Origin of the sequence: Paracoccus cavernae, from assembly GCF_042430175.1 — a bacterium.
GTDB lineage: Bacteria > Pseudomonadota > Alphaproteobacteria > Rhodobacterales > Rhodobacteraceae > Paracoccus > Paracoccus cavernae.
Genome location: NZ_JBHMDZ010000005.1, coordinates 57407 through 167487, shown reverse-complemented (window position 1 = coordinate 167487; position 110081 = coordinate 57407). Strand labels below are relative to the sequence as shown.

Here is a 110081-nt window from a genome sequence, read left to right as displayed (position 1 = left end):
GGTAATCGCCGGAATCGATGCCGCTATGGGCGAGAAGGATGACCGCATGAGCCCCCTCGAAGCGCAGCGCCGAGACCTCTTCGCCCACGGCCTCCGCCATATCGCGAACCGACATGAAGCTTTGAAGCGAGCGGTCCCAGCAAGGTGTTTGCGGCGGCAAAAGTCCAATAACGCCGATTCTCACCAAATGATTGCGCCCGTCGCGATCACTGAACTCGCGGTTCAAAAGAATGCTGGGGCGAATTCGCTCGGGCCGCTCCATGGACAAATTGGCGGAAGACACCGAAAAGTGAGCTTTACGGAGAACTTTACGCAAAAAGTCGCCACCGAAAGCGAAGTCGTGGTTCCCCAGAGTTATTGCATCATAACCGACGAGATTCATTGCCGCGATCGCGGGGTGGAGAAAATCGGGCTTGCGCGCGGCGCTCTCGGCAAGGAAGTCGGCGAGCGGCGTGCCCTGAAGAAAGTCGCCATTGTCGAAAAGAAGCGTGTTTTTGCAGGCTTTCCGCTGGTTTTCGATGGCGGTCGCTACGCGGGCAAGGCTGGGCAATGGTCCCTGCCGCCCGCCGTCCTCTTCCTCGTGAAAGAGGTTCATATGCAGGTCCGTCGTGGCAAGGATTTGCAAATCAATCCGCGCCGGATGGGAATTGTCTGGCATTCCGCTTTGCACCGCTCAATTACAGGTTGTAGAGTGGCGGGACTATTCCGGCTGTGCAAGTCGTGATCGCATGGGATAGTTACTCGATTTAGAATGACGAACTGGTCCAGCTGTGCCGGAATCGCGAATGCGGGATAAAACCCGATCCGTTTCGTGACCGGAATTGCGGCCAGGCTTAGCTTTTTAGGATTGCTCCGAATGAAATTTTCGACACGTCAGGATACAGAGCTGGCAGCAGAACAGCTCTTCAACGTCGTGAGCGATTTTGACAGAATCGAACGCATCATGCTTCGGCGTGGTGCCGAGGTTCGCCGTATTGATCCCGCGCGCGAGCCGGGGGCCGGAATGGCATGGCAGATCGGTTTTGACTGGCGCGGCAAAAGGCGCGAGCTGCGGCTGGATGTGACGCGGTTCGACCGGCCCGAGCTGATCCAGCTCGAGGGGCTCTCGGACATGTTCGAAGTTTCGATCGATGTCGCGATCATTGCTTTGACGCGCAACAAGTCGCGGATGACGCTGACGGTCGATCTGCGGCCGCGCTCGATGCGGGCCCGTCTGCTGTTGCAGACCGCCAAGCTGGGCAAAGGTCAGCTTGACCGCAAGTTCCAAAGCCGCGTGGCGGAGTTTCTGGGCTATATGACCCAGTATTCGGCCGCCGCCTGAGGCGCGCCGCGCTCGACCCGAAATCCATGCGAAAAAGGCTGCCGGAATGTCCTCCGGCAGCCTTTTTCTTTTGTGAGATGGTGCGGCCTTACTCGGATCGTGTGGCCTTTTGACGCACGCGCAGCGGGTCGGCGGGATAGACGCCGAGAATCGACAGGCTCGAAGTGAAATAATCCAGCTCTTCGAGCGCACGGGCGACCGAGGGATCTTCGGGATGGCCCTCGATATCGGCATAGAATTGCGTCGCGGTGAAGCTGCCGTTGACCATATAGCTTTCGAGTTTGGTCATGTTCACGCCATTGGTCGCGAAACCGCCCATCGCCTTGTAAAGCGCCGCCGGAAGGTTGCGGACGCGGAAGACGAAGCTCGTCATCATCAAGTCGCCGCCTTCGGAATTGGCGCGGCGCTTGCGGTCGGGCTCGCGCGACATCACCAGAAAGCGGGTCGTATTGTTCTTGAGATCCTCGATCTCGTCGGCGAGCGAATCCAGCCCGTAGATCTCGCCCGCGATCGGGGAGGCAAGGGCTGCAAGCGCCGGCTCCTGCCGTTTGGCGACCTCCATCGCGGATCCTGCGGTATCGGTGCCGGTTACCGGCAAGATCCCGTGTTCGCGCATGAATTTGCGGCACTGGCCCAAAAGGACCGTATGGCTCATGGCCTCGCGGATGTCGCCGAGCTTGGTGCCGGGCAGGCCGAGCAGGCTGATATGGACGCGCACGAAGGCCTCGTCGATGATATGGAGGCCGCTCGCGGGAAGCAGGTGGTGGATGTCGGCGACGCGGCCATAGGTCGAGTTCTCGATCGGCAGCATGGCGAGTTCGGCCTTGTTGTCGCGTACCGCCTCGATCACCTCTTCAAAGCTGCGGCAGGGCAGGACATCCATGCCCGGCCGCGACTGGCGGCAAGCCTCGTGGCTGTAAGCGCCCAGTTCACCTTGAAAGGCGATTACGTTCTTTGTCATAGCCTCGTCCTCCGCGGCACGTGACCGGCCTGCATCATGCCGTCCGATTTGCATTTCGGATGCGAGATCTATACCTTGAACCGGTGGAACAAAAGCGGATAGATACAGCGCAATTCCACGGACAGACCGCACAGGGGACCCGCAGACATGTTCAATACCATGACCCTCACCAAAGCGGCTGGGGCAATTATCGCTCCGCTGCTGCTCATCATGCTGGTATCATGGGGTGCCTCGAGCCTTTTCGGCGTCGGTGAGGGCGGCCACGGCGAAGAGAGCGCACAGGCCTATACGATCCCGGTCGCCGATGCCGGCGGTGATGCCGACGCGGCCGCGGATGCGGGCCCCGACTTTGCAACCGTCTATGCTTCGGCTGATGCGGCTGCCGGCGAAAAAGGCTTCAGCAAGTGCAAAGCCTGCCACAAGATCGATGGTTCGGACAGCATCGGCCCGCACCTGAACGGTGTTGTCGGCCGCGCCGTCGCAAGCGATGCCGCTTTTGCCTATTCGGACGGCATGAAAGCCCATGCAACCGAGGATCCGACCTGGACCCCCGAGGCGCTCGAGCACTTCCTTCTGAACCCGAAAGCCGCTGTCAAAGGCACCAAAATGTCCTTTGCCGGTCTGCCGAAGGTCGAAGACCGCGCCAATCTGATCGCTTACCTCGCGACGCTCCAGTAAGAAACGCATGGCCCGACAGGGCCGAGCAGACTGCCACTGTGCATGTGAAGCGGCGCCGGAGATTTCTCCGGCGCCTTTTTCATTCACGCAATTGCTTGTTGAACACCCGCCCGCGGCTGTTACCCTGTGGCCATCGATATTTTTCCGGATCGGACCCTTGATGCGCCAGTCTTTTCTGCTTGCCCCCGTTGCCTTCATCCTCGGACTGGTTCCGGCCTTCGCCCAGCAGCAAGAGACGATAAAAGCGCATGGTATCGCCACATTCGGCGAGCCCGCTTTGCCCGCCGATTTCAAACATCTGCGCTACGTCAATCCCGATGCGCCCAAGGGCGGCGAGATATCGCAATCCGCGATCGGGGGCTTCGACAGCTACAACCCCTTCACCCATCGCGGGCGCGCGAATTTCATGTCGGTGATGATGCTCGAACGCATTATGGAGGATGTCGCCGACGAGCAGGGCAGCTCTTACTGCCTGCTTTGCGAAACCATCGAATATCCCGAAAGCCGCGATTGGGTGATCTTCCACCTGCGCCCCGAGGCGAAGTTCTCGGACGGTACGCCGCTGACCGCCAATGACGTGCGTTTCTCGTTCGAGCTTTTGCGCGACAAGGGGCTGTCCTCCTACCGCACCGCGATCGCGAAAATGGTCGAGAAGGTCGAGGTGATCGACGAGCAGACCATCAAATTCAGCTTCGCCGCCGATTACCCGCGCCGCGACGTGATCCAGCAGGTCGGCTCGCAGATCGTCTTTTCCGAGGCCGATTTCGCCGCCAACAACCGCGATATCGAGCAGACCGGCACTTCGGCTTTCCTCGGCTCCGGTCCCTATGTCTTCGACCGCGCGGAAATGGGGCGCTCGATGGTGATGCGCCGCAATCCCGATTACTGGGGCAAGGATCTGCCGATCAATGTCGGGCGGCACAATTTCGACACGGTCCGGCTCGAGTATTTCGGCGATTACGACAGCGCCTTCGAGGCCTTCAAGGCGGGCGTCTATACGTTCCGCAACGAGGCCTCCTCGATCCATTGGGCGACGCGCTACGACTTTCCGGCAGTGACCAACGGCACGATCAAGCGCGATACCCCGCCCAATGGCGATATTGCTTCGGGTCAGGCTTGGGTGTTCAACCTGCGGCGCGAAAAGTTTCAAGACATCCGCGTGCGTCAGGCCGTGGGCATGATGTTCAACTTCGAATGGTCGAACGAGACGTTGTTCTACAACCTCAACAAGCGCGTGAACTCCTTCTGGGACAACAGCGATCTTGCCGCCAGCGGAACCCCTTCGGGCGCTGAGCTCGCGCTGCTCGAACCTTTGGCCGCCGATCTGCCCGAAGGCATCCTGACCGAGGAGGCCGTCGTTCAGCCGGTCTCCGGCAAGACCCAGCTTGACCGCAAGAACCTGCGCGCGGCCTCGAAACTGCTGGATGATGCGGGCTGGATCACCGGCAGCGACGGGATGCGGCGCAACGACAAGGGCGAGACGCTGAAGATCGAGATCCTCAACGACAACCAGAGCTTCGACCGTGTGATCAACCCCTTCGTGCAGAACCTCCGCGCTTTGGGCGTCGATGCGGTCAATGCGCGGATCGACGACGCGGAAATGACGACGCGGACGCGCTCTTTCGATTTCGACATGGTGACCGACCAGCTTGGGCAAGGTTACTACATCGGCGGCGGCACGGGGCAGTACTTCGGCTCGGAAGGGGTGGGCGATGTCTTCAACGTGGCGGGGGTCGCCAATCCGGCGATCGATGCGCTGATCGAAAAGGGCATTGCGACCGAAGACGGCGAAGAGATGACCACCATCATCCACGCTCTCGACCGCAGCCTGCGCGCCCTGCGTTTCTGGGTGCCGCAATGGTACAAGGCCGACTACACCCTGGCCTATTACGACGTCTTCAGCCGCCCCGAAACTCTGCCGCCCTATGCCCTCGGAGAGCTTGATTTCTGGTGGTATGACGCGGATAAAGCGGAAAACCTCAAGAAATCGGGCGCGTTGCGCTAAGCGCGACGGGCGAAAAGAACAAGACGGGGATACAGGCGGACATGCTGGCCTATCTGTCGCGGCGTCTGCTGCTGGTCATACCAACGTTGATCGGCATCATGCTGGTCAACTTCACGCTGACGCAATTCGTGCCGGGCGGGCCGATCGAGCAGGTCATCGCCCGCGTTCAGGGCGAGGGCGACGCCTTCCGCAATATCTCGGGCGGGGGCGATACCAGCGGGCAATCCGCACAATCCGAGCAATATGCGGGTGCGCGCGGCCTGCCGCCGGAGATGCTCGACCAGCTCGAGATCCAGATGGGCTTTGCCAAGATCACCTGCACGGCGGGTTTTCAGGGTACGCCCGATCTGAAAGCACCCGAATGCAGCAAGGAAAAGATCGGCGCGACCGAGCGTTTCCTGATCATGATGGGCAATTACCTGCGCCTCGATTTCGGGACGAGCTTCTTCCGCTCGATCTCGGTGGTCGATCTCGTTCTCGAAAAAATGCCGGTCTCGATCACGCTCGGCCTGTGGTCGACGCTGCTGGCCTATCTCATCTCGATCCCACTGGGGATCCGCAAGGCGGTGCACGCAGGGACCCCCTTCGATACCTGGACCTCGGGGTTGATCATCATCGGCTATGCCATTCCGGCCTTCCTGTTCGGCGTGCTTCTGATGGTGCTTTTCGCGGGTGGATCCTACTGGAAAATCTTTCCTTTGCGTGGACTTACCAGCGACAACTTCAGTGATCTCTCGCTTGTGGGCAAGATCGGCGATTACCTGTGGCACATTACCTTGCCGGTGGTCGCCACCACGATTTCCAGCTTCGCCACGCTGACGCTTCTGACCAAGAACAGCTTCCTCGACGAAATCAACAAGCAATATGTCATGACCGCCCGCGCCAAGGGCCTGCCCGAGCGGCGCGTGCTTTACGGCCATGTCTTCCGCAATGCGATGCTGATCGTGATCGCGGGCTTTCCGGCCTTGTTCCTGAGCGTCTTCTTCGGCTCTTCGATCCTGATCGAGACGATCTTCTCGCTCGACGGGCTCGGGCGTCTGGGCTTCGAGGCCGCCGTCCAGCGCGACTATCCGGTGATCTTCGGCACGCTTTTCGTCTTTGGCCTGATGGGGCTTTTGATCGGGATCCTGTCCGATCTGATGTATGTGCTGGTCGATCCGCGCATCGATTTCGACAAGAGGGCCGGCTGATGGCGATTTCCGAACTCAATCGCCGCAGGCTGCGCAGCTTCCGGCGCAATTCCCGCGCTTTCTGGTCGCTGGTGATCTTCACCGTGCTTTTCGTGCTGTCGCTCTTTGCCGAGCTGATCGCGAACGACAAGCCGATCCTGATGCGCTATCGCGGCGAATTCTATATGCCGGTCTACCAGTTCTACTCCGAGAAGACCTTTGGCGGCGATTTCGGCACCGAGGCGATCTATACCGATCCGGGCGTGCAATGCCTGATCAAGACCGGCGGGCGCGAGGAATGCTGGGATGATCCCGAGGCCGTCATGATCGAGGCCGAAAGCGGCATGGTCGGAGGCGAGCCCGTCGAGGCGGGCTGGATGATCTGGCCGATCATTCCCTATAACTACCAGACCATCAGCAGCGTGGGCACCGCGCCGAGCGCGCCCGATGCCGCGCATTGGCTGGGCACCGACGATACCGCCCGCGACGTGCTGGCACGGATCATCTACGGCTTTCGGCTCTCGATCATCTTCACTCTGGTGGTGACGATTGTCTCTTCGGTGATCGGGATCGCGGCGGGGGCCGTGCAGGGATATTTCGGCGGCCGTGTCGATCTCGTTCTTCAGAGATTGCTTGAGATATGGTCGTCAACCCCTTCTCTTTATGTGATTATCATCATGTTCGCGATCCTTGGCCGCAGCTTCTGGCTGTTGGTCGCGCTCTCGATCCTTTTCGGCTGGCCCGCGCTTGTGGGCGTTGTGCGCGCCGAATTCCTGCGGGCGCGTAACTTCGAATATGTCCGTGCCGCCCGCGCTTTGGGCGTCAGTGACCGCGTCATCATGTTCCGCCACATTCTGCCCAATGCGATGGTCGCGACCCTGACCATGCTGCCCTTCGTCGTGACCGGCGCGATTTCCAGCCTCGCCGCGCTCGACTATCTCGGCTACGGCCTGCCCGCCTCGGCACCCTCGCTCGGCGAGCTGGCGCTTCAGGCCAAGCAGAATCTTCAGGCACCCTGGCTCGCGTTTACCGCATTTTTTACTTTCGCGATCATGCTCTCGTTGTTGATCTTCATCTTCGAGGGTGTGCGTGACGCGTTTGATCCGAGAAAGACATTCAAATGAGCGCCGTTCTTCAGGTCTCGGACCTGCGCATCAGCTTTCGTCAGGACGGCAAGGTCGTGCCTGCGGTCAAAGGCGTCAGCTTCGCGGTCGGGGCGGGTGAAACCGTGGCGCTGGTCGGTGAATCGGGGTCGGGCAAATCGGTAACCGCGCTGAGTACCGTGCGGCTTCTGGGCGATGCCGCACAGGTCGAGGGCAGCGTGACCTACAAGGGGCGCGAGCTAGTCGGCGCCCCCGAGGCGGAGCTGCGTCAGGTCCGCGGCAACGACATCAGTTTCATCTTTCAGGAGCCGATGACCTCGCTCAACCCGTTGCAAACCTTGGAAAAGCAGCTTGGCGAAAGCCTCGCGCTACATCAGGGGCTCAGCGGTGCGGCAGCGCGCGCGCGCATTGTCGAATTGCTCGACAAGGTGGGGATCCGCGATTCCGAGAGCCGCCTTTCGGATTATCCGCACCAGTTTTCTGGCGGCCAGCGCCAGCGCATCATGATCGCGATGGCGCTTGCCAACGGGCCGGAGCTGCTGATCGCCGACGAGCCGACAACCGCGCTCGACGTGACCATTCAGGCCCAGATCATGGACCTTCTGGCCGAACTCAAGCGCAGCGAGGGGCTGTCGATGCTGTTCATCAGCCATGACCTCGGTCTCGTTCGCCGCATTGCGGATCGGGTCTGCGTGATGAAGGATGGCGAAATCGTCGAACAGGGGCCTGCCGAACAGGTCTTTGCCAATCCGCAGCACGACTATACCCGCAAACTTCTGGCCGCCGAGCCGGTCGGACGGGCGGAGCCGATCGCCGCCGATGCGCCCGAATATCTCGCGCTGCGCGATCTCAAAGTCTGGTTTCCGGTCAAACGCGGGCTTTTGCGCCGGACCGTCGGCCATATCAAGGCGGTCAACGGCGCAAGCCTGACCGTCCATGCGGGCGAGACATTGGGGATCGTCGGCGAATCCGGCTCGGGCAAGACCACTTTGGCGCTGGCTCTGATGCGGCTGATCGAAAGCGACGGGCCGATCATCTATATGGGCCGCGACATAAGCACTTTGCCCGCGCGCCAGATGCGCCAGCTTCGCCGCGACATGCAGATCGTCTTTCAGGACCCCTTCGGCAGCCTCTCGCCGCGAATGACGGTCGAGCAGATCATCGCCGAGGGGCTGGGCGTCCACGGCGTCGATCCGGGCCGCAACCGTCGCGATATGGTCGCCGAAATCATGGGCGAGGTCGGCCTTAATCCCGAGGCGATGCACCGCTACCCCCATGAATTCTCGGGCGGGCAACGCCAGCGGATCGCGATCGCGCGGGCGATGATCCTGCGGCCCAAGCTGGTGGTTCTGGACGAGCCGACCTCGGCACTGGATATGACGGTTCAGGTCCAGATTGTCGAACTGCTGCGCAATCTGCAGAAGAAACACGGGCTGGCCTTTGTTTTCATCAGCCACGACCTGCGCGTCGTGCGCGCCATGGCCCATAAGATCATGGTCATGCGCGCGGGCGAGGTGGTCGAGCAGGGGCCGACGGCAGCCATATTCGACGCGCCGCGCGCCGAATATACCCGCAACCTCATGGACGCCGCTTTCCGGGACCACCGCGCATGAAAATCCTCTTTGTCCACCAGAACTTTCCCGGCCAGTTCCTGCAGCTCGCTCCGGCAATGGCGGCGCGCGGCCATCAGGTGCTGGCTCTGACCGACGAAAAGAACAACCGCCCCTCGAAGGTCGAGGTCATGCGCTACAAAACCCCGGTCGAGATGGACCGCAAACCGGCCGGTCTTGCGCGGGCCTATGCCGAATATACCGAACGGGGCTGGATGGCGGCTCGCGGCTGCCGCGCCCTGCGCGACCAGCACAGTTACACGCCGGATGTGATTTTCGGTCATTCCGGCTGGGGCGAGACCCTGTTTCTCAAGGAGGTTTGGCCCGAGGCCAAGCTGCTCGTCTATGCCGAGTTGCTGTACCAGACCAGCGGGCATGATGTCGGCTTCGATCCTGAAATCAGCACCGGCACGCTGGAATCGCGGGTGACGACCGTCGCGCGCTCGGCCCATCTCATTCAGGGGCTGGTGCAGGCCGATGCGGGGCTGGCCCCGACCGAATATCAGGCGGGCACCTTCCCGCCGGAACTGCGCAACAAGCTGACCGTGATCCATGACGGGATCGACACCGACAAGGTCAAGCCGGCGAAGGATGCATGGCTGCGGCTGCCCGACGGGCGCGAACTGCGCGAGGGTGACGAGGTGATCAGCTTCGTTTCGCGCTCGCTCGAACCCTACCGCGGCTTCATGCATTTCATGCGGGCATTGCCCGAGGTCATGCGCGCGCGGCCGAATGCCCAGGTGGTGATCGTCGGGGCCGAGGGCGTGAGCTACGGTGCGCCGCCCCCGGATGGCGGGAGCTGGAAGGCCAAGATCCTGACGGAGCTCGAGGGACAGCTCGATCTTTCGCGGATCCATTTCCTCGGCCGTGTGCCCTATGACGCCTATCTCGCGCTGCTGCAATTGACGCGGGTCCATTGCTATCTGACGGTCCCCTTCGTTCTCAGCTGGTCCCTGACCGAGGCGATGGCGGCTGGCTGTCTGATTGTGGGCTCGGATACCGAACCGGTGCGCGAGCTGATCAAGGACGGCGAGAATGGCCGTCTGGTACCCTACTTCGACCGCGAGGCACTGGAGAAGGCGTTGATCCGCGCCCTCGAAGGTGATCCCGATGCGGCGCGCCTCAAGGCTGCTGCGCGAGCGACCATCGTTCGGGACTACGACTTCCAAAGCAAGACCTTGCCGCGGATGGTCGAATGGGTCGAAAGCTTCGGGCCGCAAACAGGCGGGGACGCAGGCTGATATCGGGCGCAAGCCGCGCGACATGAAAAAGGGGGCCGGATGATCCGGCCCCCTTTCGTCAAGGTGCTAAAGCGATCAGATGACGCCGAAAGCGCGCATCGGTTCGGCGACGCGGATGAAGCCCGCGATATTGGCGCCGATGACATAGTCGCCCGGTGCGCCGAACTCGTCGGCGGTCGAGTAGCAGCTGTCGTGGATGTCGCGCATGATCGTGGCCAGACGGGCCTCGGTCTTCTCGAAGGTCCATTTGTCGCGCGAGGCGTTTTGCTGCATTTCCAGCGCCGAAGTCGCAACACCGCCTGCGTTCGCGGCTTTGCCGGGACCGAATTTGACGTTGTTTTGCTGGAAGATGCGGATCGCCTCGGGGGTGCAGGGCATGTTCGCGCCTTCACCGACCGCCTGAACGCCGTTCTTCACCAGCTTCTTCGCGTCTTTGCCGGTCAGCTCGTTTTGCGTCGCCGAAGGCATCGCAACCTCGCAGGGAACATCCCAGATCGAGCCGTCGCTGGCTTTGACAAAGTACACGCCTTTGCCTTCGCCTTTGATGCGCGCATATTCGGAAATCCGGCCGCGACGGACCTCTTTGATTTCCTTGACCAGGGCGAGATCGATGCCGTTTTCGTCGACGATATAGCCCGAGCTATCCGAGCAGGCGATGACCTTTCCGCCGAATTCCTGCACTTTTTCAATCGTGTAGACAGCGACATTGCCCGAGCCCGAAACCACGACGGTCTTGCCGTCGAAGTCGCTGCCGTCGGTCTGCAACATGGCGCGGGTAAAATAGGTATTGCCGTAGCCGGTGGCTTCCTTGCGTGCGAGCGAGCCGCCGTAGAAGAGGCCCTTGCCGGTCAGAACACCCGCCTCGTAGCGGTTGGTCAGGCGCTTGTACTGGCCGAACATATAGCCGATCTCGCGTGCGCCGACACCGATGTCGCCGGCCGGAACGTCGGTATACTCGCCCAGATGGCGGTACAGCTCGGTCATGAAGCTCTGGCAGAAGCGCATGATTTCGCCGTCCGAACGACCTTTGGGATCGAAGTCCGAGCCGCCCTTGCCGCCGCCGATCGGCAGGCCGGTCAGCGCGTTCTTGAAGATCTGCTCGAAGCCGAGGAATTTGATGATGCCCACGTTGACCGAAGGGTGGAACCGCAGGCCGCCCTTGTAGGGGCCCATCGCCGAGGAGAACTGGACGCGGAAGCCACGGTTGATGTGGACTTTGCCTTTGTCGTCGGTCCACGGCACGCGGAAGATGATCTGACGCTCGGGTTCGCAGATCCGCTCGATCAGTGCATCTTCAAGATAGTCGGGTCGCTTCGCGACGACTCGGCCGAGGCTTTCGAGGACTTCACGCACCGCTTGGTGGAACTCGGGCTCGCCGGCGTTGCGCCGTACGACCTCGTCGAAAATTGGTTCGAGCTTGTCGTCGAGAATGGTCAATATGTTCTCCTTTAGCGCCCTGGTGTTTAAGAAAGTTGCGTCAGCGCTAGCGCTGATAGACCAATCGCAAAGCAACATAAAGGTGCAAAGAACGAGAAATTGCCCTGCGATTTGCATAAAAATGATGATGCATTATGCAGCGCCGCGCAAAAATCGGACAGTGGTATGATGGTCGAGCCGTGCGTGGACGCGAGCAAAGGCCGCGCGCATGGAATAAACGGCGTGGTGCCGGAGGCACCGGACGACTTCGGGCGCAGGTCTCTCGGGTGACCAAACGGGGCGCATGTCGCTTCTTGGCGTGTATGCGGGCCGCCCCGCTGATCGCGGGACGGTCCGGTTCATGGCTGGGCCTTATTCCGCCGGATGCCAGGCGCAGATCCCGAGCTTTTCGCTTGGCGTCACATCGGCGGCGGGGACCAGCGCGCTCTCACCTTCGCGGCAGACGACGGTATGATCGCCGTATCCGGCCATATCGGCGAGGATCTGGTCCCAATGGCGGTATTGGACCGTGTGGCCCTCGTCTGGGTAAAGCGTTGCGCGGGCGATGTTGGGCAGGGCCTCCTGCCATTGACGCATCTCTTCGGGCGTCACGGCTTTGTCCGCGTCGCCGTAATAGAGATAGGTGGGGGCAGTGATTTTTGCCGCATCGACCACGGCATTCCCGCCGCAGATCAGGAGCCGCTCGTGCGCAAGCGCGGCCGCGCCCTCGTTCGCGCCGTCGATGTAGAACGAGCGCGTCGCATCGGCATAGGCCCGCGTCTGCCAGCCCGGCACCACAAGGACAGGCGAGCCCGGCACCGCCCACCATTCCTTGGGGCTGAGCACGGCTTTCTCGCTCGAGGCTTTGACTTCCGCGGGATCGCTCGCACAGGCTTTGGGATCGCTGCGCGTCGGCAGCGTGCGCGCCACAGCCGCGCCGAGATGGAGCGAGATCACCCGATCGGGGACCGCCGCCGCAAGATGGGCGGCATAGGCTCCGCCGCCCGAAATTGCCATGACCGCGAAACGCTCGACGCCGAGATGGGCCAGAACCGCGAGGATTTCCGCGTTGTAGTCGCCATAGCCGAGCGCCGGGTCAAAGGCGGATTCGCCAAAGCCGTTGCGTTCGACCGAGATCACACGCAAGCCCAGAGCCTCGCGGCTGCTGCGGGCGAATTCCGTGAGCTGGAAGGCCTCGAGGCTGGTTCCGGCCCCGCCGATGAAGACAACGACGCGGCCGTCGCGCGGGCCCTCGTCGATATAGAAGATCGCGCGACCGTTCTGGTCGAGCTGATGGACCTCGGCTCCGATCGGATCGAAGTTGTTTTGCAAGGTGATTTCACCTGCCGGTTTGGGCGGCTCTTGCGCGAAAAGCGGTTGGACCGCGAGCAGGGGGGCGAGGGTGCTGGCGGCAATGAGGAGGGGGCGAACGAATGTCTGCATCTGCACTTCCGGATCAAAGGGTTGCGTGAAAACGGCTGGCGGATCGGCGCGGGCAAAGGGTCTCGGGCGGCCTGTCGGAACCGGCAGGCGGGCTTTGGGTCAAAGCTTTGATGTCATGGGATCTTTGTGACGCGTCTGGTTTGATTATTCGGGATGCGGTCTGCGCGGGATATGCGGTTTCCGCCGAATTTTTTGCCGATCCGGACAATCTGGAACGTAAAAACAAAAAGGCCGCCCGATCGGGGCGGCCTGCTTTGCTCTTGGTCCGCGCTCCGACGCGAATGGCGCGAGACGCTTGCGCGCGGCTGTCCTCAGAGCCGGTAGCCGTCCCGTGCGAGTCCACCCGCAAGAAGGCGCGCGAGCGTATGGGCTTCGTCCTCGTCGAGGCGGTGGGTGACGACGAGCTCGGCCAGAAAGGCGGAATCCGCCCTGCGGCTGACGTCGTGGCGTGCTGGGATCGAGCACAATGCGCGGGTATCGTCGTTGAAACCCACGGTATTGTAGAAGCCCGCCGTCTCGGTCGCCATTTCGCGGAACCGCTTGATCCCCTCGAAACTGTCGTGAAACCACCAGGGCGGCCCCAACCGCAACGAGGGATAGGCGCCCGCCAGCGGGGCGAGCTCGCGCGCATAGGTCGTCTCGTCGAGGGTAAAGAGGATCAGTCGCAGGTCCTGTTCCATGCCCACGGCGTCGAGCAGCGGCTTGAGCGCCGCGGTAAAGCTGACCGGCTGCGGGATGTCGAAGCCGCGGTCGCGACCGTAGCGGGCGAAAACCGCCGCGCTATGGTTGCGCAAGGAGCCGGCGTGAAGCTGCATGACCAGACCGTCCTCGACCGACATCCGCGCCATTTCGGTAAGCATCTGAGCACGAAACAGCTCGGCCTCGGCGGGGGTGGCGCGGCCTGCGCGGATGCGCGCAAAGAGCTGCGCGGCCTCGGCTGCGGGCAGGTCGGCTGTTTGGGGGGTCGGGTGCCCGTGATCGGTCGCCGTGGCCCCCATCGCGCGGAAGAACGCGCGGCGGGCGCGATGGGCGTCGAGATAGCCCTGCCAGCTGCCGGTATCGCAGCCGGTGAGTTCGCCCAGGCGGTCGAGATTGGCGGCAAAGCCTTGCGTCTCGGGGTCGATCACCGCATCGGGGCGATAGGTCGGGACCACACGGCCCGACCAGCCGCTGTCTTTGGCCATCTGGTGCCAGCCGAGATCGTCGAGCGCGGAATCCGTGGTCGCGATCACATCGATGCCGAAACGCTCGTAAAGCGCGCGCGGACGGTAGTCGGGCAGGGCGAGCCGCTCGTTGACCGCGTCGTAGATCTCGTCGGCATTGTGGTGGGAGAGCCGCTCCTCGATGCCGAAGACCTGCGAAAGGGAATGGTCGAACCAGAGCCGCGAGGGCGTGCCCTGAAACAGGTGGTACTGGCTCGCGAAACGCCGCCAGATCGCGCGCGGATCGCTGTCGGCATCCGGCCCGATGCCGAGATCCTCATAGGCCATGCCCTGACTGATGAGCATACGCACGACATAATGGTCGGGGATGACGAGAAGCTCGGCGGGATTGGCGAAAGCGCCGTTCTCGCCCCACCAACGCGGATCGGTATGGCCGTGGGGCGAGACGATCGGGGCCTTTTCCACCGCGTGGTAGAGGGCGCGCGCGATGTCGCGTGTTGCCGGATCTGCAGGGAAAAGGCGGTCGGGATGAAGCAACATGTCAGTGACCCATCATCATGTCGGGCAGGAACATCACGATGCCGGGGAAGCAGATCATGATCGCGACCACGGCAAAAACCGCGAGGGCAAGCGGGATCAGCTCGGCGGTATATTCCTTGTAGGAGACGTTGAGGATGCCGCAAACCGTGAACATCGAGACGCCGACCGGGGGCGTCATCCCGCCGAAGGTCACCAAGGTCATCATGATCAGGCCGAAATGGACCGGATCAATCCCTGCCGCCGTGATCACCGGCACGAGAATCGGGGTGAGCAGCATCACGATCACTGTCGCCTCGACCAGCATGCCGAAGACCAGCAGGAAGGCCGAGATGGTAAAGAGCAGCGCGATCTTGGAGCTGAAGAGGCCCATGGTCAGCTCGGCGAGGGTCTGGGGCACGCGCTCGAAGGTGATGACATAGCCGAAAGCGCCCGAAAGCAGGATGATGAACATGATCATGCCGATATCGCGCACCGACAGGAGCAGCGCATCGACAATCGCGGCAAAGCTCAGTTCGCGGTAGATCACGACGCCCACCACCAGCGCATAGGCCACGGCGAAAGCGCCGGCCTCCGAGGGGGTGAAGATGCCGAAGCGGATCCCGACGATCAGCCAGACCGGAAACAGGATCGCCCAGAAGCTGGCTTTGACGGCGGCTACGACCTCGGCAAAGGTCGGCAGGCGGTCGCTTTGGGGTTTATAGCCGCGTTTGCGCGAAACCCAGGCGGTGGTGATCATCAGCGCGATGGTCAAAAGCACGCCGGGCACGATCCCCGCGATAAAGAGCCGCCCGATCGAGACTTCGCCCAGAAATCCGTAAAGGATCAGCCCGAGGCTCGGCGGGATCGTTGCGGTGATCAGCCCGCCGACGGACAGAAGGGCGGCGGTAAAGCCTTTGGAATAGCCCTCCTTGATCATCGGCCCGCCGAGGATGCGCGACTGCATCGCGGCATCGGCGACCGCAGAGCCGGAGATCCCGCCCATCAGCGCCGAAAGCAGAAGGCTGACCTGCGCCAGACCGCCCCGCATCCAGCCCGCCAGCGTCGAGGCGAGCAGCATCATGCGCGGCGTGATGCCCGATCCGTTCATCAGATGGCCGACAAGGATGAAAAGCGGCACGGCCAGAAGCGGAAAGGACTGGCTGGCGGCAACGATCCGCTGCACCGCCGTCGCATCGGGCATGAAGGTCGTGGGCAGCAGGAAGTAGACGAGGCTCGCCACGCCGATCGAGAAGGCGACCGGCATGCCGATGACCATGAGCAAAAGCGCAAGGCAAAGCAGGATGAAGGAAATCATAGCAGTTGCTCCTGATCACGGGTCTCCGGCTCGATCGAATGGAGCAGGCCGAGACCGGCGATGCGGCGGATGAGCGAGATGATCATCAGTGCGCAGCCGACCGGAAAGGCCAGCGTGACCCAGCCGTAGGACAGACCCGATGCGCCCATTTCGCGCGCCCAGTTCGACATGGCGAGCTTCCAGCCGAGCCAGCCGCAATATCCGAGAAAGCCGAGGATCAGCACGATGCAGACCAGATGGAGGATCCGGCGCAGATTGGGCGAGACCGCATCGGGCAGTGCCGAGATGCGGATATGCTCGCCACGCTTCATCACGAGATCGGCCCCAAGCATGCAGGTCCAGATCAGCAGCAGTTGTGCGATCTCGGGACCCGACGGCACCGGATGGCCCATCGAGCGGCCGACCGCCCCCACCAGAACGGCAGTGACCGTCCCCGCGAGAAAGACGACGGCGGTGATTTCCTCGACCTTGTCGAATAGTTTCAGCATGGTTCCTCCCTGCTCGTTCTTGCGCCTTTGGCGGCGGGCGCGGCAGGTCGGCCGCGCCCGCCCATGCGCTTATTTTGCCGCGTCGATGAAGGGTTGCAGTGCGGCGCGGGCCTCTTCGAGGCCGAGGTCGGCATAGACGCTTGCGGTCAGTGCCTTGAACTCCTCGGGGTTGACCTCGTTGACGACCATGCCGCCGGCCTTCATCTCGGCCAGAACCTCTTCGCCTTTGGCGACGGTTGCGGCCGAAGCCTCGTCACCGGCGCGGGCCAGTTCCTCGACCAGAATGGTCTGGTGCTCGGGCGAGAGGTTCTTGAACCATGCTTCCGAGGTGGTCAGGCCGGTCACGAGCTGGACGTGGTTGGTGAAGGCGAGGTTGCCCGTCACCTCGTGCAGCTTGATCCCGTAGGCGCCGGTCAATTGCGCCTCGGCCCCGTCGATCGCCGCAAGCTGGAGGCCGGAATAGACCTCGGACCAGGGCATCGGCACGGCGGTCGCGCCCATCGCATTCACGGTTGCAAGCCAGCCGGGCGCGTCGATGGTACGCACGCGCACGCCCGCGAGATCGGCGGGTTTGGTGACCGGCGCTTTGGTGAACATCTGGCGCGTGCCCTGGAACCAGTTGTAGTTCAAAAGCCGCAGTTGCGCCGACGAGGCCAGTTCTTCGACCCATGCCTTGTAGGGCTCGGAATCGGTGATGGCCGCATATTGCGTCCATTCGTCGACGAGATAGGGCGCCGAAAGGATGCCGAGCTCTTTCTGGAAGGGGGCCAGTCGGCCCGCATCGACCAGAACCGCGACCGCCGCGCCGTTACGGATCTGTTCGAGCACGTCATTGTCCGAGCCGAGCTGCGAGGAAGGATAGACGGTGACGTCGATCTCGCCCTTGCTGCGCTCCTCGATACGGGTCGCGGCGGCCTCCATGGCGATTGCCAGCGGATCGGTCGCGTTTTGCGACGTCGAAAGCGCGAATTTGATCTCCGCCATCGCGCCCAATGCACTGCCGCACAAAAGCAGTGCCGAAAGTCCCAAAGTCCTGATCGTCAACATCTCTCTCCCTTTTGTTGATAGTCAGCCGTGTTTTTCCCCCGGCCATAACCCCGCACGGACGCCCTCCGTCAGCGCCAGTACAAGATGATAGACCAGCCGCGTCAGCGTCTCGGGCCAAAGAACCGAGGCGTCCGGCGCAAGCTGGTTGCGCCAAAGCCCGCCCTCGAACCAGCGTTCGCACATGAGGATGAAAAGCGCCTGCGCGCGCGCGCCCATTGCCGCTTCTCCGGCGCTATGGCGAATGGCGAAAGCCTTGATCGCCTCGGTCTGGGGCCAGAGCAGCAGATTGTTTTCAAGCACCGCGCCTGCAGGGGTGATCGCATCAAGCGCCGCACCGGCCAGAGGGCCGTCGGTCGCGATCCCGTGGCGGTCCGCAAAGGCGCACAGCTTTGCGGCGATGCCGCGCAGCCTCCCGTCCCCCGAGAAATCTGCCTCGCGGTTCAAAAGCCACGCCCATTCATATTGATGCCCCGGCTCGCGGCGCAGGCCCGCATCGCCCGGGGCCTGCGACAGATCGGGAGCGACCCATTCGCGGATGCTGCCGCTTTGGGCATCGAAAAAGTGGCGCAAAGCCAAAGCGCGCAGATCTGCGGCGCGGGCCAGCCAATCGATGCCGGTTTCCCCGCATGCCATCTCGTGAGCCTGAAGATAGGCCTCGTAAAGATGCATATGAGGGTTTTGCGAGCGCAGCGGGGCATCGGGCGCTGCCGGATCGCTTACGCCGTCATCCTCGATCAGGAGGCCGGTTGCGGGATCGGTCAGGTGCCGGTCGATCGCCGCGAGGCAATCCGCGATTTCACGGTCCAATACGGCCGAGGGCGACAGCCGCGCCCATGTCGCCAGGGCCAGAAGCACGAAGCTTTGGTCATAGCTGCGCGCCAGCCCATCCGCGACGCGCCCCGTCGGCTGCCCCGCGTGGGTCAAGGCGCGGCAATAGAGCCCGTTGCCCTTGCGGTAGCGCGCGAGCACGCCATATTGGCGCGCTGCGGCCTGCACAAGCGTGGCATTGTCCTCGGTGAGCATGGCCAAATGGGCGAGCGTAAAGAGCATGCGTGCCTGTGTCAGTACCGTCTTGTCGGCCAACGGATCGGGCCGGCCCTGCGCGTCCAAAGCATCGAAGACGCCGCCGCCGACAGGATCGCCGACCCGTGCAAGCCATTGGGGCAGCCAGTCATGGCGGAACCGCAAGGCGAGTGTCGCGGCTTTTGCGGCGGTACCGGTCTTGGGGGCTGGGGCGCGCTGTGCGTCAAATTGCATCTGCGTCAGACCATTTTGTCCAAAGCGTCCAGACCCGAAAAGAGCCCCGCCTGCGTCGCGACAATTCCCGGCAGATCGACCACGATCTCGTGCAGATGCAGGCGCATCGCGTGATCGGCCCGCGCGGCGTCCCTGGCACGGATCGCTTCGACGATCTCGCCATGCTGGCTGACCAGACGCTCGCGCGAAAACTGGCGCGCGCTGATATGGCGGACACGGTTCATCTGGGTCTTGAGCGTCTCGAGGTGGTCGGCGACGGCGGCCTGATCCAGCAGCTCGGCCAGCGCGCGGTGGAACTCCTCGTCGAGGCGCATGAATGCCTCGCCCGGCGCATCGGGGCCGAGCGCGCGTTGTTCGTCCATGGCCGCATCCAGCCGCGTGATCATGGCGTCATCGGCGGTCTCCGCCAGACGGCGGGCAATATCGGCTTCGACCGCCTCGCGGATGAAGCGCGCGGTCATCACTGCGGGTAGCGAGATCAGGCTGACGAAGGTGCCGCGCTGGGGGCGGACCTCGACCAGCCCCTCTTCGGCCAGTTTGATGAAGGCCTCACGCACCGGCTGGCGCGATACGGCATAGGCGCTGGCGATTTCGGTTTCGGAAACGCGCATCCCGGGCGCAAGCTCGCCGCGAATGAGGCGCTCGCGCAGGATGCGGTAGAGCTGCGGTCCGACCGCCGCGCCTTGTTCGAGATTGGTGGCGAGATTCGTCTTCATCTTCGGTCTCCCTGCGTTTTGGATAGCCGTGTTCTTCCATACTAGTCAACAAATTTTGCGCGAGATCTGTGTGACTTACCCGCCTTCACCTACAGGGCCGAATGCGGAAAGCCAGAGGAAGACGGGGGATAGGGATCTTGCCCGGGCGAGGGGCAGGCTTTGGGAGATTTGGTCCTGCGGATTTTGGCGGGGAAACGATGCGCGCGTGCTGCGGTTGGCCTTCACAAGGGGGCTGCGGGCTTGCAGGGCTACCGGCGCGAGGGGTTCAAGCGTATTAATGCACGGAACATGTCTATTTATACCCAAAGATAACAGCAACTTGCCGAGATTTTCTAAGGCGGAGGCAAAGAAAATACGATTGTTTTCGATTTCAGGTGAAATCTTGTCTTTTGCGGGGTTGCAGCCACCCGAGAGGTTGGCTAGATAGTCCGCAGTTGGGGCGTGGCCAAGTGGTAAGGCGTCGGTTTTTGGTACCGTGTACCGTAGGTTCGAATCCTACCGCCCCAGCCAAATTTTCCAAAAAACATGAACGCGGATAATGCTGCCGGCTGGCAATGCCCGCTGGTTTTGCCGTTAGCGATGCTCGTGATCGCCGAGTGATCAGCGAGACTGGTGCATCGGTAAAATCCCAAGATACCGAATGAAGCTCCGTCCGATCATGCCCCGAATTGTTCCGGCGCTTTCCCGATACCCGTCGAAACGGCCCGCCTAAGTCCGGCGGGATTGCGTGCGGTTGGGAGGTCGCGATCGCCTGGCCCGACACCGAAGAATTGCGGCGGGGGATAGGGGAAAATTTAGACGGTAACCCAAGCGCAGGTGCTCATGGGGTTGCACCAAAAAATTCCCGACATGCCTTGGACGGCTCGGTCTGCGCCGAAGCGCTTAGTCACTGCAATTCAAGAAAGATCTGGCTGGGGCGGTAGGATTCGAACCTACGGTACACGGTACCAAAAACCGACGCCTTACCACTTGGCCACGCCCCAACTGTGAGGCTGTATCTAGCCAAGCTGTTCGGCGGCTGCAAGCCCATTCGGGAAAAAATCTTGTCGAAACTGTGACACCCCGATATGCGGCGCATATGAATAGTGTGAACATTGCAATTCTTGGTGCCGGCGCTGCCGGTTTATTCTGTGCAGGCTCTCTGGCGGGCTCGGGCAAGCGGGTTATGGTGCTCGATCATGCCGCGAAACCCGGAGAGAAGATCCGGATTTCGGGGGGCGGGCGGTGCAACTTTACCAATCTCGCGACCAGCTATGAGCGGTTCCTCTCGGCCAATCCGCGTTTTTCGGCTTCGGCTCTGGCGGGCTATAGTCCGCGCGATTTCGTTGCGCTGATCGACCGCGCGGGGATTGCCTGGCATGAAAAGACCCTCGGGCAGCTTTTTTGCGACGGAAGTGCGCGCCAGATCGTCGATCTTTTGCTCGAGCGCATGCGCGGGGCCGAGCTGCGGCTTGAATGCGGGGTTCGCGGGCTTCATCACGACGGCAGCGCCTTTGTCATCCACAGTACCGACGGCCCGATCCGCGCCGATCAGGTTGTGGTCGCGACCGGCGGCCGCTCGATCCCCAAGATGGGGGCGACCGGCGTAGGCTACGAGATCGCGCAGAGCTTTGGTCACGCGCTGATCAAGACGCGGCCCGGTCTGGTGCCTTTGACCTTTGCCGAACAGGATCTGAACCTGTGCAAGCCCTTGGCAGGCGTCGCTCTGCCGGCACAGACCAGCCACGGAAAGGGCAAAGCGCAGACGCGTTTTTCGGATGCGTTGCTTTTTACCCATCGCGGGCTGTCCGGCCCGTCGATCCTCCAGATTTCGAGCTTCTGGCGACCCGGTGAGGAAGTGAGCGTCGATCTTGCGCCCGAGGCGGATATGGCGGCGCTGTTGCGCGGCGCGCGCGGGCAGCTGGGACGGGTGCAGGTTGCGACGGCGCTCGGCAATTGGCTGCCCACGCGTTTGGCCGATTCGGTTGCGGCGGAACTGGGATTCGCGACCAAGCGATTCGCGGATCTCTCGAATCGCGACTTCGATCAGATCGCGGCGCGAATCAATGCCTGGCGCCTGCGTCCGGTCGGCTCGGAAGGGTGGCGGACCGCGGAAGTGACGGTCGGCGGCGTCGACACCAAGGGGATTGATGCGCGGAGTATGGAAAGCCGCCTCCAGCCCGGTCTGTTTTTCATCGGTGAGGTCGTCGATGTGACGGGCTGGCTTGGCGGCTATAACTTCCAATGGGCCTGGGCCTCCGCCGAAGCGGCAGCCAAGGCCATCTTGCGGGGCTGATACCCGATCCCGCGCCGCGAAGCGCCGGATCAGTTCCGCTTCAGCGCATGACCGGATCGGATTTCGCGAGCCGGTCGAAACGGGTCAGCGATTCGATCAATTCGGGCATCTGCTCGAGCCGGATCATGTTCGGACCGTCGGAGGGCGCGTTGTCGGGATCCTCGTGGGTCTCGATAAAGACGCCGGCAACGCCGAGCGCGACGGCGGCGCGCGCCATGACGGGCGCGAACTCGCGCTGGCCGCCCGTCGATCCGCCCTGACCGCCCGGCTGCTGCACCGAATGGGTTGCATCCATAATCACAGGATAGCCGGTGCGGGCCATGATCGGCAGGCTGCGCATATCGGTCACAAGCGTGTTGTAGCCAAAGCTCGCGCCGCGTTCGGTCAGAAGGATTTTATCATTGCCGGTCGAGGCAACCTTGTCGGCGACATTGGGCATGTCCCAAGGCGCGAGGAACTGGCCTTTTTTGACGTTGACCACGGCACCGGTTTCGCCTGCCGCCAGTAGGAGATCGGTCTGGCGGCTCAGGAAGGCGGGGATCTGCAAAACGTCGACGACTTCGCCTGCGGCACGGGCCTGAGGGATGTCGTGAACATCGGTCAGGACCGGGCAGCCGAACTCGTTGCGCACCGCTTCGAGAATGGCGAGCCCTTCGTCGATGCCGACGCCGCGGCGGCCCGAAAGCGATGTGCGGTTGGCCTTGTCGTAGCTGGCCTTGAAGATGAAGCCGGTCCCCGATTTTTCGCAGGCCTTTGCCAGCACATCGGCGATCATGAACGCATGATCGCGGGTTTCGAGCTGGCAGGGGCCTGCGATCAGGCAGAGCGGCAGGTCGTTGCCGAAGGTAACATTGCGGGCGGTGACATGTTTCATGAGGATACCTGTTCGCGAAGGATCGAGGCGGTCAGCGAGAGCATGAGATAAATGCCCGAGAAGATCAGAAAAGCCACGATCGTGTTTTGGAAAGCTTTGGGATAGGTCGCCTGATCGGGAGCGATCGGCGAGATCGAGAGCGAGAGGTAGCGCACCTGTTTGTTCGCCTCGATCCGGGCGGTTTCCATCTGGGCGGCGGCCGCAGCCAGCAGCTCCTGACGGGTCAGAAGGTCGGATTCGGCGATGCGGATCTCGCCGGAAATCGCGGCGAGAGAGCCGCGGGCGGCATTGCCTTCGGTCAGTCGGGCGCGGGTGTCGACCATAAGGCCTTCGAGGCGCTCGATATCGCCGCGCACACCGGCTACGCGGCTGCGGTTGGGGGTGGCGTTGGCCTGAAGCTGGCCGAGTTCCAGCCGCTTGGCGTTGAGCTGGCGCTCGAGCTCGGCGATTTGGGTCATTACCACCGTTCCCTCGGCGGCGGGGTCGAGAACGCCCAGCTTTTGCTGGAGATCGAGTACGCGGCGCTGCGCGACCCGCACTTGTTCCTCGGCATCGCCATAGCTTTCGGCCGAGCCTTTCATCTGGTCCGAGCGCAGGCGCGTCGTCATCTGGTCGACCTGTCCCTCGGCATATTTGATCAGCGCGACCGAAAACTCCTGACTGAGCTTCGGATCGGGGGCGATCACCTCCATATTGATGACGCCCTCGGTCGGATCATAACCGATTTTGACCGATTTTTTATAAACTTTATAAGCTTCTTCGTTGGTGGCATCCGGGTTCAGGCGCTGGATCGGATCGACCGACGGGTCCTGAAACGCTTTTTTGAAGCCAAGCTCCTGATCGAGGCGCAGCATGGCGTCGCGCGAGGTCAGATAGCTTTGCACCGCAACGGAATCGGTATTGGTAGCGAGTTGGGTTCCGCCGAACAGGCCGCCCAAACCGCCCGAGCTCGACTGGTCGGCCTGCTGGATGAGGAATTGGGATTCGGTCGCGTAAAGCGGTGTCGCGACCCAGAAGTAGTAATAGGCCGCCAGAACGGTCGGCAGTGCCACAAAAGCCGACAGCCGCGCGACCAGCATCGCGATCTTGCGGCGGCGGCGACGTGCGATATCGCGCTGGATGCGGTAGATCTCGGCGGCGCGGCGATCTTCGGTCAGTTGCTCGCGCGAGGGCAGGGCCGGACTATCGGTCGGAAGCGCCGGCATGCGGCTTTTGGGAGTGATCTTCGACAAGGCCACCGATGAGCCCGAAGGCGCGGTTTTCTGGGATTTCGTCCCTTCGGTCGACAGCAGCTTGCCGACTTCGGTGCGGTGGAAAGGGTCGATGCCGCGGTCGCGCAGAAGCACGATTGCTTCGTAATCCGATTCGACGGTGATGTCGTTCATCGCCGCAATCCGGCGCGCCATACGCAGTTGCCGGTCGGTCAGGTTTTCGGCGCGAACGGCCGCGATGCGGGCCTCGAGACTGCGCGGCTCGCCCCTGGCCTGCGGGGCGGCGGCTGCAGGCGTGGGTTGGCCCGCCGGTTGTGCGGCATTTTGGGTCGTCCCGAGCGCATCGCCGAATTTCATGTCGCCAAAGCCGTCGTCTTGCGCGCCGGTCGCAAAGAGATCCTCGAGCGGATGCTCGGGCGTTTGGCCGGATGCGGAGGGACGGGTGCCCTGATCGGGTCGCGCATTCTGCGCGGACGCCGCGGCACCGTTTTCGCCCGCGGACTTTTGAACCTCGATGCGGATCTTGCGCTCTCCGGCCGCACCCGCCTCGTCGCGGGCGGCAGCGACAACCGATTCCGAACGGCTGAGGCGGAAAACGCGGGCCTTAGGCGGTGTAGTCATAATATTGTTTCGCCTCGTCGAGGGTTTCAAACATATAGAGCCGTCCGTCACGCAACACTGCGGCAGAGCGGCAGAATTTCTCGATGGTCGAGGCCTGATGCGACACGATTACCACCGTCGAGGTCTTGAGACGATCAAAAAGAACCGCACCGGCTTTGCGGTTGAATTCGACATCGGTGGTCTGGGGCATGGCCTCGTCGATCAGGTAGATATCGAATTCCAGCGCCAACAGCAGCGAGAAGGTAAAGCGAGAGCGCATACCCGAGCTGTAGGTGCCGACCGGCATGTCGAAATACTCGCCGATATCGGTCAACCAGCGGCAAAAGGCTTCGACGTAATCGGGATCGAGGCCGTAAATCCTTGCGATGAAACGCGCATTCTCGTTGGCGCTGTGTTTCGAGACGATGCCGCCCATGAAGCCGAGCGGAAAGGAGATGCGGCATTCGCGCCTGATCGTGCCTTCGTCGGGCTGCTCGAGCCCGCACATCATATTGATCAGCGTCGTCTTGCCGGTACCGTTCGGAGCCAAAATGCCCAAAGAGCGGCCGGGTTCGATGCGGAATGACGCTTGGTCGAGGATGACCTTGCGTTGGGTTCCGGTCCAGAACGACTTGGAAACATTATCGAATTCTAACATCAAACGGCCTCGCATCCGCAGGGCGACCCGAAGCGGGTGAAGCGGCATGAACGTCAAATTAAGTATCCTCCGCCGCGAAGGGAAGGATGAATACCCGTGGGAATTTAGGCGTCGGGGCGGCTGCTGTCCACTCTGGCACCAAAGAGTGAAGGCGTCCTTAACACCGCCCGCTTCAGGCATTGGGTAAAAAGGCCCTGTTTCGGGACTTTTTGGCGCTCCTGCAAGGTCTTATCTATAGGTCATGGAGCTCGAGAACGAAATAAGGGCCTGCCGGCTTTGCGCCGCCCGTTTCGCGGCCAGTGCGACGCATCATGCGCCACGTCCTGTGGTGTGGTTTTCGCCCGCGGCGCGGATCCTGATCGTCGGGCAGGCGCCCGGCATGCAGGTCCAGCAGATCGGGCGCCCCTTTGCCGACCGCTCCGGCGACCGGCTGCGCGACTGGATGGGGATCACGCCCGAGGTTTTCTACGATCAGGCAAAAATCGCGATCGTGCCGATGGCTTTCTGCTTTCCGGGCTATGATGCGAAGGGCAGCGACCTGCCGCCGCCGCGCCTATGCGCCGAGACCTGGCGCGCGCGGGTTTTGGCAAAGATGTCACCGCGCGTGACGCTTCTGGTCGGAGCCTATGCGCAGCGCTGGCATCTCGGGACGGATAATGTCACGCGGACGGTGGCCGATTGGCGCAGCCATGCGCCGCGTTGCTGGCCCTTGCCACATCCGTCGTGGCGCAATACCGGCTGGTTGCGGCGCAACCCGTGGTTTGAAAACGAACTGCTCCCCGCCATGCGCGCCGAGCTGGCCCAAAGATTGAGAGACGAGAGATGACAGCGCTGGATGATCTGAGCCCGATCCCTTTTCACGAAGCCTCCGAGATCGCCCGTGCGCGCATCCTGTCGCGCCTTGCCGATACCGAGCTTTACGTCGCCCTGACCGCCGAGCCGAGCCATGATCGCGCCGAAATGGAGATTTTCGATCTTTCCGGCACGACCTCGGCTTTGGCCTGCGATACCGAGGACAGGCTTGCCGGTTTCTTCGGGCGCGCGGTGGCCTATGCGGCCATGCCGGGGCGCGTCCTCGCCGCGATGCTGGCGCAGGAGGGGCACGCCTTGTTGGTCAATCCGGGTCAGCCCTCCGAGATGTTTCTCGATGGGGGCGCGCTGGACTGGTTGGGGCAGGCGCTTGCCAATACCCCCGACGAGGGCGGCACTTTGCGGCCCTCGTGGATGACCGCTCCCACGCCCGAGGCGGTTTCGCTGTTCATCGAGCCGCTGTCGCAGCGCCTGTCGGATATGGCGGGACTTGCGAGCCGCGCGGCGCTGGTTGCCGCGGTTTGGCCGGACGGGCGGCGCGGGCATCTGCTGCTGATCCACGGCTGCACCGAGGACCGCCGTCCGGCCTTGGCCAAGGCTTTCGCCGAGCTTTTCGCCTTTCTGCCGCCGATCGAGGGCGGGGTCGATGTCGGCTTCTCCGAGGTCGAACTGCCGCAGGGTGCGCTTTTGCTCGAAGTTCCCGAACCGCCTGCGCCAGAGCCCGCGCCCAAACGCGACCCCTCTCTGCCGCCACGTCTGCGCTAAGGACAGGCGGGCCGCATGCTTTCCGGAACATCGGTAGGCGTGAAAAGCAAAACCCGCCTCTAAGGGCGGGTTTAAGCAAGGGGGCTTGGGTTAGTCCGCCGGAACGCTGCTGAAGGGAGGCGAGGGCCCGAGGCCCTTATGCGCCCCAGTGGCGGACAGGGCCGCAATCCATGTGCACGAAGTTCGAGCGCGAGTAGCGGCCGACGCCACCGGCATTGCACGATTGTGCGGCGCGGGTCATTTGCGCAACCGAGCGCGACTTGAGGCGCAGGTCGGCAGCTTTGCCCGACATATGGAGCGAGTTGCGCGCCACACCCGACGATTGCGAGCGGAGCATCGCATTGGTCTTGGGCGAGCGGTAGCCCGACAGCATCATATAGGGTTCGTTGGTTTGCAGCAGGCGGTGCGAGGCCGCAGCCACATCGATCATGCGCGGGTCGATCCCGATCGCCTGACCTGTCCGCCAGTCGCGCATGAAAATGTTGATCTCGTTCAGCGAGTCGCGGATGTATTTTCCTTCGACCCAATAAACCGTGTCGATGCTTTCGCCCGTACGGCCCGAATACATCTTGATACGGCGGATATCACCGGCACCGCGCAAAATACCGAATGCATTGGCCATCACCGGCGCTGCAACAACGGTCGTAGCCGCGAATACACCCAGAACTCCGCGGCGGGAAAGTGTCTCAAACGTCATGTCAGATCGCCTGTCCTGCTTCGTTTGCATTTGCCACTCATTCTGGGTGGCAGCCCGGCTGTATCCGGAACTTGCTAAGAATATGTCACCAACTTCGCGATTACGAAACCGGGATAGTTTCCTCGGAAAGGATTTGGCAAGAATTTCGGCAAAATATTGCCGATATGCCCCCTTCGGCATAGGGTAAGTTATTGATTGATTAAAGCTGTTGCGACTTTGCAACGCGGGGGTGACCAAAATGCCCGTTTTGCCTTTCCCGCCGCAGGGTGCGGATGGATGCGGACAACCGAAACAGGTTAATGTGCCGGAAAACGCGAAGATGAGGAATTGGGCGCAATGATGGGCAGCACAAAGAGACGGGTGATTCTCGCCTCCCTTGCCATGGCGGCTTTCACTTTGCCGGGGCTTGCGCCCGCGCAGGGGATCGAAACGGTGCCTGTTGCTGCGGCCCCCGCACCGCGTCTGGTTTTCTCGGAAAGCGAGATGGCTTTGGCACGCGCAGTCGCGCGCCAGCCGGGGCTTGCGGAGTTCTACGGCACGAACAGCCTCCGGCCGGTTTTCACCGGACCCGAGGGGCAATCGCGCCGCGCCGCCTTGATCAAGGCTGTCGCCCGCGCGCCCGAACACGGGTTGCCGCCCGCGCGTTACGAACCGCTTCGCCTGCACGAACTGGACGGGCAGGGCGGGACCTCGGCCGAGACCGAACTGGCCTTTGCCCGCGTCTTCGCCCGCTGGAGCCATGATGTCGGCGGCGGCATCCTCGATCCCAAACGCGTTGATCCCACCATCAAACGCGAGGTTCTGCGTCCCGAGACGGCCGATCTGCTCAAGGATTTCGCGCAAAGCCCGGATCCGGAGGCGATGCTCGTCGCGCTCGAACCGCAGGATGCCCGCTATAAAGCCCTGCAAAAGGCTCTGGGGGCCAAGGCCGAATTGATCGCGCCGCCCGGCACGCCCGAAGTGGCCGAGGGTGTCTGGAAACTCGGCACGACCGGCGAAGCGGTTGCGGCTCTGCGCGTCCGGCTTGCCTCGATCGGCTTCGATGCGGGTGCGCCCGAAACTGCGGCGACCGTCTTTGACGCGCCGCTTGCGGCTCAGGTCGCGCTTTATCAGGAACGCGCAGGGCTTCCGGCCGATGGCGTTGCGGGTCCGCGCACGGTCGCGCGCCTCAACAAAGGGGCTTCGGCTGGTGATCACGGAGTTCTGATCGCGCTAGAGCGGATGCGCTGGATGGTCGGTCACGATCTTCAGGCACGCAACGTCTGGGTCAATCTGCCCGAATATAATGCGCGGATCATGGAAGGCGGGGTCGAGGTCTTCCAGACCCGCACGGTGATCGGCAAATCGAACGAGGATTTCCGCACACCGGAATTTTCGGACGAGATGGAGTATCTCGTGGTCAATCCGCGCTGGAACGTGCCGCGCTCGATCACGGTCAAGGAATATCTGCCGCGCCTGCAAAGCAACCGCAACGCGGTCTCCCATATCGATGTCGTCGACGGCAACGGCAACGTGATCGCGCGCGACCGCATCGATTTCAGCAAGTACAATGCGAGCAACTTCCCCTATCGCATGCGGCAAAAACCCAGTGACGACAATGCCTTGGGTCTGGTGAAATTCATCTTCCCCAACCCTTGGAACATCTATCTTCACGACACGCCAACGAAGCATCTCTTCAACAATGCCTCGCGCGCCTATTCGCATGGCTGCATCCGGATCGGCAAACCGTTCGATCTCGCCTACGAGCTTTTGCGTCCCCAGACCGAGACGCCCGAGGCGATGTTCCAGCGCGCGCTCGACAGCAAAAAGGAAAGCTGGCTGGCGCTGAAACCCAATGTTCCGGTGCATCTCGTCTATTTCACGACCTTCCCCGACGAGAGCGGCAAGATCCGTCGCTACCCCGATGTTTATGACCGCGACGAGCCGGTCTACGCGGCTTTGATGCGCGCCGGACTGGAAAGTTTCGCCTCGGGCGAGTAAATCCCTCTGGAACACAGGGGGATGCCGATATGACATTGACCATTGCCGATCTTGCGCGGGCTCTGGATGCCCGCTTCTGGGGGGATGGCTCCATTGCCGTGACGGGGGCGTCGGAACCTGCGGATGCAGGACCGAACCAGATCGCTCTGGCGACGGGGCCGGATTACCTGCCCAAGCTCAAACCGGGCGGGATCGCGCTTCTGGCTGAGGGGACCGATCCGGAAGCCTACGGCCAGATTGCCGCCGTTCTGGTCAGCCGTCCGCGTCTGGCGATGGCGGGGCTGACGCGCAGCTTCGATCCGGCCAAAGGTCCAGCGGCCGGCATCCATCCCGCCGCGATCATCGACCCTTCGGCCGAGATCGGCGAAGGCGCGGCGATCGGGCCTTTTGTCGTCATCGGCGAGGGCGTGCGCATCGGCAGGAATGCCCGCATCCATTCGCATGTCTCGATCGGGGATTTCGCGCGGATCGGCGATGATGCCCTGATCCATGCCGGCGCGCGCATCCATCACCGCGTGACGATCGGCGCGCGCTTCATCCTCCATTCCAATGCGGTGATCGGCGGCGACGGCTTTTCCTTCGTCACCCCCGAGAAATCGGGTGTCGAGGAAATCCGCGACAATCTGGGCGAGCGCGCCGAGATCCGCGAGCAGCGCTGGGTCCGCATCCATTCGCTCGGCGGCGTGGAGATCGGCGATGATGTCGAGATCGGCACCAATGCCTGCATCGACCGCGGCACGATCCGCGCGACCCGCATCGGTCGCGGCACCAAGCTCGATAACCTGGTTCAGGTCGGCCATAACTGCGAGATCGGCGAGGATTGTCTTCTGGCCGGTCAGGCCGGCGTCGCGGGATCGACCCGTGTCGGCAACCGCGTGGTTTTGGGCGGCAAAGTCGGCGTTTCCGACAATATCTTCATCGGCGACGATGTGATTGCCGGAGGCGGCACGGACATTTATACGAATGTTCCAGCGGGGCGCGTCATTCTCGGCAGCCCTGCCGTGAAAATGCAAACCCATATCGAGGCGCAGAAAAACATCCGCCGGCTGCCGAGGCTTTACACCCAGGTCGCGCAGCTTCAGGAAACTGTCAAGAACTTGCTCGATAAGGGCTGAATGGAGGCCGATATGACCGCAGACATCCGCGACCGCATCCTTGCGATCATTGCAGAGCAGGCGATGCTCGAACCCGACCAGATCGATTTCTCGGCCTCGCCGCAGGATCAGGGCATCGACAGCCTCGGTCTGGTCGAGGCGATCTTCGCGCTGGAAGAGACGTTCGACATCACCATTCCCTTCAATGCCAACGAGCCCGAGAAGTCGGAATTCGACATTTCGACCATGGGCACGATCCTTGCCGCCGTCGAAAAGCTCGTGGCCGAAAAGGGATGAGCCCGAAGAAATCCAAATTCGACAAGGGCCGCAAAGCCGGTAAGGTGAAGAAGGCCACCAAATTCGCCCGCGTCATGATCGGCCGCGCGATCATGGGCAAGGTCGCGACCGGCGAGCGCCGCGTCGCGATCACCGGGGCAGGGACGGTCAATGCGCTCGGCTTTGACGTCGCCTCGACCTTCGAGGCGATGCGCGAGGGGCGCAGCGGTATCGGTCCGCTCGAATTCCGCGATGTCGAACGTCTGACCATCCGCATCGGCGGTCAGGTGCGCGACTGGAAGGCCGAGGATCACTTCAACCGCCAGCAGATCGTCCTGTACGACAAGTTTACCCAATTCACGATGCTGGCCGCACGTCAGGCGGTCGAGCAGTCGGGACTGGTTTTCGACGGCGATCTCGGGCTGACCTCGGGCGTGGTTCTGGGGACCGCCGCCGGCGGCGTGAACACCTGGGACGAGAATTACCGGACCGTCTATGAAGAGGGAAAGAACCGCGTTCATCCCTTCGTTGTGCCCAAGCTGATGAACAATGCGGCCGCCTCGCATGTCAGTATGGAATACGGGCTTTTGGGACCGAGCTTCACCGTTGCGACCGCCTGCGCCAGCTCGAACCATGCGATGGGTCTGGCCTTCAACATGATCCGCTCGGGAGCGGCGACCGTCATGCTGACGGGCGGGTCGGAATCCATGCTCTGCTTTGGCGGCGTGAAGGCATGGGAAGGTCTGCGCGTCATGTCGAAAGACGCCTGCCGTCCGTTTTCGGCGACACGCAACGGCATGGTTCAGGGCGAGGGCGCGGGCGTCTTCGTCTTCGAGGATTTCGATCACGCGGTGGCGCGGGGTGCCGATATCATCGCCGAGGTGATCGGTTTCTCGATGACCTCGGACGCGCAGGATATCGTCATGCCTTCGGCCATCGGGGCGCAAAGGGCGATTTCGGGCGCGATGCTCGATGCGGGGATCAATCCCGAAGAGGTCGGCTACATCAATGCCCACGGCACCGGTACGGCGGCCAACGACAAGACCGAATGCGCGGCCGTGGCCAAGGCTTTCGGGCCCCATGCCGACCGGCTGATGATTTCCTCGACGAAATCGATGCATGGCCATCTGATCGGCGGCACCGGCGCGGTCGAGCTTCTAGCCTGCCTCATGGCGCTGAAGGATGGCGTGATCGCGCCGACCATCGGCTATGAGGAGCCAGATCCGGAATGCGCGTTGGATGTCGTGCCCAATATCGCGCGCGACGCCAAAGTCGACGTGGTTCTGAGCAATGCTTTCGCCTTTGGCGGGCTGAATGCGGTGCTGGCGCTGCGCCGCGTTTAAGGGCGGTTTGCCCCCTGCAACGCCTGATTGCAGCCCTGGGCTGCAATCGGCCCACGCGACTGCGTGATGGGGCTTTCCATTCGCGATGTGATCCCCTATTTCCGACAGGTCTTTGAAGGAAATGACCATGGCGAAGATTACTTACATCGAGCACAACGGTACGACCCACGAAGTCGACGTCAAACCCGGCATGACCGTTATGGAAGGTGCGCGCGATAACGGGATCCCCGGCATCGACGCGGATTGCGGCGGGGCTTGCGCCTGCTCGACCTGCCATGTCTATGTCGATGCCGCTTGGGTCGACCGTCTTCCGGCCAAAGAGCCGATGGAAGAGGATATGCTGGATTTCGCGTTCGAACCGGATGCCGCGCGTTCGCGTTTGACCTGCCAGATCAAAGTGACGCCCGAGATGGACGGCCTTGTGGTCCAGCTGCCCGAGCGCCAGATCTGACCGCCAGATCTGTGGGTTTGTGCACCCAACAGAAAAAGCCCGTCTCGCAAGAGACGGGCTTTTTTCATGACGCGGTTGATAGTCCGCGCACCATGACGGGATCACCGCATCAGAGCATGGACTGATGCGCGTCCTGCCTTATTCCGGCTGGTTGCGGATGGCGGCTTCATACGGGATGGTTTGTTCGAGGAAAGCTTCGATCATCATCAACGCCAGTTCTTCGGTATCGGTAACCGGACCTTTGTACCACGGGTCGAGACGGCCCTGCGTCAGCATGGAGCTGATGCCCAGAACCACGGCATGAAGATTGGCCATGACGACACCGAGATCGCGGTCGGCCGGAATCTGTCCGAGGGACTGGCTCTCGTGGAGCTTCTTTTCCATGAGATTGCGGATCGAATTGCGGTGCAGGTCGAAATCCGAGCTTGCGGCAATTTCGGGATCGAAAAGGGCCGAGGCCATGACGCGAAACAGCGCGCGATGCATCGAACCCCAAGTGAAATAGGCCCGCGCCAAGGCTTTGATCTGGGCGCAGGGGTTGGCCGGATCCGCGGCGACGACACCCTGACGGATATCCTCGGCCAGCAGGGCCAGACCGTGGTTGATCAGCCCGCCGCGCAAAAGCAGGATCGAGGGGAAAACCTCCTCGATCTCGCTCTGCGGGACTTCGGCCAAAGCCGCCAGCTCCTGCAGGGAATGCGGGAGCTGGCCTGTGTTGTCGAGCGAGCGCAAGGCGATTGCGATCAGCTCCTGATATCTGTTGCCACTGCCATTCATTGTTCGCGTTCCTGTGGGTCAGCTATAGTCTATCAGTTTCGCCACTTGCGGGAAGCGTGAATTGCCGTTGGGTCAAGCAGGTTATCAGCTGCTGCGGGATTCCCGCTTGCGCTCGTGGGGATCAAGGTGACGCTTGCGCAAACGGATGTTCTTGGGCGTGACTTCAACCAGTTCGTCATCGTCGATATAGGCGATTGCCTCTTCGAGCGACATGCGCACGGGCGTCGTCAGGCGAACTGCTTCATCCGTGCCCGAGGCGCGGACGTTGGTCAGTTTCTTGCCCTTGAGCGGGTTCACTTCAAGGTCGTTGTCGCGCGAATGCTCGCCGATGATCATGCCCTGATAAACCTGTTCTTGCGCGCCGATGAACATCTTGCCGCGCTCTTCGAGGTTCCACAAAGCATAAGCCACCGAAACGCCGTCTTCCATCGAGATCAGGACGCCCTGACGACGACCCTGGATCGGGCCTTTATAGGGGGCCCAGCTGTGGAAGATGCGGTTCAGAACGCCGTTGCCGCGCGTATCGGTCATGAATTCGCCCTGATAGCCGATCAGGCCCCGCGAGGGGACATGGGCGACGATGCGGGTTTTGCCGTGACCGGCGGGCTTCATCTCGACGAGGTCACCTTTGCGCGCGCCGGTCAGTTTCTCGACCACCGCACCGGTGTACTCGTCATCGACATCGATGATGGCTTCTTCGATCGGCTCGAGACGCTCGCCGTTTTCCTCGCGGAAGATGACGCGCGGACGCGAGATCGACAGTTCAAACCCTTCACGGCGCATGTTCTCGATGAGAACGCCCATCTGGAGTTCGCCGCGACCCGAAACGATGAAGGCATCGCCGCCGGGCGTGTCTTCGATCTTGATCGCGATATTGGTCTCGGCTTCTTTCATCAGGCGGTCGCGGATAACGCGCGACTGGACCTTGTTGCCGTCACGACCGGCCAGCGGGCTGTCGTTGATGCCGAAGGTGACCGAGATGGTCGGCGGGTCGATCGGCTTGGCCTGGATCGCCTCGTTGACCTCGAGCGCGGCCAAAGTATCGGCCACGGTCGCTTTCGACATGCCTGCAATGGTCACGATGTCGCCGGCGACGGCTTCGTCGATCGGCTGCTGGGTCAGACCGCGGAAGGCAAGGACCTTCGAGATGCGGAACTGCTCGACCTTGTCGCCGTTGCGCGACATGGCTTTGATCGTGTCGCCGGCCTTTGCACGGCCCGCTTCGACGCGGCCCGTGAGGATGCGCCCAATGAACGGGTCGGCGCCAAGGGTGGTCGCCAGCATTTCGAAGGGCTCGTCGATGCGCTCCATTTGCTTGGGCGCGGGGACGTGTTCGATGATCAGATCGAACATCGCCGAGAGGTCGGTCCGCGGACCGTCCACTTCGCGATCCGCCCAGCCACCGATGCCCGAGGCATAGAGGTGGGGGAAGTCGAGCTGCTCGTCATTGGCGCCAAGGTTGGCGAAGAGGTCGAAGACCTCGTCCAGCGCGCGATCGGGATCGGCGGCCGGCTTGTCGACCTTGTTGAGCACGACGATCGGACGAAGCCCGAGCGCGAGCGCTTTCGAGGTGACGAATTTGGTTTGCGGCATCGGGCCTTCTGCAGCATCAACCAGCAGGCAGACACCATCCACCATCGACAGGATCCGCTCGACCTCTCCGCCGAAATCGGCGTGGCCGGGGGTGTCAACGATGTTGATACGCGTGCCTTTCCATTCGACGCTGGTCGCTTTGGCAAGAATGGTGATGCCGCGTTCGCGTTCGATGTCGTTGCTGTCCATGACCCGTTCGGCCACGGCTTGGTTCTCTCGGAAGGAACCGGATTGCTTCAGAAGCTGGTCGACCATGGTGGTTTTGCCATGGTCAACGTGAGCGATGATCGCGATGTTGCGAATGTCCATCAATTCTGGCCTTTCAGGATGTAGCGCCCCCCTAACGCAGAAGGCCCGAAAACACCAGAAGAAATGGTGGCTTTGGTTTAGCGCAGCCCCAAAAGTCCCAGAATGAACAGGACGACGACGACGAGACCGACGATGTAAATGATCGAGTTCATCCAAAATTCTCCTCTGATGCCGTGTTTTGACCGTCTCTTTTAGCCCGGTCAATGGCAAGAAAACCAAGGACTTCCCGATTTGGTTCCCAAGATTGCCGCAGGATTGGGGGGCGATGCGCGGGCTTTGGCGCGTCCTGCGGGGACGGGGCCGCGCGCAGGGACGGGCGGCAGGGCCGTGACGTTACGCCCTGCCTGCGCCTTCCAGCAGTTATCGCGTCTGCGGGTGGCCCCTTCAGCACAGCCCGCGCTCGTCGCGCGCGGATTGCGTGCGGGGACGGGCGAGGGTCTCGGCGGTCAGCTCGGGCGCGAGCGCGGCCATCGCATCGGCCTGGGTCAGAAAGACCCGCCCGCCCAGACGTTCGAGCAGATGACTGCGGCGCAGCCTGTCCATGACCGGCCCTTTGACCTCCGAGAGATGCAGCCGCACCCCCGAGGTCAAGAGTTGCAGGTTGACCGCCTCGAGCGCCTCGAGCGCGCTGGCGTCGATCGCATTTACCGCCGGACACATCAGCACGATATGGCGGATCCGGGGTCGGGCGGCGACTTCGCGGTAAAGCGTTTCTTCGAGAAAACGGGCATTTGGGAAATAGAGGCTCTCGTCGATGCGCAACGACAGGACATCGGGCGCGGTCACGACATGGTGGCGGTCGATGTTGCGGAAATGCTCGGTGCCGGGCACTTGGCCGACGATCGCCACATGCGGGCGCGATGTGCGGTAGAGGTGCAAAATCGCCGAGACGATGACTCCGGTGACGATCCCCGGCTCGACCCCGAAACCCAAAGTCGCGAGGATGGTGAGCGCCATCGTCAGCCCGTCGGCGCGCGAATAGGCCCAGATCCGCGGCAGGCCGCGCAGATCGACCAGCGACAGGACCGCGATGATGATGGTCGCGGCCAAAGTCGCCTGCGGCAGATGGTACAAAAGCCCCGTGAGCGAGAGCGTGGCCAAAGCCATGCCGATGGCGGTGAAAGCGCCTGCCGCCTGACTTTGCGCGCCGGAATCGAAATTCACGACCGAGCGCGCAAAACCGCCCGTCACCGGAAAGCCGCCCGCCACCGCCGCGCCGAGATTTGCCGTGCCGAGCGCCACAAGCTCCTGGTCATGGTCGATGCGCTCGCGTCGCCTCGCGGCGAGCGTTTGGGCGATCGAGACGGTCTCGACATAGCCGATGATCGAGATCACCAAAGCCGGAAGCGCGAGATCAAGCCAGAGGGCGGGGTCGAGGCGCGGAAAGGACAGGGCGGGCAGGCCGCGTGGAATGGTGCCCACGACCGGCAGACCTTTGGCCGCGAGATCGCCCCACCACGAGACAAACGTGGTGACGGCGATCGCCAGCACGGGCGCGGCGCGCACGAGGATCTGGGTCGGACGCGGGGGCATGCCGCGCGCGATCAAAAGCCGTGCGAGGCTGCGGCGCGACCAGAAGAGAAAGCCGAGCGAGCCCAAACCGATCAGGATGGCGGCGATCTGGCTATGGTCAAGAGCGCCCCAGAGCGCGGCGACGAGATCGGGCAGGGTTTGCCCTCCGGCTTTGATACCGAGAAGATGCTGGAGCTGCGAGCCCGCGATCAGGATGCCGCTGGCGGTGATGAAGCCCGAGATCACCGGATGGGACAGAAAGGCCGACAGAAAGCCCAGCCGCAGAAACCCCATCACCAGCAGCATCAGCCCCGACAGAAGCGCCAGCCCCGCCGCCGCCACCAGCGGATCGACCGCGCGCGTGGCGGCAATCCCGCCGACCGCCGTGGCCGTCATCAGGCTGACCACCGCCACAGGCCCCACCGCCAGCGTCTTGGAAGTGCCGAAAAGCGTGTAAAGGACCAGCGGCAGGATCGAGGCGTAAAGCCCCGTTTCGGGCGGCAGGCCCGCCAGCAGCGCATAGGCCAGAGATTGCGGGATCAGCATGATCGTGACGATCACCGCCGCCAGCACATCCGCGCCGAAGGTCTGGCGCGAATAGCGTGGTGCCCAGTCGAGGATCGGCAGGATCTGGCGCGGATTGCGCCACAGGTGATGCAGCCCGCGGCGGGCCGGAGCGCTCACGAGAAGGCCCCGCTTCCGACGGCTTCCGAACGGGTCGGAGCCGGCGGGCGGGTGCATCTCGGGGCGCGGTCAGGGCGCGGCATCGGAGCGCTCGCGGTTGCGGCTCAGGAAGCCAGCGAGTCGATCAGACGGCGCACGGGCGAGAGATCGTAACCGGCATTGGCGGCAGTCTCGATGATTTCTTCCGTCGGGCGCTTTCCGGCCTGCGACAGCCCCCAGAGCACCGAGGAACGGTTGCCCGAACGGCAATAGGCGACCTTTGGGCCGCTGGCCGCCATGGCTTCGGCAAAGCCCGTGATCATCTCGGGGGTGATCTCGCCCGGGGTGAAGGGGATGTAGAAATAGGTCAGACCGGCCGCTTCGGCCGCGCGGCCCATGGCGATGCTGTCGAGATCGGGGCCGACCTCGTGATCGGGGCGGTTGTTGATCAGTACCCGGAAACCGGCCTCGGCAAGAGCGGGCAGATCCTCGATGTCGATTTGCGGCGTGACGGCGATTTCCGGGGAGAGTTGGCGCAGATCCATCGGGGCGGCTCCGTAAGTCTGATTGGCGTTTGGCATATGGTCGCAGGCAAAGGCTGCCCGCGACGGTTCACTCCAAAGGGCGGCGCTGTCAAGCTCAGAGCTTGTTCAGCGGCACCTTGAGATAACTGTGGCCGTCCTCTTCGGGCGGCGGCATATGGCCAGCGCGCATATTGATCTGGAGCGAGGGAATGATCAGACGCGGCGCGCCGAGGGTGGCGTCGCGGGTCTCGCGCAGGGTCACGAAATCCTCGCGCGAGCGGTTGGCGCCGATATGGATATTGGCGCGGCGCTGCTCGCCCACGGTGGTTTCCCATTGGAAATCCTCGCGGCCCGCCGGCAGATAGTCATGGCCTACGAAAATCCGCGTGTCATCGGGTAGCGACAGGATTTTCTGGATCGAGCCATAGAGCATCTCCGCCGAGCCGCCCGGAAAATCGCAGCGCGCCGTGCCGTAATCGGGCATGAAGAGCGTATCGCCCACGAAAGCGCAATTGCCGATGACATAGGTCAGGCAGGCGGGCGTATGGCCCGGCGTATGAAGGACATAGCCCTCCAGCGCGCCGATCGAAAAGCGGTCGCCTTCGGCGAAAAGGCGGTCGAACTGGCTGCCGTCGCGCTGGAATTCGGTGCCTTCGTTGAAGATTTTTCCGAAAGTGTCCTGCACGACGGTGATGCGTTCGCCGATGCCGATCTTGCCGCCCAAACGCTCCTGCAGAAAGGGTGCGGCGGAAAGATGGTCGGCATGGACATGGGTTTCGAGAATCCAGTCGGTCGTCCAGCCGCGAGCGGTGATGAAATCGGTGATCGCCTGCGCGCTGCGGGTGTCGGTATGGCCCGAGGCATAGTCGAAATCGAGCACGGAATCGATGACCGCAACATGGCTGCTCGCGGGATCGCGGATGATATAGCTGACCGTATTCGTGGCCTGATCGAAAAAGGCCTGAATTTCGGGGTTCAGACCAGCACCGGAAACCGTTCCCCTGTGACCGGGGTCAATAGCGGGGGATATCTCTTGGCGTGACATTGCAGCATCCTTTCGATTGCGATTTAGGGATAGGCAGCCGCATTCTCAAGAACAAGGGAAAGCTTTGTCGCAGCATCACGGGACAAACGCCGGTGGTGGGGCGGGGCCGCTCCCGCCCTAGACGGAGCAGCCGAGTTGGCGCGCAAGATCAAGGGGAAGCGGCGCGTCGAGCCCCGCGATCATCCAGTCGACCGCGCCGAAATCATCGCCTTCCGTATAGGCCGAGGGGGTCAGGACAATGCGCAGCCCCGCAGCCCGCGCCGAAGCCGCCCCGGGACGGCTGTCCTCGAAGGCGATGCAATCGGCGGCGGCAAGCTCGAGCCGTGACAAGGCCAGCAGATAGACGTCGGGCGCGGGCTTTTTCGTGATAACCTCGTCACCCGCCGCGATCACGTCGAAGACCCGATCGGCGGGCTGGGCAAAGGCCGCCTCGACCAGCGCGTCGATATTGGGACGGCTCGTGGTGGTGGCGATCGCCTGCGCAATACCCGCGGCGCGGCCCTTTGCGATCATTTCTGTAACGCCCGGGCGCAGGGCGACGCGGCCCTCGGCAACCATGCGGGTATAGCGACGGGTTTTGTCCGCGTGGAGCGCGCGGATCTGCTCGTCCGCGAGCGCCAGACCAACCGCATTGGCATGGGCCCTGATCCGCTCTTTCCCGCCGGTGGTCAGAAGCAGGCGGCGATAGGCCGCCCGATCCCAGTCCCAGCCCAGCCCCGCGGCCGCGAAGGCCTCGTTGAAGGACAGGCGATGGGCCTCTTCGGTTTCGGCCAAAGTGCCGTCGACATCCCAGATGAAAGCGCGGATCTGCGGGCTCATGCGAATTCCAACGCCTCGACCAGCGCGGGAAGGCGGTCGAAATGGTCGAAGCTCGACGCATGCGGCAGCTCTTCGACAGGCGTCTGGCGGTAGCCCAAAGTGAAAATCAGGAAGGGCACCGGCACGCGCGAGGCGCAGATCGCATCATATTCGCTATCGCCGACATAGATCCCCTTGGGGTTCTTCGGATCCGCGCCCAGACCGGCAAAAGCCGCCCGCAGCGGGGCGGGATCTGGCTTCTTCTCGGGCAGGGAATCGCCGCCGATGACGAAGGAAAAGAGCGGCGCGATGCCCAGATGCTCGACAATCGCCATGGTCGGCCCGAGCGGCTTGTTGGTGCAGATCCCCAAGGGGTGACCGCGCTCCGCCAAGGTTTCCAGCGCCTCGCGCACGCCGGGGAAAAGGCCGGTCAGCGAGGTGGCCGTGTGATAAAGCTGCATGAAGGCCGCGACGAGCTTGCCGTGGTCGGCGGGATCCATTCCTGTGGCGGCGATGATTTTTTCCCAAAGGATATCAACGCCTCCGCCGATGAAGCTGCGAATCTGGTCGAGCGTCAACGACGCGATGTCGTGATCTGCCAGAACGAAATTCGCGGCGGATTGGATGTCGGGCGCGCTGTCGATCAGCGTTCCGTCGAGGTCGAAGACAATCGGGCAGGGGGCAAGACAGGTGTTCACGGTGTTTTCCATTTGATTGAGCAGCCCATCGAGGGGATTTGCTCGCGCGGCCCCTCTTTGGTCTTGGCGATCTGGGACATGGCTTCGAAAAGCTCGCGGCGGGCATCGGCAGGCGCGGGATTGCGGCCCGAAGCATCGAGACGGCCGCGATACTGCAGCTCCCGCGTGCCATTATAGCCGAAAAAGTCGGGGGTGCAGGATGCGCCATAAGCGCGCGCGATGCTTTGGGTCTCGTCGTAGAGATAAGGAAAAGTAAAGCCGCGCATCTCGGCCTCGATCTTCATCGCGAGGGGGCCATCTTGCGGGTGCATTTCTGCGTCGTTGCTCGAGATCGCGACAACGCCGATGCCCAACTCCTGCAGATCGCGCGCGTCGCGTATAATCCGGTCGATGACGGCCTGCACATAGGGGCAGTGGTTGCAGATGAACATGACCAGAGTGCCGTTCGGACCTGCGACATCATCGAGACCCACCATCCGCCCCGTCGTATCGGGCAACGAGAAGGGCGGTGCGGTAGCGCCGAAATCGCAGACGGGCGGGCTGACGGGCAAATGCGGTCCTTTCCTTCGGAGCTGCTGCGGGGCTGCACTGGGGCACGGCTGTCGGGTGGGCCTTGATCAAACCGGCCCTTGGCCAAACTCTAGGCGCTGATTGCAACACTGCGTCAGGCTAAGCGCATTTTACAGGCGAAAGTATGACGAATCCGAGATTGTTTCCGCTAAACGTCAGAGATCCTCAACGGCGGAGCGGACGAAGCGGGAGCATGGGGATGCGCCTGCGACCATGCCGTGGTAGTCCGTTTCGCAAGACGGGCGCTGAAATGCTGCGGATTGGAGAAAAGAATGAAACTTCTGAGCGAAAGCTGGCAGTTTTGGGCACTGCTCTCGGCGGTTGCTGCCGCCTCGACCGCGATTTTCGCAAAGGTCGGCATTGCGGGGATCGGATCTGATTTCGCGACACTGATCCGCACCTTTGTGGTCCTGATCGCGCTGGCGCTGATCGTGGTGATGACGGGGCAGTGGGAGTCGCTCGGCAGCGTCTCCGGCAAGACCTACCTGTTCCTCGTTCTCTCGGGGCTCGCGACCGGTGCGTCCTGGCTGTGCTACTTCCGCGCGTTGAAGCTGGGCGAGGCCTCGCGGGTCGCGCCGATCGACAAGCTGAGCGTGGTCTTCGTTGCCGTGCTCGCTGCGCTGTTTCTGGGCGAGCGTTTGGCCGCGATCAACTGGCTGGGCGTGGCACTGATTGCTGCCGGCGCCGTTCTCGTGAGCTTGAAAGTGTGACGGCTGAATTTCGATAAGTACTTGATATACATGATGTAAATGTCAAGCAAGCCGCTTTTTTGGACATAAGCGACATTCGGAACGCGTCTTCCTGAAAGGCCGCGGATCGAGCCTGCATGCAGGCAAAAATCCCCCGCAACTGTCGAACAAAAATCCGGCCGAACTTCTCCTTCGTGCAGGCGAAATCCTCGGCAAAACAAGGGTTTTCAGCAAATCTCGCGCTGTGCAAGTGCCGCCACGCATGGACATTCATCAGCAGGATTTCAGGCGCCAAGGCTTCGGAAAGCGAGGTTTTCCACCTCGACGGGGCGCATTTTTTACCAACAAATAAACAATTAATAATCGGTATTATGTAAGAACGCTTGATGTGCGCGCTCACCACTTCCGACATTGGAGCCATTCCTGTGGCGCGACCTTGCGGGTTGGGATGCCTTGTCCTACATCTTATTGAACAGCAAGAGGTATAGCCATGGCCATGGAAGCCCATGACATCGAAGCCCTGATCCGGGCAACATTTCCGAAAGCCGAGATCACGATCACGGACCTTGCCGGCGACGGCAACCACTATGCCGCCACCGTGGTCGACGAAAGCTTTCGCGGACTGAACCGGGTCCAGCAGCAGCGCGCGGTCTATGCGGCGCTGCAAGGCAAGATGGATGGTCCCAATGGCGAACTCCATGCGCTTGCGCTGACCACCAAAGCCCCCGAGTAAGGCGCTCCAGTAAGGAACTTCATGATGACCGATGTTAGCCAGAAAATTCAGGACATGATCGACGCCAGCGATGTCGTTCTGTTCATGAAAGGCACCAAGGAGATGCCGCAATGCGGTTTTTCGAGCCGCGTTGCCGGTGTTCTGAATTATATGGATGTCGAGTATCGCGACGTTAACGTTCTCGCCGATGGCGATGTTCGTCAGGGCATCAAGGATTTCTCGGAATGGCCGACGATCCCGCAGCTCTATGTCAAAGGCGAGTTCGTCGGCGGCTGCGACATCATCACCGAAATGACCCTGTCGGGCGAGCTCGATCAGCTTTTCGACAAGAGCGGCGTGGCCTACGACAAGGAAGCAGCCAAGAAAATCCGCGAAGCAAACGCTTGAGGTCTCTGCCTTAGTTGTTTGTCTTTAAAAGGAAACCCCGCCATTGGCGGGGTTTTTTGTTTGCGGTCAGGCCAATTCGTCTTCCAGCTCGTCTTCGGGCGGATAGTCGTCGTCCCAATCGGCATCGTCCCAGTCCTCGTCCGCCTCGCCATCACCATGACGCCAGCTTTGAAAGCGTGACGCCGCGGTAATGCCGAGCGCGACCGCACCGATCAAGGGCACCAGTGTTGCGAGGTTCGAGGATTTCACCTTGGCTGCGCCGGTCGCGATGCTCTCGCTCAGATTTTCACGACGCTCGGCCGTCAGACCGGCCTTTTCCGCCAAGGCCTCAGCGCTTTGGGCCAGCCCGTGGACCTTGCTCTCGGCGCTTTCGGCGGCACGATCGGCCTTGAACGTGACCGTATCGACGAAGGATTGCACGCGGTTTCCCGCCGCATCGGCGAATTGGCTGGCACGGCTTTGGGCTTGGTCAAAGGCGCCCGTCGCGGTTTCCTTGACCTTGTCGATCGCCCGTTCAGCGCGGCCCGAGACGCGGTCGAGCACCACATCGGTGGCAATGCTCAGCCGCTCCGAGATCTCTTCGCGTAGCTCGTCGGTGGTCGGCGGGCGGTGTCGCGCCCTGCCCGTTCCGACCAGCATCAAGAGCCCGATGATCATGAAAACCGCGCCGATCACCAGCGAGGCCACAAGCGAGCCCCAGCCGAGATGATCGGCAAGCCAGACCCAAAGCGCCGCGAGCAGAAAGCCCGCGCCGATCAGGACGATCATGCCCGCCACGACCTTCACCGCGATGCGCCGCGCCGTATCGGAAGCTGCGAGCTTCATCTTCCGGGCATAGTCGAACATGGTGTCAGCGCCGCGAAGCGAGGATCAGGCCGATCAGGAAGCCGACGCCGGCCGCAATCCCGAGCGCTTGTGCGGGTTTGCGCCGCACCAGATCCGAGACGTCGTCATAGTAGTCTTCGGCATAATGGGCCGCGTCGCCCGCACGACGGCTGCCCTCGCGGTAAAGGCGATCGACTTCGGCGCGGGCGCGATGGGCGTAATCGGAACCGCGTTCGCGGGCGGCCTCGACATATTCGGCGCCCTTCTCGCGCGCGGCTTCGGCAAGCTCCGCGCCTTTGCCTCTGGCGCTATCGAGAAGCTCCGCACCTCTGCTGCGTGCTTCGTCAAGCGCATCGGACGCCTCTTCCGCGGCCCGACGGGCCTTGTCCGAGACGTCGCGCGCGGCCTCTTTGGCCTGTGCTTTCAGGGCTTTTGCGTCTTGTTCAGCTTTGTCCATGTCGATCTTCCTTCAACAGGTTTCGAACTTACCTAGCAAAACGGGATGATCGCGGAATTTGTTCCGTCGAAACGGGGCAATTGGGACCGTCCCGCCAAGAGTTGAACAGAAAGAAGGCGTCTTTACAATGGATTGTATGCGTCAACGCGGAATGTCGCTAGGATCGGAGATCCGGCTTCCGGATACGCGGAAGGGAGGCTGGCGACTGCCCTCCTCCCCTGCAGATACCGTCCGGCATGGCGCGCAGCCTTTGCCGACGGGCAGTGATTGCGGTGGCTCGCTCAGACTGCGGTTGCGGTCTTGAGCTCGTGGGCTTCGCGAATAGCGTTCAATGCCGCTTCTTCGGTCCATGCGCGGCCTCGGGTCATGGGCACGTCATGAACGCACCAGGCCCAGGGCTCTACGCCGGGGCGCTCGGGGGCGTAGCTCACGCGTCCGATGTCCTGATCGTTGAAACGAATAATCCAACCACCGTTCTGGGGATTATCTACGGCACTCTCTTTGGTTCTTGTCCACATATGGTATCCCTTAGTGCAAATTTGCCCTCGGATCAAACGCGCGCGGATGAATTGTCGCAGGCGCTTGCCGCCGGTCGGGAGCGGCAGCGGTGAAAATACGGGCAAAACCATGTCGGTTTTGTGCAGCTGACCGCCCGCTCGCAGGTCGAAAAATATCCCCGCCCTGCCCTCAAATGGCCTCCTGAAGCGATTCGCGGAGGTGATTCGTCCGCCGCGAAAGAGACGAGGTGATTCGCGCGTGTGATTCGGGGTCCGCGCGCGGGTTTGATCGGGGGCAATCCGTTCCCCGATGAAGGGGCCGCATCTCTCCAAAGGCTTGGCGATCAGCGGGCTGGCGGAAATCGTGGTGGTGGTCCCGCACGGCAAAGGCTGTGCGCTTCGGTACGGTCAAGCCCTGCTGGCCATATGCGCCAGATGGGGGGCTTGATGCGGAAACGCAAAACGCGCGCCCGATGAGGCGCTTTAACTTTGTCGTGTAAGTGATTGTTTTGATGGTACCGCCTGCCCGTCTCGAACGGGCGACCTCTAGATCCACAATCTAGCGCTCTAACCAACTGAGCTAAGGCGGCACTGGGGGTTCTCTAAAGCGAGCTGCAGCAGGATGCAAGCCCGACTTGCTGCTTTTCTGTCATCACGTTAATCAGAATTTCAAATTTCCCGAAAGGAACGCCATGAGCATCAATAGTCCAAGCGATATTGCAGCAAACATCCAGATCGGCCCGACCGATCAGGGGATGGTGCGCATCTATATCGAGGGCGAAGGGTTCGAATTGCCGCTGGATTTCGATCCCGAGGAAGCCGAAGAAATCGCCGAAGAGCTGATGGCCGCAGCAGAAGCTGCCCGCGCCGCCGGCGACAGCGGCAAAAAACCTAAAAAGCCGCGCCGCTAAACGCATTCGGATCGGTCAGCGCCTGAAGCCTGAGCGCCGCGACCCGCGCCACGTCGCGCAGAACGCGTGCTCTGCGGGCGCTGGCCAGCTTGGTCTCGGGTGCCATCCGCACCAGCTCGGCCCCCCAGGCATCGGCGCGGATGAGGCCCTGCTCCGGCGGTAGCAAATCGGTCGCGAAATCGGCGTCTACCGCCCAGAAATAGCGGTCGCACCATTCCAGATAGCCCTGCCACTTGCGGTCGCTGGTGAAATCGGTGCGGCTGCTTTTGCATTCGACGATCCAGATCTCCCCCTGCGGCGCGATCGAGATGACATCGACACGCAATCCCCGCTGCGGCACGAATTCGGCCAAGGGCGCGTGGCCCATGCTCGCCAGCAGCCGCGAAACGCCGCGCGCCAGCTTCTGGCCCGGCTTTGCGGGCAGCTCTGGTAGGGGATCGGGGGTCGGTTCCATTACCTCAACCTGAACGAAACGCAAACATTGGGCAAGCATCCCCTGCCCCCTTGCAAGGCCCCGCCTCGGGGCCTATCTGTGGAGACGGCGGGTTTCTGCTCTTCGCGTATGTGGCCATTTTTTCCACTGGCCTATAATTTCACCGAGGGGGCTGGCTCTGGCAGGATCCTGGTTCTGTTACCTGGCGCCCACCTGGATATCCAGGCTTTCGGGGAAACCTGTGCTGCGACGGTCGCTGCGGTTCCCGCCACCTTTTCTTCATACTTGCGCGCTTCTCCGGCTTCGGCGCGCATAAAAAAGGGGCGACCCGAAGGCCGCCCAGGGAATGAGAGAGAGTCTGGCTTTGGCTCAGAAGCCGTAAACCAGCGAGACACCCAGCGTATTGTCGGTACGGATCGAACGGTCCGAGATATACTCGGTCGTGTAGGAGATCCGCGTCGCGAAAGCCTCGGTCATTTTGAAGTTCAGACCAAGCTCGTTGGTGATGACGTCGTTCGCATCCGAGGTCAGGTAGTCGGTGTCGTTGGTCAGGAAGATATTGTCGTTGAAGCGGTGGAAGAACCGCGACGAGACGATATAGCCGACTTCGGTGTTCGAGTTGTCGTCGAGGGTCGCCACTGCGCTGACCGGATCGATATTGACCTCGGTTGCTTTGGTATAGCGGATACCCACACCGGCCTGAACGCGCCAAGCGGTGGTTTCGTTGTTGATCACGCGGTAACCAGGACCAAAGCCCAGATAGGCGTCGCGCTGCAGGCGGCCGTCGAGATCGGCAATGGTTTCATCATCGGCCAAAGCGTCGATATCATCGGCCAGACCATCGGTCGACAGACGGCCGAGGGCGAAGGCGTAGAACTGGTCGTTGATGTAATATTGCGCGTCGTAGATGACGTAGGTTTTCTCGGTATCGGTATCGCCGTTGCTGTCCTCGCCATATTCGAGCAGCAGGCCGACGGTTTGTGCGAAGCGGCCCTGATTATAGCTCAGGCGGCCCGAAAGCGCGAAATCCTGGTTCTCCTGGTTGCCGGTGCTGCCCGAATAGGTCAGCGCGACCGAACCGAAGAGGCCGTCACGGTTGGTGCCGGGGCCGAAGCGGTAGGCATCTTCCGAACGGTTGAAGTCGTCACGCACAGCATCTTCGACATCGGTCATGCGCTCGTTGACGGCGGTGATGCCGGTGGCATTGGCGCCGGCCGCGATTTCGGTCTGTGCGAAGGCCGCACCAGCAAAAGAACCTGCCAAAGCGGTGACACCAGCCAGATAGGCAATTTTTTTCATCACAAAACCTCATTATCAGTTGCGTCACGGTCGGGCGGCGTGAGCCTCGGGTGACCTGACGCGGTTACAGACTGAAGTTTATGTCCGGCCGGGCCCCCGCAAAAGATCGCGGAAAAACATGGTGGAAGCCCCGCGAATTCAGCGGTTTGGCCTAGTAAAAGTTTACGGCGGAAGTTGGCGCATTCCACGATGTGATCGCGATATGGGGAACCTTTTGCGCAATTGGCTATGGCTCGCCCCAGGTTGATCTATTGGTATGCGCTATCGCGTGATTGACTGTGATTGAAGGCGAGTTTCATCGCCGCAGGTCGATCACTGTTCATAATTTACGCAGAAAAATATCGTCTTGGGCGGCGTTTGACTGTTGCGTATTCGCTACGGTTTCGCCGCCTCGCTCGAATTGTATCGGTGCGCGTATCGGCGTGATCCGTCCTGTTCGAGGGCAAAACGCGGGTCATCCGGCCCGAGCGGATGCTTGGAGATTCGCGACGGGCCACGAAAAAGCCCAGCCTCGCAAAGAAGGCTGGGCGGATTTCGGGCTTCCTGCCGCGGGCGGATGGGACGCGCGCGGACAAGGGGCCGGTCTCAGGAAAAGGCTTCGGGCCGCGCTTCGCGGGCCATGTGGTCGAGAACCGCATTGACGAATTTCGCCTCGCGGCCATCGTCGAAAAAGGCCTGCGCAACGCGGACATATTCGGTGATGACCACTTTCGGAGGCGTGACCGGCGTCACCAGCTCCGCCCCTGCGGCGCGGAAAAGGGCGCGCAAAACCGGATCGATGCGGTCGATCGGCCATTTGGCGACCAAAGCGCGGTCGGTCATCTGGTCGATTTTCGACTGCCAGGTCACCGCATCCTCGACGACGCGGGTGAACAGGGCTTCATCGGCTTCGGGCGTGACTTCGCCCTCGTATTCGGTCCCGATGCGCCAGTCCTCGAATTCGCGGCGGACGCGTTTCGCGGACATGCTGGCGGCTTCCATCTGGAACAGCGCCTGCACGGCATAAAGTCGGGCGGCCGCGCTCAGGGCGCGCCGGTCCGGGCGTTTCGGGGTCTTGTCTTCGTCGCTCATGCTTGGGTCGGTCCGTCAATTTCGCCCGCGAGGCGAATGAGGTCATGCTCTGGGGTCAGGGCGGAACCTTTGCGCGGGCTTTGAGCGCTATACCTACGCGAGAGTGCAAGAAGATGCAAAGCCGCCGCGGCGGCACCGCCACCTTTGTTTTGACCTTTGTGGTCGGCGCGAACCTCGGCCTGGGTCGGGTTCTCGACGGTCAGGATGCCGTTGCCGACCGCAAGTCCCTCGAGGCCCAAAAGCATGAGGCCGCGCGAGCTGTCGTTGCAAACGGTGTCGTAATGCGTGGTTTCGCCACGGATGATACAGCCGAGCGCGACATAGGCGTCATATTGCCCCGAGCGCGCGGCCAGCGCGATGGCCGGCGGGATCTCGAGCGCTCCGGGCACTTCGATCAGGTCGACCGATGCACCCACAGCCTCGCCGGTCGCGCGCGCGCCGGCAATCAGCTCGCCTGCGATGGCGCTGTAATAGGGCGAGACGACGATCAGCATCCGCACCGGCGCATCGAATGCGGGGAGCGGCATCTGGTAGTGTTCGACACTGGAAGCCATGATCATTCCTCCGGGATTGGTCGGGTGGAATGGATCGAAAGCCCGTAGGCGTCAAGCCCGATCACCTTCAGCGGTGCCGAATTCGTCAGAAGGACCAGATCCGACAGCCCCAGCGAGGACAGGATCTGCGCGCCCAGACCATAGACGCGCAAAGTATGCGGCGAGGCCTCGTCGGGGAAGGTCACGGATTTGGTCAGATCGCGGATCAGTACGACCACGCCCCTACCCTCCTTGGCGATCTCGTTCATGGCCGAGGACAGATCGCCCGAGTCGAGCCGCCCGATCCCAAGCACGTCATGGAGCGGATCAAGCGCATGCATGCGCACGAGAACCGGCTCGGCCGTGGTGATGTCGCCCTTGGTCAGCACGATATGCTCGGTGCCCTGTGCGGTATCGGCGAAAATGCGCAGCATCCAGTCGCCGCCATGGATCGAATGGACCGGCCGTTGCGAGCATTCGCGGATCAGGTTGTCGTGGCGGCGGCGGTAGGCGATCAGATCGCTGATCGTGCCGATCTTGAGGCTGTGCTTTTGCGCGATCGCGATCAGATCGGGCAGACGGGCCATGGTGCCGTCCTCGTTCATGATCTCGCAGATCACGCCCGAAGGATTGAGCCCCGCCAGACGCGCGACATCGACGGCCGCCTCGGTATGGCCGGCGCGCACCAGCACGCCGCCGTCGCGGGCGCGCAGCGGGAAGACATGGCCCGGCGTCGCGATATCGGCAGGGCCTTTGGTCGGGTCGATCGCGACCGAAACCGTGCGCGCGCGGTCATGCGCCGAAATCCCCGTCGTCACCCCCTCGCGCGCCTCGATCGAGACGGTAAAGGCGGTTTCGTGGCGGGTCGAGTTCTTGGGCGTCATCAGCCCCAGACCCAGAGCATCGATCCGCTCTCCGGGCATGGCAAGGCAGATCAGGCCGCGGCCGTGGGTCGCCATGAAGTTGATCGCATCGGGCGTCGCCATCTGGGCGGGAATGACGAAATCCCCTTCGTTCTCGCGATCCTCGTGGTCGACGAGGATGAACATGCGGCCGTTGCGGGCATCCTCGATGATCTCCTCGATCCCCGAGATTGCATCCGACCAGTCGCGTTCGACCGGACCCGGTTTGTCATAGTTCATCAGCTGCTCCTGCGAAGAATTGGCGGCCCGTGATAAATCCGGCGAGCCCGCCTGCGCCCATCATTTCGCGCTCGTGATCGGTTTCCCCGATCATGAGCACCGCGTCGCCGGGAAGGCCCTCGGCGCGCAACCAGTGTTTCATGTCGTCGCGCATGGCGGCCCAGCTTGTCCCGAAAACGGGCAGAGCACGGGCCGAGACTGCGCGGATGTCGCGCCCGAGCGCATCTGCCGCCACCCCGGGCGCACAGCCCAGATGCGGGACGGCGGCGCTGCGGGCGATCCGCCCGATCACCTCCGGTTCGGGCGATTGCCCGCGGCGAAAGACAGCAAGCGCGTTCGACGAATAGAGAAAGGCCACCAGATCCCTGCCCGTCGTCGCCCGGACGCCGGCATAGGTCTTGTAATCGAGCCCCAGCGCCTTGGCGCGCTGGACGCGGCTGCGCACGACCTCGACCGGAAGCCGCTCGCCCAGAAGCGCGCGGCGCGCGACGCGCCAGCAATGGGTGCGGTAGCCCGCACCCTCTGCGGCAGGTCCCCGGTTATGGCCGATCCCGCTCACGCGTTTGGCCTCACTTTCCCGCTTCGGCCAGACGCGCGACATAGCGCGCGAGCATGTCGATCTCGAGGTTGACGGTATCGCCGACCTTGGCCGCCCCCCAGGTGGTCACCTCTTGGGTATGGGGGATGACATTGACTCCGAAGAGGTCGTCGTCCACCTCGTTGACGGTCAGCGAGGTGCCGTTGAGCGTGACCGAGCCCTTGGGCGCGATGAAGCGCTTGAGGTCGGCGGGCACGCGCAAGGTGATGCGGGTGCTGTCGCCCTCGTCGGTCATGGATTCGATCACGGCCACGCCGTCGACATGGCCCGAGACGATGTGGCCGCCGAGCTCGTCGCCGACCTTCAAGGCGCGTTCGAGATTGAGCGGCTTGCCGGCTTCCCAGCCGTTCGCGCCGATCGAGGTCTTGGCGATGGTCTCGGCCGAGATATCGACATCGAACCAGCCCTCGCCCTTGCCCACGACCGTCAGGCAAACGCCGTCGCAGGCGATCGAGGCGCCCATATCGACGCCCGCCATGTCATAGGCGCTGCCGATGCGCGCGCGCATGTCGCCGCGCATCTCGACGTCCAGAACCTTGCCGACGTCGGTGATGATCCCAGTAAACATCTCGAGCCCTTCCGTTCACGTTATGAAGTGAGTAAGTCTTCGCGCGGCGATCTTCAAGCAAGAGCCGCGGTTTCGCGTCCTTCCGATGCCTGCCTCTTTGGCGTGACCGGCCTGCCCGGTCGTGATATTTGCTATAGGGAAACCATATTTAGAACGAATGCTGTCCTTTTTCCCTCAAAGAGGTCAGAAGCGGAGAAGGTTTTTCTTGACGACATTATTTTCCCGATGACCCCTCCCTCTTCTCCCCAGGCTGCTCCGGTTCCGGACGGCCCCGACAGCGCCTCCGACGAGCGCCGCGCCGCGATCCTGCGCATGCCTGCCGAAAAGCGGGTGTTTTTGCTGTTGCAAGGGCCGCACGGGCCGTTCTTCGACCGGCTCGGCAAGCAGCTGCGCGCAGCAGGTGCGACGGTCTGGCGTGTGGGCTTCAATGCGGGCGACGGCTTCTTCTGGTCCGATCGCGATCACTACATCGCCCATACCGCGAGCCCCGAGGAATGGCCGGAGCATCTGGAGCGCCTGCTGGCCGAAAAAGGGATCACCGATCTCGTGCTTTACGGTGATGTCAGGCCGGTCCATGCGGCGGCGCGGGCGGCGGCACAGGAGCGCGGACTGGTCCTGCATGTCTTCGAGGAAGGCTATTTGCGCCCCTATTGGATCACCTACGAACGCGGCGGCTCGAACGGGCATTCGCGGCTGATGGAGATCGGCCTGCGCGACATGCGGCTGTCCTTGCGCGGCCGCAAGGGCGAAACCCGCCGCCCGCCCGCACGCTGGGGCGATATGCGCCAGCACAAATTCTACGGCGCGCTTTACCATTTCCTCGTTCTCGTCGCGAATCGGCGCTACACCGGCTACCGCACCCATCGCGAGATCTCGGTGCTGCAGGAGTTCCGGCTTAACTTCCGCCGCTTTCTGCTCTCGCCCTATGACGCGCTGGCGCGGATGCGCGAGGCGCGCGCCGTAGAACGTGGCGGCTTCCCCTATGTGCTGGTGCTCATGCAGCTCGAACATGACGCAAGCTTTCGCGCCCATTCCGATTTCGCGCGGATGTCCGAATTCACCGATCAGGTGATGGAGGATTTCGCCCGCGCCGCGCCGCGCCACCACCACCTCGTTTTCAAGGCCCATCCGCTCGAGGACGGTCGCGGCGGCATCCGCCACGCAGTCGAAGCCAAGGCGGAGGCGCTCAAGATCGGCAAACGCGTCCATTATGTGCGCGGCGGCAAGCTCGCGCGGCTGCTGGCGCAGGCACGGGCGGCGGTAACGGTGAATTCGACGGCGGCGCAACAGGCCTTGTGGCGCGGTCTGCCGGTGCGCTCGATGGGGCGTGCGGTCTATGACAAACCCGACCTGATCTCCAAACAGCCGCTGGCGGATTTCTTCGACGCGCCCGACCGCCCGAGCCAGCGCGCCTACGGCATTTACCGCGACTATCTGCTTGAAACCAGTCAGGTGCCCGGCGGCTTTTACGCGGCCCATTCGCGGGCCCATGCGCTGCGGCTGGTGGTCGATCTCGTGCTCGCTGCGGATGATCCCTATGACGCGCTTGCAACCGGCCGGAGCCAGCACCGCCAGCAGCTCAGCGACGTCAAAGACTAAGCAATCTTTCATATTGTCGCAAATCGGTGGAAATGCCGGAAACTCTGCGCTAATTTGCCAAAAAACAGCGTTCCGCCCGCACGGAATCGCAGGAGTGGACAGGAGTATTACTTTGACAGACCTGAGTTTCCAGTCGCGGATGCCGGTGCAGGCCCCCTCGCGCAAGACTGCCTCGGCAAACAGCCTTGCCGGACGGATGTGCCGTGTGGCGCTGATCGGGGCGGTTCTGGCGGTGACGGCCTGCGGCCTGCCGCGATCCGGCCCGACCAAGAAAGAGATCATGTCCGGCTCGATCGAGAATGGCGGAACCAGCCAGATCGTCATGGCCAGCGACAGCGTCATCCGCGCGGCGAACTTTGCGCCCTCCTACGGCTTTTCGTCCGATTTCCGCAACGCCGGTCAGGTCGGTGCCGACACGATCCGTCCGGGCGACGTTCTGGGCCTTTCGATCTGGGAGAACGTCGATGACGGGCTTCTGGCCTCGCTCGGGCAAAGCTCGACCCAGCTGCAGGAGCTGCAGGTCGACAGCAACGGCTATATCTTCGTGCCCTATGCCGGTCGCGTGAAGGCCTCGGGCTCGACCCCCGAAGAGCTGCGCAGCCAGATCACCGAAAAGCTTTCGTCGCAGACGCCCGACCCGCAGGTCATGGTGACGCGCGTGGCCGGTGACGGCGCGACTGTCTCGGTCATGGGCAAGGTCGTCGGTCAGGGCGTCTTCCCGATCGAGCGTCCGACCCGTACCCTCTCGGCGATGCTGGCACGTGCAGGCGGTGTCTCGATCGAGCCTGAAGTTGCGGTCGTCACCGTGAAACGCGGCAATTCGAGCGGCAAAGTCTGGCTGCGCGATCTCTACTCCAGCTCGAGCAACGATATCGCGCTGCGTCCGGGCGACGTGGTTCTGGTCGAAGAAGACCAGCGCAACTTCACCGCGCTTGGCGCATTCGGCGGCCAGACCAAGGTTCCCCTCGGCAATGACGAGGTCAGCGCGATCGAGGCGATCGCCATGGTCGGCGGTCTCCAGACCCAGCTGGCCGATCCGACCGGCGTCTTCATCATGCGCAGTGAATCGCAATCGGTTGCCCGTGCGGTTACCGGCAAGCCCTCGCTCGTCGGCACCCAGCGCGTCGCCTATATTCTCGATCTGACCAAGCCTGACGGGATGTTCCTCGCCCGCGACTTCCAGATCCGCGACGGCGATACGGTCTATGTCACCGAGGCACCTTTCGTGCAGTGGCAGAAAACCCTGCGCTCGGTCACGGGTACCGCCGCCGATGTCGGCGCGTCCAGCCGGGCCTTCAACTAACGCATGAGGGAGCTTTCCTTCAGATCCGCCGGGTTTTCCCCCCGGCGGATTTTCGCATTCAACGGCGGCCTTTTGCGGCAAGGCCGCGTTCGCCGCATCATGGAACTTGCCGGATTGCGTCCGCAAATCGGCCTGCCAGGCGCCGGTGATGCGGTGGCGGTCTGGGGCAAAAGCCCGACCGCTTGGCGCGGCGAGGCGATTGCCGCCCGCAAAGGCCTGCCGGTTATGCGCGTCGAGGATGCGTTTCTGCGCTCGATCCTGCCGGGCCGCGGCAAGGGGGCTGTGGCCAAGCGCGGCCCGATCGGGCTGTTGATCGATCCGCTCGGCCTCCATTTCGACCCCGAACAGCCCTCGCTGATCGAAAGCCTGATCCCGAGCGCCGAGGCCGCAGCGCTTGTCCCCCAAGCCCGCGCGGCGATCGCGCGTCTGATTGCGGCCGATTTGTCCAAGTACAACGCCCATCTGCCGGACCAGCCCCTGCCCGAGGCGGGCTATGTGCTGGTGATCGACCAGACGCGCGGCGATGCCTCGCTGGGAGGGGCCGGTCGCGCCGAGTTCCTTGCGATGCTCGCGGCCGCGCGGGACGAAAATCCGCAGGCCCGCATCGTGATCCGCAGCCATCCCGAAACCTCGGCGGGTCTGCGTCAGGGGCATTTCACCGCAGCGGATCTGCGAGCCGGCGAGGCGTTTTGCGACGGGCCGGTTTCGCCTTGGCGCTTGGCGCAGGGTGCGGCGCAGGTCTATGCGTTTTCGTCGCAGCTCGGCTTCGAGGCGATGCTCGCAGGCCACCGCCCCCGCATTTTCGGCACGCCCTTTTACGCGGGCTGGGGCCGAAGCGCGGACGAGCAGCGTTTTGCCCGCCGCATGGATGCGCCGATCGAGGCGCTGTTTGCCGCGAGCCACCTGCTCGCGCCGGTTTGGTATGATCCCTGCCGCGACCGCCTCACCGATTTCGAGGGGGCGTTGCGCCAGATCGAGGCCGAGGCCCGTGCTTGGCGCGACGATCATGCGGGGCATTTGGCCTATGGCATGCGGCTGTGGAAACGCGGCCCGCTCACACGCTTTTTCGGCAGCGGCAAAGGATTGCGCTTCACCGACAAGCCCGGGCCTGATGTCACCATCGCCTGGGCCAATCGCGCGGCGGATGTGCCGCAGGCCGCGCGGATCGAGGACGGCTTCATCCGCTCGCGCGGTCTGGGCGCGGCGCTGGTGCCGCCGCTCTCGCTGGTGATGGACGATCTCGGAATCTACTACGACCCGACCCGACCGAGCCGTTTCGAGGCCCTGCTCGAAGAGCCCGCGCCGCCCGCGGGTGATTTGCGCTCGAAAGAGTTGATGAAGTCACTGCAAGAGCTTGGAATAACCAAGTATAATGTCGATGGAGGTGTTCCCGATCTGCCCGCCGGTTACCGCATTCTGGTACCCGGTCAGGTCGAGGATGATGCCTCGATCCGGCTTGGCGCCGGTGCCGAGCGCAGCAATCTCGCCCTTTTGCGGCGGGTGCGCGCCGAAAATCCCGATGCGGTCCTGATCTACAAGCCCCACCCCGATGTCGAAGCAGGCCTGCGCCCGGGCCTCGTCCCCGAAGCCGAGATGGCAGCGCTGGCGGATGTTGTCGCGCGCAAGGCCAGTGCCGCCGCGCTCTTCGACCAGATCGACGCGCTATGGACGATGACCTCGACCATGGGGTTCGAAGCGCTTTTGCGCGGCATTCCGGTGACAACCCTCGGCGCGCCATTCTACGCGGGTTGGGGTCTGACCCGGGACCTTGGCCCTGTCCCCGAACGCCGGCAGGCGCGGCCCGATCCGGTCTGTTTCGCCCATGCCGCGCTGATCGCCTATCCGCGTTATTTCGATCCGGTTTCCAATCTGCCCTGCCCGCCCGAAGTCGCGATCGAGCGCCTGAGCGATGCCGAGCTGCGCATGCAGGGCAGGTTTTCGCGGATTCTGGCCAAGGCCCAAGGCGCGGCCAGCAGCTATGCCTGGATGTGGCGGCGCTAGACGCGGGCTCTAGGCCTCGCGGGTCCAGCGGTGGAACAGATCCGGCCCGATGCGGCGGCTTTCCATCAAGGCAAAGCGCGGCGCATCGGCAAGCCTTGCGACATCGAGCGCACCGATGGCCGGTCTCCCGCCCGCACCGATCACCACGCCCGCGCCGTAGCCCACCAACTCGTCGACCAGACCCGCCTGCAAAAGCGAGGCGGCAAGCTGGCCGCCGCCCTCGCAGAAAACCCGCGTCAATCCGCGCCGGCCCAGCTCGGCCATCAGCGCCGGAGCATCAGTGCCCGAGATCTGCCAAAGCGGGCCGAAATCCTGCCCTTCGGGCGGCAAATCAGGCAGGTCTCCCGAGGAGGCAATCACGCGGACCGGCTGTTTCACCACACCAAAGCCGCGCACATTCAGCGAGGGGTGATCGGCCCGTGCCGTGCCGCCGCCCACCATGATCGCGTCATGGCTCAGGCGCAAGGCATGGACATGGCGGCGCGCCTCGGGGCCGGTGATCCATTGGCTCTCGCCCGAAGCCAAAGCGATGCGCCCGTCGAAACTGGTCGCAAGTTTGAGCGTCAGCATCGGACGACCAACGGTGATGCGCGACAGAAAGCCGCGCTGAAGCATGCGTGCCTCGTCCTCGCGGACGCCCACGGTTACTTCGATGCCGGCATCGCGCAAAAGCGCAATACCGCGCCCGCCAACCCGCGGATCGGGATCGACGAAAGCCGCAACGACGCGCGCGACGCCCGCGCGGATCAGCGCCTCGGCGCAGGGCGGGCTTTTGCCGTAATGTGAACAGGGTTCGAGCGTGACATAGACGGTCGCGCCGCGCGCCGCCTCGCCTGCTTGTGCCAAGGCGACCGGCTCGGCATGGGGACGCCCGCCCGGCTGGGTCCAGCCACGCCCGACGATGCGGTCCTCTTTGACGATGACGCAGCCGACCGCAGGATTGGGCCAGACATTGCCGAGACCGCGCCGCGCCATGCGCAAAGCATGGGCCATGTGGCGCAGATCATCGCTGCCTGCCTGCCGGCTCACTCTTCCAAAGCTGCCGGACGCAGCTCCGAGACGAACTTGTCGAAATCATCCGCCGCCTGGAAATTCTTGTAAACGCTGGCAAAGCGGACGTAGCCGACGGTGTCGATCCGCGAGAGGGTCTCCATCACGATCTCGCCGATGACCTTCGATGAGACATCGGATTCGCCGAGGCTTTCAAGCCGCCGCACGATGCCCGAGATCATCTGGTCGATCCGCTCGGGCTCGACAGGACGTTTCTGCATGGCGATGCGGATCGAGCGCTCGAGTTTGGAGCGGTCGAAATCCTCGCGTCTGCCGGTCGATTTGATCACCACGAGATCGCGCAGCTGCACCCGCTCATAGGTCGTGAACCGTCCGCCACAGGCAGGACAGAAGCGGCGGCGACGGATCGCCACATTATCTTCGGCCGGACGCGAGTCCTTGACCTGCGTATCGACATTTCCGCAGAACGGGCAGCGCATTGATAGTCCCCTGCAAATGACTGACCCCATCCACTATAGGGACTTCCAAAGCTGTTGGGTAGAACCCCAATGAAGCTACTAGATGCAGATCTCGCCCCTGTGGCTTGCATGCCGCTTTTCGCCTCTTTTGCCGGAGCTTTTGCGCCCCCTTTATCCGGCGGGGCGGGGAAGTCTTTGAAATCCGCCTGATCCTCGGGCAGTTCGGGCGCACCGCTTGGGCAAAGGTCTCGACACGGGGGCAGGCAGAGGGCAAAATGCCGCGTGAATTATCCCCTAAAGGGATGAGATCGGGAATTCCGGAGGATCTATGACCGAGAAGAAGAATTTTGACCGTCGCGCGTTTTTGACCCGTGCTTCGATCGGTGGTGCGGCTGCGGCGGCAGGTGCGACTTTGGCTGCGCCCGCAATCGCTCAGGAAAACCCGTCGATTTCGTGGCGGATGACCTCGTCCTTCCCGAAATCGACCGACACGCTTTACGGCACGGGCGAATATTTCGCGAAACTGGTCGAGGAAGCCACCGACGGCAAATTCAAGATCCAGTCCTTCTCGGCGGGCGAGATCGTGGGCGGCCTTCAGGCGGCCGATGCCGTGCAAGAGGGTACGGTCGAAATGGCCCATACCGTCGGCTATTACTATTGGGGCAAGGATCCCGCTTGGGCTGTCGGCTCGGCCATTCCCTTCTCGTTGAACTATCGCGGGATGAACGCATGGAACTATGCCGGCGGCGGCATTGATCTTTATAACGAATTCCTGTCCCAGCACGGGCTTTTTGCGCTTCCGGGCGGCAATACCGGCGTGCAGATGGGCGGCTGGTTCCGCAAGGAAATCAACACGGTGGACGACCTCAAAGGTCTGAAATTCCGCGTCGGCGGCTTTGCGGGCTATGTGCTCGAGCGTCTGGGCGTCGTGCCGCAGCAGCTCGCGGGCGGCGACATCTATCCGGCGCTGGAAAAAGGCACGCTGGATGCGGTCGAATTCACCGGTCCCTATGACGACGAAAAGCTCGGCTTCGTGAAGGTCGCGCCCTATTACTACGCTCCCGGTTTCTGGGAAGGCGGCCCGACCGTCCACTTCTTCTTCAGCAAGGAGAAGTTCGAGGCCCTGCCCGCCAATTATCAGGCGATCGTGCGCGCCTGTGCCCGCGCAGCCGACAACAAGATGATCGCGGATTACGATTGGAACAACCCCAAGGCGCTTTTGCGTCTGGTTCAGGAAGGCGCGCAGATCCGCAGCTTCGCGCCCGAGATCATGTCGGCCGCATTCGACGCCGCGAATACCGTTTATGACGAGATGAGCGCCAAGCACGAATGGTTCAAGAAGCTTTGGGATTCGATCAAGGCATTCCGCTCGGAGCACTACACCTACACCCAGCTCGTCGATTTCCAGTACGACTATTACATGATGCAGCTGAACGGTCAGAAGCGTCTCTGATCGCCGCAGCGGTGCAAAACGGAAAAAGGCCCCTTCGGGGGCCTTTTGCATTGGCGTGACGGGTTTTGGATCGTGCCGCACCGGATATGGCAAAAGCCCCGAGGTTTCCTCGGGGCTTTTGCTTTCGGGGTCACAGGCCGGGCGGCGTTCCCAGACCCGGCAGGCTGTTTGCCCCTGCCGGCGCGGCGGGTGCCGCCCCATCGCTCGGCGCGCTCGCGCCCTCCAGCCCTGGCGGTGTGCCGAGGCCGGGCAAGCTGTTGGGCGCAGCAGGTGCGGGGCTTGCAGGAGCGGGCGCAGCTGGTGCGACAGCCGCCGGCGCGCCCAGATCGAGCGGTGCCAATCCGGGCAGGCTGTTCGCGCCAGCAGGTGCTGCGGCGGGCGCCGGTGCCGCCGGAACCGCAACCGGAGCGCCGCCGAAATCAAGCGGTGCGAGGCCCGGCAAAGCGGGCTGGTTGCCGATGGCCGGTGCGCCGCCCGACTGGCTCGGTGCGCCGAGGCTCGGCAGCTCGAAGGCCGGAGCCGAGGTCGCCCCCGTTGCGGCCTCCTTGCTGCCTGTCACCAAGGTCGGGAACAAGACCACGGTCACCGCCATCAACAGCTGCAAGAGCATGAAGGGGATGGCGCCGAGATAGATCTGCCCCGAGGTGACCGGCTGGATCGTTCTGCCGGTGACATGGTCCTTGTAGGCCTGTCGCGGCGCGACCGAGCGCAGGAAGTGCAGCGAGAAACCGAAGGGCGGATGCATGAAGGAGGTTTGCATCACGATGCCGAGGATCACGCCGAACCACACAAGATCGATCCCGATCGCCTTCGCCGGTGCCACAAGAAGCGGCACGATGATGAAGGCCAGCTCGAAATAATCGAGGAAGAAGGCAAGGAAGAACACCAGAATCGAGACGAAGATGACAAAGCCCATCTCGCCGCCCGGCAGCGAGACCAGCAGGTGCTCGATCCACAGATGGCCGTTGACGCCGTAGAAGGTCAGCGAAAAGACCCTTGCGCCCATCATGATGAACATGACGAAGGCCGAGAGGCGGGTGGTATATTCCAGAGCCGATTTCAGGGTCTGGAAGGTCAGGCGTTTTTTGGCGACAGCCAGCAAAAGCGCACCGGCCGCACCCATCGCGCCGCCCTCGGTCGGGGCCGCGATCCCGAGGAAGATCGTGCCGAGCACGAGGAAGATCAGCGCCAGCGGCGGGATCAGCACAATCACCACCTGCTGCGCCAGATGCGACATCAGACCGAGCTTCAGATAACGGTCGGCCAGCGCGAGAGCATAGGCAAGCCCTGCCCCGACCATCACCGCGATCATGTCGGCATCGACGCCCAAGCGCGGATGGAGGTAGTGAAAGCTCGCATAGGCCGCCGCTGCCGAAACCGCGACCACGACCAGAAGCGAAGTCACGCCATGGCCGAGGGTCCGCGCCTCTTTGGGAAGGGCGGGCACGGCATTGGGGCGGAAGATCGACAGCAGGAAGATGAAGAGCACATAGCAGCCCGTCAGCATCAGCGAGGGCAGCATCGCCCCTTGATACATCGCGCCGACCGAGACGGTCAGCTGGTCGGCCAGCACGATCAGCACCAGCGAGGGCGGCACGATCTGGGCCAAAGTCCCCGATGCCGCAATCACCCCCGAGGCGACGCGCCGGTCATAGCCGTAGCGCAGCATGATCGGCAGCGAGATCAGCCCCATCGCGATGACGGATGCGGCCACGATGCCGGTCGTTGCCGCCAAAAGCGCGCCGACCAGAATGACCGCATAGGCCAGACCGCCGCGGATCGGACCGAACAGCTGGCCGATCGTGTCGAGAAGATCCTCGGCCATGCCGGATTTCTCGAGAATGATCCCCATGAAGGTGAAGAAGGGAATGGCGAGCATGGTCTCGTTGGCGAGCTGCGCCCACATCCGGTTCGGAAGCGTGCCCAGAAGCGGCCAATCGAGCGAAATCGTGCCGCCCGAGAGCGGCGCCAGCTCGACCCCGATCAGAAAGAACAACAGCCCGTTCGCCGCCAAAGCGAAGGCCACCGGATAGCCCAGAAGCAGAAAGACGACCAGAGAGAGGAACATGATCGGCGCCATGTTCTCGGCGATGAGATGCATCATTTGCGGACCTCCGCAGCGGGTTCGGCGTCACCGGCCGCGAGCCCGTCCTGCATCGTCTTGAGCATGTCGGCTGCCTCGATCTCGGCTGCCTCGTGCTGGGTCACATAGGGGTTGGGATCGGCGATCACGCCGCGCATGACGGCGATCTTCTTGATCAGCTCGGAGATCCCTTGCGCGAGCAGCATGGTAAAGCCCGCGAGCAGGATGAATTTCGCGGGCCAGATGATCAGCCCCCCGGCATTGGGCGACATTTCACCGCTGCGGTAGGAACGCAAAGCCCAAGGGTAAAGGTAGAAGACCATCAGTGCCGCGAAAGGCAGCAGGAAAAGCAGCGTGCCGATCAGGTCGATCCAGTGCTGCACCCGACGCGACCAGCGCCCGTAAAGGATGTCGATGCGGATATGCTCGTTCATCAGCAAGGTATAGGCAGCCGCGCCCATGAAGGCCGCGCCGAAGAGATACCACTGCAACTCCAGCCATGCGTTCATGGATGTGTTGAAAACCTTGCGGACAATGGCATTGCCTGCGCTGACGAAGACCGCAACCAGAATAAGCCAGCTGACATTTTTGCCGACAAAAGTGTTGAACCGGTCGATGCCTTTTGAAAGGGCCAGAAGGCCACCCATCGCTACCCCCAATCTGAAGCCGCTGCCTTTCGCCCGTCTGCGTCCATAAAGCGGACGGCGCGGGCCGTGACAGAATTAAGATCGACCCATACGTTTGATCGGCTTGAGATTCTACAGCTTTTCTGCGAGCGCCGCCGCCAAAACAAGCAATGCGGCCGCCTCGGAGACTTGCTGGACCGCGCCCAGAACATCGCCGGTCAGCCCGCCGAGTTTGTTGCGGGCAAGGCGCTGGATATGGAGCGTTGCGGCGCAGGCGGCCAAAATGACGCCCGCCGCCGGCCAGAAACCGGGCCAGAGACCCGAAAGGGACGCAACGGCACAAAGGCTTAGCGCCAAAAGACCCGCGATTGCGACAAGGCTTGCGGAGGGGCGCCCTGCCGCCTTGCCCAGCCCGTCCGCGCGCGCAGGCGCCAGCATGACCATGGTCGCGACCATCATGGCGCGCGACAGCGCGGGAAGAGTAAAAAATGCGCCGATTGCCGCGGGGACCGGCAGGACGGCCAGCGCGGTGATGCGGATCGCGGTGACCAGACCCAGCGTCAGCGCGCCGTAGCTGCCGATGCGGGAATCGCGCATGATCTCGAGCCGGCGCTCGCGGTTCGGCCCGCCCATCCCGTCGGCAAGATCGGCCAGCCCGTCTTCGTGCAACCCGCCGCTCAGCCAGACCATTGCGGCGACGGCAAGGATCGCGGCCAAGGCTTGCGGCAGGCCGAGCGCCATGGTTGCGGCGAAAACCGCAGCGGCGATGCTGCCCACAACGAGGCCCACCAGCGGGAAGGCCCAGGCCGCGCGGGCAAGGGGTGGCGGATCGACGGGCAGAAACCCTCCGACCGGCAGGCGCGTCAACCAGACCAGTGCCAGCAGAAAGCCCGCGACTGCCTCAGGCACTGATCCCTGCCTCGGCAAAGCTCGCCATGCCGTTGTGGCATTCCAGCGCCGCGCGCAGGATCATCAGCGCGACCGCGGCGCCGCTGCCCTCGCCCAACCGCATGTCGAGCGCGAGAACCGGATCTTTCTTCATGGCGGTGACAAGGCGGCGGTGGCCGGGTTCGAGGCTGAGGTGGCCGACAAGGCAATGGGCCAAAGCATCGGGATCATCGCGCAGCAGGACGGCCGCTGCCGCCGAGCAGATGAAACCGTCGAGGATCACCGGAATGCGCAATTCGCGCGCCCGCATCACCGCGCCGCAAATCGCCGCCTGCTCGCGCCCGCCAAAGGCCATCAGCGTTTCTATCGAGGTTTCGGCCGCGTCATGAAGCTCGAGCCCCTGATCGACGACCCGCGCCTTGAGCGAAAGTCCCGCCGCATCCGAGCCGGTGCCCGGGCCGACCCAATCCTCGCCCGAGCCGCCGAAGGTCGCCGCCGCCAAAGCCGCCGCCACCGTCGAATTGCCGATCCCCATTTCTCCCAGAACCAGGACTTGCGCCGCCGGATCGACCGCTTGTGCACCGGCATGCATGGCGCGCATCACTTCGGTTGCGTCCATCGCGGGACCGGCGGTGAAATCGCCGGTCGGTCTATCGAGATCCAGTGCCACGACCGACAGATCGGCCCCCGCCACGCGGCAGATCTGGTTGATCGCCGCCCCGCCGTTGCGGAAATTTTCGACCATGAGGGCGGTGACGGAGGCGGGAAACGGATTGACGCCGCGTGCGCAGATCCCGTGATTGCCCGCAAAAACCACCGCCTGCGCGCGATCGACGCGCGGATCGGCGCGCTCCTGCCAGCCGGCCATGAATTCGGCGAGAGTCTCGAACCGGCCAAGCGAGCCCGGCGGTTTGGTCAGCTGGTTTTGATGGTCGCGCGCTGCACGGGCCGAGGAGAGGTTGAATTGCGTCACAGAGGATGCTCCTGGGGTTTTAATCTGAGCGGCAGCCCAGAGACGGCCATCCAGACTTCGGTCGCGATTTCGGCCACGGCCTGATTCATCCAGCCGTGGTCGTCGCGGAATTGTCGCGCAAGCGCATTGTCGGGCACGATGCCCTGACCAAGCTCGTTTGTGACCAGAACCACGGGGCTTTTCTGCGCCGCAAGGACCGTGCAGAGATGGCCGACATCGGCCCTCCCCTCCATATTGGCGAGCCAGAGCGTCAGGCAATCGACCAACCGGACCCCCTGCCCGTCACTGTCGGCAAGCGCCTGCGCGAGCTCGCGCGGCTCTTCGATCGTGCGCCAGCCTGCATCGCGGCGCGCACGGTGAAGCCCGATACGCTGCGTCATTTCGTCATCATAGGCCTGTGCCGTCGCGATATAGACGGCCTGTCCGCCCGACTGCCGCGCGAGGCGCTCGACAAGGCGCTCGGCCAGTGCGGACTTGCCCGAACGTGCGCCGCCCGTCACGAGATAGATGCTGGATTCCGGTATCATAGCCGCAGTTCTTCCACAAACAGCGCGCGCTTGGAAGGCTCTATGGTGCTTGCCGGGTGCCGATATTTGCGTTAGGTTTTAACTATTATGACTGTCACGCCCCCGTTTAGCGGAGTAACCCAGATGCGAAACCTTTTCCTCACCACGGCCCTGACGCTCGGCATTGTCACGCCCGTCCTCGCGGTCCAGCCCGCAGAGGGTGAGAAACTCGCCGCCGACCAAAGCTATACATTCTGGCTTCTCGACGCGATCAAGACGACCGATCCGGGCAAGAATACCGATGCCGAGGGCTCGGACATCCTGCGCCAGCTGTTCGAGGGCCTGCTGCAAGACGATCCCAAAGGGGCTCCGGTTGCGGCTGCGGCGACCTCGTTCGACGTGTCCGAAGACAAGCTGACCTATACGTTCCACCTGCGTCCCGACGCGAAATGGTCGAACGGCGATCCGGTGACCGCGAATGATTTCGTCTATTCGTGGCGACGTCTTGCCGATCCCGCGACCGCGTCGGAATATGCGTGGTATATGGAGCTGATGAACGTCGAGAACGCCCCCGCCGTGGTCAAGGGCGAGGCTGCGCCCGACACGCTTGGCGTCAAGGCGGTCGACGATCTGACTTTCGAGGTCAAACTCAGCGCCGCGACCCCCTATTTCACGAAAATGCTGACCCATTCCTCGACCTTCCCCGTGCCGCAAAAGGTTATCGAGGCCGAAGGCGACAACTGGACCCAGCCGGGTAAACTGGTCGGAAACGGTGCCTATACGCTGGCAAGCCACGATCTCGGGGTCCAGCTCACGCTGGAGAAAAACCCCAATTATTGGGATGCGGCCAATGTCGTGATGGAGCATGTTAAGGCTCTGACCGTCAACGACAACAACGTCGCCCTGACGCGCTATCTCGCCGGAGAGCTCGACCGCGTGCAGATCCCCGCCGGCCAGTATCCGCGCCTTGCCAAAGAACATCCCGATCAGGCGATCTCGATTCCCTATTCCTGTTCTTATGCCTATCTCTTCAACCTCGGCGAAAAAGGACCCGAGGCGCTGAAGGACGTGCGCGTGCGTCAGGCCCTATCCTATGCGATGCAGCGCGACATCGTGGTCAACCAGATCCTGCAAGGCGGCCAGCGTCCGGCCTATAACTGGACGCATTGGGCGATCGAGGGGTTCGAGATGCCCCAGATCGATTATGCCGGCTGGACCCAGGCCGAGCGGCTCGAGAAAGCCAAGGCGTTGCTGGCCGAGGCCGGTTACGGTCCCGACAATCCGCTGAAAATCTCGCTGCAGTACAATACCGACGACAACCACAAGAAAATCGCGGTCGCGGCGCAGCAGTTCTTCAAACAGGTCGGTGTCGAGCTGACGCTGAACAACGTCGAATGGAAGGTCCATACCGACCGTATGCAGGCGGGTGATTTCGAAATGGCGCGCTATGCTTGGTGTGCCGATTACAACGAGGCCTCGACCTTCCTCGATTACTTCCGCTCGACCGGCATGAACTACGGCAAATTCGCGAACGAGGATTACGACCGGCTGCTCGACGATTCCAAAACCGCTGCCGATCCGAATTCGGATTATTCCGCCGCCGAGAACATTCTGGCTCAGGCTATGCCCCTCATCCCGATCTACCACTATGCCAAGGTCGATATGATCAGCCCCGTGATCAAAGGCCTGCCGACCGAGAACGTGATGAACAACTGGTACGCAAAAGACCTCTACCGCATCGAAAAGTGATCCGCTGATCGCGCCTTGGCCGGAGCAATTGATCCGCTCCGGCCAAGGCGGCTCTCTTCGCGGATCATGGAAACTGGCACCCAACGGAACCTGAACGATGCTGGGCTTTATTTTGAGGCGGCTTGCTGTCGCCATACCGACCCTTCTTGTCTTGATCGTGATTTCATTCTTGCTGATGTATGCAGCCCCCGGCGGGCCCTTCACGCAAGAGCGCGCCCTGCCGCCGCAGGTTCTCGCCAATCTCAATGCGAAATACGGGCTGGACGATCCGTTGTGGAAACAGATCGTCAGCTATGTCTGGGGCATCGTCGCCCATTTCGATTTCGGGCCGAGCTTCGTCTACCCCGACCGCAGCGTGAACCAGATCATCGCCGCGGGCTTTCCGGTGACGCTGACCTATGGCGCGATCGCTTTCGTGACGGCGGTGGTTGTGGGCGTGGCGCTCGGCGTGGCGGCGGCGATCAGGCAGAACACCTGGCTCGACTACCTCGCCATCGGGATTTCGATCGGGGCGCAGGTTTTGCCGAACTTTGTCATGGCGCCGGTTTTGGTGCTGGTCTTCACGCTCTGGCTCGGTTGGCTGCCCGGAGGCGGCTGGGGCGGGCCGATCTTCTGGATCATGCCGGTGATCGCGATGTCGACAAGCTTCATGGCCTCGATCGCGCGGATCACGCGCTCCTCTATGCTCGAGGTGCTGGGCTCGAACCATATCCGTACCGCGCGCGCCAAGGGGCTGCCCGAGCGCCGCGTCATCATCCGCCATGCGCTCAAACCCGCGCTGTTGCCGGTGATCTCCTATCTCGGTCCCGCTTTCGTTTCGATGATCACCGGATCCGTGGTGATCGACATCTATTTCTCGACCGGAGGGATCGGGCGCAGCTTTGTCGATGCAGCGCTCAACCGCGATTATGCGGTGATGATGGGGATCACGATCCTTGTCGGCGCGCTGACCATTCTTTTCTCGCTGGTTGTCGACGTGCTTTACGCATGGATCGACCCGAAAATCAGGTATTGATGCCATGTCCATGATCGATCAACAAAAAATCGAAGGGCTGGCGCGCCGTATGGCGGAGGCCGAAGTCAGGGGCCGCAGCCCTTGGGCCGATGCGCGCCGCCGTTTCGCGCGCAACAAGGCGGCGATGGCGGGGCTGGTCATTCTGGTCCTCGTCGCGCTTTTCGCGATCTTCGGCAGCGCCTTTGCGACTTGGTCCAACGAGGAAATGGACTTTGCCGTCATGGGCCAAGCCGCCCAACTCGGCGCGCCAAGCTGGGCGAGCGGGCATTATTTCGGCACCGACGACCTTGGCCGCGACCTCTATTCGCGCACGGTGCAGGGTACGCAGGTCTCGCTCATGGTCGGGCTGATCGGCGCGGGGATCGCGGTTGTCGTCGGCACGCTTTACGGCGCGGTCGCGGGCTACGCGGGGGGGCGCGTCGATGCGGTCATGATGCGCCTCGTCGATATCCTGCTCGCCATTCCCTACATGTTCGTGCTGATCCTGCTTCTGGTCATCTTCGGGCGTTCGATGTCGATGCTCTTTCTCGGTATCGGGCTGATCTCCTGGCTAGAGATGTCGAGAATCGTTCGCGGTCAAACCCTTAGCATAAAGAACCGAGAATTCATCGAGGCCGCACGCGCCACCGGGGTTCCGGCTTGGCGCATTATTTTGCGTCATATCGTGCCCAATCTTCTGGGCGTGGTCGCCGTCTATGCGACGCTTCTCGTGCCTTTGATGATCATGTCGGAAAGCTTCATCAGCTTTCTCGGGCTTGGCGTACAGGAGCCCCTGACATCCTGGGGCGCGCTGATTTCCGAAGGGGCCGGAACCATGAGCTACGGTACGCTCTGGCAGCTTCTGTTCCCGCTTTTCTTCTTCTGCATCACGCTGTTCGCCTTCTTCTTCGTCGGAGACGGCCTGCGCGACGCCCTTGATCCGAAGGACCGCTGAGATGTTGCTCGAGATCAAGGATCTGAACATCCGCTTTGGCACCACCGACGGCGAGGTTCGCGCCGTCAACGGGATCGACCTGTCGCTGGCACGCGGCGAAACTTTGGGCGTCGTCGGAGAAAGCGGCTCGGGCAAAAGCCAGCTCGCCTTTTCGATCATGGGGCTTTTGGCACGCAACGGACGCGCCTGCGGCTCGATCCGTTTCGACGGGGAGGAGATCCTCAATGCGCCGGTCACGCTCCTCAACAAGATCCGTGCGCGCCGCATCGCCATGGTCTTTCAGGACCCGATGACCAGCCTCAACCCCTATATGCGGGTCTCGGACCAGATGGCCGAAGTCTTGATGCTGCATATGGGAATGGGCAAAGCGCAGGCTGTCGCGGAATCCGTGCGCATGCTGGATGCGGTGAAAATTCCCGATGCAAAAGGCCGTATCCGGCTGTTTCCGCACGAGTTTTCCGGCGGGATGCGCCAGCGCGTGATGATCGCCATGTCGCTGTTGTGCCGGCCCGAGCTTTTGATCGCCGACGAGCCGACAACAGCGCTCGATGTCACGGTTCAGGCCCAGATCATGGAGCTTCTGGCCGATCTCCAGCGCGAATTCGGCATGGCGATGATCCTGATCACCCATGATCTCGGTGTGGTTGCGGGCTCGTGCCAACGCGTCGTCGTGATGTATGGCGGCCGCATGATGGAAAAAGCGCCGGTCGATCCGATCTTCGCCGCGCCCTCGCATCCCTATACCCAAGGCCTTTTGGCCGCGATCCCGCGGGTCGACAAGCGCGACGAGGCGCTGTCCGCCATTCCGGGCAGCCCGCCCAACATGACCAGCCCGCCGCCCGGTTGCCCGTTCGCGCCGCGCTGCGGTTTCGAGATGGCGATCTGCCGCGAGGCCATGCCGCCGCTCCTGCCCTTCGGCTCCGGGCGCGCCCGCGCCTGCCATTCGCCGATCGCCAATGTCTGGGCGGGACCGGTCCAGCGCCCCGAGGCGCACCTGACCGCGAACCCGACCGCCGCGCCCGCCCGAGGAGACCAGCCATGACCACGGATGCAACCCCGCAGCATGGGGCGCCCGATCCGGCGCTTGCGCCTTTGCTTTCGGTGCGCGATCTGCGCGTGAGCTTTCCGGTCCGGCGCAGCGGCGATCTGCCGTGGCGGGCACCGATGCAGCTGCAGGCTGTGGGCGGGATCGATTTCGACCTCATGGCGGGCGAGACCTTGGGCATTGTCGGCGAAAGCGGCTCGGGCAAATCGACGCTCGCGCGGGCGCTGATCGGGCTTGCGCCGGCCAGCGGGACGGCGCGTTGGGCCGACGGGGTCAATCTGGTCGGCCTCTCGCCGCGCAAGATGATGCGCTACCGCAGCGATATCCAGATGATCTTTCAGGATCCGCTCGCCAGCCTCAACCCGCGCATGACCGTGGGCCAGATCATCGCCGAGCCTTTGCAGACCCATCATCACGGGCTGGCGCGCGACACCGTGAAAAGCCGCGTCAAGGATCTGATGGACCGCGTCGGGCTGCTGCCGAACCAGATCAACCGCTATCCGCATGAATTCTCGGGCGGACAGTGCCAGCGCATCGGGATCGCGCGGGCGTTGATCGTCCAGCCCAAGCTGATCATCTGCGACGAGCCGGTCTCGGCGCTTGATGTCTCGATCCAGGCGCAGGTGATCAACCTGCTGTCGGATCTGCAGCGCGATCTCGGGCTGGCGCTGATCTTCATCGCCCATGATCTGGCGGTGATGAAACATATCAGCGACCGCGTTCTGGTAATGTATCTTGGTCGCGTGATGGAACTGGCCGAGGCCGAGGCGCTTTATACCGCCCCTGCCCATCCCTATACGCAGGCGCTTTTGTCGGCGGTTCCGGTGCCCGATCCGCAAATCGCGCGGCAAAAACATGTCGTGCCCCTGCGCGGAGACCTGCCCTCGCCGATGGCGCCGCCCTCGGGCTGCGTCTTCCGCACGCGCTGCCCGCGCGCGCAGGCGCTTTGCGCCAGCGAGCGCCCGCTTTTGCGCGGAAGTCCGGCCCATCTCCATGCCTGCCACTTCCCCGGTCCGCTGACCGAAGCCGAATTGAAGGGCACCAAAGCGGGCGACCCGCCTCCGGTGGCCGCCACGGCATAACGTGCGTGTTACCCGCCGATTTTTGCCGAAGAAATACCGGATCGGCGGTTGTTACCGCTGCCGTCCTGCGATTAATGTTGTCCAAATATAGATAATCGGAAGAAGGACGGGGATGGCCGGGCAGAACCTCTTGATCATGTTGGTAATTCTGCCGTTCCTCGCGGCCGGAGCCGCCGCGACCCTCTCCAGTACGGCGCGCAATGCCGAGGCCTGGATCTCGGGGCTGACCATGGCGGCGATGCTGGGCATCCTCGCCACGCTCGCCCCCGAGGTTGCCGACGGCGGCAGGGTCGTTTCGACAATTGCCTGGGTCGACACGCTTGGACTCAATCTGCGCTTCCGCATCGACGGATTTTCGTGGCTGGTGATGGTGCTGGTTGCGGGGATCGGTCTTCTGGTCGTCCTTTACGCCCGCTTTTACATGAGCCCCGATGATCCGATCGCGCGGTTCTATTCCAGTCTTCTGGCCTTTGCCGGTGCCATGAGCGGCGTGCTTTTGTCCGGCAATATCATCATGTTGGTTGTCTTTTGGGAGATGACCAGTCTGACCTCTTTCCTGCTCATCGGCTATTGGCACCACCGTCAGGACGCGCGCGACGGGGCGCGGATGGCGCTGATCGTGACCGGCGCGGGCGGGCTGTGCCTTTTGGTGGCGATGGTCCTGATCGGCCAGATCGTCGGCAGCTACAATCTCGATACCGTCCTGTCTTCGGGCGCGGTGATCCGCGAACATGTGCTTTATGTGCCGGTGCTGGTCCTTTTCCTGATCGGGGCCTTTACCAAATCGGCGCAATTCCCGTTCCAGTTCTGGCTTCCCAATGCCATGGCCGCGCCCACGCCGGTTTCGGCCTATCTGCATTCGGCGACGATGGTGAAAGCGGGGGTCTTCCTGCTCATCCGCTTCGAACCGGCGCTTGGCGGGACCGATTTGTGGTTCCAGATCGTGACCGGAGTCGGTGTCCTGACCCTGCTGATCGGCGGGCTTGCCGCGCTTTTCCAGCATGATCTCAAGGGGCTTCTCGCCTATTCCACGATCAGCCACCTCGGCATGATCACCGCCATGGCCGGTATCGGCAGCCCGCTCGCTATTGTCGCGGCGATCTTCCATCTCGTGAACCATGCGACTTTCAAGGCCTCGCTTTTCATGATCGCGGGGATCATCGACCACGAGACCGGCACGCGCGACATGCGCAAGCTTTCGGGGATTTTCCGCTATATGCCGGTGACGGGAACACTGGCGATTTTCGCCTCGGCGGCCATGGCGGGGATCCCGCTTCTGAACGGTTTCCTTTCCAAGGAGATGTTCTTCGAGGCGGCCTATGACTGGAACAATCCGAGCGGCCTTGATGCGGCCTTGCCCTATCTCGTGACGCTGGCCGGTGCGCTCAGCGTCGCTTATTCTGCGCGTTTCGTCATTTCGGTCTTCTTCGGCCCGACCACCAAGGCGCTGCCGAAACTGCCGCACGAGCCGCCTGCCCTGATGCGCTGGCCGGTTACCGTGCTCGTGGTGATCTGCCTTTGCGTTGGCATTTTCCCGGCCGTGACCATCGGCAATTGGCTGGGCGCGGCCTCCACCGCCGTACTCGGGCCCGACCTGCCCTATTACAGCCTCAAGCTTTGGCACGGTTTCACCATTCCTCTGGTCATGAGCCTGATCGCCATGGCGCTTGGCGCGGTGATCTGCGCCTTGGGCTGGAGCCGGATCGAGCTCGGCCCCGAGGGACCGCCCTTCATGCGCATGATCAAGGGCGCCAAGATCTATGACCGCGTGATTGCACGCATGACGCTGAACGGGCCGCGCAGCTTTCTGCGCCTGCTCACGGCGGGCGGGCTTCAGGCGCAGCTGCGCATCCTGATCCTGCTGACCCTGCTCATGGGCTGGATGGCGCTGTTGCGGCTGGACTGGAACATCCCGATGCCGAGCATCGCGGTGCGCGAGGCGATCTTCGGCCTGCTCTGGATTGTCGGCGCGATCTGCGCGATCGGCGCGGCATGGCAGGCCAATTACTACCGCTTTGCCGCTTTGATCCTGATGGGCGGCGCGGGGCTTGTGACCTGCGCGACCTTTGTCTGGCTGTCCGCGCCCGATCTGGCCGTGACCCAGCTTCTGGTCGAAATCGTGACCACGGTGCTCCTGCTTCTGGGCCTGCGCTGGCTGCCCAAGCGCGACCCCTCCATCCCGCGCGACCAGAGCCTGCGCGCCCGCATCCGTCGCCGCTCGGACCTGTTGATCGCGATTGCTTGCGGCTCGGCGGCCACGGCGATTTCGTTGGCGGTGCTCCTGACCACGCCGCGCGGCTCGATCGGCGACTGGTTCCTGCGCCATTCCTATTCCGAGGGCGGCGGCACCAACGTCGTCAACGTCATCCTTGTGGACTTCCGCGCCTTCGACACATTCGGAGAGATCACGGTTCTCGCCGCGGTGGGTCTGACCTGCTTCGCCCTGCTGCGCCGTTTCCGTCCGTCGGCCGAAAGCGTCGAGCCGCCCTCGCCCCAGCGCGAGGCCAATGAATCGACGCTCTATAACTATCTCTATGTGCCGCAGGTGCTGATGCAGTGGCTCTTTGCGCCGATCATTCTGCTCGCGGCCTATCTGTTCTTCCGCGGCCACGACCTTCCGGGTGGCGGTTTCGCGGCGGGTGTGACCCTCGCCATCGGGCTTTTGCTGCAATATCTCGCATCCGACGTACGCTGGATCGAGGCGCGTCTGACCGTCCTGCCGGTGCGCTGGATGGCGGTCGGTCTGGCCGCAGCCAGCGCGACGGGCGCGGGCGCATGGATCTTCGGCTATCCGTTCCTTTCGGCACATGCGCAATATGTCGATCTGCCCCTGATCGGCAAAGTGCCCTTCTCGACGGCGATGATGTTCGATTTCGGGGTCTTCTCGCTGGTTGTCGGAGCGATCGTTCTGATGTTGATCGCCATCGCCCACCAATCGATGCGGATCGGGCCGCGCAAACGCGAATCCGCCGATACCGATGAGCTCGCGAAGCTCGAAGAGGAGACCGCCTGATGGAATTCATCCTTGCGATTGCCATTGGCGTTCTCGTCGGTTCGGGCGTCTGGCTGATCCTGCGGCCGCGGACCTTCCAACTGATCATCGGGCTGTGCCTGCTGGCCTATGGCGTCAACCTCTTCATCTTCGCGATGGGCCGGCTTTATGTCGGCGCGGCGCCGATCATGCCCAAGGGCGGTTTCGTCGATCCCACGACCTATGCCGACCCCTTGCCGCAGGCTTTGGTTCTGACCGCCATCGTCATCAGCTTTGCCACCACTGCCCTGTTTCTGGTCGTCATGATCGCCGCACGCGGTGCGACGGGGACCGACCATGTTGACGGAAAAGAGCGCGACCAATGACACCAGACGACATTTATGTTCCCGCGCATCTTCTGGTCGCGCCGATCCTGATCCCGCTGGTCGCGGGCGCCTTGATGCTGTTTTACGACGACCGCCAGCGCAAAACCAAACTCGGGATCGGCTTTGCCGCGATCGGGGCGTTGTTTCTGATCTCGCTCGAGCTGATCGCGCGGGTCAAGGGCGACGCGACCAACCAGACCATCGTCGCGACCTATCTTCTGGGCGATTGGCCGGTGCCGATCGGCATCGTTCTGGTTGTCGACCGGCTTTCGGCAATGATGGTGATGCTGACCACGCTGATCGCGCTGCCTTCGCTGATCTATGCCGCTGCGGGCTGGCAGGGCAAAGGCCAGCATTTCCACACGATGTTCCAGCTTTTGCTGGCCGGGGTGAACGGTGCCTTCCTGACCGGAGACCTCTTCAACCTCTTCGTTTTCTTCGAGGTCATGCTCGCGGCCTCTTACGGGCTCATGCTGCACGGCTCGGGGGTCGAGCGGATCAAGCAGGGCCTCCATTACATCGCGATCAACCTTGCGGCATCGCTCTTGTTCCTGCTTGGCGCGGCATTGGTCTACGGCACGACGGGCACGCTCAATATGGCCGATATTTCGCGCGTGGTGCCGCTGCTCGACGAGCCGCAGCGGCTCTTGTTCCATGCGGCGGCCGCGCTTTTGGGCATGGCTTTCCTGACCAAGGCGGCGGTCTGGCCTTTGTGCTTCTGGTTGCCGCCGACCTATACGGCAGCCTCGCCGCCTGCCGCTGCGGTTTTCGCGATCATGACCAAGGTCGGGCTCTATGTGATCTTGCGTTTGGTCACGCTGACCTTCGGCCATGACGCCGGAAGCTCGGCCGGTTTCGGCGGTCCGGTCCTGATCGTCGGCGGCATGGCCACGATGGCCTACGGTATGATCGGGGTGCTCGGCTCGCAGGGCGTGAGCATCAAGGGCGGCTATATCGCGCTGATCTCCTCGGGAACGGTGCTGACGGCGGTGGGCATTTCACTTTTGGGCGGCGGCGCGCAGATCCTCTCGGGCGCGCTCTACTATATGATCGGCTCGACCATAGCGATCGGGGCCTATTTCCTGCTCTCCGAACCGATCAGCCGCGGGATCGAGGGGCGCGTCGAGGAAGACGATGCCCAGATCTCGGACCCCGTGCTCGAGCGTTGGGCCCCGATGATGGGCACGGTCGAGGATGAGGAGGCTCCCGCCACCACCCGCACCGCGCCCTGGACCGCGCTCGGCGTCAGCTTCGTGCTGATCTCGGCCATGCTCGCGGGCCTGCCTCCCTTCCCGGGCTTTGTCGGCAAGGTCGCGATGATGAGCGGCGCCTTCCACGACAATGCCGGCATCAACGGCATGATCCCCGTCATCCTGTGGGTCTATGCCGCGCTGCTGATCGTCTCGGGCTTTGCGGTGATGATCGCATTGGTGCGTCTGGGGATCCGGCGTTTCTGGGTCTCCGAGAACCCGCCGACCCGCGTGCTGGCGCTTGAAATCGGGCCGGTGCTCCTGATCCTTGCCATGATCGTTTTCCAGACCGTGAAATCCGGACCCTTGCTGCATTACACCGATGCCACCGCGCAGGATCTGAGTACGCCTGCCGTCTACCGCAATGCGGTTCTCTCGGCTCCGGTCGTGGCCGACAGCATGGGAGGCGGCCAATGATCGCGCGTTCGATCCCCCATCCGATCCTCAGCGCGGCGCTGGTCGTGATGTGGATGATCCTCACCAGCTTCTCGCTCGGGAACTTCCTGCTCGGGGCGGCGATTTCGGTGCTCGCGGGCTGGGTGGTCAGCCGGCTGCGTCCGAAGCGCGTCGAGATCCACAGCTGGAAAGCGCTGTTCACGCTGGGTTTCCGTGTCTTCATCGACATCATGAAATCCAACTATGCCGTCGCCAAGCTGATCACGCGCGGGCCGAACGACCCCGAGCGCCATCCGGGCTTCATCCTGATCGATCTGCGCCTGCGCGACCGCAACGGCCTCGCGCTTTTGTCGGTCATCATCACCTCGACCCCCGGCACGGCTTGGGTGGAATACGACCCCGAGGCGGGACAGCTTTTGATGCATATCCTCGACCTGCGCGAGGGCGAGGATTGGCAAAGCATCATCCGCGACCGCTACGAGGGCCTGCTGATGGAGATTTTCGAATGAGCGCCGCCGCATTTCTGCATTTCGCCCTCACCTATGCCCAGCTTTGCCTGATCGTGGCCTTCGCGCTGGCGAGCTGGCGCATGCTCAAGGGCCCGCGCGCGCAAGACCGCGTGCTGGCGATGGATACGCTTTATGTCGATGCGATGCTGCTTTTCCTCGTGATCGGCATGGATAACGGCAACGTCTTTTTCTTCGAGGCCGCCGCGGTCATCGCCATTCTGGGCTTTGTCGCAACCGTGACGCTGGCGAAATTCCTCATGCGCGGCGAGGTGATCGAATGAACAACCATCTTGAAACCATCCCGCCCTGGGCGGCCGTCATCATCGCGATCCTGCTCATCATCGGCGCGAGCCTTGCGCTGATGGGCAATATCGGGCTGATCCGCTTCCGCAGCTTCTACGAGCGCCTCCATGCGCCGACCCTCGGGGCGAGTTGCGGGACCTTGGCGATCATCATCGGCTCGATGCTGATGTTCTCGCTGCTCGACGGGCGGCTGATCCTGCACGAGATCATCATCGGGATTTTCATCCTGATCACCACGCCGGTGACGATGATGCTTTTGGGCCGCGCCGCGTTGCGTCGCGACCGCAGCCGCGGTCTGGTGATCAGCAATGCCTCGCGCGATCCTTCGCCCGAGGAACAGGCCGACAAGCGCTGACTTTGGTGCGAGTACAAAAAAGGCGGGCTCCGGCCCGCCTTTTTTCTGTCCCGTTGGCCGAGCCTAGCCGCGCGATTCGCGTAACACCGCCCGCAGTTGGTCGAAATCGACCTCGTCGGTGACGAAAGCCTCGCCGATCCCGCGCGCGAGGATAAAGCGCAGCTTGCCGTCCTGCACCTTCTTGTCCTGCCCCATCAGCGCGATCAGCGCCTCGTCATCGGCCAGATCGCCGGGGATATCGGAAATGCGCGAGGGCATGCCCATGGCCGCGAAATGTGCCGCGACCCTTGACGGGGCCTCCTGCGCGCAAAGCCCCATCCGCGCCGAGAGATCGAAGGCCAGCGTACAGCCGATCGCCACGCCCTCGCCATGAAGCAGCCGGTCGGAGTAACCGGTCGCGGATTCCAACGCATGGCCGAAAGTATGGCCGAGGTTCAACAGCGCGCGCTCGCCCTGTTCGGTCTCGTCGCGCTGGACGATCCCCGCCTTCATGGCGACCGAATGGCGCACGGCCTCGGCGCGCAAAGCGGGATCGCGGGCCAGAGCGGGGCCGTTCTTTTCGAGCCAGCGGAAGAAGGATTCATCGCCCAGAAGCCCGTATTTGGCGACCTCGCCATAGCCCGACAGAAAATCGCGCGGCGTCAGCGTGTCGAGCACGTCGATATCTGCGAGAACCAGCGTCGGCTGATGAAAGGCCCCGATCAGGTTCTTGCCCTGCGGGCTGTTGATGCCGGTCTTGCCGCCGACCGAGCTGTCGACCTGCGACAGAAGCGTCGTCGGGATCTGCACGAAGCGCACGCCGCGCCGCAAGATCGCCGAGGCAAAGCCCACCAGATCCCCGATCACGCCGCCGCCGAATGCGATGACGATATCCTTGCGCTCGATCTTCTGGCCCAAGAGCCATTCGACGGTACGCCCCAGATCGGCCCAGTTCTTGGTCGCCTCGCCAGCGGGCAGAACCAGCGCTTCGGCCGTGATCCCTGCCTGCTCAAGCGCGGCCTGAAGGCTTTCCAGATGGAGCGGCGCGACCGTGGCATCGGTCACGATCGCCGCGCGGCGGGCTCCGAAGATCGCGGCAATGCGCGTGCCCGCCTCGTGGATCAGCCCCTGCCCGATTTCGACATCGTAAGAGCGGCTGCCGAGATCGACGTGAACCTTGTCTACAGTCATTTCTTCTCCAGAGCTTCGGGGTATTTGGCGCGGATCGCCTCGATCACGCGGTTCGAGGTCTCGTCGATCGTGTCGTTGCGCTGCGCGAAAACAGTGATATCGGCCTCGGCATAGATCGGGGTTCGCTCGGCCAGAAGTTTCGCGAGTGTACCGTGCGGATCGGCGGTCTGCAAAAGCGGCCGCGTCGGGCGCAGCTTGACGCGGTGCCAGAGCGTCTCGAGATCGGCGGTGAGCCAGACCGAGATCCCGCGCTCGCGGATGGCGTTGCGGTTATGCGGCTGGATCCATGCCCCGCCGCCGGTCGAGACGATGCAGGGCGGCCCCGAGAGGACGCGCGTCAGCACCTCCGATTCGCGGGCACGGAAAAAGGCTTCGCCGTCGCGGGCGAATATTTCGGTGATCGACATGGTTGCCGCACGTTCGATCTCTGCATCGGTATCGACGAAAGGCAGGTGCAGTTTTCGGGATAAATCCGTGCCGATGGCGGTTTTTCCGGCCCCCATCATTCCGATCAGCACGATATTGCGGCGCATTTGCGGTCCTTTGGGCTTTTCGATGAATGGTTTGACTGAATGGCGTGTTCTTTAACGCAATGCCATATATATTCCAGAGCGAGTGGCCACGGCCGGAATGAAATATAAGACTGAGACCGAAGGATTTGGAATGCGGCTTGTTGGACTGATCGTTGTTTTGCTGGTTCTCGCGATTGGCGGGCTCGCAGGATATGCCTATCTGGGCGATATGGAAGCCGCGCCGACCGAAATGCGGGTGCCGGTCGAGCTGGACCTCGGCGCGGGTCAGGCGGCACCGGCCGCACCTGTCGAGGGCGAGGCCGCGACCGGCGAAGCCGAAGCCCCGCAGGCAGAGCAGGCGCCTGTCGAAACGGGCGCAGAGGGCCAAACGCAAGCCAATGACCTGGACTGATCCCAAGATCTGGCTACTGGCGGCAGGATTTGCCGCCCTGACACAGGAGGCGGCCGCGCGCGAGCCGCTTTCGGCAAGCGATTGGCTGTCGGGCAGCGTGCAGGAGCCCGACAACCGCTCGGCATGGCGTCCGGGCGATGCACGCCCCAAAGTCAAAGGCAAGAGCAAGGATCTCGCCCGCACCGGCTCGGTCGAGCCGGTCGGGGTGACGCGTCTGGGAGAAAACAATCCCGATACGATGGGCACGGTCTCGCCGCGCTCGGCAGGGCTTCCGGCCGGATTGTGGGGCGACGGGGAATCGCGGGCACTAGCGGCACAGGTTGCGCGCCAGAGCCCGCATCTGCCCGCTTTGCGGCGCCTGCTGCGGCGGGTGCTGGCCGCACAGCTCGATCCGCCCAAGGCGCCCGATCCCGCAAGCGAGGGCGCGCTGTTTCTGGCCCGTGTCGACAAGCTTCTCGATATGGGGGCAACCCGCGCGGCGCAGGACCTTTTGCTGCGCGCCGGTCCGGGCGATCCCGAACGCTTCCGCCGCCTTTTCGACATTGCGCTATTGTCGGGCAACGAGGCGCAGGCCTGCAAGACGATGGACCTCACACCGGGGATCGCGCCCAGCTTTTCGGCGCGGATCTTCTGTCTGGCGCTTGGCGGCGATTGGGCTGCGGCCTCGCTCGTCCATTACGGCGCGGAGACGCTTGGCCGGATCGACCCCGATACCGCGCGGCTTTTGTCGCATTTCCTTGACGACGGCTATATCGACAGCGCCGAGGTCCTGACCCCGCCCGCAACGGTGACCCCGCTGATCTACCGGCTGCACGAGGCGATCGGCCAGCCCCTGCCCTCCGCCAATCTGCCGCTGGCTTTCGCCTTGTTCGATCTCGACGACAATGGCGGCTGGAAGGCTCAGATCGACGCGGCCGAGCGTCTGGCGCGCGCCGGCGCCATCCCCGCCTCGCAGCTGCGCGAGATCTATCTTTTGCAGGAACCCGCCGCATCGGGCGGGGTTTGGGACCGCGTCAGCGCCTTCCAGACCCTCGAGGAGGCTTTGGCCACGCGCGACCGCGATGCGGTCGAAGGCAGCCTGCCGCAAGCGTTCGACGCGATGCGTCAGGGCGGGCTTTTCTATGCCTTGGCCGATATGGTCGGGGCAGAAACCGCCGCGCTCGCGCCTTCGGGCCGAGCGGGCATGATCGCGATGTGGCTCGCTTTGGCCGCCGATCAGGCCCAGACGATCGAGACAGCTCCTGTGGGTGCCTCGGCCGGCGACCAATGGCTGATCGCATTCGCGACCGGCAAAGCCGTGGGGCCGCCTCCGGTCGAAAGCCGCGAGACGACGGCCCTTCTGGCGGGTGCTTTCACCGGCAAGGCTGGCGAAGGACTGCCCGAACAGGCAAGCCAGCTCATCGCCGCCAATCGTCAGGGCGAGGCTTTGCTCGATGCGGTCGCGGCGGTCGATGCCGGTACCGAAGGTGATTACATCCGCGCGGCGCAGGGCCTGCGGGTTCTGCGTGCGCTCGGACAGGACGACATCGCCCGTCAGGCGGCGGTCGAGCTGATCCTCGGCGCGCGGATGGCGGATCAGGAGTGAGCGAGGCAGGCAAGGCGGGCGCGCAGGCCGCATCGGGTCCCGCGCAGGATTTCCGCCGCATCTCGGCTTTTCTCGATGCGCAAGCCGCCGAGGCGGGTTCGGCGCGCAACACCCTGCTCGCCTATGGGCGCGATCTGCGCGATTTCGCGGATTGGATGGCGGGGCACGGGCTGTCGCTGCAGATCGTCTCGCGCGACGATATCGAAGATTACCTCGGGTTTTGCGACGCACAGGGCCTGTCGCGGGCGACGCGGGCCCGCAGGCTGTCGGCGATCCGCCAAATTACCCGCTTCGCCCAATCCGAAGGCTGGCGCGAGGATGATCCGGCGGTGCGCATCAGCGGTCCGGGCCGCGCGCAACGTCTGCCGCGTACCCTTTCGCGCGACGAGATCAACGCAATGTTCGCGGCCCTGCCGCAGGTCGGTCGCAATCCGGTGGAGCGCGCGCGCAATCTGGCGCTGTTCGAGATGCTCTATGCCACCGGCATGCGGGTCAGCGAACTGGTCGAACTGCCGGTCGCATCCTGTCGCGGCAATCCCGAGCTTTTGCTGATCCGCGGCAAGGGCGGCAAGGAGCGGATGGTGCCGCTCAGCCCGCCTGCCCGCCGCGCTTTGACGGCATGGCTGGAGCAGCGAGACAATGCGGGAGGCGACAGCAGCTTCGGCAAACTGGTCGAGGGACGCGGCGCACGCTGGCTTTTTCCCGCGGCGAGCGCCGAAGGCCATATGACCCGTCAGGCTTTCCACGGGCTGACCGGCCAGATTGCGGCCGCGGCGGGGATTGCGCCCGATCGGGTGTCGCCCCATGTCATCCGCCACGCTTTCGCCACCCATCTGCTCGAAGGCGGGGCCGATCTGCGCGCGATCCAGACCCTTCTGGGCCATGCCGATCTCGGCACAACGGAAATCTACACCCATGTTCTCGATGCGCGGATGCGCGATCTGGTGCTCAACCACCATCCTCTGGCCCGAAAGGGCGCAGATGGCGGGAATGATGCAGATGAGAACGACAAAAAGGACGGCGAAGAGGACGCGTGATGAGTGGCAGCGATGCGGCTTTGGGGGCCGTGACCGGCGCGGGACCGGCGATCTGGTTCGAGCTTGCGGTCATTGCCGCGCTTTTGTTGGTCTCGGCATTTCTCGCCGCTGCCGAAACCGCCTTTCACCTGTGCAGCAAGGCCGGACTCAAGGCCTTGTCCGATCGCGCCGAGCCGAATGCCTCCCTCGCCCTCAGCCTCGCCGAAGAGCGTGATCCGCTGGGTGCGGTCCTGCTGATCCTTGGCGGTCTGGTCAAAATTCTGGCCGTGATTTTCGCAACCGCGCTTTTCGTCGAGCGCTACGGCCGCGCGGGTCCGGTGATTTCGGCGCTGGTGATGACGCTGGTCATCCTCGCGCTGGTCGAGCTGGTGCCGCGCGGGCTGGCACGGCACGCGCCAGAGGCCGTGGCGCGACGTCTGGCACCTGCGGTGGGGCCGCTCTACCGTACTTTCGGTCCTGCCGTTTCCCTTGCGCGCGGCCTGCTCGACAGGGCCTTTTCCCTGCGCGGCACCAGCGCGGCCGCCACGGATGCGAGCTATTCGGCGCAAGACGAGATCGCGGGCGCGCTCGCGCTCGGGCGCTCTGCCGGAACGCTCGAGAAAGAGGACCGCGACCGCCTGATGGGCGCGCTCGATCTGGGGGATCGCTGGGTCGAGGAAATCATGCTCCACCGCTCCAAAATCGAGATGGTCGATGCCGATCTTCCCGCGAACGAGATCCTTGATCTGGTGCTTGCCAGCGCGCATAGCCGCCTGCCGCTTTACCGCGGCGAGCGCGAAAACATTGTCGGCGTCCTTCATGTCAAGGATCTGCTGCGGGCGGTGAACCGGCGGGTCCACAACGGCGGCACGCTGGCCGATGTCGATGTGATGGCGGTGGCGAAGCTGCCCTACTTCATCCCCGAGACCGGCACGCTCGACGAGCAATTGCGCGAATTTCTCAAGCGGCGGCGGCATTTCGCGCTGGTTGTCGACGAATACGGCAGTCTGCGCGGGCTTTTGACGCTCGAGGATATCATCGAGGAAATCGTCGGCGAGATCGCCGATGAATATGATGTCGAGCAGAACCCGACCCTGCGGCCCAATATCTCGGGCGAATATCTGGTTGATGGTGCGATGACGATCCGCGATCTCAATCGCGCGCTCGACTGGCATCTGCCCGACGAGGAGGCCAATACCGTTGCGGGTCTGGTCATCCATATGGCGCAGTCGATCCCGATGCCGGGACAGGTCTTTTCCTTCGAGGGCTTCCGCTTCGAGGTTCTCGGCCGACGCGAGAACCGCATCACGCGGCTCCGCATCAAACCGATCCCGGCGCCCCCGCGTTAACGGAGGCGCCGGAAAGGCGTTTAGTGATCCGCGAGGCTCGCGGCGTGTTTGGCGTCCTCGAGCGAGCCGCCGGTACCGTTGAAGAAAGCGTTCAGCGCGACGGCCGCGATCGTTGCGAGCAGAATGCCCGATTCGATCAGCGGGTGGATCGCATGCGGCATCCATTGTTTGAAGTCCGGCGCGACCAGCGGGATCATCCCGAAGCCGAGCGAGACCGCGACGACGAAGAGGTTGTTGCGGTTGCCCGCGAAATCCACCGTCGACAGGATGCGGATGCCGGTTGCGGCAACCATGCCGAACATGACCAGACCCGCGCCGCCCAGAACTGCGGTCGGCAGGGATTCGACTGCCGCGCCCATCTTGGGGATCAGGCCGAAGATGATCAGGATGACGCCGCCCATGACGCAAATATAGCGCGAGCGCACGCCCGTCACACCGACCAGACCGACGTTCTGGCTGAACGAGGTATAGGGGAAGGTGTTGAACAGGCCGCCGATCACGGTGCCCAGACCATCGGTGCGCAGACCCGCCGAGAGCATCTCGGGCGTGAGGCGCTTGCCGGTCATGTCGCACAGAGCAAGGAACATCCCCGTCGATTCGATCATGACCACGATCATGACGAGCACCATGGTGATGATGGTCACCGGCTCGAAGATCGGCATGCCGAAGTGGAGCGGCTTGATCACGTCGAACCATGCCGCATCAGCGACATGTTCAAAGGTCATCTGACCCAGAACGATGGTCAGAAGCGCACCGATCAACATGCCAAGAAGCACGGCGATATTGGCGACAAAGCCTTTGCCAAAACGCGCGATCAGCAAAATCGCGACCAGAACCACGGCGGCGATCATGACGTTGAGCGGCTTGGCATAGGCCGGGTTGTCGATGCTCGGCGCGACCTTGAGCCCTGCCGGTGCGGCCGGAACCGTACCCTGCGACGCCAAATCGTTGATATGGCTGAGCCATGCGGTGGCCAGCGGGTCGACGGTCTTGGGTGCAGTCGGGCCGACGGGCGTACCGAAGATCCAGTTCACGCCCACCCGCATCAGCGTGACGCCGATCACCAGAATGATCACCCCCGTCACCAGCGGCGGGAAGAATTTGAGCATCCGGCTGATGAAAGGCGCAATCAGCATCGAGATGATCCCTGCCCCGATAATCGCGCCGAAGATGATCCTCGCCCCCTCGGGGCCGGGATTGGCATTGGCCATGGCGACCATCGGGCCGACCGAGGCGAATGTCACGCCCATCATTACCGGCAGTTTGATGCCGAAGTAGCGCGTCATGCCGAAAGACTGGATGATCGTCGCGATCCCGCAGACGAACAGGTCCGCCGAGATCAGAAACGCCACGTCTTCGGGCGATAGTTTCAGCGCCCTTCCGACGATCAGCGGCACCGCCACGGCGCCGGCGTACATCACAAGAACGTGCTGCAGGCCGAGCGTCGTCATTTTCAACGGCGGCAGAATTTCATCGACCGGATGAACGGTCGTCTCACTCCCTTTAGTCATGGTCCCCTCACTCCATGAGACAATTGTCTGACATATCCAATCCCATTCCCAATAATTTTAAGCAATCAGTTTTGCATTTTTGCATAAAGTTATTTTCCGAACGCCTTTCGTCACCCGCATTCGATCCCCCTGCCGCGCCTTGCCGCGCGGAAGTCGCGCCGCAATGCCGGCCCCGACGTTGCGGCTAGATGCGGGAAATCCGGCAATCCGGCCCAAGTTTGTTGCGGTTTCGGCAAGCTTGGGTTGCAACCGGACCCCGCCCTGCCTATCAGGGAGGCGCCGCCACAACTTTCATGGAAATATCGTCATGGACATCGCCCAACGCCGTCTGGCTGACCCGCAGCATTGGCGCCTCGCAACCGCCATTCGCGTCCTCGCAATGGATGCTGTCGAAGCAGCGAACTCGGGGCATCCCGGTATGCCGATGGGCATGGCCGATGTCGCGACGGTTCTGTTTCGCAACCACCTGAAATTCGACGCATCCGCGCCCAACTGGTTCGACCGCGACCGCTTCGTGCTGTCGGCCGGCCACGGCTCGATGCTGATCTATGCACTGCTGCATCTGACCGGCTACGAGCAGATGAGCCTCGAGCAGATCAAGAACTTCCGCCAATGGGGCGCGATCACCGCAGGCCACCCCGAATACGGCCATGTCGAGGGAGTCGAGACCACGACCGGCCCGCTCGGCCAGGGCATTGCCACCTCGGTCGGCATGGCCATTGCCGAAGAGGCGATGCGCGCCCAGTTCGGTGAAGAGCTTTGCCAGCACAAGACCTGGGTCATTGCCGGCGACGGCTGCCTCATGGAGGGCATCAGCCAGGAGGCGATCGGCCTTGCCGGCAACCTCAAGCTCAAGAACCTGATCGTTCTGTGGGACAACAACGACATCACCATCGACGGCCGCGTCTCGCTGTCGGATGCGACCGACCAGCACAAGCGCTTCGAGGCTTCGGGTTGGCGCGTTCTGTCCTGCGACGGCCATGATGCCGCCGATATCGACCGTGCCCTGACCGATGCGGCTTCGGGCAAGGACGACCGTCCGGTTCTGGTTGATTGCAAAACCATCATCGGCTTCGGCGCTCCGAAGAAACAAGACACCTCGGGTGCCCATGGCGCGCCGCTCGGTGCCGAAGAAATCGCTGCTGCCCGCGCCGCTTACGGCTGGGAATACGGCCCCTTCGTCATTCCCGACGATCTGCGCGCGGAATGGAATGCGATCGGTGCGCAGGGATCGGCAGCGCGTGCCGCATGGAACGCCCGCGTCGATGCGATGAACGGCCCTGCCCGCGAGGAATTCGCGCGCCGCGTCTCGGGCGAGATCAGCGAGAAGCTCGCCCCCGCTCTGGCCGCACTGAAAGCGCAGTCGAGCGAGGCAAAGCCGAAAGTCGCGACCCGCAAGGCCAGCGAAATGGTTCTCGAGATCGTCAACGAAGAGCTGCCCGAAACCATGGGCGGTTCGGCCGACCTGACCGGCTCGAACAACACCAAAACCAAGGTGATGGCCAACTTCACCGCCAGCGACCGCAAGGGCCGCTACGTCAACTACGGCATCCGCGAACACGGTATGGCTGCGGCGATGAACGGCATCTACCTGCATGGCGGTTTCCGTCCCTACGGCGGCACCTTCATGAGCTTCACCGATTACGCGCGCGGTGCGATGCGTCTGTCGGCACTGATGGGCGTTCCGGTTGTCTATGTCATGACCCATGACAGCATCGGCCTTGGCGAAGATGGTCCGACCCACCAGCCGGTTGAACATCTTGCCATGCTGCGCTCGACGCCCAACACTTGGGTTTTCCGCCCCTGTGACGTGATCGAGACCGCCGAGGCATGGGAGCTGGCGCTCAATACCGAAAGCACCCCTTCGGTGCTGGCGCTCTCGCGTCAGAACCTGCCGACGCTGCGCGTGACCCATACGGAAGAAAACCTGACCGCACGCGGCGCCTATGTGCTGCGCGAAGCCAGCGCGGAAGCCAAGGTCATCCTGATGGCGACCGGCTCCGAGGTGGAAATCGCGGTTGCGGCGCGTGACGCGCTCGAAGCGCAGGGCGTGCCCACGCGTGTCGTCTCGGTTCCCTCGATGGAGCTCTTCCGCGACCAGCCGGTCGAGTACCGCGCCGAGGTTCTGCCGGCAGGCACCGTCCGTATCGCCATCGAAGCCGCCGTGCGCATGTCGTGGGACTGGCTCCTGCTCGGCGAGCGCGGCAACGAGGCGAAATCGGCCTTTGTCGGCATGACCGGCTTTGGCGCATCCGCTCCGGCACCGGTGCTCTACAAAGAGTTCGGCATCACCGCCGAGGATGTTGTCGCCAAGGCAAAAGACCTGCTCTGATTGCTCGACATTACGCGAAGTCCTTCGCGTAGTACATTGAAGTCATGTTGAAAACACGCCGGACCCTTGGTTTTCAGGGTCCGGCGTCTCTTGTGGAAACGGCGACGAAGGACGGCGAAATGTCCCTGCTCGGGCAAGTGAGATCCCTTCTGGGGCTGGGTCGGGAACCGCAAAATGTCAGCGGCCATTCCGCGCAGACACAGGGCATCATCTTGCTGCTGGTCGCTATTTTCACCTTTACGCTGATGGATGCGACGGCGAAGTTCCTTGCCGGCCGCTACCACCCCGTCCAGATCATCTGGGCCCGCTATTTCACCAATTTCGTGATCGTCGCCGCGGTTCTGGGGCCGGACCTCGGGCGCTCCTTCCGCTCGCAGGTGCCCAAGATCCAGCTGTTGCGCGCACTGTCGCAAATGGGATCGGTCGGCTTTTTCTTTACCGCGCTCGCTTACATCGGTCTGGCCGAGGCGACCGCGATCATGGATTGCAACCCCGTCCTCATCACGTTGGCCGCCGCGGTTTTTCTTGGTGAAAAAATCGGCCCGCGCCGCATCATCGGCATTGTCGTCGCCCTGATCGGGGCGCTGATCATCATCCGCCCGGGTGCCGGAGTCTTTCATCCTGCCGCGATCCTGCCGCTTCTGGGGGCTTTCAGCTATGCGGGCGGGGCGATCCTGACGCGGCTTGCGCGGGTGGATTCGGTCGCAACCTCGGTTCTGTGGACGACGACCTTCGGCGTCGTCACGACCAGCATTCTGCTGCCCTTCTTCTGGCAGCCCGTCGCGACGGGTGATCTCTGGGCCTTTTTGCTGATCGGGGTTTTCGGAACCGTGGCGCAGGCCCTCCTGATTCGCGCTTTCACTTTGGCCGAGGCCGCCGCGGTCGCACCTTTCGGCTATACTGGTTTGATTTGGGCCGGCTTTTGGGGTTGGCTCTTTTGGGGCAGCATCCCTGATCTCTGGACCATCACCGGAGCTATTGTCGTGGTCTCTGCCGGTATCTATGTCTGGACACGAGAAGCTCAGGCCATGAAAAAGGCGACATGACCAACGATTCCGACGATATCGACGAAAAGCCGCCGCTCGCCGACCGCATCGGCAATGCGGCCTTTCTGGGCTTGATGAAATTTGCGGGCTGGCTGCCCTACGAGCGCCGGATTGCGACCGTGGGCTGGGTTTTCTCGCATATTCTCGGGCCCTTGGCGGGATGGCGAAAGCGCATCCGCAGCAATCTGGCGCTGGCCCGCCCCGATCTTTCACCTGAAGAAGTCCGCCATTTGATGCGCGCCGTGCCCAATAATGCCGGCCGCTCGATCGCCGAGATTTATTCGGGCAAAGAATTCACCGACCGCATTCAGGCCTCGGATCCGCTTTACGGCCCGGGCCTGCCCGCGCTGGAGGAGGCCGCGATTTCGGGCCGTCCGGTCATTATCGCCTGCGCCCATTTCGGAAATTACGACGCCTTCCGCGCGGCGCTTCATGCCCGCGGCTGGCCGATCGGCGCGCTTTACCGCCCGATGAACAACGAGGCGTTCAACGAGCATTACATCCCCGCGATGAAGGCGATTGCGGAGCCGCTTTTCCCGCGCGGCCGCTCGGGACTTGCGGCGATGCTGCGCTTTTTGAAAGGCGGCGGCTGGCTGGCTTTGGGGTTCGACCAATATGACGGCAAAGGCGCCGAGCTCGAGTTTTTCGGCCTGCCCACGAAAACCGTTCTGACGCCCGCCGAGCTCGCCTTGCGCTATGATGCGCTGGTCGTGCCTGTCTCGGGGATCCGCCAGCCGGACGGGGTCAGCTTTGCCGTCCTTGTCGGCGAGCCGGTTCCGCATGGCGAGCCCGCTGAAATGATGCAATATCTCAATGATGATCTCGAAGCGCTGATCCGGCTTCATATGGAGCAATGGCTCTGGATCCATCGCCGCTGGAAACGCAGGAACTAAGGTAAATCCCTTTTCCTTGTGGGCGATGACAGTCTATAAGACCGTGACCCGCCGCGCATATAGAACGCGGCTTGAACGAAATTGGCAGAGGACCGCATGAGCAAAGATCACGAACAGAATGAAGTGCACGCTCGCCCGCATGAAGGTGATGTCGCATTCATCCAGTCGCTGGCGGAGTTGTTGAACCGCAGCGAGCTGAGCGAGCTGTCCGTAAAGCGGGAATACGGCGAGAATGATCGTCTGACGGTCAGCCTGTCCAAGCAATCCAAACAGCAGGTCGTGGTGCAATCCGCGGTTGCCGCGCCGCTTGCTGCCGCAGCTGCTCCGGCTGCCGTGCCCGCCGCTGCCGCCGCTGCCGCCGCTCCGGCGAATGCCGATCCGGCCAGCCTGCCGGGCGCCGTGACCTCGCCGATGGTCGGTACCGTCTATCTCGCCCCCGAGCCGGGTGCGACCGCCTTCATCACGATCGGTCAGCCGGTCAAGGAAGGCGATACGCTTCTGATCATCGAAGCGATGAAAACCATGAACCACATTCCCGCGCCCCGCAGCGGTACGGTTCGCCGCATTCTGGTCGATGACGGCACGCCGGTTGAATACGGAACCCCCCTCGTGGTTGTCGAGTGAGGGGCTGATGTTCGATAAGATTCTCATTGCCAACCGCGGCGAGATTGCGCTCCGCGTGATCCGCGCCTGTCGGGAAATGGGCATTGCTTCGGTCGCGGTCCACTCGACCGCCGATACCGATGCCATGCACGTCCGTATGGCCGACGAATCGGTCTGCATCGGCCCGCCACCTTCGGCCGACAGCTATCTGTCGATGCCCGAAATCATCGCGGCCTGCGAAATCACCGGCGCTCAAGCCGTCCATCCGGGCTACGGCTTCCTGTCGGAAAACGCGCATTTCGCGCAGATGCTGGAAGATCACGGCATCACCTTCATCGGCCCTCGCGCCGAGCATATCCGCATCATGGGCGACAAGATCACCGCCAAGGAAACCATGCGCGAGCTGGGCGTTCCTTGCGTTCCCGGCTCGACCGGCGGTGTGGACAGCGTCGAGGATGCGCTCAAGGTTGCCGATGAGATCGGCTATCCGGTGATCATCAAGGCAACTGCCGGTGGCGGTGGCCGCGGCATGAAAGTCGCCGAGAATGCCGACGGGCTCGAGGTTGCGTTCCGCACCGCGCGCTCCGAAGCCAAGGCCGCTTTCGGCAATCCCGACGTCTATATCGAGAAATACCTCCAGACCCCGCGCCATATCGAGATCCAGGTCTTCGGCGACGGCAAGGGTCGTGCGGTCCATCTGGGCGAGCGCGATTGCTCGTTGCAGCGCCGCCACCAGAAGGTGCTCGAGGAAGCGCCGGGACCGGTGATCACGCCCGAACAGCGCGCGCGTATCGGCAAGATCTGCGCCGATGCCTGCGCGAAGATCCAATATGCCGGCGCCGGTACGATCGAATTCCTGTTCGAGCATGGCGAGTTTTACTTCATCGAGATGAACACCCGCCTTCAGGTGGAGCATCCGGTGACCGAGGCGATCTTCGACGTTGATCTGGTCCGCCAGCAAATCCTCGTCGCGGCCGATTATCCGATGGAATTCAAACAAGAAGACCTGAAGATTCGCGGCCATGCGATCGAAGTGCGCCTCAATGCGGAAAAACTGCCGAACTTCTCGCCCTCCCCGGGCCGGATCTCGCAGTATCACGCGCCGGGCGGTCTGGGTGTGCGGGTCGATTCCGCGATCTACGACGGCTACAAGATCCCGCCCTATTACGACAGCCTGATCGGGAAACTGATCGTACATGGCCGCGACCGCGAAGAGGCGCTTGCCCGTCTGTCGCGCGCCTTGGGCGAGCTGATCATCGACGGCGTGGACACGACGACGCCGCTCTTTACCGCGCTGATGCAGGAGCCGGATATCCAGACCGGCAATTACTCGATCCATTGGCTCGAGCAATGGTTGGCGCGCCAGCAGGCCGGCAACTGAAAACGGACGAGCCCGCCGGATTGACCCGACGGGCTCTTTTCTTGACGGCGGCGGATCTTGACGCAGGCGGTTGGCCACGTTTTCGCCGGTAGCTTGGTTTCGACATGTTGACGGCTTCAGAGCTTCTTTCCGCCTATGCGCGCGGTCTTTTCCCGATGGCCGCCGCTGCTGGCGAGGACGAGCTTTACTGGTTCAACCCCGATCCGCGCGGCATTCTTCCTTTGGGCAATCTGCATGCTTCGCGCACGTTGTTGCGCGATTTGCGGCGGGGGGGCTGGTCGGCCCGCCATGCTGACGATTTCGATTCCATCGTTGAAGGCTGCGCTGCCCGCGACGAGACCTGGATCAACGCACCGCTGAAGCGGCTCTACCACGAACTTTACGAGAGCGGCCATGCCCATGCGCTCGAAGTTTTTCATGATGGAAAACGCGCGGGCGGGATCTTTGGCGTGACGCTCGGCGGCGCTTACTTCGGCGAGAGCATGTTTTCGACGCGTACGAGCGGCTCGCGCATGGCGCTTTTGTGGATGGATTGGCTGCTGCGCAAAGGCGGTTACCGCCTTTTCGATACGCAATATCTGACGCCGCATCTCGCGAGTATGGGCGGGCGCGAGATCCCGCGCCAGATCTATCGGCGGATGTTGGTCGGGGCTGTCGCTCTCGATCCCGCGCCGTTAAGCGCCGTCACCCTCGCCGCCGATCAGGAGCTGGTGCAGGAAATCACCCAGACATCGTAGCGCGCATCATCGAGCGCCGAAACTGCCGGAGAGGATGCCAGCATCCAACCCGCAAAAACCGTCTTGTTTGCGGATTGATCGTTGATCGTCAATTCGGCATAGGCATCCGAGCTGGGATCGGCCTGCGGAAAGCGGCATTCGCCAAGCCGGATGTCGAGACGGCCAAAGGTGAAAGCCTCGCCTGTCGCCAGCGTGATATCCTGCGTTTTACCGGTGATTTTATCCAGACCGCGCAGATGCGCACCCTCGGCACGCTGGGTTTTCGCGCCGCGCAATTGGGCTGCGGCGGCAGCCTCGCGCTCGGCAGCAGAAGGTTCGGCAGGCACGGGAAGAAGCGCGGGGTCCTGATATTCCTCTTCGCTTTCGCCTTCGGCCTCTTGCGCGAAAGCAGGCAGAGCGAGCCCCGCCGACAGGATCAGGGCAAGCATCCAGCGGGTCATGGTGTTTCGTCCTTGGCAGAAGATTGGGAATCGACGAATTTCATCATCAGGGTGATCAGGCTGACGGCGCCCTGCACATCTTCGATTTCGTCGCCGGGGGCAAGATTGTCCGCCGCCCCGCCCGGTTGAAGCTCGATATAGGAGCCGCCCAACAGGCCGTCCGACTGGATCAGCGCCGCCGTATCGGAGGGAAGCTGGATCGCCTGTGGAATGCTGAAGCTCGCTTCGGCAAGAAAGCTCTCCGGATTGAGCTGGACCGCGCTGACCCGACCGACCTTGACGCCGCCGATGCGGATATCGGTGCCGGGCTCGATCCCGTCTACGTTGGGGAAGGCTGCGCGCAGCTCGTAGCTCTTGCCCAAACGCGTGGTCAAGGCGCTACTTCCGGAAAACGACCAGGCAAGAAAGCCCGCGGCAACCGCGATTACGGCCGATCCGACCCAGAATTCGGCCCGTTCGGCAGCGCTCGTCATTGCTTATTCCGGCTGCCAGGCATCGTAATCTTGACGCGGCGCGGGGGAGGCATTGTACAGCGAGCCCGCCGGACGATAGGCATCGACCGAGCCGGAAACATTGGCTTTATGCGGCAATTCCCACGACTTGCGGCGCAAAGGATCAGAGGTCGGCGGCTCGTCATAGGTGTGGTGCAGCCAGCCGTGCCAATCGGGGCCGATGCGGCTTGCTTCGGATTCGCCGTTGAAAATCACCCAGCGCCGTTTACCGCCACCCGATTGGTAGAAGATATTACCCTGATCATCCTCTCCGACTTTTTCGCCGTAAAGGGCAGTCCAGACCTGAGTGTTCAGGGTCTGGCCTTTCCACCAAGTCGTCACGCGAGAGATCAGGGACATAATCGAGCCTTCCTCAGTAATTCGAAACGGGTATCGCAAATCCGCGCACACAGGTCCAGAGGGCTTGAGCGCGCGCTTGCTCATTTGCCGAATTGCCTAATAATGATCGGCAAAGGAAAAGCCGCAGCAAGGTCGAACTTGCTGCGGCTTGCGGATTTCAGGCCGAGAGATCAACCGGCCGAAGCAGCGGTTTCCTTCTTGGGATCGGCATGGATCAGAAGCGGTTTGGCCGAAGCATTTTCGACCGCTTCCTCATTCACGACCACCTCGGAAACACTGTCAAGACCCGGAAGGTCGAACATCGTATCGAGCAGGATGTCTTCCATGATCGAACGCAGGCCGCGCGCGCCGGTTTTGCGCTTGATGGCGCGGCGGGCGATTGCGGTCAAGGCATCGTCGGTGAAGGTCAGTTTGACATTTTCGAGGTCGAAAAGGCGCTGATACTGCTTGACCAAAGCGTTTTTCGGCTGGGTCAGAATGATCATCAGGGCTTCTTCATCGAGATCGCCAAGCGTCGCGATCACCGGCAGGCGGCCGACAAATTCGGGGATGAGGCCGAATTTCAGCAGATCCTCGGGCTCGAGCTGTTTGAAGAGTTCGCCCACGCCGCGATCGTCATTTTCCTTGACGGAAGCGCCGAAGCCGATCGCCGTGCCCTTGTTGCGCTGCGCGATGATCCGGTCGAGGCCCGCGAAAGCGCCGCCGCAGATGAAGAGGATATTGGTCGTGTCGACCTGCAGGAATTCCTGCTGCGGATGCTTGCGGCCCCCTTGCGGCGGAACGCTGGCAACCGTGCCCTCCATGATCTTCAGAAGCGCTTGCTGCACGCCCTCGCCCGAAACGTCGCGGGTGATCGAGGGATTGTCCGATTTGCGCGTGATCTTGTCGACCTCGTCGATATAGACGATGCCGCGCTGCGCACGTTCGACGTTGTATTCGCTCGCCTGAAGCAGTTTCAGGATGATGTTTTCGACATCTTCGCCGACATAGCCGGCCTCGGTCAGCGTGGTCGCATCGGCCATGGTGAAGGGCACGTCGAGGATGCGCGCCAGCGTCTGCGCCAGCAGCGTCTTGCCGGTACCGGTCGGGCCGATCAGCAGGATGTTCGACTTCGCGAGTTCGATATCCGATTTCGAGCTGTGGTTCAGGCGCTTGTAGTGGTTGTGAACCGCCACCGAGAGCACGCGTTTGGCATGCTCCTGCCCGATCACGTAATCATCAAGCACACCGCAAATCTCGCGCGGGGTCGGCACGCCGTCGCCCGATTTGAGCGCCGAGGATTTCGTCTCCTCGCGGATGATATCCATGCACAACTCGACGCATTCGTCGCAGATGAACACGGTCGGGCCGGCGATAAGTTTGCGGACCTCGTGCTGGCTCTTGCCGCAAAAGCTGCAGTAGAGCGTGTTTTTGCTGTCGCCGCCGGGCTGGTTCGCCATCGTTCAGTTCCTTGCTCCTAAGCCGGAAATGCCAGTCACTGCACATTTCCGGGTCGCGCCGCGACTGGGCGGCCAATGCCGCCCGAGCCTTTGGTTTTCATGTTAGGGATGGCGCCGAGCGGTCACAATCCCCAAAAAAAGTTCTTGGCTAAAGCGGCCGGCCCAAAGGGCACCGATCAGCTGTTCGGGTCTGCCTTGCCGCGCGGGACCATGACCTCGTCGATCAGACCCCAATCTTTGGCCTCTTGCGGCGACAGGAAGCGGTCACGTTCGAGCGCTTCCTCGACTTCGGCGAGGCTGCGGCCGGTGTGTTCGACATAAATCTCGTTCAGGCGGCGCTTGAGCTTTTCGGTCTCGCGCGCATGGATGAGAATGTCGGTTGCCTGACCCTGGAAGCCGCCCGAGGGCTGGTGGACCATGACGCGGCTGTTGGGAAGCGAATAACGCATGCCCTTTTCACCGGCGCACAGCAGCAGCGAGCCCATCGAGGCCGCCTGCCCCACCACCAGCGTCGAGACGCGCGGGCGGATGTATTGCATCGTGTCGTAGATCGACAGACCCGAGGTCACGACACCGCCGGGGCTGTTGATGTACATGCTGATGTCCTTGGTCGGGTTCTCCGCTTCCAGAAACAGCAATTGCGCACAGATCAGCGTCGACATTCCGTCATGGACAGGGCCCGAGACGAAAATGATCCGCTCTTTGAGCAGGCGCGAGAAGATATCATAGGCGCGTTCGCCCCGGCTGGTCTGTTCGACAACCATGGGAACGAGCGTGTTCATATAGAATTCTGCCGGATCTTGCATGTATTTCCCTGCCTGTGGTCTCTGCCCGCTTCCGTTTCTTCCATGCGTTTCGTTGCAAATCATGCCCCGAAGCTTGTGTCATAAACGGCAAAGCTTGACAGAGTCTTAGTAACGCCCCGCCCCGAGGGCAAGAGACGGATAAAAATTGCCCCTTCTGGACTAGGACGTTATCTAGGCACGCTTAGGAGGCTCGACAATGCTGCTTATCGTTGGTTTGGGGAATCCCGGCGCAAAATATGCCGGAAACCGTCACAATATCGGATTTCTGGCGCTGGACCGCATCGCGTCGGACCATGGGTTTTCGCCTTGGCGGAGCCGATTTCAGGGCGAGACCGCCGAAGGACGGTTGGGAAACGAGCGGGTTATCCTGCTCAAACCCTCAACTTTTATGAATCTGTCCGGCCAATCGGTCGGCGAGGCGATGCGTTATCTCAACCTCGAGCCTGCCGATGTGATCGTGCTGCATGACGAGCTTGATCTTCCGCCGGGCAAAGTGCGGCTCAAAACCGGCGGCGGCCATGCCGGTCATAACGGCCTGCGCTCGATCCATCAGCATATCGGCGAGGATTATCGCCGCATCCGCATCGGCATCGGCCATCCCGGCCACAAGGACCGCGTGGCGGGCTATGTTTTGGCCGACTTCGCCAAAGCGGAGGCCGATCTGGTCGAGGATGTCCTGCGCGGGATTTCGGACGGGGCGGCGGCGCTCGCACAGGGCGAGGATGCGCGTTTTCTCAATGCCGTCTCCGCGCGGGTCGCTCCGGCGCGCAATTCGGGCAGCCAGCGCCCCGAGGGACAGGCGCAATCCAGCAGGTCCGGCGAAAAGCCCGCGCCCGAGGCCGGCAAAGCCGCAACGCCTCCGGTCTTTCCGCCCGCCGATGCGCCGGTGCCTTCGGCCATGGACAAGCTTCGCGCTTTGGCGGAGCGCTTCAAATGAGCGCGCGCCTGACGCCGGACGAGGTCTTTCGCGCGGCCTGTCTGGATCAGGCGCAAAGCTGCCGCCACCTCGGCTCGCCGCTGACCGCGGAAATTTTGACCTTGTTTGCGTCCCGCCTCTCTGCCGATGACGGAGCGGTTGCGGCGCGGCTTTTGGACTGGTCCGGCGATCCGGGAAGCAAGCGCGACGCTTTGGCGCTGCGCCTTGCCGGAGCTTTGCGCGCCATCGCCCTCGAGCACCATGATCCCGCGCTCGAGGACGCCTATGAGGCACGCCGGTTCGACTGGCCCCTGCTCGCAGGCGTTTTGGCGCGGCACGAGGCACGCATTCTCGACTGGCTCGAGCGTGCGCCCCAAACCAACGAGGTCGGCCGCTCTGCCGTGCTGATCGCGGGGGCACGGTTTCTGGGTGACCTGACCGGTGGTACACATGCTTTGTCGGTGTTGGAATTGGGCTGTTCGGCCGGATTGAACCTAAACTTTAATCGATATACGATTGAAGTTAATCAAGAATATCTTGGAGACCCCGATGCGGGGCTGATCCTTCGGCCCGAATGGCGGGGGAATGCTCTGCCTTCGGGACGGATGCCGCGCGTCGCACATGCGCGGGGTGTCGATCTCGCGCCGCTCGATCCGGTTGCCGACCGGCTTCGGCTTTTGGCCTATGTCTGGGCCGATCAACCCGAGCGAATCGCGCGGCTCGAGGCGGCGCTTGATCTGGCCAAGAGCCATCCTCCGCAGGTCGATCGCGACGACGCGGCTTTCTGGCTGGAAAGCCGGCTGTCCGAAGCCCCCTTGCAGCGAGGGCAAACCACCTTGGTCATCCATACCATCGCCTGGCAGTATTTTCCGCCCGCGGTGCAGGCGCGCTGCATGGCCGCACTCGAGGCCGCAGGGCAAAGGGCGGGTCGCGAAAATCCGCTTGCCCGCCTTTCGCTCGAGGCCGATCCGGCCGGAAGCGGCCGGCCGGGGGCTGCAATGCGGCTGGAGCTGTGGCAGGGTGAGGGCCGAAACGAATGGAGCCTCGGGCGGGCCGATTTTCACGGGCGCTGGATCGACTGGCGGCCGGAGCGGTTGTCCTAGTCCGGTCCGAGCGGCCGGCCCCGGGTTTGCGCAGCTCCGCAGCGGAGGGATAGGGCGATGACAGATGTGCTGAACGTTCTGGGGACCAAGCTCGAGCCGTGCTCGATGGACCCGCTGACCGGCTTTTATCGCGACGGCTGTTGCAACACCGGCCCCGAGGATCGCGGCAGCCACACGGTTTGCGTCACCGTGACCGCCGAATTTCTCGCCATGTCGAAATATCTGGGCAACGATCTCTCGACGCCGCGGCCCGAGTTCCGTTTTCCGGGGTTGAAGCCGGGGGATCGCTGGTGTCTTTGTGCGGCACGCTTTCTGGAAGCCGCGCAGGAATTCGCAGCGCCGACCGTCGTGCTGGAATCGACACATTCCCGCGCGCTCGAACTGGTCCCGCTTGCCCTGCTTCGTGCCCATTCCCGCAGCGTGAAAGAAGAATAAACGAACGTAACGAGGGTGAGTTGATGTATCGAGTTTTGACGGCCGGCTGTGCTTTGGCCCTTGGTTTCACGCTGTCCGGTTTTGCGGGCCTTTCTGTCGAGGCGGCCCCCGGTGCCGCGCCGCAATCCGATGCCCCGAAATTCGAGACCCTGCGCGACGGAACCCCGATCCGTGCCGATGATGCCGAACGGCTGGACGCGCTCGATCTGACCTATGGCGAGGCGCTGCGTCAGGCGCTGAACGAAGGTAATGACGAGACGATCTTCGCCATTGTCGCCGCCCTGCGCGGGCGGCCCCAGACGGTGGACGACGGCGCCTTGGCCGGATTGGTGGGCGAGTGGAAATGCAATATGACCAAGATCGGCGGCGTCACGCCCGGCGTGATCTATCCGCCCTATCGCTGCGAAATCCGTGTCGAGGGCGACGCTCTGGTCTTCGAAAAGCAGACCGGCTCGCAACTGACGCGCGGGACCTTGCACCGTGACGGCGACCGGATCGTCTATCTCGGAACCGATTACATCCGCGGCAGCACCCCGCCCGCCTACGAGGATCTGCCCTCGCGGATCGACCCGAAATCGCTCGAGCAATTCTTCCCCGACGCCGGCCTTTTGGAGGTGACCGGCCCGCGTCAGGCACGGATCGTTTTGCCCAAGCCCTATGTCGAATCCGAGCTGAATGTGCTTCAACTCGCGCGCTAGGCGGCGATCTCTGCCTGCGAGGGGGCGCACGCGATGACGCCGGCGTTCGCCGGTCTCCTTGCGTTTTTCTCGCCTTGCATCCTGCCGGTTCTGCCCTTCGCCTTGTGCTGGTTCGGGGCGCGCGGATTGGCGCAAGGGCGCGGCGCGGCCCCGTTTTTGTCTGCGGTTTTTGCTTTCTCGCTCGGGATTGCGCTCGCCTTTCTCCAGATCGGGCTGGGACGCAGCGGCTTCGGCCAGATGCTATTGTCGGCGCGACCGGGCCTGACCGCGCTTGCGGCGCTTTGGCTCGGGGTGTGGGGCGCATGTTATGCCTTTCCGTCCCGCCCGCCCCGCCTGCTCACGGGAAAGACGGCGGCTTTTGCAAGCGGTCTGGCCTTCGGCATGGGGCTGATCCCCTGTATCGGTCCCGCGCTTTCCGCCATTTTGCGGCTGACCGCGCACAGCGAGCGGGCCTTGCAGCTTCAGGGCATCGCCGCGCTGATTGTCTATGCGCTGGCGATGGCGCTGCCTTTCATGCCGATCGCGCTGCTCTGGCTTGGGCTTTTGCGCAAAATCGCCCCGTCGCCCCGTCGCGCGGCACTTTTGCGGGGCGGCTTTGGCCTCGGCGTGGCGGCTTTCGCCTTGCTGCTCGCAACCGATCGCATTCCGCTGATCGCGGAATGGCTGGTCGGGCTGTCGGATTGGAGCTGGGTTCTGCTCTGAAGGGGCGCGGTTGCGGCGGTTTGCGGTCAGCCCTTGCCGATCTCGGCAAGATAGTGGCGAACGGCATCGGCGACATGGCGGAAGCGGTCGCCGCCGAGATGCTTGCCGCCATACCAGCGCGTCACGATCACGATATGATCGGCCAGCCCTGCCCGTTCGAGCATCTGCAGGATCAGTGCGCCGGCACCGGATTCTCCGTCGTCATCCTTGAGTGCCTCGCCGCCCAGAATGCCCGCCCATGAATGATGCGTGGCCTTGGCGAAGCGCTTGTTGGCGCAAAGCTCGCCCAGAAGGGCCGCGACTTCGGCGCGGCTTTTCGCCGGACCGCCCGAAACCGCATAGCGCGATCCGCGATCCGAGATGATCTTGTCGTAGACGCGCAGCCCCGAGGCGCTCGCGGCCTCGCTCACGGCAGTTTCCTGACATAAAGTTCCAGCCGGTGGCGCAGGATCTCGTAACCCATTTCGGCGGCGATCTCGGCCTGAAGCTTTTCGATCCGCTCGTTGAAGAATTCCACGACCTGTCCGGTTTCGACGTCGATCATATGGTCGTGGTGGCGCTGGTCGGCCGGCTCGTAACGCGCGGGCTCCCCGACGAATTCGACCTTGTGGATCAGACCTTGCGCCTCGAGCTCGGCCAAGGTGCGGTAGACCGTCGCGAGCGAGACACCTGCCCCCGCAGCCGTCGCCCGCGCATGGAGCGCGGTGGCATCGGGGTGGTCGTCGGTGTCGGCCAGAATGCGCAAAAGCGCGGCCCGCTGGCGGGTGATCCTTATGCCGCTCCGGCGCAAGGCTTCTTCGTAACTCTGGGCGCGATCTTCGATGATCATGACCCTGATTGCCCCAGTTGCAAGGTCATTGCAACTGGCAAGGCGGCCCCGGCGCCGCATGCCCTTGCGTTGATTTGGCGGCCAGCCTGCCATGCGCGCAATGCCCTGTTCATCGCGCGGGATCCCGTTATGCTTTGTGCGCAAAGTACCGGAGGGCCCAACATGTCGCTCAATCCCGCATCCGACCAGAAAGCCGACGAGGCCAGCGCCCACCCTGATGATCCGCACTTCGTGGGCAGGCTCGGTTGGCTGCGCGCGGCGGTGCTGGGCGCCAATGACGGCATCGTCTCGACCGGCGCGCTTATCATGGGGGTGGCGGCCGCCGATCCCGGCCCGCAGGCGATCCTGATTGCGGGGGTTGCGGGTCTGACCGCGGGAGCCTTGTCGATGGCTGCGGGAGAATATGTCTCGGTCAGCTCGCAGGCCGATACCGAGGCCGCCGATATCGAGCGCGAGCGTCTCGCGCTCGAACAATCGCCCCATGACGAGCTGCGCGAGCTGGCCGAGATCTACGAGAGCCGCGGCATGACGCGCGAAACAGCGTGGAAGGCCGCCGCCGAGGTCTCGCAACATGATGCGCTCGCCGCCCATATCCGCGACGAGATCGGACTGACCGAAGCATCCGCCGCCAATCCGCTGCAGGCGGCGGTGACCTCTGCGGTGACCTTCAGCCTTGGCGCGGCGGTGCCGCTTTTGGCCGCGATTGTCGCGCCGGTGTCGATGGTGATGGTCTTCGTGATGGTTTCCACGCTGATCGCTTTGGCGCTTCTGGGCGGGATCGGCGCGAAGGCGGGCGGCGCGCCTTTGGTGCCCGCCGTGACGCGGGTCGCGATCTGGGGGATGATCGCGCTCGGGATCACCGCAGGCGTCGGCCGCCTCTTTGGTGTGGCGGCCTGAGGGTGCGGCTGCGCGCAGGCCTCAGGCCCGCGCGTAACCCATGCTTGCACGGATCAGGTTGCGCGCGTAATCGCTTTGCGCAGACCCCGACCGCAGGGTCGCGGCATCCATGACCTCGACCAGCTCTCCTCCCCGCATCACCGCCAGCCGGTCGCACATATGGCTGACCACCGCGAGGTCGTGGCTGACCATGACGAAGGTCAGCCCGTGTTCGCGGCGCAGATCGCCAAGCAGGTTCAAGATCTCGGCCTGAACCGAGACATCAAGCGCCGAGGTCGGCTCGTCGAGCAGCAAAAGCCGCGGTTTCGCGGCCAAAGCGCGGGCGATGGCGACACGCTGGCGCTGTCCGCCCGAAAGCTGGTGCGGATAGCGGAAGCGGAACCCCTGCCCCAGACCGACCGCCTCGAGAAGCTCGTTGATGCGTTTGTCGACGTTCTTTTCGCCCTGCAAATGCAGTGTTTCCGACAAAACGCCGTCGACGGAATGGCGCGGATGGAGGCTGGCATAAGGGTCCTGAAAGACCATCTGCACGGTCTTGTAGAAGGACCGGCTGCGTTTGCCCCCCGAAAGCGCCTCGCCCTCGATGGTGACGCGGCCCGACCATGTCGGCGCGAGGCCGGTGATTGCGCGCAGGATCGTGGATTTGCCCGAGCCGCTTTCGCCGACAAGGCCGAAGCTTTCGCCTTGCGCGACGGCAAAGCTCACGCCCTTGACCGCATCGACGCGTTGCGGGGCCTGGCCGAACCAGACGTCGAGATTGTCTACTGTCAGCATGTCACAGCCCGCCCGGCGCAGAAGTCATGATTTCCTCGTCGCGCCAGCTTTGTTGGCGTTCGAGAACCGAGAGCCGCTCGACCGGATGGTCGAGACGCGGCAGGCTGTTCAGCAGCCCTTGGGTATAGGGATGGCGGGCGTTGTGCAGCTCGCTGGCCTTGAGGCTTTCGACGACGCGACCCGCATACATGATCAGTACACGGTCACAAAATTGCGACACCAGATTGAGGTCGTGGCTGATGAAAATCAGCCCCATGCCGCGATCGCGCACCAGCCGGTCCATGATGTTGAGGACTTCGGCGCGAACCGAGACGTCAAGCGCCGAGGTCGGCTCGTCCGCGATCAGGATCTCGGGGTTCGGCGCCAGCATCATGGCGATCATGATGCGCTGTCCCATGCCACCGGACACTTCATGCGGATAGGCGTCGAACACGCGCTCGGGGTCGCGGATCTGTACGGCGGCCAGCATTTCGAGCGCTTTGGCGCGGGCCTCGGCGCGGCTGGCCTTGGTGTTCTGGCGGAAGCTCTCGACGATCTGCGCGCCGATGGTCATCACCGGATTGAGGCTGAATTTCGGATCCTGCATGACCATGCTGATCTTGCTGCCGCGGATCTTGCGCATCTCGCGCGGGGGCAGGTTCAGGATCGAGCGGCCGTTCAGCTCCATCCGGCTGGCGCTGACCTTGCCGGGCGCACGCACCAGACCGAGGATCGAGCGGCCGGTCATCGACTTGCCCGAGCCGCTCTCGCCCACGACGCCCAAACGCTCGCGGCCGAGATCGAAACTGATGCCGCGCACGGCCTCGAAAACGCCCTGACGGGTCGGAAAGCTGACGCGCAGGTCGCGGATCGACAAAAGCGGCTCGCTCATTCCTTGTCTCCTTTCGGATCAAGCACGTCGCGCAAACCGTCGCCGAGCAGGTTGAAGGCAAGGCTCACGACAAAGATCGCGAGGCCGGGCATGGCGGCGACCCACCAGAAGTCCATGATATAGGTCCGCCCGTCCGAGATCATCGCACCCCATTCCGCAAGCGGCGGCTGTGCGCCGAGGCCGAGAAAGCCCAGACCCGCTGCCGAAAGGATGATCCCCGCCATATCGAGCGCCACCCTCACGATCAGCGAGGAGACGCAGAGCGGCCAGATGTGGTGGATCAACAGCCGCGTGGGCCCCGCCCCCTGAAGCCGCGCGGCGGCGATGAAATCGGCACGCCGGATCGAGAGCGTCTCGGCGCGGGCAAGGCGCGCATAGGCGGGCCAGGCGGTCAAGGCGAGCGCGAGGACCGCATTGCCGATCCCCGGCCCCAAGGCGGCGACGAAAGCCAAGGCGAGGATCAGCTTGGGGAATGCGAGGAAAATATCGGTGATCCGCATCAGCACCTGATCGACCCAGCCGCCGGCAAAGCCCGCAATGGTGCCGATCAAAAGCCCGAGGATCGGCGCGATGAGCGCGACCGTACCCACGATGAAAAGCGTGGTGCGCGAGCCCCAGATCAGGCGCGAGAGGATATCGCGGCCCATCGAATCCGTCCCCAGCCAATGCGCGGCCGAGGGCGGCTTGAGCCGGTTCGGCAGGCTTTGCGCATAGGGATCATAGGGTGAAAGCAGTGGCGCAAAAATCGCAGTGAGCACCAGCAGGACCAGAATGATCAGGCCGAGCATCGCCAGCTTGTTGCGGCGAAACACCACCCAACCCTGATAGAAGGCGCCCCAGCGGGCCTGCCTGCGGGTCGAGGGGGTCTCGGACAGCAGCCAGTCGCGCAACGAGGGTTCGGGGGCGGTCGAGGTTTTGTCGGTCATGGTCGGCCCCTTACTGCGAACGCGGATCGAGCAGGCGATACAGCAGATCGCTCAGCAGGTTCAGACCGATGAAGCAGGTCCCGATCACCACCGTGCCGCCAAGCACCGCGTTCATATCGCCCGCGAGCATGGCTTTGGTGATATATTGCCCGATGCCGGGCCAGCTGAAGATGATCTCGGTCAGCACCGATCCCTCGAGCAACGTCGCAAAGCTCAGCGCGATCACGGTCAGCAATGGTACGGCGATATTGCGGAAGGCATGGCCCCAGATCACGCGGGTCTCTGACAGGCCCTTGACGCGGGCGGTCAGGATATATTCGCCGCCGAGCTGCTCGAGCATGAAGCTGCGCGTCATGCGGCTGATATAGGCAAGGCTGAAATAGCCCAGAAGGCTCGCGGGCAGGATGATATGCGAAAAGGCATCCTTGAAGGCGCCCCAATCGCCCGCGATCAGCGTATCGACAAGGACCATTCCCGTCACTTCGGTGGTCATGCCGTCATATAGAATGCCCTGACGGCCCGGTCCGCCGACCCAGCCGAGCATGCCGTAAAAGACCAAAAGCCCCATCAGGCCCAGCCAGAAAATCGGCATCGAATAGCCGACCAGCGCCACGACGCGCGCGATTTGGTCGATCCAGCCGCCGCGCCGCGCCGCCGCGATCACGCCAAGGGGCACGCCCACGACAATCCCGATCAGCGTGCCGAGCGTCGCGAGTTCGACCGTTGCGGGGAAAACCCGCTTGAGATCGGCGCTGACCTGCTGGCCGGTCGAGATCGACTTGCCGAAATCGCCGTGGATCACGTCCCAGACATAGATCGCGAATTGCTGCCACAGCGGTTTGTCGAGGCCGAGCGCCTGATAGGCGGCGTCATATTGCGCCTGTGTGGCGCGCTCGCCCACGATTTTCAGCACCGGATCGATCGGCATGATCCGCCCGATGATGAAGGTCACGACCAAAAGGCCGAGCAAAGTCAAAGCCAGTGACAGAAACACGCCGCCAAGGACGCGCAGACTGCGCAGGAGTTTGCGGCCATGTCCGCCCCCCAATTCGGGTTGGGCCGGCGGTTGCGGAAGTGGTGCGGGGGGATTGCTCCCCCCGCCCGCGACGGATGTCTCTGTCATGCTCAAGGCTTATTCGCTTTTCGTGATCTGGCGGTAATAGACCGAGGCAACCGCGCCGCCAGCCGTCCAATGATCGACATTCTTGCGCACGCCGTCCTGACCCACGCGCTGGAACAGCGGCACGATCGGGGCGATCTCGCGATATTCCTGCTGGATGTCGAGATACATCTGCTTGCGCTTGTCGGAATCGTTCTCGACCACCGCAGCAGCAACCTTGGCCTGCATCTCCTCGGGGACAGCCCAGGAGTTGCGCCATGCCAGCTCGGACAGTTTGGCATCATCGGCATTGTTGGCATTGAGCGCGAAGGTCGAGACGTTGGTCTGCGGGTCGGCATAGTCCGGACCCCATTCGCCGATGAAGATCGGCACCTGACGCGCGCGGTAAGCATCAAGCACCTGCGCGCCGGTCATCTGCTGGATTTCCAGCGTCAGCCCCGCCTGCGCCATCGAGGCCTGAAGCGTCTGCGCCACATCGACATATTCGCGGATGTCGCGCACCACGGTCTTGATCGTGCCCGAGGTGATGCCGGCATCGGTCAGGATCTTTTTGGCCTTCTCGACGTCATAGCTATAGGGATTTTCGTCGGAAGCGCCGAGATAGCCTTCGGGAACGATGTTTTGGTGGGTCTTGAAGATGCCTTTCAGGAAGCTGTCCTGAATGCCTTGATAGTCAACGAGATATTTCATTGCCTCGATGACTTCGGGCTTTTGCAGCAGCGGATCCTTTTGGCTCAGCCCCATATAGAGGATGCGGCCGCGCGGCTCGGTGGCGATCTTGATCCCTTCGTTGGCCGAAACGCCTTCGATATCGGTGGGGGTCAGGTTGCGGGCAATGTCGATATCGCCCTGCTCGAGCAGCAGGCGCTGAGCCGCGCTTTCCTGAACGTTGCGCACGATCACCCGCTTCATCGCGGGAGCCTCGCCCCAATAGCCCTCGAAAGCGGTCAGCTGGACCTGCTCGTTGGGTTTCCATGCGGTCAGGGAGTAAGGGCCCGAACCGGCCGAATTGCTCGAAAGCCACGCATTGCCGTAATCGTCGCCCTGGACATTGGCCAGAACGGTTTCCTTGTCGATGATGTTGCCGACGTTGTTGGCCAGGCAGTTCAGCACCAGCGAAACCGCATAGGGTTTGTCGAGCTGGAGCGTCAGCTTGTTGCCGTCGGCGGTGATGGTCTGTTCGGCATTCTCGGCGGTAAAGCCGAATTGCGTCAGGATGAAGGCCGGCCCGAGGTTCAGCTTGACCGCGCGCTGGAGCGACCATGCCGCATCTTCGGCGCGCAGCGGATTGCCCGACTGGAATTTCACGTCTTCGCGCAACGTCAGGACGATGGTCTTGCCGTCCTCGCTGATTTCCCACGACTGCGCGATGCTCGGCTTGATGCCGGCATTCAGGTCCAGCGGGTCGAAATCGACGAGGCGGTCATACAGGTTGTTGTCGACCTCGATGCCCGAAAACTCGAAGGCCTGCGCCGGATCGAGGCTGATGATGTCGTCGATCTGGGCCGCAACCACCAGCACATCGGCGGGCGTTTCGGCGAAAGCCGCCGGAGCAAAGGCGATAGCCGACGCAAGCAGCGCCGCGCGAAGCGAGAATCTCTGGGTCATTCGGATAGCATCCCTGTTGTCACGCCCCGATTCCTTCGGAGCTTTGAGAACTACAGGATTGCCCTAACTGGCAAAGGGAGCAAGCCCGCTTGTTTGTTCCTCTACAAATTCGAGATAACAGCTATAGTCTGATGTATTTGTTACTTGGGAAGGGAAACAACCGCATTATCCTTGACCGCTTCCATTGCGACGTAAGTCGAGCTTGATGCGACATGAGGCAGGGTCGAGATGCGCTCGGCCAGCACGCGGCGGTAATCGGTAATGTCGGTGGTGCGCACTTTGAGCAGATAATCGAAGCCGCCCGCTATCATATGGCATTCCTCGATTTCGGGGATGGCGCGCACCGCTTTGTTGAAGGCCTGAAGCGCCGCCTCTCGCGTATCGGTCAGTCGCAATTCGACGAAAGCGACATGGGCGAGGTTCATGCGCACCGGCGACAGAATGGCGCGGTAGCCGGCAATCACCCCCGCCGTTTCCAGCCTGCGCATCCGTGCCTGAACCGGCGTCTTCGACAGGCCGACACGGGCGGCCAGCTCGGTCACGCTCAGCCGGCCGTCGCGCGCCAATTCGGCCAAAATCGCGTAATCCATGCGATCCAGTTCAAACGGATTGCCGGAGCGGTCATTTTTGGTGTTATCGTCCAAGGATCTGGCCCCAATTGGTCGGAAATGACCGTGGTTCAGCGATATAAGCGTGACAAAGTCAAGGAGTTCCGCAGATGTCCGCATATACCCCCGCTCTGGCCGCGCTTGATGCCGCGACGCTTGCGCCCGAAGCCCCCCTGCTCAAAGCCCTGATTGCCGAGGCCGATCTGGGTGCGGCCGACCGTGCCCGCATCGCGGCTGCCGGTGCCGATCTGGTCGCACGCATCCGCGCCCAGCTTCACCCTGGTCTGATGGAGGTCTTTCTTGCGGAATACGGCCTCTCGACCGAGGAAGGCCTCGCGCTGATGTCCCTGGCCGAGGCACTGTTGCGGGTTCCCGATGCGGAAACCTCGGATGCGCTGATTGAGGACAAGATCGCCCCCGCCGATTGGAAGCGCCACAAGGGCCGCTCCAAATCCTCGCTGGTGAATATGTCGACGCGCGGGCTGATGCTGACCGGCGGCGTGCTCGGTCGCCGCGATTCCGGCTTGATCCGTGGCGCGGTGCGTCGTCTCGGCCAGCCCGTGATCCGCGCCGCCGTCACCCGCGCCATGCGCGAGATGGGCCGCCAATTCGTTCTGGGCCAGACCATCGAGGAGGCGATGAAACGCGCTGCCGAAGATCCGCGCTCGACCCAAAGCTACGACATGCTGGGCGAGGCCGCGATGACTGCGGGCGACGCCAAAAAATACGAGGCCGCCTATAGCAAGGCGATCGAGGCCATTGCTTCGGCTTGCGTCAAGGGGCGTCTGCGCGACAATCCGGGCATCTCGGTCAAGCTTTCGGCGCTTCATCCGCGCTACGAAACCGCGCAGGAAGAGCGCGTTCTGGCCGAGCTTGTGCCGATTGTTGCCCGCCTCGCCCGCGCCGCCGCCGCTGTCGACATGCCGCTGACCATCGATGCCGAGGAAAGCTACCGTCTGACGCTGTCTTTCCAGGTGATCGAGGCCGCGCTTTCCGATCCGGCTCTGGCGGGCTGGGAGGGTTTCGGCATCGTCGTTCAGGCCTATGGCCGCCGCGCCGGACAAGCGATCAACTGGCTCTATGAAATGGCTGGAAGAATTGATCGCAAGATCATGATCAGGCTTGTAAAAGGAGCGTATTGGGATGCCGAGATCAAGCGTGCCCAAGTCACGGGCCTTGCCGATTTTCCGGTCTATACCCGCAAGGTTTCGACCGATGTGAGCTATATCGGCCTTGCGCGCCGCCTGCTCGGCATGACCGACCGTATCTATCCGCAATTCGCCACGCATAACGCCCATACGGTCTGCGCCGTTCTTGATATGGCCAAGGGGCGCGACTTCGAATTCCAGCGCCTTCACGGCATGGGCGAAGGGCTGCACCGGCTCATTCAGGACGACAACAAGACGCGCCTGCGCATCTATGCTCCCGTCGGCGCGCATCGCGAGCTGCTGGCCTATCTCGTGCGGCGTTTGCTTGAAAACGGCGCGAACTCCAGCTTCGTGAACCAGATCGTAGACGAGGCGATTTCTCCGGCCGTGGTCGCGGCCTGTCCGCTGACGACTCTGGAAGGGCTGGCCCAGATCGAGAACCCAGCGATCGCGCGCGGCACCGGTCTCTTCACCCCCGAGCGCGAGAACTCGCGCGGACATGACGTCGCCGACCGCCCTGCCCGTGATGCTCTGCTCGACGCGCGCAGCACGGCCGGTGCGCCCGCCGTTGCCGCGCCGCTGATCCGTGCCGAACTGGCGAACGGCCCTGCCGAGCAGGTGTTCAACCCCGCCGACCACAGCATCGCGGGTCATGTCCATCAGGCAACGCGCGAACAGATCGCGACCGCTTTGGCGGATGCCGAGCCGTGGCGCGCCCCCGATTCCGCCCGCGCCGAAACGCTGCGCCGCGTCGCGGATCTTTACGAGGCGGATACCCCCCGCCTGCTGGACCTTTTGGTGCGCGAATCCGGAAAGACCTTGGCCGATGCCGTCTCGGAGATCCGAGAAGCCGTTGACTTCCTGCGTTATTATGCGGCGCAGATCGCGGGTTTGCACAATCCGGCGCACGGGATTTTCACGGCAATCAGCCCGTGGAACTTCCCGCTCGCGATCTTTACCGGCCAGATTGCCGCGGCTCTGGCTGCCGGCAACGGGGTTCTGGCGAAACCCGCCGAACAGACGCCCCTGATCGCCCATCACGCGGTCGCGCTGATGCATCGTGCGGGCGTGCCGGTCGCTTCGCTCCAGCTTTTGCCCGGTGACGGCGCGACGGTTGGTGCGGCGCTGACCTCGGATCCGCGGGTTGCGGGCGTGGTCTTTACCGGTTCGACTGAAACCGCCCAGATGATCCGCCGCGCCATGGCCGAGCACCTTTCGCCGACAGCGCCGCTGATCGCGGAAACCGGAGGCCTGAACGCGATGGTGGTCGATTCGACCGCGCTGCCCGAACAGGCCGTGCGCGACATTCTCGCCAGCGCTTTCCAATCGGCGGGCCAGCGCTGCTCGGCTTTGCGCTGTCTCTATCTGCAGGAGGATATCGCGGAGCCGGTCCTTGAAATGCTCAAGGGGGCAATGGACGAGCTGAGCCTTGGCGATCCCGCCAGCATCTCGACCGATGTCGGCCCCGTCATTGATGCCGACGCTGCCGCGCCGATCAGCGCCCATATCGCCCGCGCGAAATCGGAGAACCGCCTGATCAAGCAGCTGGCCGCGCCGGCCGAGGGCAGCTTCATCGGTCCGGCCATGATCCGTGTCGGTGCGATTGCCGATCTCGGTCAGGAGATCTTCGGTCCCGTGCTCCATGTCGCGACCTTCCCCGCGAACGGGCTCGATCGGGTTGTCGCGCAGATCAACGAGACGGGTTACGGCCTGACCTTCGGCCTGCATTCGCGCATCGCCTCGCGGATCGAAAGCGTGGCGGGCCAAGTCCATGCCGGCAATGCCTATGTCAACCGCAACCAGATCGGTGCGGTCGTGGGCAGTCAGCCCTTTGGCGGCGAAGGGCTTTCGGGCACCGGACCCAAAGCGGGCGGGCCGGAATATCTGGCGCGTTTCACCGCGGCGCCGGTTGTTGAAAGTGCATCGCCATCCAAGCCGTATTCCAGCTATTACAAGACGTTGGAAAACGATCTTGAAGCGGTTTCCCTGAATGTCGCCGCGCAGAACAGCATGCTTCTGCCGGGGCCGACCGGCGAGACCAACCAGCTCAGCCTTTATTCGCGCGAGCCGGTGCTTTGCCTCGGGCCGGGCTATGATGTGGCCAAAGCGCAGGCTGCCGAGGTCACCCGTTTGGGCGGCTACGGCCTTGCTCTTGACGGCCTGCCCGATCCCGATTGGCTGACCCGTCTCGAAAGGTTCTCGGGCGTGGTCTGGTGGGGCAGTGCCGAGGCCGGTCGTCCCTATGCACGCGCGCTTGCCGCCCGCAAAGGCGCGATCCTGCCGCTGATCGGGGCTCTGGACAAAGGCCATGTCGTTCTCGAGCGGCAACTGTGCATCGACACCACCGCTTCGGGTGGCAATGCCGCGCTTCTGGCGGGCGAAGCGCTCAGCATCGCGCCGCGATAAAAACCGGATCGCGCCGCGATAAATCGCGCGCATTTGTCCGACATTTCTGCGGCCGGACTTGCATCCCGGCCGCAGCCTTGTCATCTGTCGTGAAACGCGAAAGAGGCAAAATGCTCAAGATTTCCCTGCCCGAACGTCCCGAATGGCGCGCCCGCGCCGCAGAGGTCGGTTTCACCTTCGCCGATATGGGCGGCGAACCTTATTGGGACGAAACCAGCGCCTACCGCTTTACCATGCAGCAGATCGAGGAGGATATCGAAGCGCCCTCGACCGAATTGCACGCTCTTTGCCGCGAGGCGGTCACCAAAGCTGTCACGAGCGAGGAATGGCTGACGCGGCTCGATATCCCGCGCCCCTATTGGGATCTGGTCGAGCGGTCCTGGGCCAATGGCGAGCCCGAGCTTTATGGCCGTTTCGATCTGGCCTATGACGGGAAATCTCCGGCCAAGATGCTGGAATATAACGCCGATACGCCGACATCGCTTTACGAATCCGCTTCGTTCCAATGGCTCTGGCTCGAAGAGCAGCAGCAAGCGGGCGTGCTCTCCGCCGATACCGACCAGTTCAACGCCATCCACGAGGCGCTGGTCGAGCGTTGGGGCGAGATGGCCGATCAGGGCACCGATATCCATTTCGCGGCCGACAAGGACAATCCCGAAGATTACGCGACGGTAGAGGCTTTGGCCTGGTCGGCGCGCGAGGCGGGTCTGGGCGCGCATTTCACCGCTCTTGCGGGGATTGGCCTGACCGACGAAGGCCAGTTTTCCGATGACGAGGACCGCGTGATCGGTACGCTTTTCAAGCTCTATCCGTGGGAGGACATGCTGCGCGACGAATTCGCGCCGCATCTCCAGCCGTCGGGTACACGCTTCATCGAGCCGCCGTGGAAAGCGGTCTTGTCGAACAAGGCGCTTCTGCCGCTGCTGTGGGAGATGTTCCCCGG

The 110081-nt window shown here is 62.9% G+C and carries 108 protein-coding genes and 3 tRNA genes (2 of these 111 running past the window's edge); 54 read left to right on the top strand and 57 right to left on the bottom strand.

The window, feature by feature from the left end; genetic code table 11:
* A protein-coding gene (locus ACFFUC_RS06250; RefSeq protein ID WP_377684553.1) for a 5'-nucleotidase C-terminal domain-containing protein crosses the window boundary here: on the bottom strand, nucleotides 1-595 show its beginning. It extends 1187 nt beyond the left edge of the window; 595 of the gene's 1782 nt are visible here — the first part of the coding sequence; it begins with the start codon at nucleotides 593-595; the stop codon falls past the left edge of the window.
* Between the two features lie 261 nt (nucleotides 596-856).
* Here ACFFUC_RS06250 and ACFFUC_RS06245 point away from each other — a divergent pair, with 261 nt between their 5' ends.
* Nucleotides 857-1321: an SRPBCC family protein gene (locus tag ACFFUC_RS06245; protein ID WP_377684552.1), complete on the top strand. Its 465-nt coding sequence runs from the start codon at nucleotides 857-859 to the stop codon at nucleotides 1319-1321.
* Nucleotides 1322-1409: 88 nt separating this feature from the next.
* On the opposite strand, the gene ACFFUC_RS06240 is transcribed toward ACFFUC_RS06245, so the two are convergent.
* The gene (locus tag ACFFUC_RS06240; RefSeq protein ID WP_377684550.1) at nucleotides 1410-2282 is read right to left on the bottom strand and encodes a prephenate dehydratase; all 873 of its coding nucleotides are present in this window, start codon (nucleotides 2280-2282) and stop codon (nucleotides 1410-1412) included.
* A 147-nt stretch (nucleotides 2283-2429) separates the two neighbouring features.
* Between ACFFUC_RS06240 and ACFFUC_RS06235 the strand changes: the two genes are divergently transcribed.
* The 6 genes from ACFFUC_RS06235 (at nucleotide 2430) to ACFFUC_RS06210 (ending at nucleotide 10088) form a co-directional block, all read left to right on the top strand.
* A complete protein-coding gene (locus ACFFUC_RS06235; RefSeq protein WP_377684548.1) occupies nucleotides 2430-2960 on the top strand; it encodes a c-type cytochrome in 531 nt (176 codons plus the stop codon).
* Nucleotides 2961-3120: 160 nt separating this feature from the next.
* Complete coding sequence (locus tag ACFFUC_RS06230) at nucleotides 3121-4965, top strand: extracellular solute-binding protein (RefSeq protein ID WP_377684546.1); 1845 nt, start codon at nucleotides 3121-3123, stop codon at nucleotides 4963-4965.
* 41 nt (nucleotides 4966-5006) lie between these two features.
* Nucleotides 5007-6155 carry a microcin C ABC transporter permease YejB gene (locus tag ACFFUC_RS06225; RefSeq protein ID WP_377684544.1) on the top strand — a complete coding sequence of 383 codons (1149 nt, stop codon included), beginning with the start codon at nucleotides 5007-5009 and terminating at the stop codon, nucleotides 6153-6155.
* Nucleotides 6155-7258 carry an ABC transporter permease gene (locus ACFFUC_RS06220; protein ID WP_377684542.1) on the top strand — a complete coding sequence of 368 codons (1104 nt, stop codon included), beginning with the start codon at nucleotides 6155-6157 and terminating at the stop codon, nucleotides 7256-7258. The genes ACFFUC_RS06225 and ACFFUC_RS06220 overlap by 1 nt, the downstream gene beginning before the upstream one ends.
* The gene (locus ACFFUC_RS06215; protein WP_377684541.1) at nucleotides 7255-8850 is read left to right on the top strand and encodes an ABC transporter ATP-binding protein; all 1596 of its coding nucleotides are present in this window, start codon (nucleotides 7255-7257) and stop codon (nucleotides 8848-8850) included. Before ACFFUC_RS06220 ends, ACFFUC_RS06215 begins: the two co-directional genes overlap by 4 nt.
* Nucleotides 8847-10088, top strand: coding sequence for a glycosyltransferase (locus tag ACFFUC_RS06210; RefSeq protein WP_377684539.1), 1242 nt, complete (start codon nucleotides 8847-8849; stop codon nucleotides 10086-10088). Before ACFFUC_RS06215 ends, ACFFUC_RS06210 begins: the two co-directional genes overlap by 4 nt.
* Nucleotides 10089-10163: 75 nt before the next feature.
* Here ACFFUC_RS06210 and gdhA read toward each other — a convergent pair whose 3' ends face one another.
* From gdhA to ACFFUC_RS06170, 8 genes are all read right to left on the bottom strand, one after another.
* Nucleotides 10164-11525 carry an NADP-specific glutamate dehydrogenase gene (gene gdhA / locus ACFFUC_RS06205; RefSeq protein WP_377684537.1) on the bottom strand — a complete coding sequence of 454 codons (1362 nt, stop codon included), beginning with the start codon at nucleotides 11523-11525 and terminating at the stop codon, nucleotides 10164-10166.
* A 351-nt stretch (nucleotides 11526-11876) separates the two neighbouring features.
* Nucleotides 11877-12947, bottom strand: a complete 1071-nt coding sequence (locus tag ACFFUC_RS06200; RefSeq protein WP_377684535.1) for an alpha/beta fold hydrolase — start codon at nucleotides 12945-12947, stop codon at nucleotides 11877-11879.
* A gap of 311 nt (nucleotides 12948-13258) precedes the next feature.
* Nucleotides 13259-14650, bottom strand: a complete 1392-nt coding sequence (gene uxaC / locus ACFFUC_RS06195; protein WP_377684533.1) for a glucuronate isomerase — start codon at nucleotides 14648-14650, stop codon at nucleotides 13259-13261.
* 1 nt (nucleotide 14651) lies between these two features.
* Nucleotides 14652-15944, bottom strand: a complete 1293-nt coding sequence (locus tag ACFFUC_RS06190; RefSeq protein WP_377684531.1) for a TRAP transporter large permease — start codon at nucleotides 15942-15944, stop codon at nucleotides 14652-14654.
* A complete protein-coding gene (locus ACFFUC_RS06185; protein ID WP_377684529.1) occupies nucleotides 15941-16432 on the bottom strand; it encodes a TRAP transporter small permease in 492 nt (163 codons plus the stop codon). Before ACFFUC_RS06185 ends, ACFFUC_RS06190 begins: the two co-directional genes overlap by 4 nt.
* A gap of 69 nt (nucleotides 16433-16501) precedes the next feature.
* Nucleotides 16502-17479 (bottom strand): C4-dicarboxylate TRAP transporter substrate-binding protein, encoded by a 978-nt coding sequence (locus ACFFUC_RS06180; RefSeq protein ID WP_377684527.1) that lies wholly within the window; start codon nucleotides 17477-17479, stop codon nucleotides 16502-16504.
* A 21-nt stretch (nucleotides 17480-17500) separates the two neighbouring features.
* Complete coding sequence (locus ACFFUC_RS06175; RefSeq protein WP_377684526.1) at nucleotides 17501-18736, bottom strand: AGE family epimerase/isomerase; 1236 nt, start codon at nucleotides 18734-18736, stop codon at nucleotides 17501-17503.
* A 5-nt stretch (nucleotides 18737-18741) separates the two neighbouring features.
* Complete coding sequence (locus ACFFUC_RS06170; RefSeq protein WP_377684525.1) at nucleotides 18742-19452, bottom strand: GntR family transcriptional regulator; 711 nt, start codon at nucleotides 19450-19452, stop codon at nucleotides 18742-18744.
* Nucleotides 19453-19887: 435 nt separating this feature from the next.
* Between ACFFUC_RS06170 and ACFFUC_RS06165 the strand changes: the two genes are divergently transcribed.
* Nucleotides 19888-19962 (top strand) — tRNA-Gln (locus tag ACFFUC_RS06165).
* A 398-nt stretch (nucleotides 19963-20360) separates the two neighbouring features.
* Here the strand turns inward: ACFFUC_RS06165 and ACFFUC_RS06160 are convergent.
* Nucleotides 20361-20435: transfer RNA gene (locus ACFFUC_RS06160), tRNA-Gln, on the bottom strand.
* Between the two features lie 95 nt (nucleotides 20436-20530).
* On the opposite strand from ACFFUC_RS06160, the gene ACFFUC_RS06155 reads away from it, so the two are divergent.
* A complete protein-coding gene (locus ACFFUC_RS06155; protein WP_377684524.1) occupies nucleotides 20531-21727 on the top strand; it encodes a BaiN/RdsA family NAD(P)/FAD-dependent oxidoreductase in 1197 nt (398 codons plus the stop codon).
* Between the two features lie 40 nt (nucleotides 21728-21767).
* On the opposite strand, the gene kdsA is transcribed toward ACFFUC_RS06155, so the two are convergent.
* The 3 genes from kdsA to ACFFUC_RS06140 are packed head-to-tail and all read right to left on the bottom strand — an operon-like array spanning nucleotide 21768 to nucleotide 25070.
* A complete protein-coding gene (gene kdsA, locus ACFFUC_RS06150; protein WP_377684522.1) occupies nucleotides 21768-22601 on the bottom strand; it encodes a 3-deoxy-8-phosphooctulonate synthase in 834 nt (277 codons plus the stop codon).
* Nucleotides 22598-24433: a KpsE/RkpR family capsule polysaccharide export protein gene (locus ACFFUC_RS06145; RefSeq protein WP_377684520.1), complete on the bottom strand. Its 1836-nt coding sequence runs from the start codon at nucleotides 24431-24433 to the stop codon at nucleotides 22598-22600. The genes kdsA and ACFFUC_RS06145 overlap by 4 nt, the downstream gene beginning before the upstream one ends.
* Nucleotides 24417-25070 (bottom strand): ABC transporter ATP-binding protein, encoded by a 654-nt coding sequence (locus tag ACFFUC_RS06140; protein WP_377684518.1) that lies wholly within the window; start codon nucleotides 25068-25070, stop codon nucleotides 24417-24419. Before ACFFUC_RS06140 ends, ACFFUC_RS06145 begins: the two co-directional genes overlap by 17 nt.
* A 241-nt stretch (nucleotides 25071-25311) precedes the next feature.
* On the opposite strand from ACFFUC_RS06140, the gene ACFFUC_RS06135 reads away from it, so the two are divergent.
* Entirely contained in the window at nucleotides 25312-25896 is a 585-nt protein-coding gene (locus tag ACFFUC_RS06135; protein WP_377684516.1) for a uracil-DNA glycosylase family protein, read from the top strand.
* Nucleotides 25893-26645, top strand: coding sequence for an SseB family protein (locus tag ACFFUC_RS06130; RefSeq protein WP_377684514.1), 753 nt, complete (start codon nucleotides 25893-25895; stop codon nucleotides 26643-26645). Before ACFFUC_RS06135 ends, ACFFUC_RS06130 begins: the two co-directional genes overlap by 4 nt.
* 136 nt (nucleotides 26646-26781) lie before the next feature.
* Here ACFFUC_RS06130 and mepK read toward each other — a convergent pair whose 3' ends face one another.
* The gene (gene mepK / locus ACFFUC_RS06125) at nucleotides 26782-27342 is read right to left on the bottom strand and encodes a peptidoglycan L,D-endopeptidase MepK (RefSeq protein ID WP_377684513.1); all 561 of its coding nucleotides are present in this window, start codon (nucleotides 27340-27342) and stop codon (nucleotides 26782-26784) included.
* 336 nt (nucleotides 27343-27678) lie between these two features.
* Here mepK and ACFFUC_RS06120 point away from each other — a divergent pair, with 336 nt between their 5' ends.
* The 5 genes from ACFFUC_RS06120 (at nucleotide 27679) to ACFFUC_RS06100 (ending at nucleotide 32486) form a co-directional block, all read left to right on the top strand.
* Nucleotides 27679-29322, top strand: coding sequence for a L,D-transpeptidase family protein (locus tag ACFFUC_RS06120; RefSeq protein WP_377684511.1), 1644 nt, complete (start codon nucleotides 27679-27681; stop codon nucleotides 29320-29322).
* Nucleotides 29323-29351: 29 nt separating this feature from the next.
* Nucleotides 29352-30437 (top strand): UDP-3-O-(3-hydroxymyristoyl)glucosamine N-acyltransferase, encoded by a 1086-nt coding sequence (locus tag ACFFUC_RS06115; protein ID WP_377684509.1) that lies wholly within the window; start codon nucleotides 29352-29354, stop codon nucleotides 30435-30437.
* Between the two features lie 12 nt (nucleotides 30438-30449).
* Nucleotides 30450-30713, top strand: a complete 264-nt coding sequence (locus tag ACFFUC_RS06110; protein ID WP_377684507.1) for an acyl carrier protein — start codon at nucleotides 30450-30452, stop codon at nucleotides 30711-30713.
* A gap of 92 nt (nucleotides 30714-30805) precedes the next feature.
* Nucleotides 30806-32035, top strand: a complete 1230-nt coding sequence (locus ACFFUC_RS06105; RefSeq protein WP_377684756.1) for a beta-ketoacyl-[acyl-carrier-protein] synthase family protein — start codon at nucleotides 30806-30808, stop codon at nucleotides 32033-32035.
* Nucleotides 32036-32162: 127 nt separating this feature from the next.
* On the top strand, nucleotides 32163-32486 hold the full coding sequence (locus ACFFUC_RS06100) for a 2Fe-2S iron-sulfur cluster-binding protein (protein ID WP_377684505.1): 324 nt from the start codon (nucleotides 32163-32165) through the stop codon (nucleotides 32484-32486).
* Between the two features lie 138 nt (nucleotides 32487-32624).
* On the opposite strand, the gene ACFFUC_RS06095 is transcribed toward ACFFUC_RS06100, so the two are convergent.
* The 8 genes from ACFFUC_RS06095 to ACFFUC_RS06060 form a co-directional block, all read right to left on the bottom strand.
* A complete protein-coding gene (locus ACFFUC_RS06095) occupies nucleotides 32625-33263 on the bottom strand; it encodes a hypothetical protein (RefSeq protein WP_377684503.1) in 639 nt (212 codons plus the stop codon).
* A gap of 84 nt (nucleotides 33264-33347) precedes the next feature.
* Nucleotides 33348-35165, bottom strand: a complete 1818-nt coding sequence (gene typA, locus ACFFUC_RS06090) for a translational GTPase TypA (protein WP_377684501.1) — start codon at nucleotides 35163-35165, stop codon at nucleotides 33348-33350.
* 384 nt (nucleotides 35166-35549) lie between these two features.
* Nucleotides 35550-37361 carry a SulP family inorganic anion transporter gene (locus tag ACFFUC_RS06085; protein WP_377684499.1) on the bottom strand — a complete coding sequence of 604 codons (1812 nt, stop codon included), beginning with the start codon at nucleotides 37359-37361 and terminating at the stop codon, nucleotides 35550-35552.
* A 104-nt stretch (nucleotides 37362-37465) separates the two neighbouring features.
* A complete protein-coding gene (locus ACFFUC_RS06080; protein WP_377684497.1) occupies nucleotides 37466-37885 on the bottom strand; it encodes a protein tyrosine phosphatase family protein in 420 nt (139 codons plus the stop codon).
* A 94-nt stretch (nucleotides 37886-37979) separates the two neighbouring features.
* Nucleotides 37980-38843 (bottom strand): MBL fold metallo-hydrolase, encoded by an 864-nt coding sequence (locus ACFFUC_RS06075; RefSeq protein WP_377684755.1) that lies wholly within the window; start codon nucleotides 38841-38843, stop codon nucleotides 37980-37982.
* Between the two features lie 183 nt (nucleotides 38844-39026).
* Nucleotides 39027-39728, bottom strand: coding sequence for an HAD-IA family hydrolase (locus ACFFUC_RS06070; RefSeq protein WP_377684495.1), 702 nt, complete (start codon nucleotides 39726-39728; stop codon nucleotides 39027-39029).
* Entirely contained in the window at nucleotides 39725-40405 is a 681-nt protein-coding gene (gene gph / locus ACFFUC_RS06065) for a phosphoglycolate phosphatase (protein WP_377684493.1), read from the bottom strand. Before gph ends, ACFFUC_RS06070 begins: the two co-directional genes overlap by 4 nt.
* Nucleotides 40402-40956, bottom strand: coding sequence for a thioredoxin family protein (locus ACFFUC_RS06060; RefSeq protein ID WP_377684491.1), 555 nt, complete (start codon nucleotides 40954-40956; stop codon nucleotides 40402-40404). The genes gph and ACFFUC_RS06060 overlap by 4 nt, the downstream gene beginning before the upstream one ends.
* A 291-nt stretch (nucleotides 40957-41247) precedes the next feature.
* Between ACFFUC_RS06060 and ACFFUC_RS06055 the strand changes: the two genes are divergently transcribed.
* From ACFFUC_RS06055 to grxD, 4 genes are all read left to right on the top strand, one after another.
* Nucleotides 41248-41685, top strand: coding sequence for an EamA family transporter (locus tag ACFFUC_RS06055; protein ID WP_377684489.1), 438 nt, complete (start codon nucleotides 41248-41250; stop codon nucleotides 41683-41685).
* Between the two features lie 116 nt (nucleotides 41686-41801).
* The gene (locus tag ACFFUC_RS06050; RefSeq protein WP_377684487.1) at nucleotides 41802-42041 is read left to right on the top strand and encodes a hypothetical protein; all 240 of its coding nucleotides are present in this window, start codon (nucleotides 41802-41804) and stop codon (nucleotides 42039-42041) included.
* Nucleotides 42042-42154: 113 nt separating this feature from the next.
* Nucleotides 42155-42397 carry a BolA/IbaG family iron-sulfur metabolism protein gene (locus ACFFUC_RS06045; RefSeq protein WP_377684485.1) on the top strand — a complete coding sequence of 81 codons (243 nt, stop codon included), beginning with the start codon at nucleotides 42155-42157 and terminating at the stop codon, nucleotides 42395-42397.
* 24 nt (nucleotides 42398-42421) lie between these two features.
* Nucleotides 42422-42784: a Grx4 family monothiol glutaredoxin gene (grxD, locus tag ACFFUC_RS06040; protein WP_377684753.1), complete on the top strand. Its 363-nt coding sequence runs from the start codon at nucleotides 42422-42424 to the stop codon at nucleotides 42782-42784.
* A 66-nt stretch (nucleotides 42785-42850) separates the two neighbouring features.
* Here grxD and ACFFUC_RS06035 read toward each other — a convergent pair whose 3' ends face one another.
* From ACFFUC_RS06035 to ACFFUC_RS06020, 4 genes are all read right to left on the bottom strand, one after another.
* The gene (locus ACFFUC_RS06035) at nucleotides 42851-43630 is read right to left on the bottom strand and encodes a phage holin family protein (protein WP_377684483.1); all 780 of its coding nucleotides are present in this window, start codon (nucleotides 43628-43630) and stop codon (nucleotides 42851-42853) included.
* 4 nt (nucleotides 43631-43634) lie between these two features.
* Entirely contained in the window at nucleotides 43635-44066 is a 432-nt protein-coding gene (locus ACFFUC_RS06030) for an ElaB/YgaM/YqjD family protein (protein WP_377684481.1), read from the bottom strand.
* A gap of 281 nt (nucleotides 44067-44347) precedes the next feature.
* Nucleotides 44348-44584 (bottom strand): hypothetical protein, encoded by a 237-nt coding sequence (locus ACFFUC_RS06025; protein WP_377684479.1) that lies wholly within the window; start codon nucleotides 44582-44584, stop codon nucleotides 44348-44350.
* Between the two features lie 492 nt (nucleotides 44585-45076).
* Nucleotides 45077-45153, bottom strand: a tRNA-His gene (locus ACFFUC_RS06020).
* A 102-nt stretch (nucleotides 45154-45255) separates the two neighbouring features.
* Between ACFFUC_RS06020 and ACFFUC_RS06015 the strand changes: the two genes are divergently transcribed.
* Entirely contained in the window at nucleotides 45256-45474 is a 219-nt protein-coding gene (locus ACFFUC_RS06015; protein ID WP_377684477.1) for a DUF6324 family protein, read from the top strand.
* Here ACFFUC_RS06015 and ACFFUC_RS06010 read toward each other — a convergent pair.
* The 7 genes from ACFFUC_RS06010 to ACFFUC_RS05980 all read right to left on the bottom strand — a co-directional run bounded on the left by ACFFUC_RS06010 (nucleotide 45455) and on the right by ACFFUC_RS05980 (nucleotide 51118).
* Nucleotides 45455-45928 carry an MmcB family DNA repair protein gene (locus tag ACFFUC_RS06010; RefSeq protein ID WP_377684475.1) on the bottom strand — a complete coding sequence of 158 codons (474 nt, stop codon included), beginning with the start codon at nucleotides 45926-45928 and terminating at the stop codon, nucleotides 45455-45457. The genes ACFFUC_RS06015 and ACFFUC_RS06010 overlap by 20 nt on opposite strands.
* Nucleotides 45929-46276: 348 nt before the next feature.
* Nucleotides 46277-47206 carry a DUF481 domain-containing protein gene (locus tag ACFFUC_RS06005; RefSeq protein WP_377684473.1) on the bottom strand — a complete coding sequence of 310 codons (930 nt, stop codon included), beginning with the start codon at nucleotides 47204-47206 and terminating at the stop codon, nucleotides 46277-46279.
* A 585-nt stretch (nucleotides 47207-47791) separates the two neighbouring features.
* On the bottom strand, nucleotides 47792-48277 hold the full coding sequence (nusB, locus tag ACFFUC_RS06000; RefSeq protein ID WP_377684471.1) for a transcription antitermination factor NusB: 486 nt from the start codon (nucleotides 48275-48277) through the stop codon (nucleotides 47792-47794).
* Complete coding sequence (locus tag ACFFUC_RS05995; RefSeq protein ID WP_377684469.1) at nucleotides 48274-48831, bottom strand: 6,7-dimethyl-8-ribityllumazine synthase; 558 nt, start codon at nucleotides 48829-48831, stop codon at nucleotides 48274-48276. The genes nusB and ACFFUC_RS05995 overlap by 4 nt, the downstream gene beginning before the upstream one ends.
* A gap of 2 nt (nucleotides 48832-48833) precedes the next feature.
* Nucleotides 48834-49952: a 3,4-dihydroxy-2-butanone-4-phosphate synthase gene (gene ribB, locus ACFFUC_RS05990; RefSeq protein ID WP_377684467.1), complete on the bottom strand. Its 1119-nt coding sequence runs from the start codon at nucleotides 49950-49952 to the stop codon at nucleotides 48834-48836.
* Nucleotides 49942-50511, bottom strand: a complete 570-nt coding sequence (locus ACFFUC_RS05985) for a hypothetical protein (RefSeq protein ID WP_377684465.1) — start codon at nucleotides 50509-50511, stop codon at nucleotides 49942-49944. The genes ribB and ACFFUC_RS05985 overlap by 11 nt, the downstream gene beginning before the upstream one ends.
* A 10-nt stretch (nucleotides 50512-50521) precedes the next feature.
* Nucleotides 50522-51118 (bottom strand): riboflavin synthase, encoded by a 597-nt coding sequence (locus tag ACFFUC_RS05980; RefSeq protein WP_377684463.1) that lies wholly within the window; start codon nucleotides 51116-51118, stop codon nucleotides 50522-50524.
* Nucleotides 51119-51430: 312 nt separating this feature from the next.
* Here ACFFUC_RS05980 and ACFFUC_RS05975 point away from each other — a divergent pair, with 312 nt between their 5' ends.
* The 3 genes from ACFFUC_RS05975 (at nucleotide 51431) to ACFFUC_RS05965 (ending at nucleotide 56021) form a co-directional block, all read left to right on the top strand.
* Nucleotides 51431-52717 (top strand): capsule polysaccharide biogenesis protein, encoded by a 1287-nt coding sequence (locus ACFFUC_RS05975; RefSeq protein WP_377684751.1) that lies wholly within the window; start codon nucleotides 51431-51433, stop codon nucleotides 52715-52717.
* A 196-nt stretch (nucleotides 52718-52913) separates the two neighbouring features.
* Nucleotides 52914-54020: a polysaccharide biosynthesis/export family protein gene (locus ACFFUC_RS05970; RefSeq protein ID WP_377684749.1), complete on the top strand. Its 1107-nt coding sequence runs from the start codon at nucleotides 52914-52916 to the stop codon at nucleotides 54018-54020.
* A 99-nt stretch (nucleotides 54021-54119) separates the two neighbouring features.
* The gene (locus ACFFUC_RS05965; RefSeq protein WP_377684462.1) at nucleotides 54120-56021 is read left to right on the top strand and encodes a capsule polysaccharide biogenesis protein; all 1902 of its coding nucleotides are present in this window, start codon (nucleotides 54120-54122) and stop codon (nucleotides 56019-56021) included.
* Nucleotides 56022-56030: 9 nt separating this feature from the next.
* Here ACFFUC_RS05965 and ribD read toward each other — a convergent pair whose 3' ends face one another.
* Both ribD and nrdR read right to left on the bottom strand, forming a co-directional pair.
* Nucleotides 56031-57014: a bifunctional diaminohydroxyphosphoribosylaminopyrimidine deaminase/5-amino-6-(5-phosphoribosylamino)uracil reductase RibD gene (ribD, locus tag ACFFUC_RS05960; protein ID WP_377684748.1), complete on the bottom strand. Its 984-nt coding sequence runs from the start codon at nucleotides 57012-57014 to the stop codon at nucleotides 56031-56033.
* Between the two features lie 32 nt (nucleotides 57015-57046).
* A complete protein-coding gene (gene nrdR / locus ACFFUC_RS05955; protein ID WP_377684460.1) occupies nucleotides 57047-57511 on the bottom strand; it encodes a transcriptional regulator NrdR in 465 nt (154 codons plus the stop codon).
* A 307-nt stretch (nucleotides 57512-57818) separates the two neighbouring features.
* Between nrdR and ACFFUC_RS05950 the strand changes: the two genes are divergently transcribed.
* Nucleotides 57819-58943 (top strand): TRAP transporter substrate-binding protein, encoded by a 1125-nt coding sequence (locus tag ACFFUC_RS05950; protein WP_377684458.1) that lies wholly within the window; start codon nucleotides 57819-57821, stop codon nucleotides 58941-58943.
* Between the two features lie 130 nt (nucleotides 58944-59073).
* Here ACFFUC_RS05950 and ACFFUC_RS05945 read toward each other — a convergent pair whose 3' ends face one another.
* From ACFFUC_RS05945 to cobU, 5 genes are all read right to left on the bottom strand, one after another.
* Entirely contained in the window at nucleotides 59074-61047 is a 1974-nt protein-coding gene (locus tag ACFFUC_RS05945) for a TRAP transporter large permease (protein WP_377684456.1), read from the bottom strand.
* The gene (locus tag ACFFUC_RS05940; protein WP_377684454.1) at nucleotides 61044-61673 is read right to left on the bottom strand and encodes a TRAP transporter small permease subunit; all 630 of its coding nucleotides are present in this window, start codon (nucleotides 61671-61673) and stop codon (nucleotides 61044-61046) included. Before ACFFUC_RS05940 ends, ACFFUC_RS05945 begins: the two co-directional genes overlap by 4 nt.
* Nucleotides 61674-61784: 111 nt before the next feature.
* On the bottom strand, nucleotides 61785-62561 hold the full coding sequence (gene cobS / locus ACFFUC_RS05935) for an adenosylcobinamide-GDP ribazoletransferase (RefSeq protein ID WP_377684452.1): 777 nt from the start codon (nucleotides 62559-62561) through the stop codon (nucleotides 61785-61787).
* The gene (gene cobT / locus ACFFUC_RS05930; RefSeq protein WP_377684450.1) at nucleotides 62554-63513 is read right to left on the bottom strand and encodes a nicotinate-nucleotide--dimethylbenzimidazole phosphoribosyltransferase; all 960 of its coding nucleotides are present in this window, start codon (nucleotides 63511-63513) and stop codon (nucleotides 62554-62556) included. Before cobT ends, cobS begins: the two co-directional genes overlap by 8 nt.
* The gene (gene cobU, locus ACFFUC_RS05925; RefSeq protein WP_377684448.1) at nucleotides 63510-64040 is read right to left on the bottom strand and encodes a bifunctional adenosylcobinamide kinase/adenosylcobinamide-phosphate guanylyltransferase; all 531 of its coding nucleotides are present in this window, start codon (nucleotides 64038-64040) and stop codon (nucleotides 63510-63512) included. The genes cobT and cobU overlap by 4 nt, the downstream gene beginning before the upstream one ends.
* Before the next feature lie 123 nt (nucleotides 64041-64163).
* On the opposite strand from cobU, the gene ACFFUC_RS05920 reads away from it, so the two are divergent.
* The 11 genes from ACFFUC_RS05920 to mnhG all read left to right on the top strand — a co-directional run bounded on the left by ACFFUC_RS05920 (nucleotide 64164) and on the right by mnhG (nucleotide 76014).
* Nucleotides 64164-65768 (top strand): peptide ABC transporter substrate-binding protein, encoded by a 1605-nt coding sequence (locus ACFFUC_RS05920; protein WP_377684446.1) that lies wholly within the window; start codon nucleotides 64164-64166, stop codon nucleotides 65766-65768.
* Nucleotides 65769-65865: 97 nt separating this feature from the next.
* Nucleotides 65866-66783 (top strand): oligopeptide ABC transporter permease OppB, encoded by a 918-nt coding sequence (gene oppB / locus ACFFUC_RS05915; protein WP_377684444.1) that lies wholly within the window; start codon nucleotides 65866-65868, stop codon nucleotides 66781-66783.
* Nucleotides 66784-66793: 10 nt separating this feature from the next.
* Nucleotides 66794-67717: an ABC transporter permease subunit gene (locus tag ACFFUC_RS05910; RefSeq protein ID WP_377684443.1), complete on the top strand. Its 924-nt coding sequence runs from the start codon at nucleotides 66794-66796 to the stop codon at nucleotides 67715-67717.
* Nucleotide 67718: 1 nt separating this feature from the next.
* Nucleotides 67719-68759, top strand: a complete 1041-nt coding sequence (locus ACFFUC_RS05905) for an oligopeptide/dipeptide ABC transporter ATP-binding protein (protein ID WP_377684441.1) — start codon at nucleotides 67719-67721, stop codon at nucleotides 68757-68759.
* Nucleotides 68756-69844 carry an oligopeptide/dipeptide ABC transporter ATP-binding protein gene (locus ACFFUC_RS05900; RefSeq protein ID WP_377684439.1) on the top strand — a complete coding sequence of 363 codons (1089 nt, stop codon included), beginning with the start codon at nucleotides 68756-68758 and terminating at the stop codon, nucleotides 69842-69844. The genes ACFFUC_RS05905 and ACFFUC_RS05900 overlap by 4 nt, the downstream gene beginning before the upstream one ends.
* 112 nt (nucleotides 69845-69956) lie before the next feature.
* Complete coding sequence (locus ACFFUC_RS05895; protein ID WP_377684437.1) at nucleotides 69957-72857, top strand: monovalent cation/H+ antiporter subunit A; 2901 nt, start codon at nucleotides 69957-69959, stop codon at nucleotides 72855-72857.
* The gene (locus tag ACFFUC_RS05890; RefSeq protein WP_377684435.1) at nucleotides 72857-73201 is read left to right on the top strand and encodes a Na+/H+ antiporter subunit C; all 345 of its coding nucleotides are present in this window, start codon (nucleotides 72857-72859) and stop codon (nucleotides 73199-73201) included. Before ACFFUC_RS05895 ends, ACFFUC_RS05890 begins: the two co-directional genes overlap by 1 nt.
* Complete coding sequence (locus ACFFUC_RS05885) at nucleotides 73198-74868, top strand: monovalent cation/H+ antiporter subunit D (protein ID WP_377684433.1); 1671 nt, start codon at nucleotides 73198-73200, stop codon at nucleotides 74866-74868. Before ACFFUC_RS05890 ends, ACFFUC_RS05885 begins: the two co-directional genes overlap by 4 nt.
* Nucleotides 74865-75356: a Na+/H+ antiporter subunit E gene (locus tag ACFFUC_RS05880; RefSeq protein ID WP_377684431.1), complete on the top strand. Its 492-nt coding sequence runs from the start codon at nucleotides 74865-74867 to the stop codon at nucleotides 75354-75356. The genes ACFFUC_RS05885 and ACFFUC_RS05880 overlap by 4 nt, the downstream gene beginning before the upstream one ends.
* The gene (locus tag ACFFUC_RS05875) at nucleotides 75353-75637 is read left to right on the top strand and encodes a K+/H+ antiporter subunit F (protein ID WP_377684430.1); all 285 of its coding nucleotides are present in this window, start codon (nucleotides 75353-75355) and stop codon (nucleotides 75635-75637) included. Before ACFFUC_RS05880 ends, ACFFUC_RS05875 begins: the two co-directional genes overlap by 4 nt.
* Nucleotides 75634-76014 carry a monovalent cation/H(+) antiporter subunit G gene (gene mnhG / locus ACFFUC_RS05870; RefSeq protein ID WP_377684428.1) on the top strand — a complete coding sequence of 127 codons (381 nt, stop codon included), beginning with the start codon at nucleotides 75634-75636 and terminating at the stop codon, nucleotides 76012-76014. The genes ACFFUC_RS05875 and mnhG overlap by 4 nt, the downstream gene beginning before the upstream one ends.
* Before the next feature lie 63 nt (nucleotides 76015-76077).
* Here mnhG and aroB read toward each other — a convergent pair whose 3' ends face one another.
* Entirely contained in the window at nucleotides 76078-77184 is a 1107-nt protein-coding gene (gene aroB / locus ACFFUC_RS05865) for a 3-dehydroquinate synthase (protein ID WP_377684426.1), read from the bottom strand.
* Nucleotides 77181-77717 (bottom strand): shikimate kinase, encoded by a 537-nt coding sequence (locus tag ACFFUC_RS05860; protein ID WP_377684425.1) that lies wholly within the window; start codon nucleotides 77715-77717, stop codon nucleotides 77181-77183. The genes aroB and ACFFUC_RS05860 overlap by 4 nt, the downstream gene beginning before the upstream one ends.
* A gap of 130 nt (nucleotides 77718-77847) precedes the next feature.
* On the opposite strand from ACFFUC_RS05860, the gene ACFFUC_RS05855 reads away from it, so the two are divergent.
* The 4 genes from ACFFUC_RS05855 to ACFFUC_RS05840 are packed head-to-tail and all read left to right on the top strand — an operon-like array spanning nucleotide 77848 to nucleotide 82058.
* On the top strand, nucleotides 77848-78108 hold the full coding sequence (locus tag ACFFUC_RS05855) for a hypothetical protein (protein ID WP_377684423.1): 261 nt from the start codon (nucleotides 77848-77850) through the stop codon (nucleotides 78106-78108).
* Nucleotides 78095-79693 (top strand): hypothetical protein, encoded by a 1599-nt coding sequence (locus tag ACFFUC_RS05850; RefSeq protein WP_377684421.1) that lies wholly within the window; start codon nucleotides 78095-78097, stop codon nucleotides 79691-79693. The genes ACFFUC_RS05855 and ACFFUC_RS05850 overlap by 14 nt, the downstream gene beginning before the upstream one ends.
* The gene (locus tag ACFFUC_RS05845; RefSeq protein ID WP_377684419.1) at nucleotides 79690-80730 is read left to right on the top strand and encodes a tyrosine recombinase; all 1041 of its coding nucleotides are present in this window, start codon (nucleotides 79690-79692) and stop codon (nucleotides 80728-80730) included. Before ACFFUC_RS05850 ends, ACFFUC_RS05845 begins: the two co-directional genes overlap by 4 nt.
* Complete coding sequence (locus ACFFUC_RS05840) at nucleotides 80730-82058, top strand: HlyC/CorC family transporter (RefSeq protein ID WP_377684417.1); 1329 nt, start codon at nucleotides 80730-80732, stop codon at nucleotides 82056-82058. Before ACFFUC_RS05845 ends, ACFFUC_RS05840 begins: the two co-directional genes overlap by 1 nt.
* 20 nt (nucleotides 82059-82078) lie before the next feature.
* Here the strand turns inward: ACFFUC_RS05840 and ACFFUC_RS05835 are convergent, their stop codons facing one another.
* On the bottom strand, nucleotides 82079-83569 hold the full coding sequence (locus ACFFUC_RS05835) for a nucleobase:cation symporter-2 family protein (protein WP_377684415.1): 1491 nt from the start codon (nucleotides 83567-83569) through the stop codon (nucleotides 82079-82081).
* Nucleotides 83570-83876: 307 nt separating this feature from the next.
* Here ACFFUC_RS05835 and tkt point away from each other — a divergent pair, with 307 nt between their 5' ends.
* The 6 genes from tkt (at nucleotide 83877) to aat (ending at nucleotide 90561) form a co-directional block, all read left to right on the top strand.
* Entirely contained in the window at nucleotides 83877-85901 is a 2025-nt protein-coding gene (tkt, locus tag ACFFUC_RS05830) for a transketolase (protein WP_377684413.1), read from the top strand.
* A gap of 119 nt (nucleotides 85902-86020) precedes the next feature.
* Nucleotides 86021-86947 (top strand): DMT family transporter, encoded by a 927-nt coding sequence (locus ACFFUC_RS05825; protein ID WP_377684411.1) that lies wholly within the window; start codon nucleotides 86021-86023, stop codon nucleotides 86945-86947.
* Complete coding sequence (locus ACFFUC_RS05820; protein WP_377684410.1) at nucleotides 86944-87840, top strand: lysophospholipid acyltransferase family protein; 897 nt, start codon at nucleotides 86944-86946, stop codon at nucleotides 87838-87840. Before ACFFUC_RS05825 ends, ACFFUC_RS05820 begins: the two co-directional genes overlap by 4 nt.
* A 96-nt stretch (nucleotides 87841-87936) precedes the next feature.
* On the top strand, nucleotides 87937-88464 hold the full coding sequence (gene accB, locus ACFFUC_RS05815; protein ID WP_377684408.1) for an acetyl-CoA carboxylase biotin carboxyl carrier protein: 528 nt from the start codon (nucleotides 87937-87939) through the stop codon (nucleotides 88462-88464).
* Nucleotides 88465-88471: 7 nt separating this feature from the next.
* Nucleotides 88472-89824: an acetyl-CoA carboxylase biotin carboxylase subunit gene (accC, locus tag ACFFUC_RS05810; protein ID WP_377684406.1), complete on the top strand. Its 1353-nt coding sequence runs from the start codon at nucleotides 88472-88474 to the stop codon at nucleotides 89822-89824.
* 104 nt (nucleotides 89825-89928) lie between these two features.
* Nucleotides 89929-90561, top strand: a complete 633-nt coding sequence (gene aat / locus ACFFUC_RS05805; protein ID WP_377684405.1) for a leucyl/phenylalanyl-tRNA--protein transferase — start codon at nucleotides 89929-89931, stop codon at nucleotides 90559-90561.
* On the opposite strand, the gene ACFFUC_RS05800 is transcribed toward aat, so the two are convergent.
* The 5 genes from ACFFUC_RS05800 to ACFFUC_RS05780 all read right to left on the bottom strand — a co-directional run bounded on the left by ACFFUC_RS05800 (nucleotide 90525) and on the right by ACFFUC_RS05780 (nucleotide 94097).
* Nucleotides 90525-91001, bottom strand: a complete 477-nt coding sequence (locus ACFFUC_RS05800; RefSeq protein ID WP_377684404.1) for a DUF2155 domain-containing protein — start codon at nucleotides 90999-91001, stop codon at nucleotides 90525-90527. The genes aat and ACFFUC_RS05800 overlap by 37 nt on opposite strands.
* The gene (gene mlaD / locus ACFFUC_RS05795) at nucleotides 90998-91474 is read right to left on the bottom strand and encodes an outer membrane lipid asymmetry maintenance protein MlaD (protein WP_377684402.1); all 477 of its coding nucleotides are present in this window, start codon (nucleotides 91472-91474) and stop codon (nucleotides 90998-91000) included. The genes ACFFUC_RS05800 and mlaD overlap by 4 nt, the downstream gene beginning before the upstream one ends.
* 3 nt (nucleotides 91475-91477) lie before the next feature.
* On the bottom strand, nucleotides 91478-91852 hold the full coding sequence (locus tag ACFFUC_RS05790; protein ID WP_377684401.1) for an NADH:ubiquinone oxidoreductase subunit NDUFA12: 375 nt from the start codon (nucleotides 91850-91852) through the stop codon (nucleotides 91478-91480).
* 170 nt (nucleotides 91853-92022) lie between these two features.
* The gene (gene clpX, locus ACFFUC_RS05785; protein WP_377684400.1) at nucleotides 92023-93291 is read right to left on the bottom strand and encodes an ATP-dependent Clp protease ATP-binding subunit ClpX; all 1269 of its coding nucleotides are present in this window, start codon (nucleotides 93289-93291) and stop codon (nucleotides 92023-92025) included.
* Nucleotides 93292-93467: 176 nt separating this feature from the next.
* Nucleotides 93468-94097 carry an ATP-dependent Clp protease proteolytic subunit gene (locus tag ACFFUC_RS05780; protein ID WP_377684398.1) on the bottom strand — a complete coding sequence of 210 codons (630 nt, stop codon included), beginning with the start codon at nucleotides 94095-94097 and terminating at the stop codon, nucleotides 93468-93470.
* 196 nt (nucleotides 94098-94293) lie between these two features.
* On the opposite strand from ACFFUC_RS05780, the gene pth reads away from it, so the two are divergent.
* From pth to ACFFUC_RS05755, 5 genes are read left to right on the top strand one after another with little or no spacing between them, the layout of a single operon-like run.
* Nucleotides 94294-95034, top strand: coding sequence for an aminoacyl-tRNA hydrolase (gene pth, locus ACFFUC_RS05775; RefSeq protein ID WP_377684397.1), 741 nt, complete (start codon nucleotides 94294-94296; stop codon nucleotides 95032-95034).
* On the top strand, nucleotides 95031-96116 hold the full coding sequence (locus ACFFUC_RS05770) for a DUF2332 domain-containing protein (RefSeq protein WP_377684395.1): 1086 nt from the start codon (nucleotides 95031-95033) through the stop codon (nucleotides 96114-96116). Before pth ends, ACFFUC_RS05770 begins: the two co-directional genes overlap by 4 nt.
* Before the next feature lie 57 nt (nucleotides 96117-96173).
* The gene (locus ACFFUC_RS05765) at nucleotides 96174-96551 is read left to right on the top strand and encodes a DUF2237 family protein (RefSeq protein WP_377684394.1); all 378 of its coding nucleotides are present in this window, start codon (nucleotides 96174-96176) and stop codon (nucleotides 96549-96551) included.
* Nucleotides 96552-96574: 23 nt separating this feature from the next.
* The gene (locus ACFFUC_RS05760) at nucleotides 96575-97249 is read left to right on the top strand and encodes a DUF4893 domain-containing protein (protein ID WP_377684392.1); all 675 of its coding nucleotides are present in this window, start codon (nucleotides 96575-96577) and stop codon (nucleotides 97247-97249) included.
* Between the two features lie 33 nt (nucleotides 97250-97282).
* Complete coding sequence (locus ACFFUC_RS05755) at nucleotides 97283-97951, top strand: cytochrome c biogenesis CcdA family protein (protein WP_377684390.1); 669 nt, start codon at nucleotides 97283-97285, stop codon at nucleotides 97949-97951.
* Nucleotides 97952-97977: 26 nt separating this feature from the next.
* Here ACFFUC_RS05755 and ACFFUC_RS05750 read toward each other — a convergent pair whose 3' ends face one another.
* Entirely contained in the window at nucleotides 97978-98361 is a 384-nt protein-coding gene (locus ACFFUC_RS05750) for a YigZ family protein (RefSeq protein ID WP_377684388.1), read from the bottom strand.
* Entirely contained in the window at nucleotides 98358-98780 is a 423-nt protein-coding gene (locus ACFFUC_RS05745) for a Fur family transcriptional regulator (protein WP_377684386.1), read from the bottom strand. Before ACFFUC_RS05745 ends, ACFFUC_RS05750 begins: the two co-directional genes overlap by 4 nt.
* Before the next feature lie 162 nt (nucleotides 98781-98942).
* Between ACFFUC_RS05745 and ACFFUC_RS05740 the strand changes: the two genes are divergently transcribed.
* Nucleotides 98943-99677: a VIT1/CCC1 transporter family protein gene (locus ACFFUC_RS05740; protein WP_377684384.1), complete on the top strand. Its 735-nt coding sequence runs from the start codon at nucleotides 98943-98945 to the stop codon at nucleotides 99675-99677.
* Between the two features lie 21 nt (nucleotides 99678-99698).
* Here ACFFUC_RS05740 and ACFFUC_RS05735 read toward each other — a convergent pair whose 3' ends face one another.
* The 6 genes from ACFFUC_RS05735 to ACFFUC_RS05710 all read right to left on the bottom strand — a co-directional run bounded on the left by ACFFUC_RS05735 (nucleotide 99699) and on the right by ACFFUC_RS05710 (nucleotide 105566).
* Nucleotides 99699-100451: an ABC transporter ATP-binding protein gene (locus ACFFUC_RS05735; protein ID WP_377684383.1), complete on the bottom strand. Its 753-nt coding sequence runs from the start codon at nucleotides 100449-100451 to the stop codon at nucleotides 99699-99701.
* Between the two features lies 1 nt (nucleotide 100452).
* A complete protein-coding gene (locus tag ACFFUC_RS05730) occupies nucleotides 100453-101322 on the bottom strand; it encodes an ABC transporter ATP-binding protein (protein ID WP_377684381.1) in 870 nt (289 codons plus the stop codon).
* Complete coding sequence (gene nikC, locus ACFFUC_RS05725; RefSeq protein WP_377684379.1) at nucleotides 101319-102248, bottom strand: nickel transporter permease; 930 nt, start codon at nucleotides 102246-102248, stop codon at nucleotides 101319-101321. Before nikC ends, ACFFUC_RS05730 begins: the two co-directional genes overlap by 4 nt.
* Before the next feature lie 10 nt (nucleotides 102249-102258).
* Nucleotides 102259-103371: an ABC transporter permease gene (locus ACFFUC_RS05720; RefSeq protein ID WP_377684378.1), complete on the bottom strand. Its 1113-nt coding sequence runs from the start codon at nucleotides 103369-103371 to the stop codon at nucleotides 102259-102261.
* Nucleotides 103372-103380: 9 nt separating this feature from the next.
* Nucleotides 103381-104976: an ABC transporter substrate-binding protein gene (locus ACFFUC_RS05715; RefSeq protein WP_377684376.1), complete on the bottom strand. Its 1596-nt coding sequence runs from the start codon at nucleotides 104974-104976 to the stop codon at nucleotides 103381-103383.
* Between the two features lie 140 nt (nucleotides 104977-105116).
* Nucleotides 105117-105566 (bottom strand): Lrp/AsnC family transcriptional regulator, encoded by a 450-nt coding sequence (locus ACFFUC_RS05710; protein WP_377684374.1) that lies wholly within the window; start codon nucleotides 105564-105566, stop codon nucleotides 105117-105119.
* Nucleotides 105567-105694: 128 nt separating this feature from the next.
* On the opposite strand from ACFFUC_RS05710, the gene putA reads away from it, so the two are divergent.
* Both putA and ACFFUC_RS05700 read left to right on the top strand, forming a co-directional pair.
* Nucleotides 105695-109138 (top strand): bifunctional proline dehydrogenase/L-glutamate gamma-semialdehyde dehydrogenase PutA, encoded by a 3444-nt coding sequence (gene putA, locus ACFFUC_RS05705; protein ID WP_377684373.1) that lies wholly within the window; start codon nucleotides 105695-105697, stop codon nucleotides 109136-109138.
* Between the two features lie 110 nt (nucleotides 109139-109248).
* Nucleotides 109249-110081 carry the 5' portion of a glutathionylspermidine synthase family protein gene (locus tag ACFFUC_RS05700; RefSeq protein WP_377684371.1) on the top strand. Its footprint extends 394 nt past the window's final position, so 833 of the gene's 1227 nt are visible here — the first part of the coding sequence; the start codon lies at nucleotides 109249-109251; its stop codon lies off the right edge, out of view.

What these genes read in the sequence shown, in the direction of transcription:
- ACFFUC_RS06245 (WP_377684552.1), top strand. Translation starts at nt 857, where the DNA reads ATGAAATTTTCGACACGTCAGGATACAGAGCTGGCAGCAGAACAGCTC.
- ACFFUC_RS06240 (WP_377684550.1), bottom strand. Translation starts at nt 2,282, where the DNA reads ATGACAAAGAACGTAATCGCCTTTCAAGGTGAACTGGGCGCTTACAGC.
- ACFFUC_RS06235 (WP_377684548.1), top strand. Translation starts at nt 2,430, where the DNA reads ATGTTCAATACCATGACCCTCACCAAAGCGGCTGGGGCAATTATCGCT.
- ACFFUC_RS06230 (WP_377684546.1), top strand. Translation starts at nt 3,121, where the DNA reads ATGCGCCAGTCTTTTCTGCTTGCCCCCGTTGCCTTCATCCTCGGACTG.
- ACFFUC_RS06225 (WP_377684544.1), top strand. Translation starts at nt 5,007, where the DNA reads ATGCTGGCCTATCTGTCGCGGCGTCTGCTGCTGGTCATACCAACGTTG.
- ACFFUC_RS06220 (WP_377684542.1), top strand. Translation starts at nt 6,155, where the DNA reads ATGGCGATTTCCGAACTCAATCGCCGCAGGCTGCGCAGCTTCCGGCGC.
- ACFFUC_RS06215 (WP_377684541.1), top strand. Translation starts at nt 7,255, where the DNA reads ATGAGCGCCGTTCTTCAGGTCTCGGACCTGCGCATCAGCTTTCGTCAG.
- ACFFUC_RS06210 (WP_377684539.1), top strand. Translation starts at nt 8,847, where the DNA reads ATGAAAATCCTCTTTGTCCACCAGAACTTTCCCGGCCAGTTCCTGCAG.
- ACFFUC_RS06200 (WP_377684535.1), bottom strand. Translation starts at nt 12,947, where the DNA reads ATGCAGACATTCGTTCGCCCCCTCCTCATTGCCGCCAGCACCCTCGCC.
- uxaC (WP_377684533.1), bottom strand. Translation starts at nt 14,650, where the DNA reads ATGTTGCTTCATCCCGACCGCCTTTTCCCTGCAGATCCGGCAACACGC.
- ACFFUC_RS06190 (WP_377684531.1), bottom strand. Translation starts at nt 15,944, where the DNA reads ATGATTTCCTTCATCCTGCTTTGCCTTGCGCTTTTGCTCATGGTCATC.
- ACFFUC_RS06185 (WP_377684529.1), bottom strand. Translation starts at nt 16,432, where the DNA reads ATGCTGAAACTATTCGACAAGGTCGAGGAAATCACCGCCGTCGTCTTT.
- ACFFUC_RS06180 (WP_377684527.1), bottom strand. Translation starts at nt 17,479, where the DNA reads ATGTTGACGATCAGGACTTTGGGACTTTCGGCACTGCTTTTGTGCGGC.
- ACFFUC_RS06175 (WP_377684526.1), bottom strand. Translation starts at nt 18,736, where the DNA reads ATGCAATTTGACGCACAGCGCGCCCCAGCCCCCAAGACCGGTACCGCC.
- ACFFUC_RS06170 (WP_377684525.1), bottom strand. Translation starts at nt 19,452, where the DNA reads ATGAAGACGAATCTCGCCACCAATCTCGAACAAGGCGCGGCGGTCGGA.
- ACFFUC_RS06155 (WP_377684524.1), top strand. Translation starts at nt 20,531, where the DNA reads ATGAATAGTGTGAACATTGCAATTCTTGGTGCCGGCGCTGCCGGTTTA.
- kdsA (WP_377684522.1), bottom strand. Translation starts at nt 22,601, where the DNA reads ATGAAACATGTCACCGCCCGCAATGTTACCTTCGGCAACGACCTGCCG.
- ACFFUC_RS06145 (WP_377684520.1), bottom strand. Translation starts at nt 24,433, where the DNA reads ATGACTACACCGCCTAAGGCCCGCGTTTTCCGCCTCAGCCGTTCGGAA.
- ACFFUC_RS06140 (WP_377684518.1), bottom strand. Translation starts at nt 25,070, where the DNA reads ATGTTAGAATTCGATAATGTTTCCAAGTCGTTCTGGACCGGAACCCAA.
- ACFFUC_RS06135 (WP_377684516.1), top strand. Translation starts at nt 25,312, where the DNA reads ATGGAGCTCGAGAACGAAATAAGGGCCTGCCGGCTTTGCGCCGCCCGT.
- ACFFUC_RS06130 (WP_377684514.1), top strand. Translation starts at nt 25,893, where the DNA reads ATGACAGCGCTGGATGATCTGAGCCCGATCCCTTTTCACGAAGCCTCC.
- mepK (WP_377684513.1), bottom strand. Translation starts at nt 27,342, where the DNA reads ATGACGTTTGAGACACTTTCCCGCCGCGGAGTTCTGGGTGTATTCGCG.
- ACFFUC_RS06120 (WP_377684511.1), top strand. Translation starts at nt 27,679, where the DNA reads ATGATGGGCAGCACAAAGAGACGGGTGATTCTCGCCTCCCTTGCCATG.
- ACFFUC_RS06115 (WP_377684509.1), top strand. Translation starts at nt 29,352, where the DNA reads ATGACATTGACCATTGCCGATCTTGCGCGGGCTCTGGATGCCCGCTTC.
- ACFFUC_RS06110 (WP_377684507.1), top strand. Translation starts at nt 30,450, where the DNA reads ATGACCGCAGACATCCGCGACCGCATCCTTGCGATCATTGCAGAGCAG.
- ACFFUC_RS06105 (WP_377684756.1), top strand. Translation starts at nt 30,806, where the DNA reads ATGGGCAAGGTCGCGACCGGCGAGCGCCGCGTCGCGATCACCGGGGCA.
- ACFFUC_RS06100 (WP_377684505.1), top strand. Translation starts at nt 32,163, where the DNA reads ATGGCGAAGATTACTTACATCGAGCACAACGGTACGACCCACGAAGTC.
- ACFFUC_RS06095 (WP_377684503.1), bottom strand. Translation starts at nt 33,263, where the DNA reads ATGAATGGCAGTGGCAACAGATATCAGGAGCTGATCGCAATCGCCTTG.
- typA (WP_377684501.1), bottom strand. Translation starts at nt 35,165, where the DNA reads ATGGACATTCGCAACATCGCGATCATCGCTCACGTTGACCATGGCAAA.
- ACFFUC_RS06080 (WP_377684497.1), bottom strand. Translation starts at nt 37,885, where the DNA reads ATGGATCTGCGCCAACTCTCCCCGGAAATCGCCGTCACGCCGCAAATC.
- ACFFUC_RS06070 (WP_377684495.1), bottom strand. Translation starts at nt 39,728, where the DNA reads ATGAGCCCGCAGATCCGCGCTTTCATCTGGGATGTCGACGGCACTTTG.
- ACFFUC_RS06055 (WP_377684489.1), top strand. Translation starts at nt 41,248, where the DNA reads ATGAAACTTCTGAGCGAAAGCTGGCAGTTTTGGGCACTGCTCTCGGCG.
- ACFFUC_RS06050 (WP_377684487.1), top strand. Translation starts at nt 41,802, where the DNA reads ATGCAGGCAAAAATCCCCCGCAACTGTCGAACAAAAATCCGGCCGAAC.
- ACFFUC_RS06045 (WP_377684485.1), top strand. Translation starts at nt 42,155, where the DNA reads ATGGCCATGGAAGCCCATGACATCGAAGCCCTGATCCGGGCAACATTT.
- grxD (WP_377684753.1), top strand. Translation starts at nt 42,422, where the DNA reads ATGACCGATGTTAGCCAGAAAATTCAGGACATGATCGACGCCAGCGAT.
- ACFFUC_RS06035 (WP_377684483.1), bottom strand. Translation starts at nt 43,630, where the DNA reads ATGTTCGACTATGCCCGGAAGATGAAGCTCGCAGCTTCCGATACGGCG.
- ACFFUC_RS06030 (WP_377684481.1), bottom strand. Translation starts at nt 44,066, where the DNA reads ATGGACAAAGCTGAACAAGACGCAAAAGCCCTGAAAGCACAGGCCAAA.
- ACFFUC_RS06025 (WP_377684479.1), bottom strand. Translation starts at nt 44,584, where the DNA reads ATGTGGACAAGAACCAAAGAGAGTGCCGTAGATAATCCCCAGAACGGT.
- ACFFUC_RS06015 (WP_377684477.1), top strand. Translation starts at nt 45,256, where the DNA reads ATGAGCATCAATAGTCCAAGCGATATTGCAGCAAACATCCAGATCGGC.
- ACFFUC_RS06010 (WP_377684475.1), bottom strand. Translation starts at nt 45,928, where the DNA reads ATGGAACCGACCCCCGATCCCCTACCAGAGCTGCCCGCAAAGCCGGGC.
- ACFFUC_RS06005 (WP_377684473.1), bottom strand. Translation starts at nt 47,206, where the DNA reads ATGAAAAAAATTGCCTATCTGGCTGGTGTCACCGCTTTGGCAGGTTCT.
- nusB (WP_377684471.1), bottom strand. Translation starts at nt 48,277, where the DNA reads ATGAGCGACGAAGACAAGACCCCGAAACGCCCGGACCGGCGCGCCCTG.
- ACFFUC_RS05995 (WP_377684469.1), bottom strand. Translation starts at nt 48,831, where the DNA reads ATGGCTTCCAGTGTCGAACACTACCAGATGCCGCTCCCCGCATTCGAT.
- ribB (WP_377684467.1), bottom strand. Translation starts at nt 49,952, where the DNA reads ATGAACTATGACAAACCGGGTCCGGTCGAACGCGACTGGTCGGATGCA.
- ACFFUC_RS05980 (WP_377684463.1), bottom strand. Translation starts at nt 51,118, where the DNA reads ATGTTTACTGGGATCATCACCGACGTCGGCAAGGTTCTGGACGTCGAG.
- ACFFUC_RS05975 (WP_377684751.1), top strand. Translation starts at nt 51,431, where the DNA reads ATGCCTGCCGAAAAGCGGGTGTTTTTGCTGTTGCAAGGGCCGCACGGG.
- ACFFUC_RS05970 (WP_377684749.1), top strand. Translation starts at nt 52,914, where the DNA reads ATGTGCCGTGTGGCGCTGATCGGGGCGGTTCTGGCGGTGACGGCCTGC.
- ACFFUC_RS05965 (WP_377684462.1), top strand. Translation starts at nt 54,120, where the DNA reads ATGGAACTTGCCGGATTGCGTCCGCAAATCGGCCTGCCAGGCGCCGGT.
- ribD (WP_377684748.1), bottom strand. Translation starts at nt 57,014, where the DNA reads ATGGCCCATGCTTTGCGCATGGCGCGGCGCGGTCTCGGCAATGTCTGG.
- nrdR (WP_377684460.1), bottom strand. Translation starts at nt 57,511, where the DNA reads ATGCGCTGCCCGTTCTGCGGAAATGTCGATACGCAGGTCAAGGACTCG.
- ACFFUC_RS05950 (WP_377684458.1), top strand. Translation starts at nt 57,819, where the DNA reads ATGACCGAGAAGAAGAATTTTGACCGTCGCGCGTTTTTGACCCGTGCT.
- ACFFUC_RS05945 (WP_377684456.1), bottom strand. Translation starts at nt 61,047, where the DNA reads ATGATGCATCTCATCGCCGAGAACATGGCGCCGATCATGTTCCTCTCT.
- ACFFUC_RS05940 (WP_377684454.1), bottom strand. Translation starts at nt 61,673, where the DNA reads ATGGGTGGCCTTCTGGCCCTTTCAAAAGGCATCGACCGGTTCAACACT.
- cobU (WP_377684448.1), bottom strand. Translation starts at nt 64,040, where the DNA reads ATGATACCGGAATCCAGCATCTATCTCGTGACGGGCGGCGCACGTTCG.
- ACFFUC_RS05920 (WP_377684446.1), top strand. Translation starts at nt 64,164, where the DNA reads ATGCGAAACCTTTTCCTCACCACGGCCCTGACGCTCGGCATTGTCACG.
- oppB (WP_377684444.1), top strand. Translation starts at nt 65,866, where the DNA reads ATGCTGGGCTTTATTTTGAGGCGGCTTGCTGTCGCCATACCGACCCTT.
- ACFFUC_RS05910 (WP_377684443.1), top strand. Translation starts at nt 66,794, where the DNA reads ATGATCGATCAACAAAAAATCGAAGGGCTGGCGCGCCGTATGGCGGAG.
- ACFFUC_RS05905 (WP_377684441.1), top strand. Translation starts at nt 67,719, where the DNA reads ATGTTGCTCGAGATCAAGGATCTGAACATCCGCTTTGGCACCACCGAC.
- ACFFUC_RS05900 (WP_377684439.1), top strand. Translation starts at nt 68,756, where the DNA reads ATGACCACGGATGCAACCCCGCAGCATGGGGCGCCCGATCCGGCGCTT.
- ACFFUC_RS05895 (WP_377684437.1), top strand. Translation starts at nt 69,957, where the DNA reads ATGGCCGGGCAGAACCTCTTGATCATGTTGGTAATTCTGCCGTTCCTC.
- ACFFUC_RS05890 (WP_377684435.1), top strand. Translation starts at nt 72,857, where the DNA reads ATGGAATTCATCCTTGCGATTGCCATTGGCGTTCTCGTCGGTTCGGGC.
- ACFFUC_RS05885 (WP_377684433.1), top strand. Translation starts at nt 73,198, where the DNA reads ATGACACCAGACGACATTTATGTTCCCGCGCATCTTCTGGTCGCGCCG.
- ACFFUC_RS05880 (WP_377684431.1), top strand. Translation starts at nt 74,865, where the DNA reads ATGATCGCGCGTTCGATCCCCCATCCGATCCTCAGCGCGGCGCTGGTC.
- ACFFUC_RS05875 (WP_377684430.1), top strand. Translation starts at nt 75,353, where the DNA reads ATGAGCGCCGCCGCATTTCTGCATTTCGCCCTCACCTATGCCCAGCTT.
- mnhG (WP_377684428.1), top strand. Translation starts at nt 75,634, where the DNA reads ATGAACAACCATCTTGAAACCATCCCGCCCTGGGCGGCCGTCATCATC.
- aroB (WP_377684426.1), bottom strand. Translation starts at nt 77,184, where the DNA reads ATGACTGTAGACAAGGTTCACGTCGATCTCGGCAGCCGCTCTTACGAT.
- ACFFUC_RS05860 (WP_377684425.1), bottom strand. Translation starts at nt 77,717, where the DNA reads ATGCGCCGCAATATCGTGCTGATCGGAATGATGGGGGCCGGAAAAACC.
- ACFFUC_RS05855 (WP_377684423.1), top strand. Translation starts at nt 77,848, where the DNA reads ATGCGGCTTGTTGGACTGATCGTTGTTTTGCTGGTTCTCGCGATTGGC.
- ACFFUC_RS05850 (WP_377684421.1), top strand. Translation starts at nt 78,095, where the DNA reads ATGACCTGGACTGATCCCAAGATCTGGCTACTGGCGGCAGGATTTGCC.
- ACFFUC_RS05840 (WP_377684417.1), top strand. Translation starts at nt 80,730, where the DNA reads ATGAGTGGCAGCGATGCGGCTTTGGGGGCCGTGACCGGCGCGGGACCG.
- ACFFUC_RS05835 (WP_377684415.1), bottom strand. Translation starts at nt 83,569, where the DNA reads ATGACTAAAGGGAGTGAGACGACCGTTCATCCGGTCGATGAAATTCTG.
- tkt (WP_377684413.1), top strand. Translation starts at nt 83,877, where the DNA reads ATGGACATCGCCCAACGCCGTCTGGCTGACCCGCAGCATTGGCGCCTC.
- ACFFUC_RS05825 (WP_377684411.1), top strand. Translation starts at nt 86,021, where the DNA reads ATGTCCCTGCTCGGGCAAGTGAGATCCCTTCTGGGGCTGGGTCGGGAA.
- ACFFUC_RS05820 (WP_377684410.1), top strand. Translation starts at nt 86,944, where the DNA reads ATGACCAACGATTCCGACGATATCGACGAAAAGCCGCCGCTCGCCGAC.
- accB (WP_377684408.1), top strand. Translation starts at nt 87,937, where the DNA reads ATGAGCAAAGATCACGAACAGAATGAAGTGCACGCTCGCCCGCATGAA.
- accC (WP_377684406.1), top strand. Translation starts at nt 88,472, where the DNA reads ATGTTCGATAAGATTCTCATTGCCAACCGCGGCGAGATTGCGCTCCGC.
- aat (WP_377684405.1), top strand. Translation starts at nt 89,929, where the DNA reads ATGTTGACGGCTTCAGAGCTTCTTTCCGCCTATGCGCGCGGTCTTTTC.
- ACFFUC_RS05800 (WP_377684404.1), bottom strand. Translation starts at nt 91,001, where the DNA reads ATGACCCGCTGGATGCTTGCCCTGATCCTGTCGGCGGGGCTCGCTCTG.
- mlaD (WP_377684402.1), bottom strand. Translation starts at nt 91,474, where the DNA reads ATGACGAGCGCTGCCGAACGGGCCGAATTCTGGGTCGGATCGGCCGTA.
- ACFFUC_RS05790 (WP_377684401.1), bottom strand. Translation starts at nt 91,852, where the DNA reads ATGTCCCTGATCTCTCGCGTGACGACTTGGTGGAAAGGCCAGACCCTG.
- clpX (WP_377684400.1), bottom strand. Translation starts at nt 93,291, where the DNA reads ATGGCGAACCAGCCCGGCGGCGACAGCAAAAACACGCTCTACTGCAGC.
- ACFFUC_RS05780 (WP_377684398.1), bottom strand. Translation starts at nt 94,097, where the DNA reads ATGCAAGATCCGGCAGAATTCTATATGAACACGCTCGTTCCCATGGTT.
- pth (WP_377684397.1), top strand. Translation starts at nt 94,294, where the DNA reads ATGCTGCTTATCGTTGGTTTGGGGAATCCCGGCGCAAAATATGCCGGA.
- ACFFUC_RS05770 (WP_377684395.1), top strand. Translation starts at nt 95,031, where the DNA reads ATGAGCGCGCGCCTGACGCCGGACGAGGTCTTTCGCGCGGCCTGTCTG.
- ACFFUC_RS05765 (WP_377684394.1), top strand. Translation starts at nt 96,174, where the DNA reads ATGACAGATGTGCTGAACGTTCTGGGGACCAAGCTCGAGCCGTGCTCG.
- ACFFUC_RS05760 (WP_377684392.1), top strand. Translation starts at nt 96,575, where the DNA reads ATGTATCGAGTTTTGACGGCCGGCTGTGCTTTGGCCCTTGGTTTCACG.
- ACFFUC_RS05755 (WP_377684390.1), top strand. Translation starts at nt 97,283, where the DNA reads ATGACGCCGGCGTTCGCCGGTCTCCTTGCGTTTTTCTCGCCTTGCATC.
- ACFFUC_RS05745 (WP_377684386.1), bottom strand. Translation starts at nt 98,780, where the DNA reads ATGATCATCGAAGATCGCGCCCAGAGTTACGAAGAAGCCTTGCGCCGG.
- ACFFUC_RS05740 (WP_377684384.1), top strand. Translation starts at nt 98,943, where the DNA reads ATGTCGCTCAATCCCGCATCCGACCAGAAAGCCGACGAGGCCAGCGCC.
- ACFFUC_RS05735 (WP_377684383.1), bottom strand. Translation starts at nt 100,451, where the DNA reads ATGCTGACAGTAGACAATCTCGACGTCTGGTTCGGCCAGGCCCCGCAA.
- ACFFUC_RS05730 (WP_377684381.1), bottom strand. Translation starts at nt 101,322, where the DNA reads ATGAGCGAGCCGCTTTTGTCGATCCGCGACCTGCGCGTCAGCTTTCCG.
- nikC (WP_377684379.1), bottom strand. Translation starts at nt 102,248, where the DNA reads ATGACCGACAAAACCTCGACCGCCCCCGAACCCTCGTTGCGCGACTGG.
- ACFFUC_RS05720 (WP_377684378.1), bottom strand. Translation starts at nt 103,371, where the DNA reads ATGACAGAGACATCCGTCGCGGGCGGGGGGAGCAATCCCCCCGCACCA.
- ACFFUC_RS05715 (WP_377684376.1), bottom strand. Translation starts at nt 104,976, where the DNA reads ATGACCCAGAGATTCTCGCTTCGCGCGGCGCTGCTTGCGTCGGCTATC.
- ACFFUC_RS05710 (WP_377684374.1), bottom strand. Translation starts at nt 105,566, where the DNA reads ATGGATTACGCGATTTTGGCCGAATTGGCGCGCGACGGCCGGCTGAGC.
- putA (WP_377684373.1), top strand. Translation starts at nt 105,695, where the DNA reads ATGTCCGCATATACCCCCGCTCTGGCCGCGCTTGATGCCGCGACGCTT.